This is a genomic window from Oceanobacillus sp. M60, from assembly GCF_053839645.1.
In genome coordinates, this window is sequence record NZ_JBSSNH010000001.1 from 1 (window position 1) to 115,343 (window position 115,343).

The 115,343-nt window shown below is 39.2% G+C and carries 111 protein-coding genes, 12 tRNA genes and 1 pseudogene (1 of these 124 running past the window's edge); 37 read left to right on the plus strand and 87 right to left on the minus strand.

What is annotated here, in order from left to right; genetic code table 11:
- Positions 1 to 163: 163 nt before the first annotated feature.
- The 4 genes from ACW0TQ_RS00005 to ACW0TQ_RS00020 all read right to left on the minus strand — a co-directional run bounded on the left by ACW0TQ_RS00005 (position 164) and on the right by ACW0TQ_RS00020 (position 495).
- Positions 164 to 237 (minus strand) — tRNA-Ile (locus ACW0TQ_RS00005).
- Positions 238 to 246: 9 nt separating this feature from the next.
- A tRNA-Gly gene (locus ACW0TQ_RS00010) sits at positions 247 to 320 on the minus strand.
- A 20-nt stretch (positions 321 to 340) separates the two neighbouring features.
- A tRNA-Pro gene (locus ACW0TQ_RS00015) sits at positions 341 to 417 on the minus strand.
- Position 418: 1 nt separating this feature from the next.
- A tRNA-Arg gene (locus ACW0TQ_RS00020) sits at positions 419 to 495 on the minus strand.
- A gap of 755 nt (positions 496 to 1,250) precedes the next feature.
- Between ACW0TQ_RS00020 and ACW0TQ_RS00025 the strand changes: the two genes are divergently transcribed.
- Genes ACW0TQ_RS00025 through ACW0TQ_RS00035 form a run of 3 tightly spaced genes read left to right on the plus strand, consistent with a single transcriptional unit; the run spans position 1,251 to position 3,089 of the window.
- Positions 1,251 to 1,571: a PadR family transcriptional regulator gene (locus tag ACW0TQ_RS00025; RefSeq protein WP_042532507.1), complete on the plus strand. Its 321-nt coding sequence runs from the start codon at positions 1,251 to 1,253 to the stop codon at positions 1,569 to 1,571.
- The gene (locus tag ACW0TQ_RS00030; RefSeq protein WP_042532505.1) at positions 1,564 to 2,121 is read left to right on the plus strand and encodes a DUF1700 domain-containing protein; all 558 of its coding nucleotides are present in this window, start codon (positions 1,564 to 1,566) and stop codon (positions 2,119 to 2,121) included. The genes ACW0TQ_RS00025 and ACW0TQ_RS00030 overlap by 8 nt, the downstream gene beginning before the upstream one ends.
- Positions 2,118 to 3,089 (plus strand): DUF4097 family beta strand repeat-containing protein, encoded by a 972-nt coding sequence (locus tag ACW0TQ_RS00035; RefSeq protein WP_042532503.1) that lies wholly within the window; start codon positions 2,118 to 2,120, stop codon positions 3,087 to 3,089. The genes ACW0TQ_RS00030 and ACW0TQ_RS00035 overlap by 4 nt, the downstream gene beginning before the upstream one ends.
- A 253-nt stretch (positions 3,090 to 3,342) precedes the next feature.
- Here ACW0TQ_RS00035 and nikC read toward each other — a convergent pair whose 3' ends face one another.
- From nikC to ACW0TQ_RS00070, 7 genes are all read right to left on the minus strand, one after another.
- A complete protein-coding gene (nikC, locus tag ACW0TQ_RS00040; protein WP_042532501.1) occupies positions 3,343 to 4,278 on the minus strand; it encodes a nickel transporter permease in 936 nt (311 codons plus the stop codon).
- Positions 4,279 to 4,291: 13 nt separating this feature from the next.
- Positions 4,292 to 5,293, minus strand: coding sequence for an ABC transporter permease (locus ACW0TQ_RS00045; RefSeq protein WP_042532499.1), 1,002 nt, complete (start codon positions 5,291 to 5,293; stop codon positions 4,292 to 4,294).
- Positions 5,294 to 5,465: 172 nt separating this feature from the next.
- Positions 5,466 to 7,142 (minus strand): ABC transporter substrate-binding protein, encoded by a 1,677-nt coding sequence (locus ACW0TQ_RS00050; protein WP_042532497.1) that lies wholly within the window; start codon positions 7,140 to 7,142, stop codon positions 5,466 to 5,468.
- A 235-nt stretch (positions 7,143 to 7,377) separates the two neighbouring features.
- Positions 7,378 to 8,346, minus strand: coding sequence for an ABC transporter ATP-binding protein (locus tag ACW0TQ_RS00055; RefSeq protein WP_256705817.1), 969 nt, complete (start codon positions 8,344 to 8,346; stop codon positions 7,378 to 7,380).
- Positions 8,321 to 9,337 (minus strand): ABC transporter ATP-binding protein, encoded by a 1,017-nt coding sequence (locus ACW0TQ_RS00060; RefSeq protein ID WP_455725239.1) that lies wholly within the window; start codon positions 9,335 to 9,337, stop codon positions 8,321 to 8,323. Before ACW0TQ_RS00060 ends, ACW0TQ_RS00055 begins: the two co-directional genes overlap by 26 nt.
- A 405-nt stretch (positions 9,338 to 9,742) precedes the next feature.
- Complete coding sequence (locus ACW0TQ_RS00065; protein WP_193065060.1) at positions 9,743 to 10,636, minus strand: ribokinase; 894 nt, start codon at positions 10,634 to 10,636, stop codon at positions 9,743 to 9,745.
- Between the two features lie 172 nt (positions 10,637 to 10,808).
- Positions 10,809 to 11,705: a DMT family transporter gene (locus ACW0TQ_RS00070; protein ID WP_042532489.1), complete on the minus strand. Its 897-nt coding sequence runs from the start codon at positions 11,703 to 11,705 to the stop codon at positions 10,809 to 10,811.
- Between the two features lie 494 nt (positions 11,706 to 12,199).
- On the opposite strand from ACW0TQ_RS00070, the gene ACW0TQ_RS00075 reads away from it, so the two are divergent.
- Positions 12,200 to 12,943 carry an SDR family NAD(P)-dependent oxidoreductase gene (locus ACW0TQ_RS00075; RefSeq protein ID WP_042532487.1) on the plus strand — a complete coding sequence of 248 codons (744 nt, stop codon included), beginning with the start codon at positions 12,200 to 12,202 and terminating at the stop codon, positions 12,941 to 12,943.
- 173 nt (positions 12,944 to 13,116) lie between these two features.
- Here the strand turns inward: ACW0TQ_RS00075 and gbsB are convergent, their stop codons facing one another.
- The gene (gbsB, locus tag ACW0TQ_RS00080) at positions 13,117 to 14,325 is read right to left on the minus strand and encodes a choline dehydrogenase (RefSeq protein WP_042532486.1); all 1,209 of its coding nucleotides are present in this window, start codon (positions 14,323 to 14,325) and stop codon (positions 13,117 to 13,119) included.
- A gap of 63 nt (positions 14,326 to 14,388) precedes the next feature.
- Positions 14,389 to 15,858 carry a betaine-aldehyde dehydrogenase gene (gene betB, locus ACW0TQ_RS00085; RefSeq protein ID WP_042532484.1) on the minus strand — a complete coding sequence of 490 codons (1,470 nt, stop codon included), beginning with the start codon at positions 15,856 to 15,858 and terminating at the stop codon, positions 14,389 to 14,391.
- 236 nt (positions 15,859 to 16,094) lie between these two features.
- On the opposite strand from betB, the gene cudC reads away from it, so the two are divergent.
- Both cudC and ACW0TQ_RS00095 read left to right on the plus strand, forming a co-directional pair.
- Entirely contained in the window at positions 16,095 to 16,655 is a 561-nt protein-coding gene (gene cudC / locus ACW0TQ_RS00090) for a choline uptake/conversion transcriptional regulator CudC (RefSeq protein ID WP_042532482.1), read from the plus strand.
- Complete coding sequence (locus ACW0TQ_RS00095; protein ID WP_244882372.1) at positions 16,618 to 17,574, plus strand: glycine betaine ABC transporter substrate-binding protein; 957 nt, start codon at positions 16,618 to 16,620, stop codon at positions 17,572 to 17,574. The genes cudC and ACW0TQ_RS00095 overlap by 38 nt, the downstream gene beginning before the upstream one ends.
- 68 nt (positions 17,575 to 17,642) lie before the next feature.
- Here the strand turns inward: ACW0TQ_RS00095 and ACW0TQ_RS00100 are convergent, their stop codons facing one another.
- The 4 genes from ACW0TQ_RS00100 to ACW0TQ_RS00115 all read right to left on the minus strand — a co-directional run bounded on the left by ACW0TQ_RS00100 (position 17,643) and on the right by ACW0TQ_RS00115 (position 20,854).
- Entirely contained in the window at positions 17,643 to 18,146 is a 504-nt protein-coding gene (locus ACW0TQ_RS00100; RefSeq protein WP_042532480.1) for a GNAT family N-acetyltransferase, read from the minus strand.
- A gap of 217 nt (positions 18,147 to 18,363) precedes the next feature.
- On the minus strand, positions 18,364 to 18,531 hold the full coding sequence (locus tag ACW0TQ_RS00105) for a hypothetical protein (protein WP_175297038.1): 168 nt from the start codon (positions 18,529 to 18,531) through the stop codon (positions 18,364 to 18,366).
- Between the two features lie 14 nt (positions 18,532 to 18,545).
- Positions 18,546 to 20,480: an aconitate hydratase gene (locus ACW0TQ_RS00110; RefSeq protein WP_455725240.1), complete on the minus strand. Its 1,935-nt coding sequence runs from the start codon at positions 20,478 to 20,480 to the stop codon at positions 18,546 to 18,548.
- A gap of 191 nt (positions 20,481 to 20,671) precedes the next feature.
- Complete coding sequence (locus ACW0TQ_RS00115; protein WP_042532476.1) at positions 20,672 to 20,854, minus strand: hypothetical protein; 183 nt, start codon at positions 20,852 to 20,854, stop codon at positions 20,672 to 20,674.
- Positions 20,855 to 21,246: 392 nt separating this feature from the next.
- On the opposite strand from ACW0TQ_RS00115, the gene ACW0TQ_RS00120 reads away from it, so the two are divergent.
- Together ACW0TQ_RS00120 and ACW0TQ_RS00125 are read left to right on the plus strand one after the other, a co-directional pair.
- Entirely contained in the window at positions 21,247 to 21,372 is a 126-nt protein-coding gene (locus ACW0TQ_RS00120) for a hypothetical protein (RefSeq protein WP_256705811.1), read from the plus strand.
- Positions 21,372 to 22,004, plus strand: a complete 633-nt coding sequence (locus tag ACW0TQ_RS00125; protein WP_193065065.1) for a protein kinase family protein — start codon at positions 21,372 to 21,374, stop codon at positions 22,002 to 22,004. Before ACW0TQ_RS00120 ends, ACW0TQ_RS00125 begins: the two co-directional genes overlap by 1 nt.
- A 78-nt stretch (positions 22,005 to 22,082) precedes the next feature.
- On the opposite strand, the gene larC2 is transcribed toward ACW0TQ_RS00125, so the two are convergent.
- From larC2 to ACW0TQ_RS00160, 7 genes are all read right to left on the minus strand, one after another.
- Complete coding sequence (gene larC2 / locus ACW0TQ_RS00130; protein WP_455725241.1) at positions 22,083 to 22,547, minus strand: nickel pincer cofactor biosynthesis protein LarC2; 465 nt, start codon at positions 22,545 to 22,547, stop codon at positions 22,083 to 22,085.
- 29 nt (positions 22,548 to 22,576) lie between these two features.
- A complete protein-coding gene (gene larB / locus ACW0TQ_RS00135; RefSeq protein WP_455725242.1) occupies positions 22,577 to 23,323 on the minus strand; it encodes a nickel pincer cofactor biosynthesis protein LarB in 747 nt (248 codons plus the stop codon).
- A gap of 33 nt (positions 23,324 to 23,356) precedes the next feature.
- Entirely contained in the window at positions 23,357 to 24,247 is an 891-nt protein-coding gene (gene larC / locus ACW0TQ_RS00140; protein ID WP_455725243.1) for a nickel pincer cofactor biosynthesis protein LarC, read from the minus strand.
- Positions 24,248 to 24,494: 247 nt separating this feature from the next.
- Positions 24,495 to 25,340, minus strand: coding sequence for an ATP-dependent sacrificial sulfur transferase LarE (gene larE, locus ACW0TQ_RS00145; protein WP_455725361.1), 846 nt, complete (start codon positions 25,338 to 25,340; stop codon positions 24,495 to 24,497).
- 121 nt (positions 25,341 to 25,461) lie between these two features.
- The gene (gene larA / locus ACW0TQ_RS00150) at positions 25,462 to 26,736 is read right to left on the minus strand and encodes a nickel-dependent lactate racemase (protein WP_193065067.1); all 1,275 of its coding nucleotides are present in this window, start codon (positions 26,734 to 26,736) and stop codon (positions 25,462 to 25,464) included.
- Positions 26,737 to 26,904: 168 nt separating this feature from the next.
- The gene (locus ACW0TQ_RS00155) at positions 26,905 to 28,029 is read right to left on the minus strand and encodes a 2-keto-3-deoxygluconate permease (protein WP_256705808.1); all 1,125 of its coding nucleotides are present in this window, start codon (positions 28,027 to 28,029) and stop codon (positions 26,905 to 26,907) included.
- A complete protein-coding gene (locus tag ACW0TQ_RS00160; RefSeq protein WP_455725244.1) occupies positions 28,019 to 29,185 on the minus strand; it encodes a glycerate kinase in 1,167 nt (388 codons plus the stop codon). The genes ACW0TQ_RS00155 and ACW0TQ_RS00160 overlap by 11 nt, the downstream gene beginning before the upstream one ends.
- A 149-nt stretch (positions 29,186 to 29,334) precedes the next feature.
- Here ACW0TQ_RS00160 and ACW0TQ_RS00165 point away from each other — a divergent pair, with 149 nt between their 5' ends.
- Entirely contained in the window at positions 29,335 to 30,429 is a 1,095-nt protein-coding gene (locus ACW0TQ_RS00165) for a CdaR family transcriptional regulator (protein ID WP_042532457.1), read from the plus strand.
- A gap of 56 nt (positions 30,430 to 30,485) precedes the next feature.
- Here ACW0TQ_RS00165 and ACW0TQ_RS00170 read toward each other — a convergent pair whose 3' ends face one another.
- A complete protein-coding gene (locus ACW0TQ_RS00170; protein ID WP_042532455.1) occupies positions 30,486 to 31,583 on the minus strand; it encodes a DUF3887 domain-containing protein in 1,098 nt (365 codons plus the stop codon).
- Positions 31,584 to 32,283: 700 nt separating this feature from the next.
- Between ACW0TQ_RS00170 and ACW0TQ_RS00175 the strand changes: the two genes are divergently transcribed.
- Positions 32,284 to 33,456, plus strand: coding sequence for an MFS transporter (locus tag ACW0TQ_RS00175; RefSeq protein ID WP_042532453.1), 1,173 nt, complete (start codon positions 32,284 to 32,286; stop codon positions 33,454 to 33,456).
- Between the two features lie 217 nt (positions 33,457 to 33,673).
- On the opposite strand, the gene ACW0TQ_RS00180 is transcribed toward ACW0TQ_RS00175, so the two are convergent.
- Positions 33,674 to 34,534: an SDR family oxidoreductase gene (locus ACW0TQ_RS00180; protein WP_042532451.1), complete on the minus strand. Its 861-nt coding sequence runs from the start codon at positions 34,532 to 34,534 to the stop codon at positions 33,674 to 33,676.
- Between the two features lie 333 nt (positions 34,535 to 34,867).
- A complete protein-coding gene (locus ACW0TQ_RS00185; protein ID WP_042536035.1) occupies positions 34,868 to 35,233 on the minus strand; it encodes a winged helix-turn-helix transcriptional regulator in 366 nt (121 codons plus the stop codon).
- Between the two features lie 200 nt (positions 35,234 to 35,433).
- On the opposite strand from ACW0TQ_RS00185, the gene ACW0TQ_RS00190 reads away from it, so the two are divergent.
- Complete coding sequence (locus ACW0TQ_RS00190; RefSeq protein WP_042532449.1) at positions 35,434 to 36,015, plus strand: NADPH-dependent FMN reductase; 582 nt, start codon at positions 35,434 to 35,436, stop codon at positions 36,013 to 36,015.
- Positions 36,016 to 36,138: 123 nt separating this feature from the next.
- Here the strand turns inward: ACW0TQ_RS00190 and ACW0TQ_RS00195 are convergent, their stop codons facing one another.
- The 11 genes and pseudogenes from ACW0TQ_RS00195 to ACW0TQ_RS00245 form a co-directional block, all read right to left on the minus strand.
- A complete protein-coding gene (locus ACW0TQ_RS00195) occupies positions 36,139 to 36,348 on the minus strand; it encodes a hypothetical protein (RefSeq protein ID WP_042532447.1) in 210 nt (69 codons plus the stop codon).
- A gap of 130 nt (positions 36,349 to 36,478) precedes the next feature.
- Positions 36,479 to 37,068 (minus strand): annotated as a pseudogene (locus tag ACW0TQ_RS00200) (type 1 glutamine amidotransferase family protein).
- Positions 37,069 to 37,638: 570 nt separating this feature from the next.
- Positions 37,639 to 37,722, minus strand: a tRNA-Leu gene (locus tag ACW0TQ_RS00205).
- Between the two features lie 14 nt (positions 37,723 to 37,736).
- Positions 37,737 to 37,824, minus strand: a tRNA-Leu gene (locus tag ACW0TQ_RS00210).
- A gap of 10 nt (positions 37,825 to 37,834) precedes the next feature.
- Positions 37,835 to 37,910: transfer RNA gene (locus tag ACW0TQ_RS00215), tRNA-Lys, on the minus strand.
- Positions 37,911 to 38,003: 93 nt separating this feature from the next.
- Positions 38,004 to 38,078, minus strand: a tRNA-Gln gene (locus tag ACW0TQ_RS00220).
- A gap of 7 nt (positions 38,079 to 38,085) precedes the next feature.
- Positions 38,086 to 38,162 (minus strand) — tRNA-Asp (locus ACW0TQ_RS00225).
- A 28-nt stretch (positions 38,163 to 38,190) separates the two neighbouring features.
- Positions 38,191 to 38,262: transfer RNA gene (locus ACW0TQ_RS00230), tRNA-Glu, on the minus strand.
- Between the two features lie 16 nt (positions 38,263 to 38,278).
- A tRNA-Ser gene (locus tag ACW0TQ_RS00235) sits at positions 38,279 to 38,369 on the minus strand.
- Between the two features lie 6 nt (positions 38,370 to 38,375).
- A tRNA-Asn gene (locus ACW0TQ_RS00240) sits at positions 38,376 to 38,450 on the minus strand.
- Positions 38,451 to 38,713: 263 nt separating this feature from the next.
- Positions 38,714 to 39,166: a SprT family protein gene (locus tag ACW0TQ_RS00245; protein WP_042532445.1), complete on the minus strand. Its 453-nt coding sequence runs from the start codon at positions 39,164 to 39,166 to the stop codon at positions 38,714 to 38,716.
- A 445-nt stretch (positions 39,167 to 39,611) separates the two neighbouring features.
- Between ACW0TQ_RS00245 and ACW0TQ_RS00250 the strand changes: the two genes are divergently transcribed.
- Complete coding sequence (locus tag ACW0TQ_RS00250) at positions 39,612 to 41,105, plus strand: catalase (protein WP_042532443.1); 1,494 nt, start codon at positions 39,612 to 39,614, stop codon at positions 41,103 to 41,105.
- A 107-nt stretch (positions 41,106 to 41,212) separates the two neighbouring features.
- Here ACW0TQ_RS00250 and ACW0TQ_RS00255 read toward each other — a convergent pair whose 3' ends face one another.
- The 16 genes from ACW0TQ_RS00255 to acpS all read right to left on the minus strand — a co-directional run bounded on the left by ACW0TQ_RS00255 (position 41,213) and on the right by acpS (position 55,392).
- Positions 41,213 to 43,372, minus strand: a complete 2,160-nt coding sequence (locus tag ACW0TQ_RS00255; RefSeq protein WP_455725245.1) for a Tex family protein — start codon at positions 43,370 to 43,372, stop codon at positions 41,213 to 41,215.
- Positions 43,373 to 43,503: 131 nt separating this feature from the next.
- Positions 43,504 to 44,109, minus strand: coding sequence for a PP2C family serine/threonine-protein phosphatase (locus ACW0TQ_RS00260; protein WP_042532440.1), 606 nt, complete (start codon positions 44,107 to 44,109; stop codon positions 43,504 to 43,506).
- A complete protein-coding gene (gene sigB / locus ACW0TQ_RS00265; protein ID WP_042532438.1) occupies positions 44,106 to 44,897 on the minus strand; it encodes an RNA polymerase sigma factor SigB in 792 nt (263 codons plus the stop codon). The genes ACW0TQ_RS00260 and sigB overlap by 4 nt, the downstream gene beginning before the upstream one ends.
- Positions 44,869 to 45,345 carry an anti-sigma B factor RsbW gene (rsbW, locus tag ACW0TQ_RS00270; RefSeq protein WP_042532436.1) on the minus strand — a complete coding sequence of 159 codons (477 nt, stop codon included), beginning with the start codon at positions 45,343 to 45,345 and terminating at the stop codon, positions 44,869 to 44,871. The genes sigB and rsbW overlap by 29 nt, the downstream gene beginning before the upstream one ends.
- Entirely contained in the window at positions 45,345 to 45,677 is a 333-nt protein-coding gene (locus ACW0TQ_RS00275) for an STAS domain-containing protein (RefSeq protein ID WP_042532434.1), read from the minus strand. The genes rsbW and ACW0TQ_RS00275 overlap by 1 nt, the downstream gene beginning before the upstream one ends.
- A 132-nt stretch (positions 45,678 to 45,809) precedes the next feature.
- On the minus strand, positions 45,810 to 46,823 hold the full coding sequence (locus ACW0TQ_RS00280; protein WP_193065074.1) for a PP2C family protein-serine/threonine phosphatase: 1,014 nt from the start codon (positions 46,821 to 46,823) through the stop codon (positions 45,810 to 45,812).
- Positions 46,824 to 47,006: 183 nt separating this feature from the next.
- A complete protein-coding gene (locus tag ACW0TQ_RS00285) occupies positions 47,007 to 47,408 on the minus strand; it encodes an anti-sigma regulatory factor (protein ID WP_042532430.1) in 402 nt (133 codons plus the stop codon).
- 3 nt (positions 47,409 to 47,411) lie between these two features.
- Positions 47,412 to 47,768: an STAS domain-containing protein gene (locus ACW0TQ_RS00290; RefSeq protein ID WP_042532428.1), complete on the minus strand. Its 357-nt coding sequence runs from the start codon at positions 47,766 to 47,768 to the stop codon at positions 47,412 to 47,414.
- Between the two features lie 5 nt (positions 47,769 to 47,773).
- Positions 47,774 to 48,643: an RsbT co-antagonist protein RsbRA gene (locus ACW0TQ_RS00295; RefSeq protein WP_042532426.1), complete on the minus strand. Its 870-nt coding sequence runs from the start codon at positions 48,641 to 48,643 to the stop codon at positions 47,774 to 47,776.
- A gap of 288 nt (positions 48,644 to 48,931) precedes the next feature.
- On the minus strand, positions 48,932 to 49,468 hold the full coding sequence (gene ssuE, locus ACW0TQ_RS00300; protein WP_042532425.1) for an NADPH-dependent FMN reductase: 537 nt from the start codon (positions 49,466 to 49,468) through the stop codon (positions 48,932 to 48,934).
- Between the two features lie 614 nt (positions 49,469 to 50,082).
- Positions 50,083 to 50,796 carry an HAD family hydrolase gene (locus ACW0TQ_RS00305; protein WP_042532423.1) on the minus strand — a complete coding sequence of 238 codons (714 nt, stop codon included), beginning with the start codon at positions 50,794 to 50,796 and terminating at the stop codon, positions 50,083 to 50,085.
- Between the two features lie 415 nt (positions 50,797 to 51,211).
- Positions 51,212 to 51,574, minus strand: coding sequence for a type II toxin-antitoxin system PemK/MazF family toxin (locus tag ACW0TQ_RS00310; protein WP_042532419.1), 363 nt, complete (start codon positions 51,572 to 51,574; stop codon positions 51,212 to 51,214).
- Positions 51,575 to 51,579: 5 nt separating this feature from the next.
- Complete coding sequence (locus ACW0TQ_RS00315) at positions 51,580 to 51,798, minus strand: antitoxin (RefSeq protein WP_374705761.1); 219 nt, start codon at positions 51,796 to 51,798, stop codon at positions 51,580 to 51,582.
- Between the two features lie 535 nt (positions 51,799 to 52,333).
- Complete coding sequence (locus ACW0TQ_RS00320) at positions 52,334 to 53,371, minus strand: LolA family protein (protein ID WP_455725246.1); 1,038 nt, start codon at positions 53,369 to 53,371, stop codon at positions 52,334 to 52,336.
- A 63-nt stretch (positions 53,372 to 53,434) separates the two neighbouring features.
- Positions 53,435 to 54,952, minus strand: coding sequence for an NAD(P)H-hydrate dehydratase (locus ACW0TQ_RS00325; RefSeq protein WP_455725247.1), 1,518 nt, complete (start codon positions 54,950 to 54,952; stop codon positions 53,435 to 53,437).
- A gap of 83 nt (positions 54,953 to 55,035) precedes the next feature.
- Positions 55,036 to 55,392 carry a holo-ACP synthase gene (gene acpS, locus ACW0TQ_RS00330; RefSeq protein ID WP_193064389.1) on the minus strand — a complete coding sequence of 119 codons (357 nt, stop codon included), beginning with the start codon at positions 55,390 to 55,392 and terminating at the stop codon, positions 55,036 to 55,038.
- A 131-nt stretch (positions 55,393 to 55,523) separates the two neighbouring features.
- Between acpS and ACW0TQ_RS00335 the strand changes: the two genes are divergently transcribed.
- The 4 genes from ACW0TQ_RS00335 (at position 55,524) to nagB (ending at position 59,774) form a co-directional block, all read left to right on the plus strand.
- Positions 55,524 to 56,309 carry a rhomboid family intramembrane serine protease gene (locus ACW0TQ_RS00335; RefSeq protein WP_042532408.1) on the plus strand — a complete coding sequence of 262 codons (786 nt, stop codon included), beginning with the start codon at positions 55,524 to 55,526 and terminating at the stop codon, positions 56,307 to 56,309.
- A 139-nt stretch (positions 56,310 to 56,448) separates the two neighbouring features.
- The gene (locus ACW0TQ_RS00340; protein WP_193064390.1) at positions 56,449 to 57,204 is read left to right on the plus strand and encodes a prepilin peptidase; all 756 of its coding nucleotides are present in this window, start codon (positions 56,449 to 56,451) and stop codon (positions 57,202 to 57,204) included.
- 343 nt (positions 57,205 to 57,547) lie between these two features.
- Positions 57,548 to 59,014, plus strand: coding sequence for an N-acetylglucosamine-specific PTS transporter subunit IIBC (nagE, locus tag ACW0TQ_RS00345; protein ID WP_042532404.1), 1,467 nt, complete (start codon positions 57,548 to 57,550; stop codon positions 59,012 to 59,014).
- A 28-nt stretch (positions 59,015 to 59,042) separates the two neighbouring features.
- Complete coding sequence (gene nagB, locus ACW0TQ_RS00350) at positions 59,043 to 59,774, plus strand: glucosamine-6-phosphate deaminase (protein ID WP_042532402.1); 732 nt, start codon at positions 59,043 to 59,045, stop codon at positions 59,772 to 59,774.
- Between the two features lie 232 nt (positions 59,775 to 60,006).
- Here nagB and cshA read toward each other — a convergent pair whose 3' ends face one another.
- Positions 60,007 to 61,488: a degradosome RNA helicase CshA gene (gene cshA, locus ACW0TQ_RS00355; protein WP_042532400.1), complete on the minus strand. Its 1,482-nt coding sequence runs from the start codon at positions 61,486 to 61,488 to the stop codon at positions 60,007 to 60,009.
- A gap of 582 nt (positions 61,489 to 62,070) precedes the next feature.
- Between cshA and ACW0TQ_RS00360 the strand changes: the two genes are divergently transcribed.
- A complete protein-coding gene (locus ACW0TQ_RS00360; RefSeq protein ID WP_256705797.1) occupies positions 62,071 to 62,982 on the plus strand; it encodes a DMT family transporter in 912 nt (303 codons plus the stop codon).
- Between the two features lie 23 nt (positions 62,983 to 63,005).
- Positions 63,006 to 63,860: a DegV family protein gene (locus tag ACW0TQ_RS00365; protein WP_289584743.1), complete on the plus strand. Its 855-nt coding sequence runs from the start codon at positions 63,006 to 63,008 to the stop codon at positions 63,858 to 63,860.
- A 46-nt stretch (positions 63,861 to 63,906) separates the two neighbouring features.
- Here ACW0TQ_RS00365 and ACW0TQ_RS00370 read toward each other — a convergent pair whose 3' ends face one another.
- From ACW0TQ_RS00370 to ACW0TQ_RS00400, 7 genes are all read right to left on the minus strand, one after another.
- Positions 63,907 to 64,602 carry an alpha/beta hydrolase gene (locus tag ACW0TQ_RS00370; RefSeq protein WP_042532394.1) on the minus strand — a complete coding sequence of 232 codons (696 nt, stop codon included), beginning with the start codon at positions 64,600 to 64,602 and terminating at the stop codon, positions 63,907 to 63,909.
- A gap of 103 nt (positions 64,603 to 64,705) precedes the next feature.
- A complete protein-coding gene (locus tag ACW0TQ_RS00375) occupies positions 64,706 to 65,026 on the minus strand; it encodes a hypothetical protein (protein ID WP_042532392.1) in 321 nt (106 codons plus the stop codon).
- A 213-nt stretch (positions 65,027 to 65,239) separates the two neighbouring features.
- Positions 65,240 to 65,524: a glutaredoxin family protein gene (locus tag ACW0TQ_RS00380; RefSeq protein ID WP_042532390.1), complete on the minus strand. Its 285-nt coding sequence runs from the start codon at positions 65,522 to 65,524 to the stop codon at positions 65,240 to 65,242.
- 227 nt (positions 65,525 to 65,751) lie between these two features.
- Entirely contained in the window at positions 65,752 to 66,360 is a 609-nt protein-coding gene (locus tag ACW0TQ_RS00385; protein ID WP_289584744.1) for a PepSY domain-containing protein, read from the minus strand.
- Between the two features lie 166 nt (positions 66,361 to 66,526).
- Positions 66,527 to 68,038: an FAD-dependent tricarballylate dehydrogenase TcuA gene (tcuA, locus tag ACW0TQ_RS00390; protein ID WP_042532386.1), complete on the minus strand. Its 1,512-nt coding sequence runs from the start codon at positions 68,036 to 68,038 to the stop codon at positions 66,527 to 66,529.
- A 98-nt stretch (positions 68,039 to 68,136) separates the two neighbouring features.
- On the minus strand, positions 68,137 to 69,204 hold the full coding sequence (locus ACW0TQ_RS00395; protein WP_042532384.1) for an isocitrate/isopropylmalate dehydrogenase family protein: 1,068 nt from the start codon (positions 69,202 to 69,204) through the stop codon (positions 68,137 to 68,139).
- Between the two features lie 92 nt (positions 69,205 to 69,296).
- The gene (locus tag ACW0TQ_RS00400; protein WP_042532382.1) at positions 69,297 to 70,163 is read right to left on the minus strand and encodes a LysR family transcriptional regulator; all 867 of its coding nucleotides are present in this window, start codon (positions 70,161 to 70,163) and stop codon (positions 69,297 to 69,299) included.
- A gap of 156 nt (positions 70,164 to 70,319) precedes the next feature.
- Here ACW0TQ_RS00400 and ACW0TQ_RS00405 point away from each other — a divergent pair, with 156 nt between their 5' ends.
- Genes ACW0TQ_RS00405 through ACW0TQ_RS00420 form a run of 4 tightly spaced genes read left to right on the plus strand, consistent with a single transcriptional unit; the run spans position 70,320 to position 74,560 of the window.
- Positions 70,320 to 71,435, plus strand: coding sequence for a type 2 periplasmic-binding domain-containing protein (locus ACW0TQ_RS00405; RefSeq protein WP_139089078.1), 1,116 nt, complete (start codon positions 70,320 to 70,322; stop codon positions 71,433 to 71,435).
- A gap of 14 nt (positions 71,436 to 71,449) precedes the next feature.
- Positions 71,450 to 72,934 carry a tripartite tricarboxylate transporter permease gene (locus tag ACW0TQ_RS00410; protein ID WP_193064400.1) on the plus strand — a complete coding sequence of 495 codons (1,485 nt, stop codon included), beginning with the start codon at positions 71,450 to 71,452 and terminating at the stop codon, positions 72,932 to 72,934.
- Position 72,935: 1 nt separating this feature from the next.
- Positions 72,936 to 73,379 (plus strand): tripartite tricarboxylate transporter TctB family protein, encoded by a 444-nt coding sequence (locus tag ACW0TQ_RS00415; RefSeq protein WP_042532376.1) that lies wholly within the window; start codon positions 72,936 to 72,938, stop codon positions 73,377 to 73,379.
- A gap of 17 nt (positions 73,380 to 73,396) precedes the next feature.
- The gene (locus tag ACW0TQ_RS00420; RefSeq protein ID WP_042532374.1) at positions 73,397 to 74,560 is read left to right on the plus strand and encodes a 2-methylaconitate cis-trans isomerase PrpF family protein; all 1,164 of its coding nucleotides are present in this window, start codon (positions 73,397 to 73,399) and stop codon (positions 74,558 to 74,560) included.
- 99 nt (positions 74,561 to 74,659) lie between these two features.
- On the opposite strand, the gene ACW0TQ_RS00425 is transcribed toward ACW0TQ_RS00420, so the two are convergent.
- The 5 genes from ACW0TQ_RS00425 to ACW0TQ_RS00445 all read right to left on the minus strand — a co-directional run bounded on the left by ACW0TQ_RS00425 (position 74,660) and on the right by ACW0TQ_RS00445 (position 78,820).
- Positions 74,660 to 75,292, minus strand: a complete 633-nt coding sequence (locus ACW0TQ_RS00425; protein WP_042532372.1) for a PepSY domain-containing protein — start codon at positions 75,290 to 75,292, stop codon at positions 74,660 to 74,662.
- An 83-nt stretch (positions 75,293 to 75,375) separates the two neighbouring features.
- The gene (locus ACW0TQ_RS00430) at positions 75,376 to 76,731 is read right to left on the minus strand and encodes a sensor histidine kinase (RefSeq protein WP_042532370.1); all 1,356 of its coding nucleotides are present in this window, start codon (positions 76,729 to 76,731) and stop codon (positions 75,376 to 75,378) included.
- Positions 76,728 to 77,417 (minus strand): response regulator transcription factor, encoded by a 690-nt coding sequence (locus ACW0TQ_RS00435; protein ID WP_042532368.1) that lies wholly within the window; start codon positions 77,415 to 77,417, stop codon positions 76,728 to 76,730. The genes ACW0TQ_RS00430 and ACW0TQ_RS00435 overlap by 4 nt, the downstream gene beginning before the upstream one ends.
- Positions 77,418 to 77,665: 248 nt before the next feature.
- Positions 77,666 to 77,986, minus strand: a complete 321-nt coding sequence (locus tag ACW0TQ_RS00440; protein ID WP_042532366.1) for a thioredoxin family protein — start codon at positions 77,984 to 77,986, stop codon at positions 77,666 to 77,668.
- 21 nt (positions 77,987 to 78,007) lie between these two features.
- Positions 78,008 to 78,820 (minus strand): DUF368 domain-containing protein, encoded by an 813-nt coding sequence (locus ACW0TQ_RS00445; RefSeq protein ID WP_042532364.1) that lies wholly within the window; start codon positions 78,818 to 78,820, stop codon positions 78,008 to 78,010.
- A 277-nt stretch (positions 78,821 to 79,097) separates the two neighbouring features.
- Between ACW0TQ_RS00445 and ACW0TQ_RS00450 the strand changes: the two genes are divergently transcribed.
- Complete coding sequence (locus ACW0TQ_RS00450) at positions 79,098 to 79,289, plus strand: hypothetical protein (RefSeq protein ID WP_042532362.1); 192 nt, start codon at positions 79,098 to 79,100, stop codon at positions 79,287 to 79,289.
- A gap of 57 nt (positions 79,290 to 79,346) precedes the next feature.
- Here ACW0TQ_RS00450 and ACW0TQ_RS00455 read toward each other — a convergent pair whose 3' ends face one another.
- Positions 79,347 to 79,823, minus strand: a complete 477-nt coding sequence (locus ACW0TQ_RS00455) for a hypothetical protein (protein ID WP_455725248.1) — start codon at positions 79,821 to 79,823, stop codon at positions 79,347 to 79,349.
- A gap of 695 nt (positions 79,824 to 80,518) precedes the next feature.
- Between ACW0TQ_RS00455 and ACW0TQ_RS00460 the strand changes: the two genes are divergently transcribed.
- Both ACW0TQ_RS00460 and mqo read left to right on the plus strand, forming a co-directional pair.
- Positions 80,519 to 81,382, plus strand: coding sequence for a dimethylarginine dimethylaminohydrolase family protein (locus tag ACW0TQ_RS00460; protein WP_256705788.1), 864 nt, complete (start codon positions 80,519 to 80,521; stop codon positions 81,380 to 81,382).
- Between the two features lie 264 nt (positions 81,383 to 81,646).
- A complete protein-coding gene (gene mqo, locus ACW0TQ_RS00465) occupies positions 81,647 to 83,155 on the plus strand; it encodes a malate dehydrogenase (quinone) (RefSeq protein WP_193064441.1) in 1,509 nt (502 codons plus the stop codon).
- 71 nt (positions 83,156 to 83,226) lie between these two features.
- On the opposite strand, the gene ACW0TQ_RS00470 is transcribed toward mqo, so the two are convergent.
- Positions 83,227 to 83,823 (minus strand): TetR/AcrR family transcriptional regulator, encoded by a 597-nt coding sequence (locus ACW0TQ_RS00470; protein ID WP_052484989.1) that lies wholly within the window; start codon positions 83,821 to 83,823, stop codon positions 83,227 to 83,229.
- 334 nt (positions 83,824 to 84,157) lie between these two features.
- Between ACW0TQ_RS00470 and ACW0TQ_RS00475 the strand changes: the two genes are divergently transcribed.
- The 5 genes from ACW0TQ_RS00475 to ACW0TQ_RS00495 all read left to right on the plus strand — a co-directional run bounded on the left by ACW0TQ_RS00475 (position 84,158) and on the right by ACW0TQ_RS00495 (position 89,986).
- A complete protein-coding gene (locus tag ACW0TQ_RS00475) occupies positions 84,158 to 87,460 on the plus strand; it encodes a YhgE/Pip domain-containing protein (protein ID WP_042532355.1) in 3,303 nt (1,100 codons plus the stop codon).
- Between the two features lie 279 nt (positions 87,461 to 87,739).
- Positions 87,740 to 88,102, plus strand: coding sequence for a CidA/LrgA family holin-like protein (locus ACW0TQ_RS00480; protein WP_455725249.1), 363 nt, complete (start codon positions 87,740 to 87,742; stop codon positions 88,100 to 88,102).
- Positions 88,099 to 88,794 (plus strand): LrgB family protein, encoded by a 696-nt coding sequence (locus tag ACW0TQ_RS00485; protein WP_042532351.1) that lies wholly within the window; start codon positions 88,099 to 88,101, stop codon positions 88,792 to 88,794. The genes ACW0TQ_RS00480 and ACW0TQ_RS00485 overlap by 4 nt, the downstream gene beginning before the upstream one ends.
- A 91-nt stretch (positions 88,795 to 88,885) precedes the next feature.
- On the plus strand, positions 88,886 to 89,416 hold the full coding sequence (locus tag ACW0TQ_RS00490) for a hypothetical protein (protein ID WP_368901110.1): 531 nt from the start codon (positions 88,886 to 88,888) through the stop codon (positions 89,414 to 89,416).
- Positions 89,417 to 89,440: 24 nt separating this feature from the next.
- Positions 89,441 to 89,986, plus strand: a complete 546-nt coding sequence (locus tag ACW0TQ_RS00495; RefSeq protein ID WP_212929097.1) for a hypothetical protein — start codon at positions 89,441 to 89,443, stop codon at positions 89,984 to 89,986.
- A gap of 77 nt (positions 89,987 to 90,063) precedes the next feature.
- On the opposite strand, the gene ACW0TQ_RS00500 is transcribed toward ACW0TQ_RS00495, so the two are convergent.
- From ACW0TQ_RS00500 to ACW0TQ_RS00530, 7 genes are all read right to left on the minus strand, one after another.
- Positions 90,064 to 90,813: a putative hydro-lyase gene (locus ACW0TQ_RS00500; RefSeq protein WP_042536030.1), complete on the minus strand. Its 750-nt coding sequence runs from the start codon at positions 90,811 to 90,813 to the stop codon at positions 90,064 to 90,066.
- Positions 90,785 to 91,783 carry a 5-oxoprolinase subunit C family protein gene (locus ACW0TQ_RS00505; protein WP_193064409.1) on the minus strand — a complete coding sequence of 333 codons (999 nt, stop codon included), beginning with the start codon at positions 91,781 to 91,783 and terminating at the stop codon, positions 90,785 to 90,787. Before ACW0TQ_RS00505 ends, ACW0TQ_RS00500 begins: the two co-directional genes overlap by 29 nt.
- On the minus strand, positions 91,773 to 92,540 hold the full coding sequence (locus ACW0TQ_RS00510; protein ID WP_374705744.1) for a 5-oxoprolinase subunit PxpA: 768 nt from the start codon (positions 92,538 to 92,540) through the stop codon (positions 91,773 to 91,775). The genes ACW0TQ_RS00505 and ACW0TQ_RS00510 overlap by 11 nt, the downstream gene beginning before the upstream one ends.
- Entirely contained in the window at positions 92,521 to 93,264 is a 744-nt protein-coding gene (gene pxpB / locus ACW0TQ_RS00515) for a 5-oxoprolinase subunit PxpB (RefSeq protein ID WP_193064410.1), read from the minus strand. The genes ACW0TQ_RS00510 and pxpB overlap by 20 nt, the downstream gene beginning before the upstream one ends.
- A gap of 14 nt (positions 93,265 to 93,278) precedes the next feature.
- Positions 93,279 to 94,484: an Nramp family divalent metal transporter gene (locus ACW0TQ_RS00520; protein WP_368901111.1), complete on the minus strand. Its 1,206-nt coding sequence runs from the start codon at positions 94,482 to 94,484 to the stop codon at positions 93,279 to 93,281.
- 312 nt (positions 94,485 to 94,796) lie between these two features.
- Entirely contained in the window at positions 94,797 to 95,234 is a 438-nt protein-coding gene (locus ACW0TQ_RS00525; protein ID WP_193064412.1) for a RidA family protein, read from the minus strand.
- Complete coding sequence (locus tag ACW0TQ_RS00530; RefSeq protein WP_193064413.1) at positions 95,218 to 96,444, minus strand: pyridoxal phosphate-dependent aminotransferase; 1,227 nt, start codon at positions 96,442 to 96,444, stop codon at positions 95,218 to 95,220. The genes ACW0TQ_RS00525 and ACW0TQ_RS00530 overlap by 17 nt, the downstream gene beginning before the upstream one ends.
- Before the next feature lie 161 nt (positions 96,445 to 96,605).
- On the opposite strand from ACW0TQ_RS00530, the gene ACW0TQ_RS00535 reads away from it, so the two are divergent.
- Positions 96,606 to 97,562 (plus strand): LysR family transcriptional regulator, encoded by a 957-nt coding sequence (locus ACW0TQ_RS00535; RefSeq protein WP_193064414.1) that lies wholly within the window; start codon positions 96,606 to 96,608, stop codon positions 97,560 to 97,562.
- 185 nt (positions 97,563 to 97,747) lie between these two features.
- Here ACW0TQ_RS00535 and ACW0TQ_RS00540 read toward each other — a convergent pair whose 3' ends face one another.
- The 4 genes from ACW0TQ_RS00540 to ACW0TQ_RS00555 form a co-directional block, all read right to left on the minus strand.
- The gene (locus tag ACW0TQ_RS00540) at positions 97,748 to 99,043 is read right to left on the minus strand and encodes an aminotransferase class V-fold PLP-dependent enzyme (RefSeq protein ID WP_455725250.1); all 1,296 of its coding nucleotides are present in this window, start codon (positions 99,041 to 99,043) and stop codon (positions 97,748 to 97,750) included.
- A gap of 436 nt (positions 99,044 to 99,479) precedes the next feature.
- Positions 99,480 to 101,303 (minus strand): translational GTPase TypA, encoded by a 1,824-nt coding sequence (gene typA, locus ACW0TQ_RS00545; protein WP_193064416.1) that lies wholly within the window; start codon positions 101,301 to 101,303, stop codon positions 99,480 to 99,482.
- Positions 101,304 to 101,731: 428 nt separating this feature from the next.
- On the minus strand, positions 101,732 to 103,102 hold the full coding sequence (locus ACW0TQ_RS00550; RefSeq protein WP_368901113.1) for an ATP-binding protein: 1,371 nt from the start codon (positions 103,100 to 103,102) through the stop codon (positions 101,732 to 101,734).
- Positions 103,103 to 103,104: 2 nt separating this feature from the next.
- Positions 103,105 to 103,794: a response regulator transcription factor gene (locus ACW0TQ_RS00555; protein WP_042532329.1), complete on the minus strand. Its 690-nt coding sequence runs from the start codon at positions 103,792 to 103,794 to the stop codon at positions 103,105 to 103,107.
- Positions 103,795 to 104,184: 390 nt separating this feature from the next.
- On the opposite strand from ACW0TQ_RS00555, the gene ACW0TQ_RS00560 reads away from it, so the two are divergent.
- Positions 104,185 to 105,552, plus strand: a complete 1,368-nt coding sequence (locus ACW0TQ_RS00560) for a S1C family serine protease (RefSeq protein WP_193064418.1) — start codon at positions 104,185 to 104,187, stop codon at positions 105,550 to 105,552.
- A 248-nt stretch (positions 105,553 to 105,800) separates the two neighbouring features.
- On the plus strand, positions 105,801 to 106,691 hold the full coding sequence (locus tag ACW0TQ_RS00565; protein ID WP_455725251.1) for a hypothetical protein: 891 nt from the start codon (positions 105,801 to 105,803) through the stop codon (positions 106,689 to 106,691).
- A 74-nt stretch (positions 106,692 to 106,765) separates the two neighbouring features.
- Here ACW0TQ_RS00565 and ACW0TQ_RS00570 read toward each other — a convergent pair whose 3' ends face one another.
- Positions 106,766 to 107,386, minus strand: coding sequence for a TraR/DksA C4-type zinc finger protein (locus ACW0TQ_RS00570; protein WP_455725252.1), 621 nt, complete (start codon positions 107,384 to 107,386; stop codon positions 106,766 to 106,768).
- Positions 107,387 to 107,606: 220 nt separating this feature from the next.
- Between ACW0TQ_RS00570 and ACW0TQ_RS00575 the strand changes: the two genes are divergently transcribed.
- Positions 107,607 to 108,503: an NAD(P)-dependent oxidoreductase gene (locus tag ACW0TQ_RS00575; RefSeq protein WP_455725253.1), complete on the plus strand. Its 897-nt coding sequence runs from the start codon at positions 107,607 to 107,609 to the stop codon at positions 108,501 to 108,503.
- 91 nt (positions 108,504 to 108,594) lie between these two features.
- Here ACW0TQ_RS00575 and ACW0TQ_RS00580 read toward each other — a convergent pair whose 3' ends face one another.
- The 4 genes from ACW0TQ_RS00580 to ACW0TQ_RS00595 all read right to left on the minus strand — a co-directional run bounded on the left by ACW0TQ_RS00580 (position 108,595) and on the right by ACW0TQ_RS00595 (position 110,611).
- Positions 108,595 to 108,795, minus strand: a complete 201-nt coding sequence (locus ACW0TQ_RS00580; RefSeq protein WP_198048619.1) for a cold shock domain-containing protein — start codon at positions 108,793 to 108,795, stop codon at positions 108,595 to 108,597.
- A 407-nt stretch (positions 108,796 to 109,202) separates the two neighbouring features.
- The gene (locus tag ACW0TQ_RS00585; protein WP_084612924.1) at positions 109,203 to 109,634 is read right to left on the minus strand and encodes a spore coat protein; all 432 of its coding nucleotides are present in this window, start codon (positions 109,632 to 109,634) and stop codon (positions 109,203 to 109,205) included.
- Between the two features lie 34 nt (positions 109,635 to 109,668).
- Positions 109,669 to 110,202 carry a spore coat protein gene (locus ACW0TQ_RS00590; protein WP_455725254.1) on the minus strand — a complete coding sequence of 178 codons (534 nt, stop codon included), beginning with the start codon at positions 110,200 to 110,202 and terminating at the stop codon, positions 109,669 to 109,671.
- Positions 110,203 to 110,401: 199 nt separating this feature from the next.
- Positions 110,402 to 110,611, minus strand: a complete 210-nt coding sequence (locus ACW0TQ_RS00595; protein WP_042532316.1) for a hypothetical protein — start codon at positions 110,609 to 110,611, stop codon at positions 110,402 to 110,404.
- Between the two features lie 224 nt (positions 110,612 to 110,835).
- Between ACW0TQ_RS00595 and trhO the strand changes: the two genes are divergently transcribed.
- Entirely contained in the window at positions 110,836 to 111,813 is a 978-nt protein-coding gene (gene trhO / locus ACW0TQ_RS00600) for an oxygen-dependent tRNA uridine(34) hydroxylase TrhO (protein WP_042532314.1), read from the plus strand.
- 51 nt (positions 111,814 to 111,864) lie between these two features.
- Here the strand turns inward: trhO and ACW0TQ_RS00605 are convergent, their stop codons facing one another.
- Entirely contained in the window at positions 111,865 to 112,554 is a 690-nt protein-coding gene (locus ACW0TQ_RS00605; protein ID WP_226895019.1) for a hypothetical protein, read from the minus strand.
- An 85-nt stretch (positions 112,555 to 112,639) separates the two neighbouring features.
- Here ACW0TQ_RS00605 and ACW0TQ_RS00610 point away from each other — a divergent pair, with 85 nt between their 5' ends.
- Positions 112,640 to 113,140: a glutathione peroxidase gene (locus ACW0TQ_RS00610; protein WP_042532312.1), complete on the plus strand. Its 501-nt coding sequence runs from the start codon at positions 112,640 to 112,642 to the stop codon at positions 113,138 to 113,140.
- Positions 113,141 to 113,167: 27 nt separating this feature from the next.
- On the opposite strand, the gene ACW0TQ_RS00615 is transcribed toward ACW0TQ_RS00610, so the two are convergent.
- Complete coding sequence (locus ACW0TQ_RS00615) at positions 113,168 to 114,343, minus strand: M20 family metallopeptidase (protein ID WP_455725255.1); 1,176 nt, start codon at positions 114,341 to 114,343, stop codon at positions 113,168 to 113,170.
- A 598-nt stretch (positions 114,344 to 114,941) separates the two neighbouring features.
- Between ACW0TQ_RS00615 and ACW0TQ_RS00620 the strand changes: the two genes are divergently transcribed.
- A protein-coding gene (locus ACW0TQ_RS00620) for a TRAP transporter small permease (RefSeq protein ID WP_042532308.1) crosses the window boundary here: on the plus strand, positions 114,942 to 115,343 show its 5' portion. Its footprint extends 171 nt past the window's final position; only the first 402 of its 573 coding nucleotides appear in the window; it begins with the start codon at positions 114,942 to 114,944; its stop codon lies beyond the right edge, outside the window.

Consider the following 115,343-nt stretch of genomic DNA (forward strand, 5'->3'; position numbering starts at 1 on the left):
ACTTATTTTTTAAGAAAAACGAGGTTGTCTTTCTTCTTTCGTACTGGTTGTTTTGTTCAGTTTTCAAAGAGCAATTTGTTTGTCGTTCCTAAAAACAGCGACCAAATAAATATACCATGTTTCAAAATCATTGTCAACAACTTTTTTAACGGAAGTTGTTGAGTGGGCCTGAGTGGACTCGAACCACCGACCTCACGCTTATCAGGCGTGCGCTCTAACCAGCTGAGCTACAGGCCCATAATTCTATGGAGCGGGTGAAGGGAATCGAACCCTCATCATCAGCTTGGAAGGCTGAGGTTTTACCACTAAACTACACCCGCTTGTCAAAATTAAAAGCTTCTGGTCGGGAAGACAGGATTCGAACCTGCGACCCCTTGGTCCCAAACCAAGTGCTCTACCAAGCTGAGCTACTTCCCGATGGCGCGCCTGAGAGGAGTCGAACCCCTAACCTCTTGATCCGTAGTCAAACGCTCTATCCAATTGAGCTACAGGCGCTTTATAAGCGAACTTTTATATAGTAACACATCTTTTAAATCGATGCAATTACTTTTTTAAATATATTTTTCAATCAATCTCTCAATCGCTCGTGCAATCAATCGACTTTTAATACTATAGCATGTCCTTTTCATTGTTGCAAGAAAAAATCATCCAAAAATTATAATCAAACTATTCTTTATAAATATAAGCACTTGTTCTTTCATTAATACAGATAACTTCTGTTCCCCATCGCAGCGAAGTCGCTTACCCTCCATTCATTGATTCAGCTTTCTTCTATATATAGATATTAATTTCTCCCCCCTGGTTCTCCTACAAACTTTTAACGAGAACTTGCCATTCGTTAAAGGAAGTTTTGAAGGTCTATTATTCTTTAATACTAGTTTTTTAGAAAATGCCTTATTTGAGACCAAAAGCGCAGTAACTCGTCCCATCTAGAACGTTGAGGCTGCGATTACTCCCCATCAAATCATTTCTATTTGAAACAGAGAGGACCGGTCACCGACTTTAAAATTTTCTATCTAGAAATGGGGCATTCTTTTTCCTTAAACGAAATACCCTAAAGCCAGTTACACTGCGATAAAAAATCTATCACATCAAATTCCTTTCTATAATAAGATAATTAAATCACTACTTGTTATTGAATAGTACTGAACAACATGCTATAGTTGGTTTTATCACGGAGCATTGTCCGTAAAACACTCGCTGAATGAAGGTTCGTTTTTATCAGCTTACCTATAAAGAAGGTGACTTTATTGAATGCACAATTTAAAAAAGGGGTTCTTGAACTTTGTGTACTAGTGCTCCTTGATAAGCAAGATTTCTATGGCTATGAATTGATTAAACGAATTACGAATAAAATTGAAATATCAGAAGGATCGGTTTATACCGTATTACGCCGGATATTGAAACAGGGGTACTGTACAACCTATCTTAAAGAGTCTACAGAAGGACCAAGCAGAAAATATTATCATTTAACGGATGAAGGCAAAGGTTATCTCCTGGAGCTTAAAGAAGCATACGAGAATTTTACACGAGGCGTTGATTCGTTAATGAAGGAGGAAAGTAATGAATAAGTTAGACTTTTTAAAGGAACTCACGGTTTATTTACAAGACTTATCGTCACAAGAACAAGAAGAAATCATTCAAGACTTTGAAGAACATTTTGAAATGGGAAGAGCAGAAGGAAAAACGGATGAGGAAATAGTTCGCTCTCTGGGTTCTCCACAGCAGATTGCGAATGAACTACAATCCACGCAGCAATTTGAAAAAGTGCAAGTAAATCATAGTGAACAGAGTCACCTCCGGAGAACAGGCATCATCATAGGACTCTTTTTCTTCAATCTGATTATTGTCCTTGGTCCTTCTGTGGGTATTGCCGGAATTATTCTGGCTGCATGGGTAACTGCTTTTTCTTTTGTTGCCCAATTGCTGATAGCGGGCGTGCAATGGATTATCCACCCTGAATCATTTTATTTATTTGAATTATTTACTTCCATTACATTTGCCGGTTCTGGATTATTCATTTTTATAGCTGCAAATTATATTACAAATGCTTTTATCCGTCTATTTTCTAAATATATCGGGTTCAATGTCCGCCTGGCGAAAGGAGAAAGCCATTCATGATAAATGTAAAACGAATTATTATTTTAGCTGTTATCCTGCTTCTTATTGGAATTATCGGGATGGCTGTTACTTTTTCCTCTTACAAGGAATCTGCTTTCAATGAAGAATCAGAATCTATCCCTTTCGATGCTGATGAAATTACTGAGATTGAAGTCGATGCAGAAAATACACAAATCCGTCTCCAGCCGGCTCATGTCGAAGAGCCAATCGCTGAATATACGACAACGGGGAGAAAGAGTGAAACGCAAGAACTCAGCACCTCAGTTAATGGAGAAAAGCTAACGATTCAAATCAAAGAAACCTCCTTTCCCTTCTTTGATTTCGATTTTATGTTTCATTCAAATGCTGCATTAGATATTTTTGTTCCTGATGACATGATGGAGAAAATGGAAGTAAAAACAACGAATAGCAAAATAAATGCTGCTGATTTACAAATCGATGCGTTACAGCTTCATACAAGTAATGGAAAAATCGAAGGAGAGAACATAGAAACTTCCTTCCTCGATATACAATCATCTAATGGAAAGATAGAACTTCAAAATGTGCAGGGCGATACTAATTTAAACACCTCCAACGGGAAGATTACTTTAGAAAATATCGTTGGTGAGGTAACAGCAAATACGAATAACGGAAAAATCGAGCTTGCTTCTATACAAGGAAATACGAATGTGGAAACTACAAATGGAAAAGTAGAAGCGCAAGATATTTCCGGGGAAATGAAAGCCAAAACGAATAACGCAGCTATCCATATCGATACTGAAAGCTTCGATACTCCAATGGACCTGCAAACCAGTAATGGAAAAATCACGATTATTTCTGAACAGAAGCCTGAAAATGCCACCTTCGATTTACGGACGAATAACGGAAGAATTCGTGTATTCGATTCAAAGGATTGGGATGTCACGTACGGTGATGGAGAAACACTGATTAAAGCACGTACAAGTAATGGCGGAATCAACATTGAATAGAACTGCTCAGTTTAAATAAAAGCCCTCCTCTGCTAGGAAAGTCACATTTTCTAGAGCAGAGGAGGGCTTTTATTATACTTTTTATAAAACGAAATTTCACTCAGTGAGAGTTTTACGAACGGTTCTCCGCATAAACATTCTTCTCAAAGGCAGCTTATATAGCAAAAACGATAACATAATGCCTGTCATAAAATACTTCTGCTTTACACATTACCAAGCATCGTTCTTAAACAAACACGAGCAAACAGCAGCATCAATTCCTCATTTTAGGATCCAGGACATCGCGCAAGCCATCCCCAACCAAGTTAAAACCAAGAACAACAAGCATAATAGAAACTCCTGGCATAATAAGCGTCCATGGGGCCAGCTGAATAAACTCTCTGGAACTGGCAAGCATTTGCCCCCATTCCGGTGTCGGAGGTTGGGCGCCGAGTCCGAGGAAACCAAGTGCTGCCGCTTCCAATATGGCAGTTCCAAATCCAAGCGTTGCCTGCACAATAATCGGCGTGATGCTATTCGGTAAAATATGATGAAAAATAATTCTGCCATTCTTCATTCCCTGTGCCTTAGCAGCCATAATGTACTCCTCTGCCCGTAAACTAATTACTCGGGAGCGCACAATCCTTCCGAATATAGGTATATTAATAATGGCAATCGCAATCAATGCATTTTGCAAAGAAGCACCAAGAATAGCAACAATGGCAATTGCAAGTAAAATACTTGGGAAGGCCAGCAGAATATCAAATATTCTGGAGATAATCATATCCACCCAGCGGCCGAAATAGCCGGCAATAATTCCAAGAAATGTCCCAAAAACCAGAGCACCTATTACTGCAAAAAAGCCAACCTGCAACGAAACCCTTGCTCCATATGCTATTCTGGTAAGTATATCTCTCCCCAAATCATCGGTCCCCATCCAATGCTCGCCAGAAGGAGGCAGCAGCCGGTTGGCCAGGTTTTGTTCATAATAAGAGTAGGAAGTAAGAAGCGGCGCAATAAGCGCAAGTATAAGAAAAAAGAGAATAATAATCATACCAGCCATGGCAAAACGATTTTTTCTCAAGCGCCTCCATGCATCTCTCCAAGGCGAGACAGTTTCTATCTGCTCCACATCCGGTCGGTCGTCTCTATTAACGGGGCTTGTTATTTGCTGTTCGATTTCTTCCGGCTTTCGTTCATCTAATTTCATCACAGCTTCCCCCCTAATAATTAATCCTTGGATCAATGATTTTATATAGAATATCTACAACAAGGTTAATGATGACGAAAATAAATGCAACAACTAAAATGCCAGATTGAATTACCGGGTAGTCTCGATAGCTTATTGCTTCAAATACATATCTCCCTATACCGGGCCAGCTGAAAATCGTTTCGGTTAAAATAGCTCCGCCTAATAAAACTCCTGTCTGTAAGCCAATAACCGTTAACACCGGTATCAATGCATTCTTTAATGCATGCTTGTATATGACAAGAAATTGTCCGGAGCCTTTTGCACGCACTGTACGAATATAATCCGACTTCATCACCTCCAGCATGCTCGACCTCGTCATTCTGGCAATAATCGCCATCGGAATGGTACCAAGCGCGATACTCGGCAGAATTAAATGCTTCAATATCGTCCCTGCTCTGGAAAAATCCAAATGAATGAAAGAATCAAGCACATATAAATAAGTTATAGGAGCAATCGGATCCCTGTTGTCCTGTCTGCCATAGGCCGGAAACCATCCAAGCTCCTGCGCAAAAATCCATTGTTCCATCAGCGCAAGCCAAAAAACAGGTATGGAAACGCCAATTAAAGCAAAAAGCATCGCAAGAAAATCAAACCAGGAATTCTGCTTCCAAGCGCTGATAATGCCTGCATTGACTCCTATAAAAATCGCAAAAAGCATGGCGAAAATAGTTAATTCAAACGTAGCAGCGATATACGGCCAGATTTCTGTAGATATTTCCGCATTGGAGCGCAGAGAAGTTCCCAAATCCCCCTGCAGCAGGTCTTTGACATATATTCCATATTGCGTCAGATAAGGTTCATTCAGTCCCATGCTTTCTTCCAAATTTGCGATGGCTGTTTGGTTAGCGGTTTCTCCGAGTATCACCTGAGCCGGGTTTCCTGGAATCAAATGAACAATGGAGAAGGTGATTAATGTCATTCCAATCAACACGGGAACCATCATTAATAATCGTCGGATAATATAGGAAACCATTATTTCACCTCTATTCTTCTTTATGTATGTGAAATGTAAACAGGAGACTCTCTCCAGAAAAATCTGGCCTCTTTTCCAATGAATCAGAAATACCATTATGATTGCTACCTGCTGATTGTAGGAAGAGGACAGAACGTTGACTGGCGAAAGAGTCTCCTTCATTTACTGCTAATTAATTTGCTAGCTCTACTTCTGCTAACGATTCACTTGTCGATGGATGCGGTACATAATTTTCTACAGCATTTGTTGTGGCAAGCACCGGTCTGGAATGCACTAAAGGAACCATTGGTGCGTCATCAGCAATAAGTTCCTGTGCCTGCTGGTAAAAGGACGCCCGTTCATCCTGGTCAATGGATAATTTCGCTTGATTTAAAAATTCATCCACTTCATCATTATCATAGAATTCCCGGTTGCTGCTTCCGACATTATCTCCATGCAATAAGCTGCTAAGGAAGTAATCCGGATCTCCATTTGTTCCTGACCAGCCCAGCATATACATTTGATGTTCGCCATTCATTGTTTTTTCCAAATATGGAGCCCACTCTTCTCTGACAATCGTAACGGTAATACCTACTTCCTCCAGGTTGTTCTGAATAATTTCCGAAACGGTCTCTGGATCAGGCATGTACGGTCTAGCTACAGGCATCGTCCATAATTCGATTTCCAATCCATCTGCATAACCGGCATCCTCCAACAGTTCCCTAGCCGTGTCCGGATCGTACTCAAAGCTCTCTACTTCATCGTTATATCCCATATAGCTAGGCGGTAGCGGAACGGACGCAGGAGTCGCATAGCCAGCATATAAAGCCTCCGCAATAGCCTCTTTATCGATGGCATGACTGACTGCATGTCTTAAATTTTTATTATCGAATGGCTCTTTTTGAACATTAAACCCTACATAGCCAATATTATTCTCAGCCCGCTCATAAAGCTCCAGCCCTTCATCTGCTTCCACGCCTGCTGCATCATCTGGATTCAATCCATCCATAATGTCGATTTCACCAGAACGCAGCGCAATCAAACGGGCAGCATTATCTGGAATGACTTCAAATACAACGCGATCGAGCTTCGGAAGTCCCTCTATACGATAATCATCAAATTTATCAAGTACAATGGAATCATCTTTTGCCCAGCTGACAAATTCAAATGGTCCTGTCCCAACAGGATTTTCGTTAATGGCTGGACCATATTCCTCCAGTGCCGCCGGGGAAGTAATCGGAAAATAAGTCATCGCCATATTCTGCAGGAAGAATCCCAGAGGCTGGCTTAACACAAATTCGATTTCATGATCATTTACTACATTGATCTCTTCAACAACATGATTCTCATCACCTAGAAACCCGCCAAACATCGTACCGTACATGGAATAGACATAGCCGTCATCAGCAAAAGCATACTCATGATCAGGATCTGCCCAGCGTTCAAAATTGACCTTGACTGCCTCGGCGTTAAACTCTGTTCCATCATGGAAGGTTACGCCCTCCTCTAAATAGAAAGTATAGCTTAACCCATCCTCAGAAACCTCCCAGTCATGGGCTAGTCCAGGCAGAACTTCAAAGGACTCCTTATCAAATTCCAAAAGGCTTTCGTAAATTTGCTTGGTAATACGTGAGGATTCTCCATCCGTGGTGCTTGCCGGGTCAAGACTTTCTGAATCTCCGCCCCGGGCGAATATCAACACCTGATCTCCTTCCGCATCTCCAGTATCCGCTTCTGCTTCTTCTGCAGCATCTGGATCACTGCCTTCTTCCGATTCTCCCCCATTTTGTCCGCCATCACCTGAACATGCTGCCAGTACCAAGAAAATGGCAAGCAGCCAGACAATAAAAATTGAGAACTTCAACTTCATTGCTTTCCCCCCTCATATTTTGTTAATTTATCATGAAGAATCGTCCGTAAAACTCCCGCTTCAAAATAAAAAGTAAAAATAAATTTGTTCAGGCGGTAATTCACGGCCGCTAACTCCCTGGATCAATCCACTCACAGCGATTTTCGATGGAACGAGTAATTGCTGTCCCATGCAGAAGAAAAACCTCCCGCTGCATGAAGTTTCGTTTTATAAGATTCATATTTTGTCATCCCGTTTATTTATATAAATGACAGGCAACAAAATGATTATCTTCCACAGGCTGAAAAGCCGGCCTTACTTCTTTGCAGATATCCATCGCTTGCGGACACCTTGTATGAAAAGCACACCCAGAAGGCGGGTTGGCAGGACTTGGTACATCCCCCTTCAAAATAATCCTGTTCCTCGGCATATCTGGATCAGGAAGCGGCACGGCAGAAAGCAGCGCCTGCGTATAAGGGTGTTTCGGATTATCATAGAGCTTGTTTTTCTCTGTAAGCTCAACCATTCTCCCTAAATACATCACACCGATGCGATCACTGATATGCTTGACCACACTTAAATCATGCGCAATAAAAATATAAGTCAAGTTAAATTCATCCCGCAGTTTTTCCATTAAATTAAGTATTTGTGATTGAATCGATACATCCAATGCGGAAACCGGCTCATCGCATATAACCAGTTTAGGATTGTTGGCAAGCGCCCTCGCGATGCCGATCCGCTGCCTTTGCCCTCCGCTGAATTGATGCGGATATCTTTTCGCATGATAAGGACTCAAGCCTACTACTTCTAAAAGTTCGCCTACTCTGTCCAGCCGCTGCTTTGCAGATGTCATTCCATGCACCAGCAATGGCTCACTAATTATTTTTTCTACCGTATGCCTCGGATTCAGAGAAGCGTAAGGGTCCTGAAATATAATTTGCATATCTTTTCGCAAACGGCGCATTTCGCTGTTCGTTAAGCTGGTTATATCCTGATCCTGAAATTTCACTTTGCCTTCTGTCGGTTCAATCAGGCGCAAAATGGACTTTCCTGTGGTGGATTTTCCACAGCCTGATTCTCCTACGATACCCAGGATTTCCCCTTCCATCACCGTAAAAGATACATCATCGACCGCCTTTACCTCGCCGACTTTTCTCCCTATAGGTCCACCTTTAATATCAAAATATTTCTTCAGACCATCAACTTCCAATATCGGCTTTTGCATGCTTTTTTACCTTCCCTTCTGTATCCTCATGTAAAAAGCATCTGCTCTGACGTTGATTACCCAAAGCATAAAGACCTGGATTCTCCTGAAAACAACGTTCAAAAGCAAATTTGCATCTTGGCGCAAAATGACATCCGACGCTGTTCATTTTTGGCTTCGGCACCACACCTGGAATGGAATATAATTGCTGTTCTCTTTCATGCATGTTAGGAAGTGACTTAATCAGTCCTTGCGTGTAGGGATGCTCGGGGTCTTTTAATATTTCTCTGGTTGTCCCTTCTTCAACTATTTGTCCGGCGTACATCACCACTACTCTGTCGCAGATTTCTGCAACAACGCCTAAATCGTGCGTAATCAGCAAAATAGCTGTATCTTCTTCCTTATTTAAATTTCGCATTAAATCTAAGATTTGCGCTTGAATCGTTACATCAAGCGCCGTGGTGGGCTCGTCTGCAATCAATAATTCCGGGTCACAGGACATCGCCATCGCAATCATCACCCGCTGCCTCATCCCGCCGGATAACTGATGCGGGTACTCCCCTGCAACCTCGTCCGCTCTGGGTATGCCAACAAGCTGCAGCATATCGACCGCTTTTTTTCGTGCTTCTTTTTTTGTTATTTTTTGATGCAGCCGAATCGCTTCAATAAGCTGATTCCCTATTGTAAATAATGGGTTGAGAGATGTCATTGGTTCTTGGAAGATCATGGATATTTCATTTCCCCGCAGCTTTTTCATTCGTTTCTCGGAAGCTTTTACAAGATTTTCTCCTTTAAAATTCATTTCCCCGCTTACAATTTTTCCTGGCGGGCTGGGAATCAGCTTCATTACCGAAAGTGAAGTGACACTTTTTCCGCTGCCTGATTCTCCAACAATCCCGACGACCTCCCCCTTATGGACTTTAATACTTACGCCGTTGACAGCAGGTATTTCTCCGCTCTCCGTAAAAAAATGGGTATGGAGCTCTTTTAGTTCGAGGACGATTTCTGCCATTCGTGTTCCTCCCGTTCTCATTTATAAAGTAAAACGACATTTATTTAGCTCTCTATAAGGAATGAAAATTTGATAAATGAATTAATAAAAATTTGAAGTTGTTCAAACTCGTGGAATTATTTATACTTTTTGGAATATTGCTATCACTAATTATACTGAAAAAAGATGTTTTTGCAAGCGTTTTCAAAAAATAAAATTAATATCTTTATTTACACATTAGAAAACTTGGCTGTCACCACGCCTTTAGATGACAACCTTAGTTACACTTATGCAGTAGGAAAGTTTATACTTTTTTAACTGTCAAAAAAAGCTGTCAGCATTTTACACTAAACAGCTCGATGATCGCTTCTTCCATAGAAGAAAATAACCTCTATTCTTTTTCACTCAATCGATTGAAATTTTCGCTTACCTGTCTGCTTCCTGCATTCTTTGGACAACTGCTGCCCTGGCAGGCATCCCTTCCTGCGCACCGCGTTTTTCTACTGCCAATGATGCGGCTGCATTCGCAAACAGAATGGCTTTTTCAATATTCTTTTCTTTTGCATATTCCGTAACAAAAGCACCATTAAACGTATCTCCTGCTCCGGTCGTATCTTTCACCTCTGCTTTAAAGGAAGGAACTTTTTTCTCTTCTCCATCTGACAGGGTAAATACAACACCATGCTCTCCTCTTGTTTCAATGATTTTCCCTTTTATCAAGGAAGTATCTATCGACTGCTTCATTTCCGAGAGTTCCAAATTATTAGGTGTTAAAAATGCTGCCTTCTCTGCCACTGTCTCTGAAATATCAGCAAATGGCGCCGGATTAATAACTACAGGAATCTGATGCTCATACGCAAGGTTTACCGTAAATTCAATGGTTTCCATCGGTATTTCAAATTGCATTAAAATAATATCGCTGGACAGAATTATATCTTGTTTCTCTTGTATCAGATCAGGTGTGACATATTTATTGGCACCCGGGGCAACAATAATTCGATTATCCCCGTCCGAAACAATAATGGAGGCAACGCCGGTAGATTCATGAGGAACGGCAATAATTGCTTCGTTATCTGCACCTTCGTTTCGGAAACGTTCTTTTAAGCTTTTTCCAAAAGCATCCTCACCAACGGCTCCTACCATAACAACATCTGCTCCCAGTCTGGCTGCTGCAATCGCTTGGTTTGCTCCTTTGCCGCCGGGATAGGTTGTAAACGATTCACCAAGAACCGTTTCCCCCTGTTCAGGTACTTTATCTGTTGTTGTCACCATGTCCATATTGATGCTTCCAACAACACAGACTCTTGGACTTCTTTTCATCTCATTCACTCCTCGTATCAAAACTTCCTCGTTAGGGCGGATAAACGAAATGAAAGACTATCCGCTCACTCATTTTACCGTAGATTAACTGGTTATAAAAGCCGCGGGAAGGAAATGACACCCTATCTATCATGGTGAACCGATCGTAACCTCCGCCGAGCGAAGTTTGACTTTACAGGCTTTCCGGTTCTTTTGGTACTGCTTGTTTCGAACCGCCCTGCAATCGCAGGAAGTAAAATATTCCGGCAATAATTAGTACGCCGCCTATCATTTCCACCGAAGTAAGCACCTCATTCAAAAGAATAACAGCCAGTATGGAAGCACCGATTGGCTCTCCTAATGTACTCATTGAAACTGTTGTTGTATTAACATAGTTTAATAGCAGATTAAAAATAATATGTGCCCCGGTCGGAAAAATAGCAAGCATCAGGAAAACCATCCAATCATTCCCACTATAGCCAGTGAAAGCTATTCCGCCTATCAGATTAAACACGGCTACAGTAATCCCTGCCACCAAAAATACTAAAAAGCTGTACACCCAGTGATTGATAGATTTTACATTTCGTTGACCGATCATTAAATACAGCACTACAGAAACGACAGCAAGAAAAGATAAAATATTTCCTAGCAAGGCTCCGCTGCCGCCGCCAAAACTTCCGCCTCCGACAACAACCACGCCGGCAAATGCAATCCCCATTGCTGCCACGGTACGGATATCTATTTTTTCTTTAAAGAAAACCAGACCTCCAACCAAAGCAATTGCAGGCTGCAGTGCCAATATCAAGGTAGAGCTTGCCACCGTCGTATGATTTAATGATTCGAACCATAATCCAAAGTGACCCGCTAGAAAGATTCCGGCAAAGGAAATAGCTGCCCATTCTTTTCTTTTAATCTTTAAAAAGGATTTTCGGTATTTGTACACGATAGGAAGAATTAACAAACAAGCTAAAAACATCCGATACATTACCATAATGGTAGAAGGTGCATCCGATAATTTTACAAAGATTGCTGATAAGGATATGCAAATAATTGATACTACTAAAAGGATATTAATGGTTCCTTGTTTCAATGATTATCCCTCCTCTGAGAGTGATTTTTATTTTGTTAAGAAGAGATTCGAGTATTTCTATTTCGAAGCCGGCTCTTATATTTACAACAAGAGTGAAACAATTACCGGATAATGCTAGCATGATGACATACATATTTACTAACTACTCAACCGCATAAAGTAATACAAGTTTTTTCTCACTTGACATACCTAATAAAATCAGGCAATGGTTAAGTATATATCACCTGATTTTTTATAGTAGTTTTCATATTAATAAAATTATTTAAAAACTTCATGTTAGTATTTTCCTATACTTTATCTTATAAATGAATATTTTAAAACCTTTATAAAAAAAATACAATAAATTTCAAAATAATGGTTCGGTTTCTGCTAATATAAAGGATTCATCTATCTGATTATTAGCCCCATCTCTCTCGGCTAAGTAGATGCATTTTTACTAATAGACAAACTGTGATAAATTCAAATAGAAAGCAATCAACATTAAAGGAGAAATTATGCCAAATTTAAAAGATCAAGTTGTATTAATAACCGGAGCAAATCGTGGACAAGGGAATGGAATCGCCCAACACTTCGCTTCACTTGGCGCAAAAGTTGCCCTTGGAGCCAGAAATTTGGAGGATGCAGAAGCCCTCTCCTTCAAAATGGGGCAAAGCCAGAGTCTTCCTGTCCAATTAGATGTAACAAAAGAAACAGATTGGGCAGCTGCCATTGAATCTGTTATTCAAGCCTATAATAAAATAGATGTACTGGTTAACAATGCAGGTATTTTCATTAAAAAACCTTTATTAGAGACGACTGCAGAGGATTTTCATCAGTTAATCCAAGTGAATCAGCTCGGTGTCTTTATGGGGATAAAGGCGGTCGCACCCTACATGGAGAAACAGCAAAAAGGATCCATTATTAATAATGTATCTATCTCTGCTTTTTCTCCAATCAATGATGCAGCGGCTTATGCAGCTTCCAAAGCAGCAGTGTCCAATCTTTCAAAATCTGCTGCCATCGAATTAGGACCAAAAGGAATCAGAGTCAATTCGATTCATCCAGGTGTTATTCAAACAAACATGGTGAGTAACAGCAATCTAGAGGTAGATGAGGCCGAGGCTATTCCCTTAAAAAGACTCGGACAGTCTAACGATATCGCAAAGGTAGCTGCTTTTCTCGCTTCGGATGAGAGTGCTTATTGTAATGGTGCTGAAATTGTGGTAGATGGAGGGCTTACACTGGGAACCAATATTTAACCGTTGGCTTGCAAGGAGTAATTTAAAGGGTAATGATGTCGCTTCATTCCATATAAAAACAGAGAGACTTTTCAGCTCTCTCTGTTTTCTTCAAATTACTCTAAAATATTCTGTTTTCTATGTAAAACCTCCAACGTAATCCTGCTGCTGTTGGAGGTTCTTCTTAAAAAATATTATATTGTTTTTTCAACCTGGTTGAAGCAGCGGCCATAAATCCATTTATAACCTTCTTCATTCAAGTCTCTCGGATTCCCAATTGTTTGCGGATCTTTCATTGCTTCTTTCGCAAGACGGTCGGTCATATCTGGTGATACGCCTTGTTCTTCTAGGCTGGGAACCTCTAAATCTTCTACCAATTGATAAACTTCATTCACAGCTGCTTTAGCTGCCTCTTCCTCCGTCAAATTAAATGTATTGATACCTAGCCCTTTAGCAATACGTGCAAATTTCGCTGGGTGACCTTTCCAATTATATTCCATAACAGGGCCCATCATCGCTGCGACAGCCTGACCATGCGCTACTGGAATGATTCCTCCAAGTGTTTGCGACATCGCATGTGCTGCCCCTGCTGATTCACTGCCATAGGATAACCCTGCTAACATCGCAGCTTGTGCCATCCCGTAGCGTGCTTCCAGATCATTTCCATCTGAATACGCTCGTCGAATATATTTACCGACGTATTCTATCGCAAGTAATGCTGCAGCATCTGTCACCGGCTGGGCATAATGCATGGTATAACACTCGATGGCATGTGCTAACGCGTCAATCCCAGTCATTGCTGTTACATGCGGTGGCATCGAAACATGCAGCTCTGGATCAATAATTGTTAAATAAGCAGCAATCAATGGTCCGCCTGTATTAAATTTAAATTCTCTTTCTTCATCTGTAATAACAGCCCATTGCGTTACTTCCGAGCCTGTTCCAGCTGTTGTTGGAATTGTTGTTAGCGGAGGTATGCGATTTTCTAACGGTTTTTTCCCATCCGCTGCTTCGTAATCCAGTACGCTTCCATCATGGGTCGCTTCTACACCGATTCCTTTAGCAGTATCCATTGAGCTGCCTCCGCCCACTGCTACAAGTCCATTACAGTCTTCCGATTTATATAAACTGGACCCTTCTGCAATCAAACGCACTGGAGGATTCGGCTCTACTTTGTTGAATAGAACAACTTCTATGCCGGCATTCTTCAAAGATGCTTCAATCGGCGCAGTCACACCTGCCTGATAAATCCCCGGGTCTGTTACTAATAAAGCTTTTGTAACTCCCAAGTTTTTTACCTCTTCCCCAACATGTTTTATCGCGCCGATTCCATGTTTTATCGCTGTTGGTAATTCAAATTGATGAAATTTATGCATATGCTCTACTTTCATATGAAGACTCATTGTACATTCCTCCAAAAACGTATTTAATATCTATTTCATTATCAAAATCATATTCTACTATCCTCAAAACCAATTTATCGGTTCTGGATTTATATTATGGTAAACATGCTTTGTTTCCTGATATTCTTCTAGGCCAAGTTTGCCTAATTCCCTGCCGATGCCTGACTGCTTGAAGCCTCCCCATGGAGCATGCGGAAAGTATACATTAAAATCATTAATCCATACTGTACCCATCCGCATGTTAGCAACACATCGCTCTGCTTTCGCAATATCTTTTGTCCAGACCCCGCCAGCTAATCCATAAATAGAATCATTTGCGAGACGGATAGCTTCTTCCTCATTACGAAATGTTTCTATCGTAATAACCGGACCGAACCCTTCATGCTGTACAACATTCATTTCCGTTGTACATCCAGTCAAGACGGTTGGTAAATAGAAAAAGCCATTTTGCAGTGCTGGTTCATCAGGACGAGTTCCTCCAACCGCAACCTTTGCGCCTTCTTTCACGCCATTATTTACATAGGCCATCACTTTTTCTAAATGTATTTTTGAAATTAACGGTCCCATTTGCGTATTCTTATCAAAACCACTGCCTAACCGAATCTTTCTCACACGTTCCACCAATTCCTCAACAAACGCATCGTGAATACTTTCCTCCACAATAATGCGTGTTCCTGCTGAGCATATTTGTCCTGCATGGAAGAATACCGCATTCAATGCCTGATCAACTGCGGTTTCAAAATTTGCATCAGCAAAAATAACATTGGGATTTTTTCCGCCAAGCTCTAAAGCTAACTTTTTCACATTGGAGCTGGCTGACCGCATAATACGTTTCCCTGTTTCAATCCCGCCAGTAAAAGAAATCAAGTCCACATCTTCATTGATGGCTAACTCCTCTCCAACCGTTGCTCCAGCTCCCAATACAAGATTAACCACTCCTTTTGGCACGCCTGCTTCTTCCATGAGTTCAAATACTTTAATGGTTGTTAAAGGAGTAATTTCACTCGGCTTCATAATTAATGTATTTCCTGCAACAAGCGCAGGAGCTAATTTCCAGGAAGCCTGTAATAAAGGATAGTTCCACGGAGTAATTTGTCCACATACACCGACAGGTTCTTTGACTACCTTGCTGATGGTATGCGGGACGGGTGAATCAATTATTTCACCGCCATCTTTATCTGCTGATTCTGCATAATACCGAAATACGCCGGCAATATCATCCATATCGCCTCTGCTCTCTTCCACTGTTTTTCCAGTATCGAGCGATTCTAATTCTGCTAATTCTTCCTTATCTCTTTCTATCAGTGCTGCAATATCACGAACGATATTTCCCCGTTCAGTTGCTGAAGTCGCTGACCAATCACCTTGGTCAAAAACATTTCTAGCTGCAGCAACGGCCATTTTAGCATCTTCTTCATTACCTTCTGCAACAAGCGCAATGACTTCCTGATTAAAAGGGTTAATTATTTCTCTTGTCTCTCCAGAGAGGGCAAGCACCCATTCCCCATTGATATATTGTTTGCTGGTATCCAAATGAGTTCCTCCTAACTTACGTTAACTTTGTTAAGAAAAAATTTAACGTTTTGAACAAAATTAATAATAACGAATAAAATTAATCCTGTCAAACGAACCCATTTTCTTCTTATATGTAAAAATTATATTGCTTCTGAATCCACGAATCATTTGACAAATTTATTTATTTTACTATCATTAAGTTTGTTAAGAAAAAATTTAACTTTATGGACATTGATCTGTAGGAGGTCATTATTTTGAACAATCCCCATGACGAGAGGGCAAGAGAACAAATAGAAGAGGCAAAAGATCAGGTTATTCAATCGATATCGGAAACGATGGACTTATACGGTGTAACACCAGCTGCCGGTAAAATATATGCAACGATGTATTTTGAAAATCAAATGAATTTGGATGAAATGCGGGAAGAGCTTGGTATGAGCAAGCCTAGTATGAGCACCAATGTACGCCATCTCCAGCAAATTGGAATGGTAAAAAAGAAATTCCAGCGTGGTTCCAGAAAACATACCTATACTGCGGAGAAAAATTTCTTTCATTCCTTTATGGCCTACTTCTGCCAAATGTGGGAACGGGAAGCAAATACAAATATGGAAGCTATCCATCAGGCTGAAAAACCACTTCTTGAAATTATTCATGATGAGCATGTTTCTGACAGCTTCAAAGAAGAAGCTAGACATCATTATGAATTATTAAACCAGTCCAAGGTTTATTACAACTGGCTGGATCAGTTGGTACACAGTATTCGATCCGAAGAAATTTTTGAGTTTTTACCAAAGGACACATCCCAAAAAGACTAAGAGGAGAGATACCATCTTTAACTTTCAAAAACAACCTATAAATATTCTCATTATCACAGCAATTTCGATTCTATTATTAAGTGCATGCGGCGGAAATACATCGAACGAATCCGCGGCAGAAGATGATAACCCCAACAGCCTCGATATGGGCCAAATCAGCTGGGAAGAAAATATCGCAATTACAAATATGTGGAAATTCATTCTAGAAGAAGAAGGTTATGAAGTAAACTTGCATTTATTAGATATCGGGACGCAAATGGCGGCACTTGAAAATGATGAGCTGGATATCAGTCCTGAAATATGGCTGCCTGTTCAAGATGCAGAATATGTAGCACAATATGAAGATGCTATTAATTTCTCAGAAGAAACTTGGTATGATAATGCAAAAGTTGGTTTAGTCGTACCGGCTTATATGGATTATTTGGATAGTATAGAAGATTTAAATGCGAATAAGGAAAGTTTAAATGGAGAAATAACTGGATTCGATGCCGGAGCAGGCACGATGTTAGTAGTGGAAGAAGCAATGGAAGCATACGAGCTGGATTATGAGCTCACGGCCAGCTCCGAACCCGCTATGCTGACCGCGTTACAACAGGCCATCACTAATGAAGAGGATATTGTTGTGCCGTTATGGAACCCACATCGTGTATTTTCAGAAATGGACTTAAAATATTTAGACGACCCTCAAAATATCTTTGGAGAGGCTGAAAAAATTCATCACGTAACCCGCCAAAATTTTCATGAGGATTATCCAGAAGTCGATCAATGGTTGAAAAATTGGAAAATGGATGATGAACAAATTGGTGAATTGATGAGCTACGTCAGTGAGGCTGAAAATGAAGGAAAAGAAGCGCTGGAAGGTGCTGAAAAATGGGTGAATGATAATCGAAATCTTGTGAATCAATGGCTGGAAAAATAACTCGATATGAAGCAGTCTGATGGGAATTCCAATCAGACTGCTTCATTTTATCAATGCAACTATTGATTTTAAAAGCTTAATTGATAATAAACAAAAGTAAGAGGCTTTCCTTCATAAGCCGTGTCTTCCCTGTTTATTTCCTCAAACCCTTTCTTTTCCAACACCTTCTGAGAAGCTATATTCTCTGCGGTGGTTTGCGCCTTGATCCCCTTTAATCTTAATGTTTTCTCTGCCTCCACTTTGAGAAGCTCAACTGCCTTTCCTGCTATCCCTTTTCCTGTATGAGCTTCACCAACTCGATATCCTAAAAAGCCGATTTTCTGTGAAGGACAAATATCTGTTAAGTTAACTCTCCCCAAAATTTCTCCGTCCGCATCCTTGATCAGAAAAAAATAAGATTTACTATCTGCCTGTTCCTTCAGCAATTCACGTAGTCTGTCATGAAAGTAATCCTTTTGGTAAAACGCTTCTCCACGGGAAGGAACAAATTTTTCAAAGTACTTTCTATTATGTAATTCAAATGTATAAAGCTTATCCTCATCTTCTATTTGCAGCGGAGCAATATGTATCATCTAACAGACACCCTCTTCTGTATCCGACGGTATATATGACCTAGATACTTTTTTCATATATTATTTCACAACAAAAGCTTTCTGTCGACAGGATTGGAAATCTGGTTATTCCTGAATGTAAAGAATATATTTAGAAAAACGGTTTGGCGTTTCTATATGCAAAAAAAGTCGAAGCAGCGGCTGTATCTGGAACCAGCGCTGCTCCGACAGTTCATTATTAATCAATGACCCTGTGGTTCTCATCGACTTGAAGCTTTTCCGTCTTCTCCACAGCGGCAACAAACCCATCACCATGACAAACGGTGCAGGTATACTGCCACTGCTCATCATCTCTTAATAAACCTGTTCCTTCACAAGCTTTACAAGCATGTTCCTGAGATCCCATTGCTGACTTCCTTTCTATTGTTTTTCTTTAATCCAATTAATAATTCCGCCGGCCAGCAGAATTTCAAGATGACGTTTAGTAAGGTCATGCTGCACAGTAATCGTACGGTCTGTCCCTTTCAGCTTAATATTAAAGGTGTGCTGATTTTGAATCGTTTGATGGATTTGGCGAAATTCGAGCACATCCTCCTGCCGAACCAGATCATAGTCTTCCTCATTGACAAACGTTAATGGTAAAATACCGAAATTAATCAAGTTCTGCAGATGAATACGGGCAAAATCCTTCACTAGCACGACTTTTAATCCCAGATACCGCGGTGCGAGCGCCGCATGCTCCCGGCTCGAACCTTGTCCGTAATTAAAGCCCGCCACAACCACATGACCGCCGTCATCACGTTGTTTCATTGCCATTTCGTAATAATCATCATCAATGATTTCAAATGCAAAGGTACTGATTTTTTGAATATTACTGCGGTATGGCAAGACACGTGAACCGCCGGCAAGAATTTCATCTGTTGAGATGTTATCATTCATTTTCAGTAATATAGGAACATCAAAGTTATCCTCAATCGGATCAAAATCTGGGATAGTCGTGATATTTGGCCCTTTTTCTAAATCAATTTGACTATTATCCTTCGGCGGCACTTCCAGCATACCCTTTGTAGAAAAAGTAGTCGGTTCTTTTATTTTCGGATAAGACATATCCAATGTTCTTGGGTCTGTAATAACTCCCGTTAATACAGAAGCAGCAGCTGTTTCCGGACTGCATAGGAACACACTGTCTTCTCTTGTCCCGGACCGTCCCGGGAAATTTCGGGGTGTCGTCCGTAAACTATTCTTACCCGTAGCCGGAGCCTGCCCCATACCAATACAGCCGTTGCATCCTGCCTGATGCATACGGGCACCGGCTGCCAGCAGATTCGCAATATGCCCATTTTCAACAAGCTGCTCCAGCAGTTGACGGGAAGTTGGATTAATATCCAGAGAAGTACCGTTTGCGATTTGCTTTCCCTTCACAATTTCACTGGCAATCGCAAAATCGCGGTATCCCGGGTTAGCAGAAGAACCGATGTAAGACTGATAGATGTCTTCTCCGGCAACTTCCATAACAGGCACTACATTCCCCGGACTGGACGGTTTTGCAATTAACGGTTCCAACGCAGATAAATCAATTTCTTCATGTTCATCGTAATCCGCTCCATCATCTGCTTTTAATTCAATCCATTCGTCTTCGCGCCCTTGTGTTTTTAGAAAATGTTTAATTTCTTTATCTGACGGAAATACTGTGGCGGTCGCTCCAAGCTCTGCTCCCATATTGGCAATCACATGCCGATCCATAGCAGATAATTCCTTCACACCTGGTCCATAATATTCAAGGATTTTTCCGACACCGCCTTTTACGCCATGGCGGCGCAGCATTTCTAAAATAACGTCCTTGGCGCTGACCCAATCAGGCAATTTTCCTGTTAATTCAATTCCCATAACCCGCGGCATTTTCACATAATAAGGTTCACCGGCCATTGCCATCGTGACGTCAATTCCGCCCGCTCCCATAGCCAGCATGCCCATACATCCATTGGCACATGTATGACTGTCTGAACCTAATAAGGTTTTCCCGGGGCGTGCCAGCTGCTGCATATGGACAGGATGACTGACACCGTTTCCAGGCCTGCTGTAATAAATGCCGAATTTCTGTGCCGCACTCCGTAAAAATAGATGGTCATCTGCATTCCGAAAATCTTCCTGAATCAGGTTATGGTCCACGTACTGTGCCGATGCCTCTGTCTTCACTTTATCAATGCCCATCGCTTCCAATTCCAGCATCACCATGGTACCTGTCGCGTCCTGTGTCAACGTCTGGTCAATTTTTAAACCAATCTCTTCTCCGGGCTTCATCTCTCCTGACAGCAAATGATCTTGAATTAATTTTTGCGCTGCATTAAGCTGCATGTTGCTTCCTCCTTATAATATACTGTCCTGATTAGAATATGCTTATATAGTAATTATTACACGTAGCAAATGAAGTTAAACTTGATGTTCCTTCCTCAAAACCTCCGATTCATACCATCTGTGAGGCGTTAACAGGCAAACACATCCTCCTTCCCTCTCTGCATATACGATTTTTGAAGCATACCCATCCTTTATTTTGATTTCATTTTCTTTTCCATCACTGGACGAAAAAATGCCCCATAAGTAAACCCTCCCATCAGAAAACCAATTATTCCATTCCAATAAGGCTCTCCTCCAAGAAGGATACTGACCATAAACATGATGACGGAGCCCGTTAAAGCATATAAAAGTCCACTGACCCAACGGTTTTTCACGGTTCGCCGCTCCTTCCAAAGTGCTTTATACGTGTTTACCCTTGAATAAAAGCCGGAAAACGATGAATTAAGGTATATAAGAAGGCTTTTATTAGCGCTGTATCACACCTATTCCTGCATAGCAAACGTATTAAAAAAAGAGAAACATGCGTGGATAATTTAAGTACGTTAAAATTTGCGCTTACGAAACAAGCCCTCTATAATAAATGTACATTCAAATTAATCCCAAAGGGGAGTAGCATAATAGCAGCTGTCGTCATTACAGGAGAAATCCTCGGCACTGCTGGCAACCGTTTCATTTCGTTGCTTGCGAGACCTTTGTCCAAAAAATATGTGGGCAAAGGTCTCTTTTTTATTAGCTTTTGCCGCACATAAGCCAAGGAGGAAAAGAAATGTCTAAACTTACGAAGCTTCTCAAGTCTAAAATGGTAAAAGAAGGAATAAAACAAGCGCAAAAACATGCCTTGCCTGTGATCAAAAAGGAATTAACCAAAAGAAAAGGCAGTTTTAAAAAATAATGAAACAATCCATGTACAATCACTATGTAACCACCGTTTTATTTACGAAGAAACACAGACGTATAAAAATACTCGGGCATCATAGTGACTTAGAGCTCTATGGGGCGGGGAGGAGTGCCGCTGTATTCAGAATAAAAAATGAGCATAAAGTGATTAAAATTTTCTACCCGTCTTTTGAAAAAACAGCAATGGAAGAAAAGCTAAATTACGAAAAGCTACATGGCAGTCCTTACTACCCAACGATATATGAAGCAGGAAGTAACTATTTAGTAATGGATTTTATTGAGGGCAAAACATTTTTTGAATGTCTGGCAGAAGGTATTCCGCTGACATCTCAACATATCAAGGATGTGGATAATGGATTAAATGCTGCGAGAGAGGCGGGATTAAATCCTTCAGATATTCATCTGCATAACCTTATCCTGACCAAAGAAGGCGCTGTGCGTCTGATTGATACAGCCCGTTTTTCTCAGGAGAAAAAATGTACGCAATGGGAAGATTTAAAATGGGCTTATGCACGATATTATCAGCGTACGAATTTCCCAAAAAAGATTCCAAGATGGGTCATGTATGCCGTATCAAAGCTTTACCGATTCTATCAGTATCTTCCTGTCAGAAAGGAAAAAAATTAGATGCGAGTTCTTTCCCTTTTTAATCACTAAATTTTAATAAAAAATACACAAACCAATTCAAATTGGTCTGTGTATTTTTTATAATTGCTTCCAAACTGACTGATATACTTGTTTCAATGGAATTCCATGTTCTTCAGCTATCGCTTTACAGTCTGCATACTCTGGTGAGCTTTGAAAGACCTCTCCATTCGAGGTCCCCTGTTTCACTGTTACTGGCCCCCATGCTGTATCCACTTGAATAAACTTTCTTTCCATGCGGTGGACAGTTAGCGGATAATAACGGATGCCTAGCGTCGTAGTTTCCTGCAACAGGATTTCCTTCATTTCAGGAAGTGCTTGATTGGAACAGAGCAATTGCAGTAATACCCCCGGCCGATTTTTTTTCATATAAATGGGGGTGTAAAATACATCATTTGCCCCAGCTTCAAATAAGCGGTCCATTACAAATCCAAGCCATTCCCCTGAAATATCATCCAAATTGACTTCCACTTTTATCATATTATCATCAATATGTTCCTGATTCGGAGGATGTTTTGGTGTCATCTAGACAACTCCCTTCTTATTGCGAAATGCTACTCCTCTTTTCCTTGAGCCAGCCGGTCAATCAATACGGCATTATATGCACCGCCGAAGCCATTATCAATATTGACCACGCTGATTCCGCTCGCACAGGAGTTCAGCATTGTCAGTAATGCCGACAGGCCTTGGAAGTTCGCACCATAGCCTACACTTGTCGGCACCGCAATGACCGGATGCGAAACAAGACCGCCGACCACACTTGGGAGCGCCCCTTCCATTCCTGCAATGACGACCGAAACCGTTGCGTCCTGAATCGCTGGAGCCTGATCTAATAACCGGTGAATTCCAGCAACTCCGACATCATAAAATCGGCGTACATTACTGCCCAATGCTTCAGCAGTAACAGCTGCTTCTTCAGCGATCCGCAAGTCAGAGGTTCCGGCACAGAGAATAGCGATATATCCTTCTTTTTTTTCTCTTTTCTCTTCTACCTTTAAGGATAGGATTTGTGCCATATCATGGTACGTCAATTCAGGATGAACCTCTAAAATTTTATCTGCCTTATCCGGTGAAATCCTAGTAATTAAAATATCATTCTGCTTCGCTTTGATTGCTTGCAGGATAGCTATGATTTGCTCCACGGTTTTTCCTTCTCCGTAAATCACTTCCGGAAAACCCTGCCGTTGTTTCCTGTGATGATCTACTTTGGCAAAACCTAAATCTTCATAAGTCGCTAGCTTCTTTTTCGCGTCCTCTATGCTTAATGTTCCATTTTGGACTTCCTTTAAAATTTCTTCCATTTACTTGTCCTACTCTCCAAACTTTTTCAATGTTTATGCCTCTTCGCCAATGATAACCCGGAGTACATTGGGGTGATTCGGAAATGTTTTCGTACCGGCACCATATCCCACTTTCACCACTTTCATAGACGGCATATCACAAAACTCCTCCGCTAACACCGCAGCAAAAGCAGCCCCAGTCGGCGTTGTCAATTCTGCTTTCAAGTCACTTTGCGCAATCGGTACTCCACGCAAAATCTCCAGCGTAGCCGGTGCCGGGACAGGATACACGCCATGATCAATATGAATTTTTCCAGATCCTGTTGGAACAGCTGCTGACTTGATTTCATCAATCTCAAGCTCTTCCAATAAAATCGCTGTCCCTACAATATCAATAATCGAATCAACAGCGCCTACTTCATGAAAATGGACATCCTCCAGCGGCACACCGTGAATATGCCCTTCTGCTTCACCAATTTTTTTAAAGATCTTCAACGCCATATCTTTCACGTCTTCTGATAAATCTGCTTCTTGAATCATATTTACAATATCACGATAGGAACGATGATGATGGCTATGATTGTGATGGTGATGATGTCCCTCATCGTGACTGTGACCATGATGGTACTCATGATGATGGTCGTGGCTATGCCCGTGATGATGCTCATGAACATGCTTATGGCTATGCCCGTGCTCATGGTCGTCCTGTTCAGAATGATCATGGCGGGAATGTCCATGCTCCTCATTCTTCAGCACAACATCAAATTTTGTGCTTGTAATCCCATTCTTCACTACTTTATAAACATTTAATTCGTATTCATCGACTAAAGGAAGCTTCTGCAACTCGTTTTGCAAATGAGAAAAACTCCCTCCCGCGTCAAGCAGCGCTCCTATTGTCATATCACCGCTTATTCCTGAAAAACAATCCAAATATAACATCTTCATGAAAATTACTCCTTTGTTTATCTTCTTTATACTCTTTTCACGCGAAAAAGCAGTTTTTTCAACTGCTTTCCCGTAAAAGATCATGTTTAAATTTATCCGGAGAATCATCCGTAAAACTCCATCTCTAAATAGAGAGTAAAAATAAATTTATTCAGAGAGGAGATAGCGGGTGCTAACTCCCCCCCTGAGGCACTCAGGCTAATTCCGGGGGAGAAAGGAAACAACTCCCACGGAATGAAGTTGTGTTTTAAGCATTGGCAGCGATTTGCTGTTTTGACGAAGCTGCTGGTGCTGGCAATACTTCATTCATGCTGCCTGTACGGTAACCGCGTAAGTCTATCGATACATAGTCAAAACCAAGAGATACCAGTTTATGTTGAACCTCTGTACGTTTTTCCAGTAATTCCACCATTTTATCAGCTGCTACTTCGATACGCGCCACATTATCATGATAACGTACACGCACTTCTTCAAAACCGGCACGTTTTAAATAAAGCTCCGCCTGATTAACCTGATTTACTTTTTGTTTGTCCAGTTTTGTACCATACGGAAATCTGGATGCTAAGCTGCAGGAAGCTAATTTATTCCATACTGGAAGCTCCAATTCCTTCGCAAGCTCGCGGACTTCCGGTTTATATAGATTTGCTTCCTGAAGGACACTGCGGATGCCTTCTTCCGTTCTTGCCTTTAGCCCCGGGCGGAAATCTGCTTCATCATCCATAATCATTCCGTCTAACACATACGGATAATCCCATTCCTCCGCCAGCTGATTCAGGCGGGTGTAAAGCAATTTTTTACTGTAATACCAGCTGTCTGGGTTATTCGCTGTAATTTGAGGCTGGTTCAATTCTTTTATTTCTGTTTGGTGCACCTTCACACCCAGATCCTCTGCTAATTGAACCGCAGCCTGAAATTCGGATTCACGGAATAATTCTGATGCAACAACAACTGCCAGCACGTTATCTCCTAACTCCTGCTGCGCTCTTTTCAAAACAACTGTACTGTCTACACCGCCTGAAAATGCCACCATGACACGTCCCATTTCCTTCAGTGTTTTCCCTAAATAACGATTTTTCTCATTGATTTCCATCATTTTATTCACCTCATTTCCCCTGACTGAAGGGGGGGGGATTTTACTAACAAAAGGATATAAAAAACTTTCCCATTTATTGACTAAATACATTTCATTCTATTACCAGTATACTACGCTCAGCTCAGGATTTCACTTTTTCTTCAACATAAGGTATCGTCAATGGCCCTAAAGGCATCACAGCAACGGTCATCGATTCCCCATACTTTTCCTTTAACTCTTCTAACGTCTGTTCTATATCATGAGTCGGCTTTAACATGGCATTGGTTACTTGTTCGTCCGTCAGCTTGGAATAAACATAAACATCCGCCCAGACCTGAATGACAGCCTGTTTCTGAACCTGCCACTGATCAAACATTTTAAATTCCGGATTATTAATCATATCCAGCAGATCCTGCGGGCTCTTTGCCATATCAAAAATTTTCGCATAGTTTCCATGGTCAGGTAAGCCATCTGAACACTCGGATGCTACAATAATCGAACCGCCCTCTTTGACAATTTTATGGGCAGCGCTCATCCCTTTTACGGCCTGATATAAATTTTGGTCCAGCGGATAGCCGGAATTAGATGTAATCACGACATCAAACCGCTCTTCACAATGGAACATCGCGTGCTCTTTTGCGTACGCACATCCTTCATCATGTGCCTGATAAAGCTCGCCAGCAAACACATTCGTAATTTCTTTCTCCCGATTTAATGTAACATTTAACATAAATTCGGGCTTACACATCCCGTTAATTTCACGGGTCATATCCTGAACCGGATTATTCTCCATATTCCCCCACGTGGAGAGCGGATCTCCAATCATCCGCGCATTATGGAAGGTCATAATCGTTTCAATCCCCGCTATTCCGGGCATGATTCCTTTTGGACCTCCAGAAAAGCCTGCGAAAAAATGCGGCTCTATAAAACCGGTTACAATTCTAAAATCAGATTCTACATAATCTTTATTCAGGTAGACATCGCAGCCAAATTTACTTTTCCCGAGATTAACAAGTGTATCCTTTTCATGACAGTGATTGTTTACAATTCGAATATTGTCTACAACCCAGCTTCCTAACATTTGAACAAATTCTTCCCTTGTCTGGTCGCGGTGTGTTCCAGTTCCATTAATAATAACAAAATTCTCTAAAGGAACATGGCTTAACTCCTCAATTAATACCGGAACCAGGATATGATTTGGTGTCGGTCTGGTAATATCACTAATGACAATCGATACCGTATCGGTAGCCTTGACAGATTCTTTCAAGGGCGCGCTGCCAATCGGATTTCGCAAAGCCTGACGGACTGCTTCCTTTTCATCTTCCATCTTTGGCAGATTGGTCGGTTCAATAAGTAAAGCGTTTTCTGGCAAATCTAAAGAAATTCCATTCTTTCCATATAGTAAATCCGTCCTCATATTCAAAAACCTCATTTCATTTAATAGCTTATATCCTGTACTTTTTTAGGTTTAAACGACATTTGTAGCAAACCGTTACTGCTGAAAAGCATTTATTTGTAAAATAACATATCATTCTATCATCAGAATAACATGATTTGTCGAATAAAACCTGCTTCTTATAACCTATCAGTCATTAACCGCATATTTCGTTTCCTGTTTATCCTCTTTTAACCCCAAATCTTCTTTTGTACCATCGATTCCTTTTTTCCGCTGATACTTGTCTATTAAAATAACACCTAAAGGACAAAGCAGCGAAGTCGTGATGGTGGATATGGAAATCTGAGCGGTCGCCATCGGAACAATACTCTGAATCGCTTCAAATTCTGCTTGTGTCATGGCTCCTGCACCAACGGCTACTGACGCTGCTGCGGCTACTGCGGCAGGTGTTGCGGCGGCGTTTCCTGCTGTGGAAGCCTCTGAGATAGGAGCAATAAAGCTTTTTTCTCTAAATAATTTAAATACAAGAATACCTGCCCCAGCTGAACAGAAAAAGGTAAGAAAAGCAAGTGTTAATCCGCCTGTAAGTACAGAGGGATTGAAGAAGTTCGCCAAATCCATGCCAGCTCCCAGAGCAAAGGCGAAAAATGGAATCGTAACCGCTTCTCCCGGCTTTAAAAACTCTCGTATTTTTGGATCCAGGTTTCCTAAAATCATTCCAATCCCGATTGGCAAAAGAACTGCAATAAATGAAATCATCGGAAATGCTGTACCTAATACCCCAAGTGCAGCTAATGTCAAAAATGGCCCGTCATTGATAGCCAGAATAGAGAGGCCGCCCACATCGGATCTATTTCCAAATTTTCCTGTCAATGCAGCATACATCCCGCTATTGCTGTTTGTCATACCAGCAATTAATGCAAGTGTGGACAATCCAAATAGTCCGCTCATCGGGTCAAAGAAGAATCCAAAAGCCATCCCGACGGCTAAGCCGGCTCCATACTTCGAACCTGTAATTAAAATCCCTTTCTTTAATGCTTTTCCGCCGACTTTCAAATTCATCTGGCTTCCCACACAGAATAAGAATAAAGCAATCAATACAAGGGCACTATCCTTAAATAATTCTTGTGAAAATCCGCCAATTCTTAAAAATTCATAGTAGCCTTCCTCTGTTTGCGGTGCTCCGAGAAATTCAAGAACTCTCATCACTGCCGGTATATGCATTTGGTCAATCGTGTTTAAAGAAGCTCCTAATAGAAGTGGAACTACCATTAACCCTCCAGGTACTTTTTCAATTGTATCCTTAATTCTCATAAATCGCTCCCCCTTTGATGTGATTAAAAGCGTAAAAATAAGAACGAACCACCTGTTCAGCACTTAATTCCAATAGGATAGATGCATTTCGCATAGACTCTTCTAACGTCATTGGTTTATTGACAATACTGTGGATACTGACAACTCCAAAATCATGGAGCACTGCCGCATCGTCACCTGCCGATCCTGCTAAAATAATCGTTGGAACCCCTTGCTTTTGCGCTGTTTGTGCTACTCCCAGCGGGGTTTTACCAGAAGCAGTCTGACCGTCCACTTTCCCCTCGCCGGTAATGACTAAATCTGTTCCTGCCAAAAATTGATTCATGTTACTATATTCCAGGACAACATCGATCCCTCTTTCCAGTTCACATGGAAAGAAGGCCTGAAAAGCTCCTCCGATGCCGCCCGCAGCTCCTGCACCCGGCATATCATGCAGCTTGATTCCTGTAACCTTTGCAACCTGATCCGCAAAATGTGCGAGATTTTGATCCAGCCGCTCTATCATTTCCGATGTTGCACCTTTTTGCGGGCCAAAAATATGAGATGCCCCATTTAATCCAATCAACGGATTCTCTACATCAGAGGCGATTAAAAATTGACAATCTTTAATTCTGGGATCAAATGAATCGATTTCTATGGAAGCAATTTTACCTAATGCGTCTCCTCCATAACCGATTTCATTTCCTTCTGCATCTAAAATCCTTAGCCCCAGCGCCTGCAGCATGCCGGCACCTCCGTCATTCGTAGCGGAGCCTCCTAATCCCACAACAAAAGAAGTAAAACCATCATCCAGAGCCTGTTTAATCAGCTGCCCTGTCCCATAGGTTGTTGCTGCCAATGGGGAAAGTTCTTCTTCAGATAGTAAAGTGAGTCCTGAGGCTGCTGCCATTTCAATGACACATGTTTTCTTATCTCCTAAAATTCCATATCCAGCTTCGACCTTATTCCCCAATGGATCTGTGACAATGACATGCTTCATCTCTCCTTCTGTAGCAGCAACAAGTGTTTCTAATGTTCCTTCGCCTCCATCAGCAACAGGGATCAAGACGGTTTCTGTGTCTGGAAAAGCTTTTTTGATTCCTTTATCTATGGCATTAGCTGCTTCGACTGCACTTAAACTTCCTTTAAATGAGTCTGGAGCAACGATAATCTTCATTCCATCACATCCTTTAGTAAGCGTTTTCTTTTTTTATCTGTAGTTTAAATTATACGAATATTGACTTATATTGTATATGGCTATATCATACAAAAATAAGAGGAATATATAGTTTAATATTGTAGGGTATAAACAAAGGAGCTTGAATTATGGATATGTTGACAAAAGAAATTGCGAATGCCATCGTCAGAGAAACCTCCCTCCGTTTAAATCGAAACGTAAATATTATGGATATGAACGGAGAGATTATTGCCGCTCTGGATGAAACTAGACTGCATACTGTTCATGAAGGGGCTGTAGAAGTGCTGAGCAGCGGAGAAACACTCTCTATTTATCCTGAACAAGGGGATTCCTGGCAAGGCTCGGAACCTGGAATCAATTTACCTATCGTCTTTCAGGACACTATCATCGGGGTGATTGGGGTTACCGGCAATCCGGATGAGATGGAGGATATCGGAGAGCTGGTGAAAATGACTACAGAGCTGATGATTGATCAGGAATTTATTACTTCACAGCTGGAATGGAAACAGCGTACAAAAGAGATGGTTATTGACCAGCTGTTAAAAAGCAATGCTTCTTATAAAACAATCCAGCAAGGGCTTGATATGCTGAAAATAGAATTAACGCCTCCATTCATGGCATTCGTCATTCAAATAGATACGCTCACTATCCAAAAACAAGAATTGATTCAAAAAATAGAGCGGTTATTTGGTAAGCGCCCTGCTATTGCCGGATTTATAAACCTTAATCAGCTTTTTATTGCCGTGTCTGAAATGGAAGAGACCGAAGCCGTGCGAAAAGTAGAAGCGCTGCAAGCACTATTTCATAAGCTGGGTATTACCTTCAGAATAGCCAATAGTCTGGCTTTTCATGAACTGAAACATTTTTATCAGGCTTATTCCGATTGCGAGCTCGCTTTAAAAATCAGTGCACCGGAAATCGAAGTAATTTCATTCAGCCAGATTGAAGTACGGGCATTGCTTTATCAGCTTGACCAGACGCTGAGAGAAAGGTTCTCCAGGCGAATTCTGAACGGTTTAGATGAAACGCAGGCAATGACATTAAAAGCATTTTTTGCACATGATTTAAATATCCAAAAAACAGCTGATGCCCTATTTTTACATCGGAATACATTGCTTTACCGGTTAAATAATATCACAAGGGAAACAGGATATAATCCGAAAATTTTCAATGATTCTCTTATTTTGCAGGTGGCCTTATGGATTCAGGAACAAAATAAATAAGGCAAGGGAAGTTTGATACACTGCTTATCAAACTCCCTTGCCTTTCAATCTATTCTCTACTCTTCGCTTTCCACATCCGTGTGCCGGTATCCGCTGATCTCATTTTCACGATTCACATATACAATGATGGATGCCGGCTGTTCCGAAAACTCCACATCATATACAAACGAATAATTTCCAGCAGAAGGACCATAATAGTCTTTTTCATGATTCAACTCAAAACGAACCCATTCTCCATACTCCCGCTCAACATTATTACGCCACCTTTCCAAATCTTCAGGAGAGGCCTCTGCTTCAGCATCATCTAAGAGATCTGCCGCCTCTTCATAATCTTCAGCAGCAATAAATGTTAAAAAATCCTCGGCTGTCTGATGCGCTTCTTCCGGATAGATGTAATTCTCTTCTTCATCATAGCTGCGGGAATAATAACCTGTAATTGCATTGTCCTCATTTACATAGATATTAAAAAGAACCAGCTGTTCCCCAAACGTTGCAGCATAAATAAGAGAAGAATCTCTGGAAAACGTCTGTTCATCATAAAGATGAATATCTGCGAATTCCCCATTCGTTTCCTCCAGCCGGCTCCAATCAGACGCAATATCTGCCGGTGCTATATCTGATTCCATATCATCTTCCACTAAGTCAGCCGCTTCTTCAAAGGCACCCTCCCTCGCAAATTCTAAAAATCCTTCCGCAACGTCATGGGTCTTTTCTGAAAACTGTAATTCTGGATCAATGTTTGTCCGAAAATTAAATACTTCATTATTTCTGTTAATACCGATATAAAAGAGCGCCTTACGCGCACCAAATTTGCCTTCATAAACAAAATTAAAGATGGACGAATATGTATCTTCCTCTTCCTCCATTAAATCAATACTACTTAATCCACCATAAATTTCAGCTGTTGGAACAAATAAATCTTCAAAATCTTTTGATGTCCATTCACTGATAGAATTATCACTCAGAGAGGATGCCGCTTCTTCAAATTCTTCCTCGCTTAAAAAGGATAAAAATTCTTCTGCTGTTTGCATCGCTTCATCTCTGGCTTCCTCTCTAGTCTCTCCTTCTGATTCAGAATCAGTTTCCCCGCATGCAGAGAGTATCAAACCAAGTAAACTGACTGTTAATAGAATGGTTAACTGTTTGAACTTCAAATTTTATGCTCCTTTACCCTGATTATTTCCTTGCCGGTTAGCAGCGGATTCCTCCCTGCACAACGATGTTTTTCAAAATCGACTTATTATGTATCTATTAAACTCCATTTGCGAAAATACGCTTAATCTTTTCATATCGTACCATATGCCAGGGAAGCTTGCTAGTACTCTAATAGATGAGAAAGTTTCTATCAGAATTTCACTTTCATATCCCTTCAAACAAGGTTCATCGTGTCATCTTTTCAACTGCATTGGAAATGCTGCTTCGTATTAATCTTTTTTAACAACAATGAGGAAGAAACTACAGCCTTAAAGAAAGGTTATTATCGAAAATTTTCACCTGCTATGAAGTGAGAAAACAACAAAAAATAGCAATACCAAAGACGTTTTACCCAATGGCAGTGCCATTTTTGGTGTATATTTTTTACAGCGTGCATATCATCGGATATTTCCAATTGTTCTTTCTGTCATTACTTTATGACTCCCCCGCTTAATTCCTGTCATAATCTCTAAAAACACATGAATGCATAGCCTGTAAAATGACTCAGCCTGATAGCTCCCATTCTCCAGTTAGATCACTAATTCATCACCATTTTACAATTCATTCACTATCCTTTCGTTCAACCTCTTTACATCTGCCCCGTATCAGATATAATGTCCTTTGTATCAAAATGCACCAACATAGAAGGAGTTTCGAAAAATGCATGATTCAAACACCAAAATATGGTCATTATCCTTTATCTTTATCGTGGTTTCCAACGGTTTAGTTTTTATGATTTTCGAGATGCTGCTTCCCACGCTTCCTCTCTTTATTACTGCAATTGGAGGCGGCGCCAGCCAAGTCGGCATCGTCACAGGAATATTTATGTTATCTGCTATTCTGACTCGTCCTTTTGCTGGTCTTCTAGCAAGTAAAATGGACAAAAAATTCCTCTTAATCCTAGGTATTTTAATTAATGCCTTGGCGACTGGAGCCTATTATCTTTCAAGTGATATCACTACGCTATTGATTATTCGGCTTTTTCATGGAGCAGGGTTTGGGTTGATTACGACATATTTCGCTACATTAGCAGCCGAAATCATTCCTAAAAAGCGGCTCGGAGAAGGAATTGGATATTTTGGTCTGGGTGAAACGATTGCTATTTCTGTCGGTCCCATGATAGGTATCTTAACGCTGGAATTATATGACTTTCAGCGCTTATTCTTAGGCGGAATGGCAGTATTGATACTGGCTGTAATCATGGCCATATTGATTAAACGCGCACCAAATGGAAGAGAATTAGATAGAACAGCCAGTGTAAAGACAAAAATTCTTGAAAAGAAAGTTCTCTTCCCTGCCCTTCTGATTTTATTAGTCGGAACGGCAGCAGGAGGAATCATGTCATTCTTTTCTTTATATGCCTTGGAAAAGGATTTTTCTCATGTAGGATTGTTTTTCTTCGTTATAGCGGCAGCCAGCTTTGCAGTACGATTGGTTTCTGGCAGGCTGTTTGACTTGCACGGACCAGCCGTCATCTTGATTCCAGGTTCTATCTTTGCAATCATTGGATTAGGTCTTTTATATATTGCCAATACAGACACGGTCTTTTTTACAGCAGCAATATTTTACGGTCTAGGTTTCGGAGCATTGCTTCCTGCTATACAAACCTGGTGTATCAACCTAGTCGATAAACAGGAGCATGAAGATGCCATGGCCTCTTTCTTCAATTTTTTCGATATTGGGATAGGCGGCGGCTCATTGGTACTGGGATTAATAGCAGAAGCAGCGTCTTATCAGACTATCTATATTGTATCTGCCTTCGTATACGTCTTATTTTTCATTATGTATGTAGTTTATTTACTTATAAAAAAACGTTCAAAAGAATTAGTTTAAGTGGAATATCAAGGGTTTAATACCCTTGATATGATTAATTGAAAAAGCAGCCATGCACTTACTTTTTTCTGCTGCTGCACATGCCAGGAAGTATTTTTAGATTCCCGCTTTGATTCTCAGAAAACCGCTTATACCCCGGTTTCTCGATTTCATAGATGGCAATTTTGCCTTCTTTATTAAAATGAAAACTTCTTCAGTAAAGCAGAAGCTCATAAAGTTAATTACTTTCTATAAAGGGAGATTCCTCTAAACCCGTCCACTGAAGACTTTTAATATATAAATCTTTTTGGCGTTCTTCATTATACGAAACAGGGGAAGTCTGTTCTATTTTATTATCTTTAAAAAACTTCCCTGTAACATCTTTCACTTCATTGGATGAAGCCAAATAAGCAGGCAAAGTGGCACCTTGCTCTGGATTTTTTGAAAATAACTTCATAACTGGTCTTAAAAACTTCGGTGCCATTCGGGTTGCCTGAGGGGTATAAATAAATCCTGGGTGCAGTGCATTGACGGTCACACCGCTGTTTGACAAGCGCTCACTCAGATAATACGTCATCATCAGAACAGCGGTTTTTGCAGTTTTATATGCCTGCATTCCCGAATAATCAGAAGCAGTTTGATTTACTGCATTATCCGGCTCAAACTCTTTGTCTTCCATGACAGATGCGATATTAACCACTCTTCCTGAACCGGAAGCCTTCAATTGATCAAGCAGCAGATGAGTTAATAAAAACGGTGCTAAATAATTAACCGCAAAAGTCATTTCAAAGCCGTCGTTATTGACTTGATACTGACCGAATACACCGCCGGCATTGTTTATGAGAACATCTAATTTGGAATAGCGCTTCTGAACCTGCTCTGCCAGCTTTCTAATCTCCTGCTGTGAGGACAAATCAGCGATCAGTAAATCTATATCCTTATTATCAGCAGCAGCTAATAATTCTTGACGTGCTTCTTCCCCTTTTTGCTTATTTCTGCATACTAAGACGATACGACAGCCTTGCCTGGCTAAAATAGCAGCTGTTGCGAATCCAATTCCTGAATTAGCTCCAGTTATCAAAACCGTTCTCCCTTCCATTCATCTCGTCCTCCTAATATTTAAGTCAAAGCATCCTTCATATACTTGAATCAGTTTGGTAATTTCAATAATATAATTTATAAAAATACAGGGGGGTTACAAGCAGAGGCAGATATGAGACGGTAGCATTGCAGGCAATTGTCCGTGATATACTCTCTACTAATGTAACCCTTCTTTGATCAAGACATTTTATAACCTTGTTATACATCCATAAATGATTTATACTTTTAAAGCACAAAAGTATCCAAGCTTAATCAGCATACTATTACTGGACAACAAAGTGAGTAATTCATAGAAAACACCATTCCGCTTCGTATTACAACTTATCGGGAATTATATTTGTTCCTTCTGCTCTTCATTATCTTTTCCATATAATTTCTCCAAATGTTCCAGATGCTCCGTCCCCCAGCTTCTCATTGATACTAATAACGGTTTTAAACCATGACCGTACGGTGACATAGAATACTCCACTTTTGGAGGCACCTGCTGATAAACCTTGCGATGAACAATATCGTTATATTCTAATTCTCTTAATTGGGAAGTTAACATTTTTTTAGTGATTTCCGGAATAGCCCGCTGCAGTTCACTAAAACGCAATTTTTCGTTTTCCATAAGGTGAAATAAAATAATCGGTTTCCATTTTCCTACAATAATATCTAACGCAACTTGAAGCTCTCCACAATTTTCACCTGTCGTTATATTCTTCACTTTTCAACCGCTCCTTTATAAATATATGCATGAACCCCTTATATATCAAATGGTTTCCTAAAAGTAACTAGGTATAAATAAAGTGCCTTCTTCTCAAAAAGGCACTTTAGGTTTATTATAACTCTTGTAATCAAATTAATACAAACTTATTATTTGATTCATTACATCTAAATTTATACGGAGGTTACAGCATGACAAGAATTGGTATTATTACAGGAAGCACACGTGATGTACGTGTTAATTTACAAGTTGCAGAATGGGTTAAAGATTTTGCAGATAATAAAGATATAGACGCAGAATTTGAAATTGTTGATATAAAAGAAAGTGGTCTTGGACGTTTCAATGAAGCAATCCCCCCGCTTATGACAAATAAAGAATACGCAACAGAAGAACAGCGTGCATGGTCAAGAAAAATTGATTCGTTTGACGGGTTTATTTTTGTTACACCGGAATATAATAAAAATTTCCCTTCGTCCCTTAAGGATCATTTAGATTATTTAGGTTCAGAGTGGCATCATAAAGCAGCAGGCATCGTAAGCTATGGCTCTACGCTTGGTATTGCAGCTTCCCTTGCATTACGTACAACGTTATCCAATTTAAAAGTAGCTACAGTTGAACCACAAGGTGCATTCAGCTTATTTAATGACTTTGAGAACATGGCAACTTTTGCACCAATGGAAGTGCATAAACCAAGATTTGGCGAAATGATTGATGATGTTGTCGCTTGGTCCAATGCCCTTAAATCTGTGAGAAAAGAAAAGAGCCTTGTGTAAGTTATATTATCCAACAGTTTATAAAATAGAATAATTCCACTAAAAAAAACAGACACCCTTTCCATTATTGGAATAAGTGCCTGTTTTTTTACAACGGACCAAAACATTATATAGATTTAAAAATTAATATTTCTCCTCTTTAGATTTAGTTACAAGGTACACTAGCGGTCCGCCAAAAATCAATCCTGCTGCTCCTATGCCTAAAAAAACAGCCGTGTATGAGATGAATTCCATTTCCCTGCCTAAAATAAAATCAATTATCATACGGCCAATGGTGATTATTGCAGGGAAAGCAAGCGACCAAAGCAAGATAATTTTTAATCCTTTTGACACGTTATCCCTCCACAAATCCTTCTAGCTATTCTGATACAACCTTTTGTCATATTCATTTCAGGACAATTCTCCCCAATCTCTATACTCAATTCTACTATAATCATAATTTTCATTTTATTTCAAGCGAAGATTATCTAAACGGATTCCCATATTTTTCACAGTATTTATAAAATCCATGCTTATACATATACATCATTTTTTTAATATTTTCGGAGGTATCAAATTCAATCAACTCTAAAATCAAATGTGTAAATTCAATCGGAGCTGTTCCGTTTGCAGTGACTAAATTTTTATCTGTTACTGCTTGCTGCTGAAAAAAACTGCTCTTAGCATGATAATTTTCATAGCCCTTCCAAGCATCAACAGAGTTACCCGTATGATTATAATGATTTAGAAAACCGTTTTTCGCTAAATAATCCACAGCTCCGCATATAGCTCCAACAGGTATATTATTTTGAAATGCCGTTTTGATTAGATGCAAAAGCTTTTTATTATCATTATTCCATGTATTCCCGCCTACCGTTACCAATAGATGAGCATCCTCAGGTTCAGAACCAATGATTTAATCGACAGCAGTTCTAAAACCGCCAATGGAACTTACCGTATCCTCCAAAGAAATCGTATGAACCGACCAATCCTCCCTCTGATTTAATGTTGTTGATAAGTAAGCACCTTCCCAATCTGGTATTCGTCCAGGATAAGAAATAAAGCCTGTTTCATAAGCATCACACCACCTGTTAATAATTTACAACCTTGCAGTGATTGCCTCATTTAACTCATTTATAAAATCACTACATTCTTATTTATTAAAGTAATTATACCAAAAAAGATTTATATTATGAATATTATAAATCTTTTATTGAGCTGGTTTATTGGGTTTACATTCTTTCAAGTCAATATGTTCCAGCAACTAGAGATATTTTTAACAGGCTCATCGAAAAATTGGTGAACACGTTAACCTTGAAGCTATCTACTGACATGATTTAAGGTATTTTCCCGTTGCTTTACTAGTTCCTCAAAGCGAAGAACACGTAACCTTTAAAGAACGCCTGGGGCGCTCATCCATTACTACGATAATTAATGTTTAGTTGTTCTCTAGTAAGCAAAGAGAAACTGCTGACAAATTAGATGATTTATTCTAAATCCGAACGTTTCATTTTTACCATTTATTCACATGGTCAAAAACTGGTCAAAACTATATAAAAAAACACCCATTTCATATAGAAAAATGAGTGCATAAAAAAATATCAAAGGTCTGCAACCCTTGATATGACTGGTTTGTACATATGATGCGGTCGGTGGGATTTGAACCCACACGGGTTATTCACCCACCAGGCCCTCAACCTGGCGCGTCTGCCATTCCGCCACGACCGCATAATATAAAAAAATGGTGCGGATGAAGGGAGTCGAACCCCCACGTCCTTAACGGACACTGGAGCCTGATTCCAGCGCGTCTGCCAATTCCGCCACATCCGCAAGATAAAAATGGTGAGCCATGAAGGATTCGAACCTTCGACCCTCTGATTAAAAGTCAGATGCTCTACCGACTGAGCTAATGGCTCCTATATATGACAGGTCATTATTTATAGTCCCTATCAATAAAAAAATACTATTATCTGTAATAGTATTATCATGTATTCCTTCTAAAAAGAAAATGGCTGGGCCACCAGGATTCGAACCTGGGGTACACGGGATCAAAACCCGATGCCTTACCGCTTGGCTATGGCCCAACTATAATGGCGGTCCGGACGGGACTCGAACCCGCGACCTCCTGCGTGACAGGCAGGCATTCTAACCAACTGAACTACCGGACCAATTATTTATTTTGATTTCTTAGAAAGATGACCCGTACGGGATTCGAACCCGTGTTACCGCCGTGAAAGGGCGGTGTCTTAACCGCTTGACCAACGGGCCATTATGAAAATTAAAATGGCGGAGAAGGAGGGATTTGAACCCTCGCGCCGCTTACACGACCTACACCCTTAGCAGGGGCGCCTCTTCAGCCACTTGAGTACTTCTCCAAATAATGGCTCCACAGGTAGGATTCGAACCTACGACCGATCGGTTAACAGCCGATTGCTCTACCACTGAGCTACTGTGGAATATAAAAGTAATCAGTCACTATCTATGTAATATCCTAATTACGCAACAACAAGAAATATCATACAATATATCCTGTTTTTTGTCAACAAAAACTGTTAAATTTCTTAAAAAGTTTTTTTCGCTTAGAAAGTTATTCAAAAATCCAAGCCATTCGACAAAGCTGCTGAACAGGTCATTCGCAATGAATGAAAACTGTCATTTCATATCAGCTACATTAATTTATCATGGATCATATTATTCGTCAATACTTAATTGAAAAAAATTAAATCAGATGTAATCTCCCCCTGCATTTTCCACATCGATACCTGGATACATCTACTTTCCTTACTCTTTTATAAACCATTTTACATTTTTGGCATTCATATATATGCTGGTAGCGCTGCTGATTCGAAGGAAGCTGTTTACAATGACGGGGAGAGCCCGTTTTTGCAAGCAATTCTCTAAAATCTTTATCTCGATGCTGGTACCCTTTTCCTTCAATATGCAAATGGTAATGACAAAGCTCGTGCTTAATAATCCCGTGAAACTCTTCCTTATCAGATTCCAGTACATATTTGGGATTCAATTCAATTAATCGTTTACTTGGGATATATCTCCCTCCAGTTGTCCGCAGACGGGAGTTAAATCGTACTTTGTCCATAAACGTTTTATTAAAGAAAGCTTCTGACAGCTGATTAACTAACTGGTACAATTCTTCCTCCGGCATTGGGTCCATCTGTTTCAACCTCCAATATATAAAGAAAGCTTCATTATTTTAATGTTCTTCTTACCTTCCTGACAATTCAAAACATACTTCTTTATTATACGCCATCAGAAATTCCCAAAAATTGTTTAACTGATGACAACTCATTTTAACATAAAAAAGAAGCTGTCGGAACTTCTATTCTCTATCTTATATTTCAGTTATACTAAGAGTTTTATTCTCATTTAAAAAACTTAATTGAGAATTAGTAGAATCACTTATCTAATATATTATTTTATTCTAAAAGAAAACAACACTTTACTAACATTTGCTTAAAAATACGATACCCACCGTCAAGAAGGACTTCTATATCAAAATAAAAAAATGTCATTCAAATTAAACAAGAATATTAATAGCAATCTACTATTTATTATGTTATTATAATAATTGTATTTAATATATAGGAGGGAAACTATCTATGAGTGAAAAAAGAAAAATGACCACTGCATTTGGAGCTCCTGTTCCAAATGATGATGATTCTAAAACGGCCGGTAAACGTGGTCCATTATTAATGGAAGATTTTTGGTTTCTTGAAAAGCTTGCACACTTTGATCGCGAAGTAATTCCTGAGCGCCGTATGCACGCAAAAGGATCCGGAGCTTATGGAACATTAACGATTACTAACGACATTACTAAATATACAAAAGCAAAAGTCTTCTCTGAAGTCGGGAAGAAAACAGACATGTTTATCCGTTTCTCTACCGTAGCTGGTGAACGCGGAGCTGCTGATGCAGAACGCGATATCCGCGGTACTGCGATGAAATTCTACACAGAAGAAGGAAACTGGGACTTAGTCGGTAATAATACGCCTGTATTCTTTATGAGAGACCCTAAACGTTTCCCAGATTTGAACCATGTTGTAAAACGTGATCCAAAAACAAATATGAAGAATGCTGATGCAAACTGGGATTTCTGGTCTAATTTACCAGAAGCACTTCATCAGGTAACTGTTGTTATGTCTGATCGCGGGATTCCAAAATCTTACCGCAACATGCACTTATTCGGAAGCCATGCATACAGCTTATATAATGAAAATAACGAGCGCGTATGGGTGAAATTCCACTTCAGAACACAGCAAGGTATCGAAAACCTTACAAACGAAGAAGCTGCAAAAGTTGTCGGTGAAGACCGCGAAAGTCACCAACGTGATTTGTACACTGCTATTGAAGAAGGAAACTTCCCTAAATGGAAAATGTACATTCAGGTTATGACTGAAGAAGAAGCTAAAAATATGCCTTACAATCCATTCGATTTAACAAAAGTATGGTACAAAGATGAATTCCCGCTTATCGAAGTTGGCGAATTAGAACTGAATAAAAACCCGGAAAACTATCATGAAGAAGTAGAACAGGCTGCATTTGCTCCTACAAACATTGTTCCTGGCATTGGTTTCTCTCCAGATAAAATGTTGCAAGGCCGTCTATTCTCTTATGGAGATGCACAGCGCTACCGTTTAGGCGTGAACCACTGGCAAATCCCTGTTAACTATCCGAAAAACGCGAAAAACTTCCACCCATATCATCGTGACGGCGCAATGCGTGTTGTCCCTTACACTGGCGGACAAGTCAGCTACAGCCCGAACCAATATGGAGAATGGGAAGACAGCAAAGAGCATCAGGAGCCTGCATTACAGCTGGGTACAGATGTAGATGCTGATTACTTTGATTTTGATGAGGACGATGCGCTTTACTACGAACAGCCAGGTAAGCTATTCCGCTTAATGTCTGATGAGCAAAAACAAGCTCTTTTCCAAAATACAGCGGATGATATTGCTCCAGCAACAAAATCAGTAAAACTTCGTCACATCAACAATTGCTATAAAGCTGATCCAGAATACGGAAAAGGCGTTGCAGAAGCAATTGGCATCTCTCTTGATGAAGTGGAAGCTGCAAACGAAGAATCTGTAAAATAATAGAAAAATAAAAAAAGACCTCTCCTTATCTAATGGTGAGCGTCTTTTTTTATGGTTGAAAAAGAGGGAACTTCCCAGCATGGAAGCTCCCTTATCTTATTTATACATTATTGAATCATTGAAAGCGCAATTCTTCCTTTTTGGACATTCACATCATCGACCCAGACGGTGACTACATCACCAACAGAAGCGACATCCATGGGATGCTTGACGAACTGCTTGGACATCTTAGAGATATGCACAAGACCGTCCTGTTTAACACCAATATCAACAAAGACTCCAAAATCAACCACATTTCGCACCGTTCCCTGAAGCTCCATGCCAGGTTTTAAATCTTCCATATTCATGACATTTTTCTTTAATAACGGCTGTGGAAAATCATCACGCAAGTCACGTTCCGGCTTGCTTAATGCCTCCAGAATATCTTCTAATGTCGGCAGTCCAATCTCTAATTCTTCCGCGACAGCCTGCTTGTCTATTCCTTCTATCTTTTGCTGCAAAGGCGCTGTCCCCAGAGCTTGTTCATCAAACTTGAGCTTGTTTAATAATGCTTTCACATGTGGATAGCTTTCCGGATGAATAGGAGTACGGTCAAGCGGTGTATCCCCATCTACAATTCTCAAGAAACCGATCGCCTGCTCATATGTTTTCGCCCCAAGTCTCGGGATTTTCTTTAATTGCTTCCGGCTGGTAAATTTCCCTTCCTCTTCCCGTTTTTTGATCACATTATTTGCAACGGTTTTACTTAAACCAGATACGTACTGCAAAAGAGAGGAAGAAGCTGTATTTACATTAACACCGACTTGGTTAACCGCTGTTTCCACAACGAATGTCAACGAATTGGACAGCTCTTTTTGACTGACATCATGCTGATATTGCCCAACGCCGATGGACTTCGGATCAATTTTCACCAGTTCCGCTAATGGATCCTGTACCCGTCTTGCAATAGATACAGCACTTCTTTCCTCTACTTGTAGATCAGGGAATTCCTCTCTTGCTAAAGCGGAGGCAGAGTACACACTTGCTCCTGCTTCATTTACAATAATATACGGAATATCCAGCTTGTTATTTGTTAATACATCTGAAATAAATTGCTCTGTTTCCCGTGATGCTGTACCATTTCCAATCGCAACCAGCTCTACATTAAATTGATTTATTAAGCTGATAACCACCTTCTCTGCGCCCTTCACATCTTTCTTTGGAGCAGTCGGATAAATCACATGGATTTGATGGACCTTCCCGGTTTCATCCACAATCGCAAGCTTACAGCCAGTACGGAAAGCCGGATCCACTCCTAAAATGACTTTCCCTTTTAATGGCGGCTGAAGTAATAGATTCCTTAAATTTACGGAGAAAACTTCAATCGCCTGTGCTTCCGCTTTTTCTGTAAGTGCACTGCGGATTTCTCGTTCCATGGAGGGTTCAATCAACCTTTTATAGCTATCCTCTACAGCTGCTGTTAATAATTCCTTCATATGCTGCGGGCACGTTTTTTTAATTACCTTTTTCTCTAAATAGGCAATTATTTTATCAACAGGCGGTTCTACCTGTACTTTTAAAATCCCCTCTTTTTCTCCGCGGTTAAGTGCAAGAATACGATGGGAAACTAATGAGCGAACCGTTTCACTATATTCATAATACATCTCAAAAATCTGTTTTTCATCTGCTGCTTTATTTTTCTCTTCAGATTGGATGGTTCCTTGCTTCATCGTGGCATTGCGAATAAATTCACGGTAAGCGGGTTCATCAGAAATCCATTCTGCAATGATATCATTTACTCCCTGAAGTACCTCTTCTACGGTGCTTAGCTCATGCTCTTCAGAGAAATATTGTGTGGCTTCCTGTTCTAACTCAAGTGATTCGCTCTGCTCCCAAATAGCTTGGGCAAATGGCTCTAATCCTTTTTCCTTTGCGATAGTAGCTCTTGTACGGCGTTTTTGTTTATAAGGGCGATACAGATCTTCTACTTTTTGAAGCTGCGTCGCTTTTTCAATGTCGTTTCTTAATTCATCTGTCAGCTTACCTTGTTCTTCAATGATACGAAGTACTTCTTGTTTTCGTTCAGACAGGTTAAGGACATATGTCCACCTATCCTGTATCTCTTTTATTTTTACTTCATCCAATCCGCCTGTGGCTTCTTTTCGATATCTTGCAATAAACGGAACGGTATTCCCTTCATTTAAAAGAGAAATCACTTTCGAAACAGTGTTTCCTTGAATATTGGTATCTTTTGATACGATTGCAATTAATTTTTCATCTGCACTCACTGTTGCTTCTCCTCCTTACTCTACGTTCTATTGTATCAAATTAAACGTGTCAATGCTTTCTGACACAACAAAAAAGATTGATTTATAATCAATAATAAATGAATCCATGTTCATGTTATTGTGATTATAAATCAACCTTTTTCTCCTTTGTATCTAATTGCCAGTAACGTTGTATCATCCTGCCTGGTACCGTCACTATGCTGCGCATAAGTATCCGTAATCTGCTCTACATTGTAGTCTTTAAAATAATACGCAGATAACTCTTTATCTTTTACGCCGTCTGAAAATACAATGAAATTTGTTCCATCGGTTAATTTTTCCGTCATAGCCTTTACGCCTCGGTAACGAGATCCCAAATATCCAGAGCTTGGAATATTTCGCTTTTTCTTACAGCCTCGCTCCAAAATAATAATCCCTATATTTCCAATGGAGGAAAAAGTAAAGGTCTGATCGATGAAGTCTAATTTTAAAATCCCCATCACTGCACCACGCATGCCAAGCAATTTTTTATTGCATAAATCAACAATTTCTTTTACTGTTTTAAATTTATGCTCCTTCACAATATCGATTACTGCCTGTGAGGATTCTTTTGCAATTGCCCCGCTTCCAAGACCATCCGCGAGCACTCCTAGAAACATATGGTCTTCTTCTATAAAAAAGTAACTGTCTCCACATAAATGATTACCCTTTTTAGATTGTTGATAGACGGAAACATCGACATATTTACCGGAAATCAATCGAATACCTCCGTACTTTCTGTTTGCATTGTTTCTCGCAATTTACGGAGTGCTCGTCTTTGAAGCCGTGACACATGCATTTGAGAAATACCCAGCATTTCACCTGTTTCTTTCTGGCTCATGTTTTTAAAATAGGTGCATTCTAAAATAAGCTGCTCCCGTTCTGATAAAACAGGAAGAACTTTTTCAAGAATCATTTTTTGCTCCAAGTTTTTAAGACTATTGTCTTCGTTACCAATTAAGTCCAATATAGCAACAGTGCTGCCGTCTGAATCAGCTTCAATTTTATGGTCAACTGATAAAGCTTTATAGCTTTTACTCATTTCCATTGTTTCTAAAACTTCTTCTTCCGGTACACCAATGTGTTCTGCAATTTCTTGTATGGTAGGAGATTTTTGATTTTTAGTCGTTAGTTCATCAGCACTTTTGCGGATTTTTGGTCCCAATTCTTTAATACGACGAGGCACATGGACACTCCATGTCTTATCTCGTATAAATCGCTTTATTTCACCAATAATGGTTGGAATAGCGAAAGACTCAAACGACTTACCATATGACGGATCGTACCTCTTAATTGCCCCAAGCAATCCAATCATGCCGACTTGTACAAGGTCTTCATGAATAGCGCTATTTTTGGAGTACTTCCTGGCAATAGATCCAACGAGATTCTGATAAGTTAAAACAATCTTTTCCTGTAATTCTTCATTTGTTGGATCTTCCTGAAGTGTACTTATCCATTGGTAAACCTCATCTCCCCCTCTATTGAATGGTTGAGATTTGGTCGTCATCCATGTCCACCTCTTCTTCTCTATTGTATTTAGTCATAATAACCATTACGCCATATTTATTGTTGATTTTTACTTCGTCCATGAGTGCTTCAATCAGGAATAGGCCAAACCCTCCTTCCCGGATTTTTTCAACAGGTTCATCGGATTGATATGGCCCTGTACCGTTCTTTACTTCTTCTAAATCAAAGCTTCCTCCGCGATCAGCTACCATAATTTCCATCCGGTCTTCATACAGGCCGAAGCCAACTGTAATTTCACCAGATTCTTTTTCTTCATAAGCATGCTCTACAGCATTTGTAACTGCTTCAGAGATAGCTACTTTTAAATCTTCAATCGCATCATAGGAAAAGCCCATCCGGTTGGCAACCCCCGATAGAGTCAGACGCATTACTCCAATATACTCCGCTTTCGCCGGTACTTTCATCTCTATATAATCAAATGCTTCCATCACTCATTGCCACCTCGAATCGCTGCTTTGATCTCTATAATCTCACTAAGTCCGGTAATCTCAAAAATACGAAAAACCCGATCCTGCACATTTTTCAACGTATAATGGCTTCCGCTTTCCTTAGAGGCTTTCAAAGCGCTGACAAACACTCCTAAACCGGTACTGTCCATATACTGCACATTTTCTAAATCTACTTCGATTTCATTGCCGCTCTCTCTCATCAGCGGCATTAATGTTTCTTTCAGCTCCGGAGCTGTGTATGCATCAATCTCTCCGCTCACTTCTAAAACTTTTACATTGCTGTCTTCTTGTACGTTTACTGATAAATTCATAATAACCCCCTCTGCCATCCAGATATAAGATTAGATGACTATACATTATAAATTCATTTTCTCTATAACATTTGAAACGAAATTTATTTAACTAGAATAAACTATTATATTGTATTCCCTGCATTTATTTCTTTAAACCTCTTTACGAAGAACAATTAATGTAAAATCATCTCTCAATTGAAAATCCTGCAGTTTTTCAAAATACTGATACACATTTTCTACCAGCTCCTGTGCCGGTAAATCAATATATTTTCGGATGACTTCCAACAATTCTTCTGTTTCAATAAACCGGTCGCCGTCTCTGCACTCGGAAACACCATCTGTCAGAAAGATAATCAGGTCATCCTTCTGAATTGCTAATTCATATTCCCGATAAGTAGCATCCGGCATCACGCCGAGTACAATCCCTTTCGCACGAACCTCTTCAAATTCTTCCGTTTCTGCACGGAAAATATATCCCGGCTCATGCCCTGCGGAAGATAATCTTAATTTACTTTCCGCCGGCAAATAATGTGCATAACACATCGTAATAAACATACTGGGATCAATATTTCTTTCTACTACACGATTCAGGTTTTCTAATACTTTATTTGGTGACATTGTCGCTTCTGGATAACTGTCCATTGCATATTTGATCATCGACATACACAGTGCTGCCGGTATTCCTTTTCCAACGACATCCGCAATGGCAATCCCGATTGTCCCATTGCTTCCTTTGGTGAAATGATGATAATCTCCGTTCATCTGATGAGCAGGAACACTAATTACGCCGATATCTAATCCGCTTACTTCCGGCCTTTGCGTTCCAAGCAAGGTCTTTTGCATATTCGCCGCAACAGAAATTTCAGAAGTCAGCACATCTTTTTCCTGTCTTAAATAATCAACTTCCTGCAATGCCAATCCATAGAAAACCGTAGCTTCTAATAAAAATTCCATCGACAGCTTATATTCCTCCAATAATTGAGGATAAATCCGCTCCATTGCCTGAATATGCAAATTGATTAATTCTTCCGGCAAGATATTCTTTTTAATAAAAGCTTTGCTGATTAATTCAAGGTCATACAATGATTTCTCATCTTGTGTTTCAATATATTTTTGTAATAATTTCTGGTATTTTACAGTATTTTTTCTGATCGTTTCTTCCACTGTGGTTCCTCCCCCCTTATTTCAAAGAACCTTTTATTCTTTTTTAAGGCTTTCCCCGAGCTGGTAAACCGGTGTTTCGTGATTTTTAAACACAACTGTTTTCTCTTTCTTTTTTTCTCACCTGGATTACCAATGGCATGTACTGGATAAAATAAGGAAGGGTGCTAAAATAAAAGGATTATATTATCTGATCCATTTAATCGCTTTGATTTTAGTTCCTTCCCCCGCTGCGGATTCTATATCAAATTCATCCATCAAGCGTTTTACCCCGGGCAGTCCAGCACCAAGCCCTCCAGAGGTCGTATAGCCATCTTGCATGACACGGCTTATATCTTTTATTCCTGGACCAGTGTCCACAGCTGTCATTAAGATTCCTTTTTGACTGTTCGTATAAATGTACTCAAAACAAACCTGTCCATTTTTAGCATATAAATAAATATTGCGAGCTAATTCAGATACTGCGGTAGCAATCCTTGCCTGATCAACGGTTCCAAAGCCAATTTCTTTTGCCATTTCCCGTCCGAGCTGTCTTGCTCCAACAATATCCCACTCTTTATGAATGTTGACACAGGATCTTGGGTTCATATATTAACCTCCCAATTCCTGATGTAACTTCACTAAACCTTGTTCTAAATCTAATGCTGTCGGGACATTTTGCAAGTGTATTCCCAAGTCAATTAATGTCATTGCAACAGCTGGCTGAATTCCAGTTAATACAACACGCGCCCCCATTAAATCCGACATGGACACAACATCACCAAGTACTTTTGCAATAAAAGAATCAATGATATCAACAGATGTCAAATCAATCACAACACCTGTTGCACCTGTTTTATGAATTTTTGCTAATAAATCTTCCTGAAATTTAATAGCCGTTTGATCATCAATCTCCGTCTGAATAGAAATCAGCAAATAATTGTGCAACTTTAAAATAGGTATCCGCATTTTCTCTATTCCCCCTTAAGAGCATTCATTATTTCATCAATGCCTTGGTTTTTAGAAGGCAAATCCACAACAGTTCTTCCAGTTATTTCAAGCGCTCTGGTAAAACCTTTTTTCAAAGAGCTTCTGGTAGGGAATTTACTTAAATCAATCCCTATATTTATAATCGTTTGAGCAATTTCCGGACGGATGCCTACAAGAATACATGTAGATCCAATCAGTCTGACCGCTTCCGCTGCCTGAATAATATGATGTGCTACCATGGTGTCCACAACAGGAACACCCGTAATATCTATTAAGACAACTTCGGAGTTATGCTTGATTGCCCCCTCCAGTAAATTCTCCATAATCAATTTCGCTCTGTCCGTATCAATGGTTCCAATCAACGGCATGACGGTTATCCCTTCCATAACAGGGATCAACGGTGCGGATAGTTCCTGTAAAGCTACCCGCTGTAAAGATAAAATATTTTCCCAGCTTCCTGAATACTCATTGACGAGCTGTCGAATCAATGGTTCTATCCATTCATCTACGCTTGTTAAGACATTTGAAAAATGACTGGAATCTACTTGGTCTGCTTGCTTCAGTAAAAATTCAATGGTAACACGACGAAAAACCTGCAGCCCATCGGTTATATAACTGAGCGGCCAGCCAAGGTTGATCATTTTCTCCGAAAACTCTTCTACTACTTTCGAAGACCCCTGATTTTGGATACTTGTAAAAATAACATTCACAAATTCGCGGTTGGTATTCTCATAGAGTTCATCAGATATACTCGCTGTATAATTCCCTGATTTTATTCTCCCTACTTCATCCATCCAACTATCAACAATAGAATCACTATTACTGATCATTAATTCTTTCAGATTTGCATCCATCCCCTGATACCTCCAAATTCTAAACATTTTTCCATATTAATACAAACTTCTACAAAACTCCAGTCAAAATACTTTTGTATCAGCCTCTTCTAAGTATACAGAAACTACTATTCCCATTTTACCTCAATTGTACCATATATCAAATAAACACAGCATTTTTTCAAGTTACACTATCCACTCCCCCGCATACATGCTTCTATTATTTTCTCATTTTATTGACAAAAGCTCCCTCATTAAAAAAAGGCCTGCTTAGCTGCAGACCCTTTTATGTATTGAAAAAAGAACCAGTTAAACAAATTCTTTTCGTTTTAAATTCCCCAGGAAATAATCCAATTGTTTATGTGTCCGAGTAATCATGGCTTCATCCAGGATTGGATTATCCTTGGTTTTATCAACTTCACTATCCTGAAAATATAACCCTTTTAAGGGTTGGCTTTTTAACGTAGCAAGCAGCGGCTTTAAGGCATAATCCAATGCTAATAAATGCGAGAGGCTTCCCCCTGTCATAACAGGCAGTGAAACCGTCCCCCGTAAAACATCCTGGGGCATTAAATCAAATAATGACTTTAGGATGCCTGAATAGGAGGCTTTATAGACAGGACTCCCGACGATGACCCCGTCTGCCGCTTCCAAATCCCCGGCAATCTCTTTGATTTTCGGACTTTGGAAGTTCGCATACAGCAAATCTTCTGCTTCTACATCTCTGACGGATATATGCTTTACACGAAACCCTTGCTGCTCCGCCAATTCACCTAAATAATAAAGAACGCGTTCTGATCTGGATAATGTTGAAGGACTTCCTGATATAACAACAATTGTACTCACAAATATTCTCCTTCCTTTATACAGCATAACCCTACGAAACCAATATACTTCTAATCAGCCTTCCCGATTTGCCGTTTCTTTTTTATTACGATTGGAAGAAATATTAACGCCAAAATTTCTACTGAGCACATCATATGCATATTCACGACGAAAAAAATCCTTCCCTCGTAATTTTTAAGCTTTCTTAGTTCTCTCTTCCCTTCTATCCATCACCTAACAGATATTTTGAGTTTTTTAAATTTTCATTTTAGAAAAACCTATTTTTTTGCTGAATAGTTTACTATTTTCCATAGTTGCAGCGTTCTTTTCTCACTTATATTTGAGTATCCCGAGTATTTTACAAAGATTTATAAATTGAATATTAGTATATCATCCTATTCCTCTCACTACAATAGGTATTATTATAAATAATTTATGTAAGGACTTATTCTTCGTGTCCAAAAAGACCGATAATCAGAATCAAGAAGTTTGGCATATCATTATATAGAAAATTTCAATATTCACTTTGAAGCAGTATCCTTTACCGGAATACTTCCCTTGAGTTTACACAAAAAGAGCCTTGAGGAATCCCTCAAGGCTCTATATGATGAAATTACTTTCATTAACCTAATCCATTATGTGCTTAGCGTCTCTTCCCGAAAAAATGTATATAGCTCTGCTGCACTGGTTACTGTTTTATCTGCTTTTATTCTTCCTTCCGGTTCTTCCCTCTGTCGATGGTTCATCCAGACGGCATGCCAGCCTGCCTGTTTGGCACCGACAATATCATTAGCAAAGGAGTCGCCGACATACACTGTATTTTCTTTCTTTAAACCCAGCTTGTCCTCCATGAATTGAAACGCTGCTGTGGATGGTTTCGCATGCCCTATTGTTTCAGAAATAAATAAACGCTCTTCCGGAATCCACTTGTTCAGCTTTAACTGTTTGATTTTCATTGCCTGATGTCCTTCCGCACCATTTGTCATTACAGCTAATTGCTTCTGACTCGCTGAAAGATAATCCAGGAGCTCCACCACTTCATCAAATAACTCTATTTTTCCTTGTTCTTGGACGTAGCTGTCCTGAAATTCTAAAGCCTGCTCTGCTGTTATCTGTATTCCTATTTCTGCGCAAGCATCTTTGATTCGCCGGATATGCATTTCTTCCATTGTAATTTTACCTGCTACCTGATCATCAAATAGCGCATCGCTATGTTTGCGACTTAATAGATAAAGATGATTTAACTCCGCTTCCGACAAAGCCACGTTCAACATTTTTTTACATGTTTTTCGAAATGTCGCAGCCTGGTCATATAATGTATCATCCATATCAAAAATGATTGTATCCATCGTTATCAACCTCCACCTTCATTCCTTTTCATTTTACTATATCTTTTAACGAAGGAGAATAATTTCTTAAAACATCGGTATTCTTGCCAAGGAGATGTCTGTTACAACGGTCTTATTACTATCTGCTTTTATCAAATAAATCCCTGCAGAAAAAACGAACTTCTATTTTATCCTCTGGGCATAAGTGCGACTTTAGCTCTGTCTACGCCTGTCGCTAAGTCTTCTTTAAAGGAGAGGAGCTCGGGATCTATGGAAAACGGAGTATTTTTTTGAGACTTGAGATTATTCACCCTATGGAACCCGTTAGAGCTTCCTCCTCCAACTTTTTATATGCTTTCCTTTCTTTCTCCAATGAAACTTCATTAAAAAAGACCGCCCTAATATAAGGACAGTCTTTTTACGCATCAGAAAAGTATTAATTATTACTGTAGACATCTCGTAAGCCAAGGCTTATTTCTAATGATTGATTGATTTTTTCCATCATTTCTTTATCTAATTTTGTAATTTTATCCGTTAACCGCTGCTTATCTAACGTGCGAATTTGTTCCAGCAGAATAACTGAATTCCGGTCAAACCCATAACGTTTTGCATCAATCTCTACATGCGTTGGCAACTTAGCCTTCTGAATTTGCGCGGTAATGGCCGCCACAATCACAGTCGGACTAAATCGGTTACCTATATCATTCTGGAGAATAAGAACCGGTCTCACACCGCCCTGCTCTGAGCCAACCACAGGGGATAAGTCAGCAAAATAAACCTCGCCTCTTTGAACGATCACAAGTGTTACACCCCGATCACAGAGCGCTCTAGAGTAATTTCAGCCTCTTCTTCAGCTTGAAAAGCCTCTGAAGCAATCGTTAGATTAATTCTTGCCATTTCCTCATATCCGCGCTGCATCGTTTCATGAAAACGCTGGAGGTGTTCTTCTTTTTTATGGTTTAAATAAATTTGAGTTGCTTCACAAATGAAATCACTTAAGTCAGAGCTATTCTCATATTTCATTAATCCATCCACCTCACTCAGCAAATTTTTCGGTATTTTCACTAAAATTTCTTCTTTATTTTCAGCCAAAACCAAGCACCCCCGCCAACAATTAACGTTCGTTATTCAATTTAATATTATGATAGCATTGTGAACATACTTTTGCAAAGGGGTTATGGCGAATTTGTAAAAAAATCATGTAAATTTGTCGTTTTAAACCTTAAATTTTGTGGTATCTATATTATTTGAAGTGTTAAAAATGAGCGTTTTTCCCTTACGCTGCTTTCCTCCCGGCTTCCTGACTGCCGCTGAGGAAAATACTCCGTTAAACAATATTTTTCTTCATTAAATTTTCATTTTATGTTCAAAAATGAAAGAACGTTCACCAAGCCTTGAATTTTTCATTCGATTTTTATCCTTTAGCTGATTTATGCAACGAAATAAATACCTGTCTATTAATTATATGCCAATATGTTAAAATCATACCTCTAAACTGGAAATGGGACATACAAAAGCAGACTCCGTTTTCAGAGAGCCTGCTTTTGTATTAACCGTATCATTTTGTTAACTGTCCTTGGACAGATTGTGCTACTTCAATCATTTCTTCCTTCGTCAGCTCTGTACTTGCCAATTGATAATCAACACCCTGATAACTCCATTTTAAAACATTATCTTCCAACCCAGCAACAGTAGCTCCCAGATTCACAATATCTCCATTGACTACTTCTGGAGCTGAGCTCACTGGAGCTGTTTCTCTGATTTCCTGAACAAGTGTAAAGTTTTTCTCTCCCTCAAAGGTTGTAATAATTCGCTCTCCATCCTCCAGGGGAACCTCTTGCTTATCCGCCATTTCTGCTCCAGCTGTAAACGTAGGATACAACTCCCGTACTTCCTGCGCAGCTGTTTCTACAGCTGCTCCCTCTTCTGCACCAGCACTTTCCTCATCTGTTTCCTGCTCCATGTTCTTCTCCATCGTAAAATCACCTTCTGCAAATGTTGCATCTAAATCAAAACCATGAAAAGTGACATTAACCAGCGGTTCCCCGTCTTGATTTAACACATTAACCATTGCTGGTGTATAACTGGATTTGTCAAAGTAAATTTCTTGAGCCGGTAAATTATTGTTGCTTTGATAATTTGTTTTCGTCCGGAAAATATAATGGTCTTCCGTTGTTTCAAATTGCGCTTCTGGATCGTTTAATACATCATTGACCAGTGATTGAAGCAAATATGGCTGACTGCTATTCTCTGGCCAATCCGATTGGAATTTGAAACTTTTTTCCAAAGCTGGCGTTAATACAAAAACACCATCCATATTTTTCAAAATGACTTGACTTTCATTCTGCTCAGCTTCATTTTCCAGCTTCACACGATATTGATCATCAGCCTGATACCATATATCAATCAAAAATGTTTGTTCCTGCTCTCCTGTATTCATCGTCATATCCGCAGTGGCTTTATACCCCTCTAGATCGGCAACTGTCTCCTGCAATTCCTCCACAACATCTTCCTGCGTTTTTTCTCCACATGCTGCCAGCACCAGACTCAATGCACCTAATAGTAAAACGACACTGAAAAAACGTCTATTTATCATCAGCATATCTCCCTTGTCTCATTTAACAAAGGGAACGATTTGTTAACAGTACGTCACACCGTTTTATGAAGAAAATGTACGGATTGCCTTTGGAATGCCTTGAATCACATCCCCCGCCAGCAAATCCTGTTCCGAGTGTTCTGCTTGGACTAGTAAGTCTGCAGATTTTCCGTGCAAGAAGCAAGCATTATTTATCCCTGCAAAAATCGATTTGCTCTGCATCACCATTGCTAAAATCATTCCGGTCAGTACATCTCCGCTTCCACCCTTAGCAAGTCCAGGGTTCCCGCTTGATTCCACGGTCTGGTGTCCGTCCGGATTTGTAATAATAGTATGCTTTCCTTTCAGCACAAGGTAGCAGTTCAAACGCTTGGCAAATTCAGAACTATGCCGGAAAGGCTCCATAAGTAAGTCAGAGACAGATATATCCATTAAAGCAGCAAGTTCACCTGGGTGAGGTGTTAAAATCAGTGGAGCCTGTCTTAACTTAAAATCTGCTGCATAGGCTCTCAGATGAAAAAGACCATCTGCATCGATAACGATTGGTCCTTTATACTTGAGCAATGCCGGAAAAATGCCTTTGGCCGTTTCTTCTTTTCTGCCCAGACCAACGCCAACAGCAATCGCATCAAAACCAGACAAGTCAATGTTATCGATTCCCGTGATACAGCCATCTGTTTCGGATGCGCCAATATACATAGCCTCCGGATTATTTCCAGCAATCATGGAAATTACATTTTTCACAGAAGCCGTTGTTAATAACCCTGCTCCAGTCCGCAAGGCTGCTTTTGTTGTCATCAGAACGGATCCCGGCATCGGCTCACTTCCACCAATAATCAGCCCTTTTCCATGATCTCCTTTATGAGAATTGACGCCCCGCTTTGGAAAAGCTTCCTGAAAATCTGCTGTTGTCCACAAGCGTTTTTTTGTGTGCGCTTGGAATAATTTTTCAGGAAAACCAATATCCGCTACAATCCATTCACCATAATAGGAAGACGTTTGCTGACAGACAGCCGATTGTTTTACTGCTCCTATCATAATCGTTGCATCTGCTTCAATAGCCTGAAAATCCGCGAAGCCTTCCTCTGCCGGCAGCCCAGTTGGTATATCGATGGAAATCACATACGCATCTTGTTTATTCACCTGTCTCGTTACAGTTAAGATATCGCCTCTTAATCCGCCGCGCACACCGATTCCAAGCATCGCATCAATAATCACATCAGCCTCTGAAAGAACTGTATCTGCCGTCCCTTCATTATAATCCGCCACCTGGCCGCCAAATTGACGATAAATCTTCTTATGGCGAGCTGCATCACCTGTAATTTTCTCGTCCGGCGCAACCTGGATCACCTTGATAGCGTAACCTGCTTCTTCAAGCACACGGGCAATGACAAAACCGTCTCCGCCATTATTTCCGCCGCCAATTAAAATAACTGTCTTATCTTCTTTAGTTATCCGCTTTTTTATTTCTCTGCTCGCTTCTCTCCCTGCATTCTCCATGAGTATCTTTCCATCAAGGCCCATCGTTTGAATAGTTTCTCGGTCAATCTTGTACATTTCTTCCGCGGTAACAATATACAAATTCGTTCCCTCCTACCGCAATAAAATATATGAGACAAACTATGCGATTATGCATTTTTAGAATGCTGTCATTTTACTTTATCCTATCTCTCTTCTAATAAAACCTGTGCTACTGCATACTCTCTGCTGTGAGATATAGACACGTGGATAGATATATCCTCCATCCCCTCTGCCTGCATTTCCGGCGCTCCATTGGCATGATTTCTAATTTCGATTTGTTGAAAGCTCAGTTTTCCAATCCCAGTTCCATTTGCTTTAGCCAGAGCTTCCTTTGCAGCAAAACGCCCTGCTGCATACTCCACGCGCCGATGAAGAGCTAACTGCCCTGCTTGTTCCATCTCTGTGCTGGTTAATACACGTTCTAAAAAACGATTATTTTTTTCAAGTAATCGTTTGATTCTTGCTAATTCAACGATATCCACACCGATTCCAAGTATCATGGTCACTGCTCCTAAAATTTTTCTATTTATAGTAACACCTTTATAATGGTCATAATCTGTATTATTTCTTATTATTATAGTATATAGGACAACTTATTTCATTTAAAAGCATTGGCTATGGGAGGCACAATATGTTTATTAGGACAGAACGGAGCATCAGAGAATTCTTTGAATTATATCCCGTGGTAACCATCATTGTCGGGATCAATATATTTCTGTGGTTTATTATTGATTTTTTAAATTTACAAATTGGCACTTACATAAGAGATTATGGGGTGGGAATCAACTATTGGATTGGAGAAGGAGAATGGTGGAGATTATTCACCCCTATTTTTCTTCATGCCGGGGCCATGCACATGCTGTTTAATTCCTTTTCCCTCGTGCTGTTCGGTCCTGCACTTGAACAAATGCTCGGTAAATTCAAGTTTATTTTAGCCTATATCGGCACTGCTGTGACAGCAAATATTGTTATTTACTTTATTGAATCTCCTGCCTATGCTCATTTAGGCGCATCCGGAGCAATCTTCGGTTTGTTCGGAATCTATGTTTATATGGTCTTTTTCCGAAAAGATTTAATCGATCAATCCAGCAGTCAAATCATTGGTGTCATTGTAGCCATTGCGTTGGCCATGACATTTTTACGAAGCGGCATTAGCATATTGGGACATTTATTTGGTTTTTTCAGCGGTTTTACCTACGCTCCGCTTCTCTTAGCCGGCGTAAAGAGTTATTCCCCCTGGTCGCGCAACCGACCGCGAAAAAGAAAGTATGCAGATGATGACGACGGCCCGCAATTTGATCCGGATCGATGGAATAAAAAACGGAAAATGCCAGAGGCTATCCGGAAAAATATGCTATGGATTATTGTCGGTATCATTGCTGTTCTATGGCTATTAGGACAGGCAAATATTTTATAAGAATAATGAGCTGGTTGTGAATTTTTCATAACCAGCTTTTTATTTCGTGAAAAATGAATACAATATAAAACGGGCCCGGCTTTATGCTATAATAAGAACACTTCGCAATTATCCTCAAAATTAAATAAGGAGGTTTCTTATGGAAATCTATACTTCATTCATCTTTTTCCTGTTTGGCACCATTTTTGGTTCATTTTTTATGGTTGTCGGCATTCGTCTCCCGCAAAAAATTTCTTTTTCCAATGAACGTTCCAAATGTCCCGCCTGCCATTATCAGCTCGCATGGTACGATAATATCCCCATCCTGTCTTATCTTCTTCTGAAAGGCCACTGCAGAAAATGCCGCTATTCCATTTCTTATTTATACCCGCTGACAGAAGCTACCACAGGCTTTCTCTTTACCCTTTGTTACTGGCATGCAGCCACTCCTACAGAAGTGCTTCTCTCTCTTTTATTTATATCCCTATTAATTCTTATCATCATCACTGACCTCTATTATATGGTCATTCCAAATAAGCTATTAGCTCTTTTCCTTTTTGCTTTTATTCTCGTACGGCTGATAGAACCGCTAAACCCTTGGTGGGACTCTGTAGCAGGAGCTCTTACTGGTTTTTTGATTATTTTTATCGTCATCTTATGGAATAAAGAAGCAATGGGAGCAGGAGATATGAAATTAATGGCCGTACTCGGTGTTGTATTGGGTTTCTCTCATATTATTACAACCTTTCTGCTGGCTTGTATTTCTGGAGCAGTAATTGGAATTGTTTTACTTCGTTTCAGTATCATTCAGCGGAATAAGCCATTTCCTTTTGGCCCTTTTATCGCTTTGGGCGCGCTGCTCTCTTATTTTTCAGGCGATATTCTGATTCACTGGTATTTGAATTTATTTACCTGATGTAAAAAAACTGCTGGTTTTGAATAAATATAAAACGAATCATTATTTCATACAAATACACAATCGTATTCCCGCTCAACCTGGACAAATCTAAATACTTTCATAACAAATAAAACAAATTCAATCATTGATATTCAAATTCAGTTATTAATTTTATATCGCCCTTTAAATAACTGATAATACACACAATTCTTCATAATATTTGTAATTACAAATATTAAAAATTATACTTTCAAGGTGTTTTATTATAAGTATTTCATTTTTCTATCTCAAAAATGTATGTACAATTTGTATTCTTTTCGTCTATAATTGTATTAAATATTATTATAGGAGGATACAAATTATGATGAAATATTTACAGAACCTTGGTAAATCACTGATGTTACCAGTTGCTGTATTACCTGCAGCGGCGGTTCTTATGGGAATTGGTCATTGGATAGACAGTTTCTTTGAAGCTGACAGCCGTTTTGCTGCTTTTCTAATCAGCGGCGGGGATGCTATCCTTTCCTCCCTGGCTATTCTTTTCGCAGTCGGGGTCGCAATAGGAATGACAAAAGCAAAGGACGGAGCCGCAGCGCTCAGCGGGCTGGTTGGCTATCTCGTTATTACGAAGGTATTGGAATCAGAAAGCGTCGCTAGTTTACTGCAGATTGATTTAAGTCAGGTAGACATGGCTTTTGATAATATCGAAAATGTTTTTATTGGAATTTTAGCCGGGCTTATTTCTGCAGCGCTTTACAATCGCTTCAGTCATGTTTCATTGCCAGACGCATTTGCTTTCTTCAGCGGGAAACGTCTTGTACCTATTTTAACAGCGGCAACTATGCTGCTCGTTTCCATCGCTGTTCTTTTTGTTTGGCCGGTTGTTTATGGCTGGCTGGTGAGCTTCGGAACAATGATTAGTAATTTAGGCGCTGCCGGCGCAGGTCTATACGGATTCTTTAACCGTTTATTAATACCGACGGGATTGCACCACGCATTGAACAATGTATTTTGGTTTGATGTAGCAGGTATTAATGATATCGGTAATTTTTGGGATGGCAATGGCGAACCTGGTGTTACAGGCAGATACATGGCTGGATTTTTCCCGATTATGATGTTTGGTCTTCCAGCAGCTGCGCTTGCAATGTATCATACAGCAAGAACAAAACAGCGTAAGCAAGCAGCATCACTATTGATGGCAGTTGGCTTTGCCTCATTCTTTACAGGAGTAACAGAGCCGCTAGAATTTTCCTTTATGTTCTTAGCCCCTGTATTGTATTTTGTTCACGCTGTACTTACCGGACTGTCCTTATTCATTGCAGCAGCCTTCCAATGGACTGCAGGGTTTACGTTTAGCGCAGGATTTGTAGACTACTTCCTGAGCTTCCGGCTGCCATTGGCAAATCAGCCTTATATGCTCATCCTGCAAGGACTTGCATTTGCTGTTGTTTACTATTTCTTGTTCCGTTTTTTAATCGTAAAATTAGACTTGAAAACGCCTGGTCGTCAGGATGATAATGAATTAGCTGAAGAACCCACTACAAATCCTGAATCAGCCAATGAAGCTAAAGACAAACATACATTAATGGCTGAAACAATCTATACACATCTCGGTAAAAAAGAAAATATTGATTCTATCGATAATTGCGCAACCAGACTGCGCCTGGAAATCCAGGACATGGATAAAGTAAACCAGGATGGCATTAAGAAAACAGGAGTTCCCGGTGTTCAGCAAGTAAGTAAAAATAATTTGCAAATTATTGTCGGAACTCAGGTACAAGCAGTGGCAGATGCATTGCAAAAACTATATAATGAGGATAAATCATAATTTATATTTATCTTATAGGGGGAGCATAATGAATATTATCAGAGCAGAAAATTATAGTGAGATGAGCCAGCTGGCAGCAAAAAAACTGATAGAGCAAGTAAACGAGAAATCAAACAGTGTGCTGGGTTTAGCAACTGGATCTACACCAGAAGGATTGTACGAAGAAATTATCAAAGAACACAAAGCAGGCAATGTTTCTTTCAAAGATGTGACGTCCTTCAATTTAGATGAGTATGTCGGACTTAACAAAGAAAATGATCAAAGTTATTACTATTATATGCATCATCTTCTGTTCAATCATATTGATATTGATAGCGGACAGGTTAACCTGCCAAATGGAGATGCAAATGATTTACAGGAAGAATGCAACAGCTATGAAAAGGCCATTAAACAAGCTGACGGCATTGATATTCAAATTTTAGGGATTGGTTTAAACGGACATATCGGTTTTAATGAACCAGGAACACCATTTTCTATGCAAACCCATGTAATTGACTTGGATGAATCCACCCGTCAAGCAAATGCTCGCTTCTTTGATTCCATCGATGATGTACCAACACAAGCTATTACCATGGGTATCGATACGATTATGCAGTCCAAACAAATTATTCTCTTAGTTTCTGGTTCACAAAAAGCAGAAGCGTTAGATAAATTAGTGAATGGACCTGTTACAGAAGATTTCCCTGCTTCTATTTTACAAAAGCATGCAAATGTAACGATTATCGCTGATCAGGATGCATTATCCGAGCTATCTGAATAAAAAACATCTTATTTAAAAAGAAGCATTCACTAAAAGACAAGTGAATGCTTCTTTTTACGCTTGTTTACTGACGTTGCGATACTCTTTCAAGACTGGAATCACGCGTTCCTTTATAACACATTAAGGCTGCGGTTATTCCGTCTTAAGAGCTAAAGTTTATCACCAAAGTTAAAAACATGAGGCATTGTTCTTGTAAGAACGTTGCCTCATGTTTTTTTATACAGATATTAAATTAACGGTCGTCTCTTCTTTTACGCTGGAAATTCCCTTTATTATTTTTGCGGTTTCTGCCGCCCTGGTTTCTTCCGCCTTGATTGCGTCCACCTTGGCCACGTCCGCCATAATAACGTTTTTTATTATTTCCACGACGGTTATCCTCTTTCGCTTTTTTCACACTGATTGGTGCAGCAGAGGAAATGCGTACAGGTGTATCTCTTCTTTCTTTTGTCATCATGCTGATTGCAGCAGCAATAACCGTAACGGAATCATGATCATCAAGTAATTCTTTCGCCGCTTCATAATAAGGGTTCAAATCTTTTTGATCGATCGCCTTTTTCATTTTATCAATGGTTACTTGCTGTTGTCCGCGTCGCGCATCCTGGTTAGTAGGAGGCGTCAGACGCTTCATTTTACTTTTTGTTGTTTTTTCAATCAGGCTGAGATGAGCCATTTCTCTTGGTGTGATGAAGGAGATAGCTTCCCCTGTTTTACCAGCTCGCCCAGTTCTTCCAATACGGTGAACATAGCTTTCCGGATCTTGTGGGATATCAAAATTGTACACATGTGTTACACCGGAAATATCCAGTCCGCGGGCTGCTACGTCTGTTGCCACAAGAACGTCTACCCGTCCCTGTTTAAATTTATTCAATACAGACATACGCTTACCCTGTGTTAAGTCTCCATGGATTCCTTCCGCGCGATAACCTCTTGCTTGAAGCCCTTCAGTGATTTCATCTACACGTTTTTTCGTTCTTGCAAAAACGATAGCCAATTCAGGAGAATTGATATCCAAATGGTTATTTAGTGTTTCAAACTTAAACTTCTCTGGAATCTCAATAAAATATTGATCAATGTTCTCTACTGTCATTTCTTTCGCTTTTACTTTAACTTCCTTTGGCTCTTTCATAAGCGTTGTCGCAATATCACGAATTTCCTTCGGCATAGTTGCAGAGAAAAGCAATGTTTGTCTATCTTCTGGAATACCTTTTAAAATTTCGCGAATATCATCAATAAAGCCCATGTTCAGCATTTCATCTGCTTCATCGAGAACTGCTGTATGCACTTCATCAATACGAATCGTTTTGCGGCGCATATGATCCATTAATCGTCCTGGTGTTGCTACAACGATTTGAGGGCCGTCTTTTAATGCTCGAATTTGGCGGTCCATTGGAGAACCACCGAAAATAGCAAGTGCCCGTATCCGCTTGAATTTAGATAGACGGTTAATTTCTTCCGCTACCTGAATTGCCAGCTCACGTGTCGGTGCAACGATCAAACCCTGAACCTTTTTCAGTTTTGGATCGATTTTATTAATCAATGGGATACCGAATGCTGCGGTTTTCCCTGTACCTGTTTGCGCTTGTCCAATCACATCGTGTCCTTCCAGCGCGTATGGAATCGTTTCTGCTTGAATCGGGGTAGCTTCTTCAAACCCCATTTCTTCTAAAGCTTTCATTATTGGCGCAGAAACGCCTAGTTCGTTAAATTTAGTCACGTAATCGTCGACTCCTTTTTGTTTTTTATTGCAAAAGAGGCCTTATAAAGAGTTTCTCATACTTTTCATTTTATTATACAAATCAGTAAAAATCATCAATACTCCGGTGAAAGAAGCAAAGTCTTTTGAAATCAAGTCCGCTTCAAATATTTTATACAATTACTGATTTACTACCTAAAAATTGCTGATTGAATGAACATTTCACTCCACATCAGCAATTAAACGAATAACGTATTTTAGCGCTTATTCATTATCAACGTTTAAAGTACAAAAAAGGCATAACCAATTCAATAAGGTAAGAGGCCCCTAAAAAATGCTTTCTTAATCATACCATACTTATATACCATATATCCAGTACACAGATTAAAATGATTTTTTTTTCGTATCATGATAAAATGTAATTAGTTATGTATGCGTATGCACTAAGAATTCCCAGTTTCTTTTCATTAAAGATTCCTCACTTCTCCAATGAAGGATCTAAAAAATTATCATGCGCTTGCATTCAGTTTTCACATTGCACTTATATAACACCAAAGAAGAAAAAATACATCGTATTGAACATGTAAAAAGGGAGTTATCACCATGCGTCAGTCCGCCTTCAACCCTAAAGCAGCAGTTGTCATTGGGGTTTTTTCTATATCTACATCAGCAATTCTTGTCCGGCTTGCAACAGAAGCGCCTGCTTCTATTATCGCCAACTATCGTCTTTTATTTGCCGTTTTACTCTTATTGCCTTTTATTTTATTTCATTACAAGCATGAGTTTAAACGAATTTCTACAAAAAATTGGTGGCTTTCCATTCTTGCCGGCATTTTTCTAGCGCTATATTTTATTTTGTGGTTTGAATCACTCAATTACACTTCTGTCGCCAGCAGCGTTGTACTTATATCACTTCAGCCGATTTTTGCTTTTATCGGGACCTACTTTATCTTCGGCGAGCGTTTCTCATCTGGTGCAATCATCAGCATCTTCATTGTTTTACTCGGCGGATTGATTATCGGTTCAGGGGATTTTCAATTATCTGGAGAAGTCATTTACGGGGACATGCTTGCATTACTCGGAGCAATCGCTGTCACCATTTATTTTCTATCCGGTCAGCATGTACGAAAAAATGTTTCTTTAATTACCTATACATTTATTGTCTATGGTATCAGTACGGTTATACTAACACTGTTTAATCTCATCCGGCAGGAGAGTTTCTTCTCTTATCCTGCCAATCATTGGTGGATTTTTATTGCCCTGGCAATCATACCGACCTTTTTGGGGCATTCTCTTTTTAATTGGTCACTGAAATGGTTGAGTACTTCCACCATTTCCATGGCAATTGTGTTTGAACCCATTGGCGCCAGCATCCTTGCTTTTCTTATCTTGAATGAGACGCCGACCTGGGCCCAATTTCTCGGAGGAACCATTATTGTATTTGGATTATTTTTATTTATCCTTAGTACATCACGAAAAAATAAAGTTACTATTTCAACAAAGAATCACAAATAATACGCATTAAAGCAGGTGAATCAATGACAATTCAATTCATGACAGACAGCTCTGCTGATCTGCCTCTATTCTTACAAAACAAACTCCATGTAGAAATCGTTCCGTTATATCTTCATTTTAGTGACGGCCAGTACAAAAGCGGGCAAACGATGGATATTGAATTATTTCATCAGAAAGTAAAGGAATTAGGAGAGGTTCCGCGTTCAGCAGCTCCAAGTCCTTCCGATTTTTATGAAGCATATAAAAAAATCCCGCCGGAAAAGCAGATTCTGATGTTAAGTATATCTAATGAAATAAGCAGCACCTACGCAAATGCTGTGGCAGGAAAAAATATGCTCTTAGAAGAAGAGCCTGAGCGTGTTATTGAGGTGCTTAATACAAAGACGGCTTCCTGCGGTATCTGCCTGCTGATGCATGAAGCAAATAAGAAAATCGAGGAAGGGTACGCATTTGAAGATCTCGTCCATCATTTAACAGAACGCATTGAACAAACTGCGACTTTATTTGTATTAAAAAGTTTAGATAATCTTGTTCTGGGCGGCCGTTTAGAAAAAATAAAGGGGAAAATCGCAAAAACGTTAAATATAAAAGTATTGATGAAGGCAACAGAGGAAGGCGCTATTGATGTTGCAGAAAAAGTACGCGGTGAGAAGAAATCTTTAAAACGATTCGTTGATCAAATTGGTGAATACACACAAAATACCGAGAATAAAATCATCACGATGACCTATTGCCGAGATAAAGAAAGAGCGATAAATGTACTTGAGAAAATCCGCAGCAAATACGCTTTTTACGATGCTATTATAGAAGAATCAGGACCGCTTATTTCCACATACGGCGGTGAAGGTGCGCTAGTTATTTCTTTCTTCAAAAATTAATTATTAAAAACACTAAAAAAATGCTGGGAGTTTGTCCCAGCATTTTTTATGCAGATGATTCCATCAGAAAATCATAGACCATATTGTTTAATGTGTCTTTATCAGTCCCCAGGCAAATTAAATGTTTGGATCTTTCAAAAAAGACTACTTCCTTTTTTTCAGAGTGAATTTCTTTATCAAGATAATATGCTGTTTTATAAGGAACCATGCCATCAAGCTGTCCTTGGGCAATTAGCACTGGAGAATTCACCTTATCCAGATATTTTCTGGTAAACCGGATCAGCTTCATAAATTCAAAGTGCGCTTTTAGCGGCACAACGCCCATTTTCCTTTTATAGTGATTGAATAATTGATTTTCTTTTAATGTTCCGCGTATTCCATCGCCAACTACTGCAGCAACATCTAAGCTTATTTGTTTTAAGGATAGATATTTACCGGATGTAGCGAGCAGGACAAGCTTAGCAATATCATATTTAGCTGCTAAATAGGAAGCAATCATCCCGCCCATAGAAAATCCGATAACATAAATGGTATCAAACTGGTCAATCAGTTTCTGAAGTTCTTCTTCCGCTGCTTGAATCCATCTTTTATACGAAGCATCTTTCAAATTTAATTCTGTACCGTGACCAGGCAAAGTCGGCACTTCAATATGCCAATCTGTGCTGTCTCTTAAATAATTTGCCAATGGTTCCACTTCATAGGGCCCTCCAGTATACCCATGAATAATTAAACATCCTATCATGATTTTCTACTCCCTTTATAAAATTAAACTTAATGGAATCTCCTCCTGTGATACACAGAGCAGGAGGTTAACCTTATCATTTCTAAATCGGGCTGATATATACCTACATGAACCCTTTTACAAACGTACCAAATTGCTTCACAATCGGGGAAACTTGATGATAAGTACTTGCTAACTGACTTACTTTGCTAATCATTGTATCAAAATTAAACGGGTTATTTTCATTTGTTCCGCCGGCGCCCGCACCTGGCTGTGACTGGATTTGCTGCTGCGACATTAAATACTGTGTCGGTAATTCTGGTTTTGAAAATAATTCATATGGAGTAAGCTCTTGTCTTTCATTGTGCTGGTTAATAGTTGAAGAAACTGGTGCATAAGGATTATTTCTACTAAATCCATTAGGGGGGAAATTTCGATATTGCACATTTCTCACCTTCTTTTGCCTTTTTATAATGACGTTTCGGGAAAAGGAATTTCTATTATAAAATATACTGTATGGTAATTGTTTTTTTCGAGGCATTCCCTGAACGTCTAAGACCATGGTAGATTCGGCTCTTTTCATCACCATTGAACCTTTACATTTACGTTTTAGATTACTACCATTTTATGCAAATGAAAGCTGATACGTGCATAGCCCTTAACCATCTTTGGACACATTTTCAAAAAAATAAGCATCCTCACTCAAATTATTAGCTAATCCTAATTCATAAAGAATTTTATTCTCTTGATTTCCCTCTATTTTCTTACCATCAATAAACAGAGTCGGTGTCCCAAAAATCTTCATTTCCTGTAATTCCTTTAAATACATTTTATTTTCTGTCACGTTTTTTAGTTCATAAGTAACATCATTCTTATCTAGAAATGCTTTTACCTTTTCCGATGCTTGACTACCTTCGCTGATAAATAATGTAACCTTCTTCATACAAATCCTCCTAATCAATCCCTTCTTAATTATTTATCAATTTTTTATTACCCTTTTTCCTCATATATGAAACTCTTTTACGTTAGAAAACTTGGTTGTTACCAAGCCCTTAGGCGACGACCTTAGTTACACTTATGTAGTAAGAAAGTTTATACTTTTTTAACTGCCAAAAAAGAGGACTAAAATCGCCCTCCTTTTTATCACCTGTATTTTAAATTTATTTTTTATCAATCATCTTCATAATCGATTTCTAAAGATAGAATATCTCCTGTTTCAGCATGAATGTCAAAATCTGCTTCTTGCTGTCCATTAACAAGTTCCAGTTCATAAACATATCTGCCATCATCATAATCTAATTCCATTTCTGTAACGTCTCCATCAAATTCCTGCTTTGCAATCTGAATTGCTTCTTCTTGTGCTATGATATTCTCTTTATTATCATTGTTTTCATTTGCTGCCGCTGTGTCCTGCTGGTTCTCTTCCAGATTTACATCATCATCATTTCTGTCATCATCATGTCTATCCTTATCGTCTATTTCTTCATAAACCACTTCACCTGACTCAGCATCCATCTTCACATCGTATTCTTGGTTTTCGACAATAATTTCTGCTTCATAAAAGGACTTATCTCCTTCTCGATCCAGTTCCATTTCTTTAACCTTACCTTGATATTCCTCTTCCAATTTCTTCGTTGCGTCCTCCATGTTTAAGCTGCCTGCTTCAACAATTTGGGGTTCTCCTTCGTTTGAACTTGCTGCTTCTGCATGGTAAATTCCTGTTCCGACAACTCCTGCTAATACAACCGCTCCTGCAAACATTCCAATTTTTTTATTCATTTATTTTTTCCTCCTTATTTCTTATTAACTACATCTTACCCGTTAATAATGACAACACCCTTTGAGTAAGATTAGAATTTCATGAGAAATAAGTTATTTGGAAAATACCCTCAAATAGAAATTGCAGTTATTTGGATATGAGCTTTGTTGTTATCAAATCAACTGCTTATTTACTGATTACTTCATCAAACTGCTCCGCATAGCTTGCTGCTGATTCTCCTGCTAGTTTCCCAAAAACAGCCCCAGACATTAAACCTGAACCACCAGGGTAATTCCCATAAAATAGACCGCCTATCATTTCCCCTGCAGCAAATAATCCCGGAATTGGATTTTGATTTTCGTCTAATACCTTGCTATGCTTATTGGCTTGAATGCCTCCAAAAGTAAAGGTAATTCCACAAGTAACTGGATAAGCATAGAATGGTGCTTGTTGAAAAGACAAAGCCCAGTTGCTTTTCGGAGGTGTAATTCCTTTTGTCCCCTTACCATCTTTGATTGCCGGGTTATAATCTCCATCCTGTACAGCGTCATTATAATCTCTTATAGTCTCTAAAAATTTATTTTTGTCTACACCTATTTTTTCAGCCAATTCTTCTATCGAGTCAGCTTTTAAACAGGTTGCTTCTTCTAGATTATATTCCGTTCTTAACAATGGACGTACCTGATTATCAAATACTTGAAACGCCTTTTGTTTTGGTTGACGAAGTGTTTCTTTTCCATATTTTGCATAAGTGTAATTTCTAAAATCTGCTCCTTCGTCAACAAAACGTTCTCCATTTGCGTTTACAATTAAGCCAAGAGGATACGAGGATTTCTTATAAATATCACCAGGTTTTTTATAATCACCAACTTTTGGAGCTTGAAAATCTGTGGTATGTGCATGACAGCTTGACCAATCACCATAAGGTTGTGCGCCCGCTTCTATTGCCATGTCCAGCCCATCACCTGTATTGAATTCACTTCCACGGACAATCGCTGCCCCCCATTCTTCGCCCAGATACTTCATACGTTTTTCCTTGTTTGCTTCAAAGCCGCCGCATGCCAAGACCACAGCCTTTGCAGGAATTTTCTTTCTTAACCCATTTTCTTCAATAATGATACCGCTTACTTTATTATTTTCAATTTCTAGTTGAAGAGCTCTTGAATCATATTGAATCTCTACTTCAAGCATTTCCAGCTTTTGAAATAAAGCCTCAACTAATCCGATACCTTTACGATATGTTTTTACTGGCAATCCTCCCCAAAACTGACGGACGCCATTGTTATCAAATGACTGGTTTTCATTCAGTTCGAATCCTACACCTTGCTGCTTCATCCATTCAATTGTCTCATAAGATTTTTCAACTAACTGTTTAGATAGCTCGGGATCACTTTTTCCTTCTGTTACTGCTATAATGTCTTGAAGAAAATCAGTTTCTTGATATTCTGGTATACTTATTTTTTCGAATTCTCCTGGTGTTAGTTGTGTTAAAATTGATTTCAACGCATGTTTGTCTTGATAAGCAAAACGTATTGCTCCATCTGTAAAAAAAGAATTCCCACCACGTTTCTCCTTGGGTCCGCGCTCCAAAACAAGAACATTAACTCCATTTTCCTTCGCAGCAATAGCTGAGCAAAGTGCCGCATTTCCAGTGCCTACAACAACTACATCGAATTTCTGGTTATCTTTTCTATTCATATTGTCCTCCCATAAATTATTTATAATTTACACTGAGTATAATACTTCTTAAAAGATAAATAAAATACTGTTTTTTTAGTATAGTTGATAAAATTTTTTTATGACTTGAGTCTTGTCAATACTTCATTTGTGAAAGCTCCGGTTCCTTTATTTCCTCCTAGATCTTTTGTTTTTACACCATCAGCTAATGTTTGATATAAACTTTTTTCTATTATTACTCCTGCCTTTTTTAATCTGGAATCAGCAAATCTTTTGCTCATCCATTCTAATAAAAGAGCAGTAGAAAGCATCATCCCGATTGGATTAGCAAGATCTTTCCCTGCTATATCCGGCGCAGATCCATGAGCTGCTTGCGCCATGGCAACATCCTTATTAGCATTAATAGAAGGTGCAAGCCCTAAACTTCCAATTAATTCACCAGTTAAGTCAGATAGAATATCTCCAAACATATTTTCCGTCACAATGATATCAAAGTCTGACATTCGCCGAACAATATGGGCACACATTGCATCTATATGATAATCATCTACTTGCACCTCTGGATAATTCTTCGCAACCTCTTTACATACTTCCAAAAACATGCCTGACCCCATACGAATTACATTTGCTTTGTGAACAATGCTCACCTTTTTTTTTCGTTGCATCGCTTTTTGAAAAGCAGCATGAGCAATTCTTTCAATAGCTTGCCTGGTGAAGACCCCTGTAGTAAGTACAACATCCCGGGTAACCTGAAACTCTCCTACCCCTTGAAACATATTCCGATCCACGTAAAAACCTTCTGTATTTTCTCTGTAAATAATCAGGTCCGCTTCCTTCACTACTCCATGAATGCCAGGGAACGTTTTTGTCGGACGAATATTCGCAAATAAATCAAATCGATGCCGTAATTCACCGCTAGGATTACGCATTGCTTTAAACCTCTCAGGATAAGATGCAGAATCGTGTGGCCCTAAAATCCATCCATGACATTGCTTTAAAGCTGCAATCGTCTCATCGGGGAGCGGGTGTCCTGCTTCCCGGATTCCTTTCCAACCAACTAGAAGCTGGACCCATTTGATCTCAACTTTCTGCTTTTTAATAGCTGCATTTACTACACGAGCAGTTGCATGGACAATTTCTGGACCAATTCCATCTCCTTCTAATAAACCAAGTTTATATAATGTCATTCTTTTCCTCCTTTTCACGCTTTGGCTTTTAACATAATTTATCTTTTAATAAACGTCTAATACTTTTTTCTTTAATAAGACGATAAATAAATTTAATCTTCTTCATTCCATTGTTTTAAATAGTTTACAAAATGCTTAACTACTGACAAATTTTCAAATAATTGGTTATAAACAAGCCAAGTTTCTCTTGTAACCAATGTTCCATCTTTAAAATAAATTGCCTGCTGGTATAAATCATCATCTTGTTTCAAACATATCCCGGGAACAATAGCAAAACCCAAATTATTTTTTACCATTTCTTTACATGTTTCAAGCCGATCTACTTCCATTTCAATATTCGCAGGTTCTGAAAACTGATCTGCCCACCAGGTTGTAATGCTCTCTTTCAATGAGCTGTCAGTATTATAATTAATCAAGCGATATTCTGGTAAAAAATCCATATTTATTTTTTCTTTAGAAATAAGATATAGCGCTTCTCTCTTTAAAAGTATTTTTTCTCCATGCCATCCTCGTATATTTCTTAAGATGCCTACATGAACACTGGAATTATTAAGAAATTCAATAACCTGTGTACTCCAGCCAGTTTTAACATTAAACCGAACATTCGGAAAATTATTAGAAAAATCCTTCAATACTCTTGGCAGCAAGTACTGGGCAAAATTACTGGATACGCCTATTCGCAGGGTTCCAGACACCTCATCTTTCATATTACTCATTGTATCTTTCACAAACTGAAACTGTTTAAGCATTTCTCGAGAATAATTCACTAAATACTCTCCTTCAGAAGTAAATTCTATTCCATTTTTTGTTTTAAAAAAAATTCTTACCCCTAAATTCCCTTCTAAATTTCTGAGTCTATAACTTAAAGATGGTTGAGATACATATAATTTTTCTGCTGTACGAGTCATATTTTTTTCCTCATGAAGCGTTTTCAATAAAATCCAATCTTTTTGTTCCATCTTATTCCTCCTCTGGATTTATTTAAATCCCATTATGTAGAAAACATCATAGGTTATCAAGTTTTTTTATGAAGATAAATAAAATATCATTATTTTACTTATTCTCTGAAAGCGTTTACTATAAAAACAATTATTATTTGGAAAGGGATGAATCTTTTGAAAATAAATCTTTTTTATATCTTATTACTCTTGATGAGTGCCATGCTAATAGGCTGTAACACCATGGAAGCAACAGGAACAGAGAATGATAAAAATGCAAGTACTTCTTATGATGGAGAAACGATTTCGTTTGTTGTTCCTTTTCAGGCTGGAGGAGGAACAGATGTTTTTGCTAGATTTATGACACCTTACTTTGCCAAACATATTGAAGGGGAGCCCCGAGTCCAGGTAGAAAATATTCCTGGAGGTGCAAGTATTACCGGAACGAATGAATACGCTAATTCTCGTTCACCAAATGGATTCAATATTCTTACCTCCAGTGCCTCGTCACACGTTCCGTTTATATTGGAGCAGTCTTCTGTAGATTATGATTTAGATGATTTCACCCCATTAATAGGCGCTCCATCAGGGGGGATTGTTTATACAAAACCGGAACTTGCAAAGGACGGAATGGAAAACTTGCTTTCTTTAGAGAATGAACTATATTATGCAGGCATTTCGCCAACTGGGCTGGATTTGGTAACCCTGCTGTCTTTTGAAGTTTTAGAGATGGATGTCAAAGCTGTATTAGGTTATGAAGGCCGTGGTCCATCACGCGTTGCTTTTGAACAAGGAGAAAGCAATATTGATTACCAAACCACTTCTGCCTATAAAAGTAATGTAGAAAATTTAGTAGAAGAAGGAAATGCTGTTCCTTTATATAGTTTAGGTCAAGTGGATCAAGATGGGAATCTTATTAGAGATCCGCAATTTCCCGAGCTTCCTACTATTGAAGAAATTTATATCGATATCTATGGAACAGAACCCAGCGGAGAAGCATGGGAAGCTTATAAGCAAACCGTGGCTGCTTCCTATAGCTTAAACAAAGTTATTTGGGTACACAAAAACGCACCAAACCATTCCAAAAAAATACTGCAGCAAGGAATGGAAAATTTAATTGAAGATACGAGCTTTGAAGAAGAATCACAGGATATTCTTGAAGGGTATGATGCCTTTGTGGGAGAGGAATTAAATAATCAAATTGAACAGTCCTTCTCCATTTCACCAGATACCAAAAAATGGATCATTGAATATTTACAACTTCATTATGATATTGACATTAATAAGCTATAGAAAGGAGTAATTTCATGATTGAAAGTGCAATCGAAGCTTTAATGATCGTATTAGATCCTTCAAGACTAATCTATATGTTTTTAGGTATTGGAATTGGAGTCATTGTTGGATTACTGCCAGGTTTAAGCGGAACAGTTGGTATGTCTTTACTGCTTCCATTCGTTTTCGGACTGGAACCATATGTTGGAATGGCTCTTTTAATTGGAATGATTGCTGTAATTCATACAGGAGATACCTTCCCTTCCATACTATTTGGTATACCAGGGACTTCGGGTTCTCAAGCAACCATTATGGATGGATACCCATTAACAAAAAAAGGAGAAGCTTCTAGAGCAATGGGCGCATCCTTTTTCTCCTCCATGATTGGAGGTGTTATTGGCGGAATTGCGCTTTATTTAACAATTCCTTTTGCCAGACCATTAATTACCTCATTCAGCTCACCCGAATTATTCATGCTGACAATGTTAGGCCTTAGTATGGCAGGATTATTAGCAGGAAAATCACCAATAAAAGGAATCATCTCCGGGATTCTTGGTTTGCTTATTGGCGCTGTAGGAAGCGCACCGGCAGTTCCTGAGTACAGATATACATTGGATACACTTTATTTAACACAAGGGATTTCTTTACCCGTTGTTGCAATGGCTATCTTTGCATTCCCGATTCTTATTACAATGCTAACAGACAAAGGAAGTGTATCAAGTCACGCTAAATTGCAAAGCGGCATTCTAAAGGGAGTTATGGATGCGCTGAAAAATAAATTTTTAGTATTTCGCAGTGCAGTTATTGGTGCTCTAATCGGATTTATCCCAGGACTCGGCGGTAGCGTTGTCGACTGGATTGCTTATGGTGCGGGGCAAAAAACCGTTAAAAATAATTATTTTGGCAGCGGTGATATCCGAGGCGTAATTGCTCCAGAAAGTGCCAATAATGCTAAAGAAGGAGGCTCTCTTGTCCCAACATTACTTTTCGGTATACCAGGCAGTGGAACTACCGCAATCCTGCTGGGAGGGCTTACACTCATGGGTCTGGAAGCAGGACCGAAAATGTTGTCTGACGATCTTCCTGTAACCTTATCTATTGTATGGACGCTCGTATTTGCAAATATTTTCGGTGCATTATTATGTATGTTGTTAGTTCGCCCTATCTCCAAAATCAGTTTAGTTCCAGGAGAAAAAATTGTTCCCTTTCTTTTAGTTTTATTAGTGGTAGGTGCCTACCAAAGTACGATGTCATGGGGAGATTTGATTGTATTTGTTGTTATCGGCTTACTTGGTTACGTTATGACAATCTTAGATTGGCCGCGTCCTCCATTACTTATTGGTTTTGTGCTCGCCCTCCCTGCTGAAAGATATTACTGGATATCCATTGAAAGGTACGGATGGGAATGGCTTACAAATCCACTAGTCATTGCACTTGCCATTATTATCGTGCTTCTTCTTGCAGGAGGAACAATCATGAAACGTTTTAGTAAAAAATTTGAAAGTAAAGGGGGAATATAAAATGAACAAAGATTATCTTAATCTTATTTTTAGCGGATTTCTTTTTTCCTTATTTACATTTACTTTAATTGAAGCATTGACCTTTAGTAAATTAGCACAATTTTTCCCTCTCTATATTTCTGTTGCTGGTGTAATATTAACGTTTGTTTATTTCATAGCTCAGGTATTTACAATCTATAAACAACAGAAAAAAGAGGAAAATCAAACAATTCTTCCTTTATTACAACCGCTTAAATATATCGGATGGGTGATTGGTTACTTATTACTTATTTTTATCGGAGGATTATTGTTAGCAACAGTTATATTCTTATTTACATTCCTAATTTTCGAATCAAAAATGAAACTGCTATCAGCCGGGATTTCTGTAGTTTTTGTTCTTATTTGCGTCTCCCTGTTGAGTTCAGCTCTTGATATTTATTGGCCGACAAATTTAATTGGATTTTAAGCAAAGGAGAATGATTTATGAGAGATTATGAAAAAATACGTTCAGTAATTATACGTGGTGGAACAAGCAAAGGTGTTTTTATCTTAAAAAACGATTTGCCTGATGATCCAGAAGTTAGAGACAGAGTAATTCTTTCCATCTATGGCGGGACAGATGAAAGACAAATTGATGGATTAGGAGGAGCAGATTCACTAACTAGTAAGCTGGCTATTATAAGTGTCTCTACTAGACCTGATGCAGATATCGAATTTACATTTGGACAGGTTGGCATTGGAACAGGGAAAATTGACTATAATTCAAACTGTGGAAATATTTTAAGCGGTGTTGGGCCTTTCGCCGTCGATGAAGGTTTGGTTGCTGTACAAAAACCATACACAAAGGTAAGGATTTTTAATACAAATACAAATACGATAATTGAAGCTTGTGTTCCAGTCAGCTCTGGAAAATCAGTATCTGAAGGAGACTATACTATCGATGGTGTACCAGGAAAAGGAGCAAAAATAGATTTAAATTTTCTTCATGCTGATGGTGCAAAAACTGGGAAGCTTTTTCCTACAGGTAATCGAAAAGAAATCCTTCATACAAAAGCGGGAGATTTTAATGTCAGTATAGTTGATATAGCTGCACCAGCAGTATTTATTCAAGCGGAGCAATTAGGCCTTACTGGAACAGAGATGCATACTGATTTAACAGCAAAGCAGCTGAATACTTTGGAAATAATCCGTTCATCCGCTGCTAAAAAAATAGGTTTTGTAGAAAGTGTGGAAGATGCGACAAAGGTAACCCCATCAAGTCCTAAAATTATTATGGTTTCTCCGTCACAGACATACACAAATATACATGGAGATATCATAGAGCATCAAACAATTCATTTAACAGCTCGCGCAATGTCTATGCAAAAAATGCATAAAACATTTCCCGTTACTGGCGGAATCTGTACAGCAGCTGCTGCAAAATTGACGGGAACCATAGTTTATGAATGCAGTACTAATCCTTATTATAATGAAGTTATTATTGGCCATCCATCAGGGTCTATGGAATTTTCTATCGACTGTAAAGACAATGGTCAACTGGTTCAATTTAACAAAACAGCTGTAGCTAGAACCTCCCGTCGTTTGATGGAAGGCTACGCTTATGTGCCAAAAGAATTATTTTGGAATGAGACAGAATCTATTTATTAGTCATATTACCAACTAAAATTCTTCATTCATTAAAAATCCAAACGTTTACCTCTCACATTTCTTTCAAGGAGAATACGTTTGGATTTCTTTATAATACTTTTAATCATCTAAATCAATTTCCAATGAAACAATATTCCCCGTATAAGCATTAATTTCAATCGTAGCTTCATCTTCTCCATTGATAATTTCGATTTCATAAACTAAAATGTCGTCATCCGAATCCATTTCCAAATCTGTGACTTCTCCCGGGAATTCTTTTTTGGCAATTTCCATTGCTTCTTCATGTGATATCACAGCATCATTTTCTGCCGCTTGATTATCAGCATTACTGTCTGTTTTTTCTTCGGCAGTTTCTGTGTCCTCATTTGATTCTGGATTTTCATTTTCACCTTCTTTTGCAGGCTCTGTATCGTTTTCTGTTTCTTTCTCTTGATGATGTTCAGCTGTTTTTTCCGTAGCTGTCAAATCAATTACCTGCCCTGTATCTCCATTTAATTTTAAGGAATAGACACCTTGATTCTGCGTGATTTCCATCTGATAAACCGGTTCCCCATTCTCCACACTCAATTCAGGTTCTGTGTGTTGACCGGGATATTGGGCAGTGACAAGGTTACTGATTTCCTCTCTGCTTAGATCCGGATTAGAAGATGTAGCATTAGTCTGATATACGGTTAAACCAATAATACCAAGCACCATCAGACCGCCAATCACCCAGATTATATTTTTACGCATGCTCTATCCCCCCTTTCTCTCTAGTATAAACAGCAGTTTTTATGAAAGCATGATAACTAGATTAGAAATTGATGAGAAAAATGTTATTTGGAAAGAATCCAAGTAAATGTTGATCCCTGACCAATTTCACTCTCCACGGTGATTTCTCCATCATGTCTTTCAATGATTTCTTTAGCAATAGCTAATCCAAGGCCCGTTCCGCCAGTTTCTCGATTTCTGGCACGATCCACGCGGTAGAAACGGTCGAAAATCTTCTCCTGTTCTTCAAGAGCAATACCTTCCCCATCATCTTTAAATTGAATCACAGTTTTCTCCGTATCTGTATGCATTGTTACCAGAACTGCTTCTTCACTATATTTTAATGCATTTTCAATTAATATATATGGGATTTGTTTTAGCTGATCGATATTACCAAAGCTTTCATAATTTCCAGCTTCGGCTTCCAGCTGAATGCTCCGTTCAGGGTATGCCTTTTGGAACGTCTGAATAACCTGCTTTACTATCGTTTGTATATTTACTGCCTGCTTCTGTTCCTCATTTTTATGCTTTGCTAATAATAGCAGCTGCTCTACAAGCTTCTGCATCCGGTCAGCCTCTGAATCAATGGCTCCTACAGATTCATCCAGTAATTCCGGACGCTTCTTTCCTTGACGTTCAATAAGCTGGGCGTAGCTTTTGATAATCTGAATAGGTGTTTTCAGTTCATGAGATGCATTGGATACAAAGGCTTCCTGTTTCTCAAAGTTTTCTTTTAAGGAGTCAATCATTTCATTAAATGTGGTTTCCATTTCGTAAAGCTCATCCTTAGAACGCTCATCCACATCAATCTTCTGCCAATTTTTATTAAGGATATTCCGTCGCATCGTATCCTTTAGCTTTTGAATTGGTGTTAATAAAAAGCGGCTTAAAACGATACTCGCTATAACAGTTGGAATCAGTATCACTGCACTGGAGAATAAAAGCACGTATGTTAATGTCCCCATTGTTTCATCTAAATAAACCAGTTCATTCGCTACCTGAACTGTAACAATTTCGCCACTTTCCCAAATGATTGGTTTTTCGATAACCGCAAAATTGCTTCCTGTGTTGTCGTCTTGGACAATACGGCTTGTTTCTGATGTTGTATAACTTACACTCAAGTCTGTATAACGATTTGATTTTGTCTGCACAGGAAGAACATCATTCTCTGTTTCATTTATAATTCGAATAATTCCGTTCGCTGGCAAATAAGCCTTTAACAGTTCTCCCATTGCTTCTTCCGATAAGGAATTATTTTCGGCAATGGTAGACACTAACGCGTCTGCCTGGATATGAAGCTGATCGATTTCTCCATTGGAAGCCGTTCGGTAAAATAGAAAATAAATTGCCGTATGTGAAATAGCAATCACCAAAAACATAAAAACAGATGAAAATAAAATGATTTTTTTACGTAATGTCATTGGCTTCCTTCCTTAATCGAATAGCCTACGCCACGTATCGTTTGAATATATGCTTTATCATATCCTTTATCTATCTTTTGACGCAGGTAGCGGATATAGACATCTACCACATTTGTTTCACCAATATAGTCAAAGCCCCAGACCTTTTCAATTAATTGTTCGCGTGTCAATACTCTATTTTTATTTTCCAATAGACAGACTAATAAATTATATTCTCTAGGTGTTAATTCAATCATATTACCTGACCGGATAACTTCGTGCGCCGCCGTGTCAATTTGTAAATCGCCTACTTGCAATGTTTCATTACTGCTCCCGCTCTGAACGGTTTTCCGTAAATTCGCACGGATACGGGCTAGCAATTCTTCAATTTGAAAAGGTTTAGTTATATAATCATTTGCACCAAGGTCAAGGCCGTTCACTTTATCATACACTTCATCACGGGCAGTCAGTAAAATAACCGGGGTGTCGTTCTCCTGTCTGCGGACTCTCCTTAATACTTCCAGACCGCTTAATTCAGGTATCATAATATCTAATAAAATAAGACTCCATTCTTCCGCTTCTATATATTCCAGCGCTTGTTTGCCATCTGCTGCAACGATTGTTTCGTAGCCTTCATATTCTAATTCTAATTGCAAAACACGGCTGATTTTTTGTTCGTCCTCAACAATAAGTATTCGTTCCTGCATGGCCTGTGCTCCTTTCTAAAGAAAACATGACACTTCCTCTAACCGGGGTGTCCAACGTACGTTATTTTTTCACTTTTTTATATTTAAAGCATACGAATTAATTATACAAAAAAACTGTCCCCAAAACAGCTGAATGAATAATTACCTACGTAAATCACTCTGCTTTATCAAGCAGAATTGTCTATTCGTTCAATCCTTTTGGGAAACAGTTTAATTCAAGCATGGTCTAAGCCTGCTGTCAAAGCCTTTTAGCCTAGATGTTGTTTCAAGAAATCTGTAACAGAATCCGGCGTTTTGGTATACGCGCTATGCTGATGAGCGATCTTCTCACCGTTTTGGAATAAAAGAATGCTTGGAATGCCCATTACTTCATACTTCTCGGCTAATCCAGACACTTCATCACTATTCACCTCATACCAGTCATAGCCGTTGAATTCTTCCATTACCTCGCCGATGAACATGTCCATACGTTTACAGTCGGGACACCAGTCTGCAAAGAATTTTATAATTACCGGTTTTTCACTTTGAATAATTTCTTGAAATGCTGCTTCTGTTTTAATTGCTTCCATCATCATCTCTCCCATTCCATTTTATTTATATTCTAATCTGCCCAATGCCAATGCTGCAATTAATCCGCCTATAAATAAAAGGATACACACAATAATACTTCCAGCGCCTGCCGGGATACCCGGAAAAACAATGGTAACGGCACCGATAACAAGCCCGATGATAATCGCGTAGGTACTTGTAAAATAATTTCTTAAAAAATAAGCAATAATTTTACTCATAATAATAAAACCAAGTGCAATCCCCGCACCTGCCACAATGATAACAGAAAACTGAAAATTACTGATGGCAGCCATTATCGTTGGATATACACCAAGCAGCATCATTATCATAGATCCGCTAATTCCCGGCACCATCATCACACTGCTGCCGATAAATCCCGCAATAAATAATAAGATATACGTATCTGTATTAATATCTTGAATAACCTGTCCCTCATTCGGATTTAAAATTCCCAATCCGCTAACAACAATGAACCCAATAATCAGCAATATATACTGTTTTGCCTGGAACTTTGTTTTCCCTTCTGCCTTTTGATATAAGAACGGAATTACTCCAATAACCAGTCCTAAAAAGAAAAATTGTGTTTGCGTTGGGTAATGTGTAAACAGCCAATCAATCACTCTGGCAAATAAGAAGATGGCTGTAACCATGCCAACCCCTAACGGAATTAAAAAGCTAAGATGCTTCTTCCAATCCTTACTGAAAAAACCGCTTATTGATGCAATTAACTGTTCATAAATGCCTAATAATACAGCGATTGTTCCCCCGCTTATTCCTGGAACAACCTCTACGGAACCCATAATTAAACCACGATATACATTTTTCCATTCCATGTATGCTTGTTCTCCTTCATATTTCATTACTACCAGGTTATTTTATCAAAAGTGGTCAGAAAAATATACTTTAGAAAAGGTTTTATTCATTAATTTACAAATTGTTCAAATATCATTTACAGAAATAAAGCAGCATACATATATTAAAAAGGCTTTTATCATGACGATGATTGACATATCCTTTATACTGTTGGTATAGATTAAAATAGAAAAGAAAAACTAGATAATAACCATCATTATATATATCGTTGTGTTCAGATTTTTAGGGGGAAGGAAGATGAAACGGTATTTAACATTAATTCTTTTTTTAGTAAGTATTCTTATCATCTATATTGGAGCTAAATTGCAGCTGTATTGGAGCGGCGTTGTTGCATGGGGGCTTGCATTAGTATGCCTTATTTTTGCCGTACACTTTTCAAAATACATTCCGAATGAAAAAGTCTCTAAAAAGAAAAAGAAGGAAATCTAAAAAAATCTCCCCGTTATCCACTGTACTGTAGTGACGAGGAGATTTTCATATTTTATATTACTCCATTTCCTTTAATATCTGTACCCTTCTATCTATTTCTTCATCATCGATTTCACTGTCATTCAGTTGGGTATAATCGATTGTGTAAATATCTTTGCCGTCAAGATATACCTTGCTGACCTGAAATTGCTCTGCAAATTCCGGGGTAGCCTCTGTCATACCAGAAGGAAAGATAGCATAATCTTCCTCTTGTTCTAAAATATTTATTTCAACGGAGCCTAATTCCTCTGCCGTGCTCATCCATTGATCTATATATTCTTCAATCGTCAAATAATCCTTCATATCTGCTAATACTTCGACAGTTAATTGCTGGAGCGGATTATTTCCAATCATGATATCAGCAATGGCATAACCCACTTCTTCCGTATAGTACGCTACGGTTAATGTATCATCAACCGAGCTGAAATCTAATTTTTTTATAGCATCGGCATACTCTCCGTCCAGCTGTTCGATATCCTGACCGCTGTATTCCATCCCAGTATAAGCATCGCTAATCTCATTGCCTTCCCATCAACAAAGGTTGTATCGATTGTTTCTGTGCCGTATATCTTCCAACCATTATCCTCTTTCCGATACAAATTTATCATTTTCATCATAACATACGATAGATGGATTTTTTTAGCAATCTGCGCCATAATAAGATAAAGCGATATTTTATTCAGTCTAACGTTTTTCTGCCTCATCAGCTTAAAAGTTAGTACCCTAAGGATATCTGCTTAAAGGTATGATTTCTTAAAGATTCTTGAAACATATCAATGAAGTTTTTACTGCTAGTTAAGCCGCGGATAATGTATGAATGACCAATTTTGTTTTTAAGCATTGGTGTTGGTATGGGACTGCGATTACCAATGTTGTCAGGTTAATGAGTTTATTGAATATTATATTTGTTACAAATGGGTAGTAAAAAACTATCTAGCGAAGGAAAAATACAGAGGCTCGAATGGGAAAGCGTAGGGTGAAGACCCGTAGAAAAAAAGCGAACTTCTTTTTTTGAGGAGGCTGAGCACAAGCCCATGGAAAGCGTAGTGTTTTTTCGCAGCGGCGTATTACTCTGACATCATTGCTGCGATTACTCGCCCCACCAAGTTCGTTGCATCCTCATCATTTAATACATATAATAAATTTACGGAAACAAGTTACCTTAAGGAAAAATTGGGGGCACAGTCTATATGGATAATAAGGAAAATGAAAAATATATCATTCACTGTCAAAATGAATTTGACCCATTACAGCAAGTCATCGTTGTCCCGCCAGATTATATGAAAATTACAACGGTTATTAATGAAACACAGGCTTATTATGCAACCGAGAATATTGATATAAAAAAAGCAACCGAACAACATGATTTCTTTGTAAAAACGCTGGAGGATAACGATGTCGAAGTCATTTCCCTCCCGGCAAAGCCAAATTTAAATGAGCAAGTTTTTACCCGGGACATTGGTTTTACACTTCATGATACATTATTCGCGGCTAATATGGACCGGGATATTCGCAAGGAAGAAACCATTCTTTTAAAAAAGTGGCTTCGGGACAAACAACTGGACTATACTTCTTTTTCCAACACAAGTATAGAGGGCGGAGATGTGATTCTTGACAACAATCGTATTTGGATTGGCTTAAGCCAGCGCACAAATCAGGCAGCAATCGATTATCTCTGTGAGCAATTCCCTCATCTGGAGGTTACCGCTGTTCCATTGCAGGAGGATATTCTTCATTTGGATTGTGTATTTAATATCCTGGAGGGCGCACAGGCGTTAATTTACCGGGATGGAATGAGTGAAGCTGCCTATCAAATGATGAAGGAGCATTATACATTAATCGAAGTAACCAAAGAGGAACAATTCAGTATGGCGCCAAACATCCTGTCTATCGGAGATAAAAAAGTAATCAGCCTTCCTGAAAATAAACGGGTGAATCATCTATTGAAAGAGCTTGGCTATCATATTATAGAAGTTCCTTTTTCTGAAATTATTAAATCCGGAGGATCCTTCCGATGCTGTACGCTTCCCCTTTATCGGAAGAAGTCATCTTAAACTGCGGGCGCTGATGCAAATAGATCAGCTTTCGCAGTTTTTTTGCAGTCATCTTCCCCCTTTAGCAGGACCTTTTCACCCTTTATTTGTACTTATAATCATTCGATTACGTGAAACATCTTTTTTCTTTTATCAAAAAGGAGTATAATAGATTAATATGGGTAACTGTTTATTTAAATAACAGCTGGACCGTTATTTTTAGAGAATTCTATTTTGTAAGAGTATACATGCAAGAATTTTAGTTTAGGAAGGTTTGTGACGATGATGAGGAAAGATACGAATCAAACAGATGTCATTTTAATCGGTGGTGGAATCATGAGTGCCACGATTGGCTCCTTATTAAAAACACTGCAACCGGAATGGCAGATTAATGTTTTTGAAAAACTTGACCAGACTGCGCGGGAAAGTTCGGATGCATGGAATAATGCCGGCACAGGACACTCGGCTCTATGCGAAATGAACTATACACCGGAACAGGCAGATGGCACGCTTGATATTACGAAAGCAATAAAAATAAATGAACAATTTCAACTTTCGAAACAATATTGGTCTTATCTGGTGAAACAGGGTATATTAGAAAACCCTGGTGATTTTATTCAAAACGTACCGCATTTAAGCTTTGTAGAAGGCGAAAAAAATGTGGAATTTCTAAAGAAACGTGTAGAAGCTCTAAAGGATAATCCATTATTTGAAGGCATGGAGATTACGGATGATGAAGAAAAGTTAAAAGAATGGATTCCGCTTATGATGGATGGACGTAATGATAATGAGGCTATTGCCGCTTCCAAAATTGAGTCAGGTACCGATATCAATTTTGGAAGCTTAACGCGAAAACTGTTTGATCAACTGGAGGAACAAGGCGGGACACGGCTCTACTTTAAGCATGAGGTAGAATCGATTACTCGTACGAAAGATCAATTATGGAAAGTGAAAGTTAAGAATCTATTCAACGGCAAAGTTTCTTATCATAAAGCACGATTTGTATTTATTGGTGCTGGAGGCGGCAGTCTGCCTTTATTACAAAAAACAAATATCCCGGAATCAAAGCATATTGGCGGATTCCCGGTGAGCGGATTATTTATGGTTTGTAATAATCCGGAAGTTGTTGAACAGCATCACGCGAAGGTTTATGGAAAAGCAAAAGTCGGTGCTCCGCCAATGTCTGTCCCGCATTTAGATACTCGATTTATTAACGGAAAACGCTCCTTATTATTTGGTCCTTTCGCTGGATTTTCACCGAAGTTTTTAAAAACCGGTTCAAACTTGGATTTATTTGGATCTATCAAGCCAAATAATTTAACCACTATGCTGGCAGCCGGGGCGAAGGAAATGGCCCTGACAAAATATCTTATTCAGCAGGTGCTCCTGTCAGATGAAAAAAGAATGGAAGACTTACGCGAATTCATTCCTAATGCCAAGAGCGGAGAATGGGATATTGTAGTTGCTGGTCAGCGGGTACAGGTTATTAAGGATACCGATACAGGCGGAAAAGGGACCCTTCAATTCGGGACCGAGGTAATCACTGCAGAAGATGGTTCGATTGCGGCTTTACTCGGCGCTTCCCCTGGAGCATCTGTCTCTGTTGATGTCATGCTTGATGTACTTCAGCGCTGCTTCCCGCATCATTTCACAAAATGGGAGCCGAAAATCAAGGAAATGATTCCATCATACGGTGTTTCGTTATCCGATCACCCTGATTTATTTGCTGATTTAAACAAGGAAATGAATGACACATTGCAATTAGAAGCAGAAAAGGAAGTATTATTAAGCTAAGAAGGTTCATACGAATGAATAATAAAAGGACTTCGCTTCTATAAAAATACTAGAATCGAAGTCTTTTTAATTTAAATTACTTTTATCGGAGTCCAAGACACAGCATTCAATATAAAGGATGACAGTTCTTCTTTATATTTTTCCACTTCCTCCGGAGAATGCTGAAATAAAATCAAGCCTCTTGCCGTAGATTCAATTAAAGATATTACAAATTCACTATAATAATCCGGATGGATATCTTCCCGGATTTCTCCATTTGCTTTTGCAGCCTTCAGATAGTCAGCAATCAGATCATATAATGGACGATAAATGACCTTCCACTTATCGATATCCCCGCTTCTGGTAATCCCTGCGTAAACAATCGAAGGGATTGTTCTATCTTCCTGGTTCACTTCAAAAATACGATCTATTGCCAGGCGTAAATTAGCATCCAGCCCAGCTTCTATATCTCCATGCTCTGTAAGGTATTGCGTATAATTGGAGATGATTTGCTGTGCTAAATCCGGGAGAACATCCATTTTGCTGTTATAGTATAAATAAAATGTTCCTTGAGCAATCCCGGCTTTTTTCACAATCTGGGAGACACGCGTATCTTCCAGCCCTTTTTCTTTAAAAATCTGATAGGCACTCTCTAAAATAAGCTCTTTTTTATTTGATATTCTAGCCACTACTATGCCCCCTTTTGAAAATTTTAAAACTGACTGATTGTCATTCATTTATTTTTATGATACCATACTTCTAGTAAAAGATGAACATTAAAAAATTAAAAGTACTGATTCTGGCAGCCATTGGATACTTCAATCTGTATGTATAAAGCATAAAATAAGACACATAACCAAAATCTATAGGTGAGAAACTACATTGAATTTATTATGTGCAACCGCCAGAGGAAGACAACATATTTATTCTTTTATATCAACTATAGATGTTAGCATTGATTCTGAAATAATAACACATTTTATAATTTTTTATTTACCCGATCGAGAAAAGAGGAGAATTTTTTTGAAAAAAGCTTTTAAAATTACTAAACAAGATATGAAAAACATCATTCGGGTTCCTTCTGTTCTTATTTTAATTATTGGGTTAGCCATCCTCCCTTCTTTTTATGCCTGGTTTAATATAAAAGCATCCTGGGACCCTTACTCCAATACAGAGGGAATCAAAATTGGCGTAGTCAGTGATGATACCGGGACGGAAGTGGAAGACCAATCCATTAATATGGGAGACGAACTGATAGAAAACTTAAAGGAAAATGATTCGTTAGGCTGGCAGTTCGATGATTCCATTGAAGAAGCAGATGAAAAGGTATATACAGGAGAATACTTTGCCACAATTCATATTCCTGAAAGCTTTTCGGAGGATGTAGCCAGTATACTTAATGAAGAACCAAGGAGCGCCATCGTCCAATATAAAGTGAATGAAAAGGTCAATGCCATTGCTCCTAAAATGACCAGCACCGGAGCTACACAAATCACAGAAACCATTAATGATGAATTTGTGCAGACAACGGCAAAAACATTGCTGGAAGAATTTAATAACGCAGGGATAGAGCTTGAAGAAAATCTGCCTACCATGCAAAAAATAAGAGATGCTGTTTATAATCTGCATGATCACATTGATGATATTGATGAAGCAGGCGACCTTATTGTTCAGTTAGACGAAGATCAAGATACGATTCAGAACTATGCAGATACATTAGACAGCTTACAGGAGTACGAGTCGAACATTCGGGAAGGCGGAGATCAGATTCTGACTGCCCAGTCTCATCTGGATGATATCAATCGGCTTGGAAATGCAGTGGTTGAATTAAATCAATCCATGCCTGACATCGAAAATGCTTTAACTCGAATCAGCTCTATCCAGCAATATTTCCCTGCGATTAATCAGGGACTGGAGGATGCTTATGCAGCAAGTATTACTGCCGGCGATACGCTAGCAGATGTACAAGAACGTATTCCAGAGATCAATAATCAAATTCAGGACTATCAAAATCAGGTTGATAATGCACAGGACACGTTAGAAGAGGCCGAACAAGCAACCGATGAAGTATCAGAGCTTGTCAACAGCCGAATCAATGAAGCGGAGGAAATTATCAATGGACTGCCTTCCTTTGATTTTAATACAGAAGAATCCGTAACACCTGATTTTGTGAATAACGTAAAGGATTCAGTTGGTGATTCTCAAGGTAAGCTGGAAGAAATGCTAGAAGAGCTTCGTAATTCAGACAGTCTGGAATCAAATGAGTCCTTAGATAAATTAAGCAGTACTGCTGACGGAACAAAAGAGCAAGGAAATGAACTTTCTGCTGAATTAGAGGATATGCTTACTAAAATAGAAGCGGATAATTTTACGGAAGAAGATATAACTACGTTAAATGAGGCAATAGCTGATTACCAATCCTCTTTCGATGAGGTCAAAGAAGATTTAGCAAATGCTGAATTTGTTCCAGATACCTCACAAAATGAAGAGAACGAAGAAACCGATGAGAATAGTGACAATGCCGAAGAAGGTACCGAAGAGAATAACGAAGAAAGCAGCAATGACGCGGAAGAAAACACAGAACAAGAAAGCGAAGAAAATAACGATAATGCTGCAGAAGAAACAGAGCAATCCGAAGATACACCGGAAACGCAGCAGCGTGATGAAGAAATCGACCAAGTCATTAATGAACTTCATGACGATACGATGCAGGCTTTTGATGAAATTTCCAATGTATTGGATCAAAATATAGACCTTGCTAAAAGCAATATACAGCAACTGCCTGAATTGATTGCCATGAAGGAAAATCCTGACCGGGCAGAGTATGCAGAAGAGCAACTTCAAGCGATTCAGGACAGTATTGAAGGGCTTCAATCCTCTATTACAAGCACGGAGAACTCACTTGCTTTATTAGAAACTCCGGAGAATAAAGAGGAGTTGGATAACATTCAAGAGGCTCTTGAAAGCGGCGATTTTAATTTAAATAATGTCATTGATTTTCTGGAAAACGGAAATTTAGACCTTAGCCAGTTAGAAGACGTGAAGGATAACGCCATAAATGATTTGAATACGTTACAAACCTTTAACGAGGACACATTAGAACCATTTGTGAATAATGCTTTCACTACGTTAGAAAATAGGTTAAATGATGCAGATTCCAAGTTAAGTGCCGCATTGGAATATACTGATTTAGCTTCTAATTATTTATCGGAAGCAGCAACAGTTGTTAATGATTCCCAATATTATTTAAACCTTTTAAATGAGAACTTACCATATTATGAAGAACAATTCAGTGATGTCTCTGATACTGTAAATCAACACTTCCCTGAATTTAAAAATGGTGTGGATATGGCAAGCGGCTTTTTCCAGAATGATATGCCGCATTTAGAAGATGAAATAAATAATTTAGCCGGCTTTGTTACAAACGATATGGATGATTTAATTGCCCAATATGAGAATTTGAATTCCCTTGTGCAGGATAATTTACCGGAAGCGCAGGAAGCTATTGGAGAAATGGCCGACTTTATCCGTGATGATTGGCCAGGATACAAAGAGGATATTCAAAATGCCTATGACCGGATAAAACAGATGGAAGACGATCAAATTATCGAGGAATTAATTGCTGCATTGCAGAATGACTTGAGTGATGAAACAGAGTATTTCTCCCGTCCGGTACAACTGGATGAAGAAAAATTATTCCCTATCCCGAACTACGGTTCAGCCAACACACCATTCTACACTGTGCTGGCAATATGGGTTGGTGCATTACTGCTTTGTAATTTGATTACAACGGATCTAAAAGATAAAAATAGAGAAGAATTCAGCTTAAGAGATATTTATCTTGGCCGAATGACCTTGTTCTTGATTGTAGCTATTTTACAAGCGGTCATTGTTTCGCTCGGCAATATCTTTATACTCGATGCTTATATGGCACACCCTGTTTACTTTACACTCTTTAGCGTCTTGATTGCGTTAGCGTTTATGATTATCGTATACACGTTAGTTTCCTTATTTGGAAACGTCGGAAAGGCGATTGCGATTATCTTTATGATTCTGCAATTATCAGGCGGCGGCGGAATGTTTCCAATCCAAGTAGCGCCGGAATTTTTCCAGGCTATTCACCCATTCCTGCCGTTCACGTATGCTATTGATATTCTAAGAGAAGCGACCGGCGGTATTGTATGGTCTGTTGTTTACAACCGATTCCTTATACTGGCGATTTTCCCGGCTATCTTTATTCTGTTAGGATATACTTTCCGGCCATGGATTGCACCGCGTGTTCATAAAGCCTATCTTAAGAGCAAGAAAAGTAATATGATTGATTAACAAAATGATGATCATGTAATAATATTAAGATTACAAACAGCCTGGCCAGCGCTTTGCCGGGCTGTTTTTTTATGCAATCCTACTTTTTCTATTTAGAAGGGACAGACAACAAAAATCTTTTTTCATCAACGGGTCGCGTTCCAGATTATCAAGATTTTCAAGAAAGGAAATATGCTTTCAAAACGCCCTTTAACGAATGACACGTTTTCTGATAAAATGATTAGTATCTTTTCTTTTTTAAAGGCTGTTCAAAATGGAGAATAACAACGGAGGTTTATAGTGAAGTATTTCATAATGATTTTACAAATTGGTATTTTATTTCTTTTTAATTTTATTGGCCAGCTTATTCAAGGCTTCTTCTCCCTGAGTATTCCCGGCAGTCTTATTGGGATGCTGCTGCTTTTCAGCCTGTTATTTTTCAAAATAATTCCTTTAACGTGGATGCAGGCTGGTGTTGATTTTCTTTTAAAAGATATCCCATTTTTCTTTATCCCGGTTACCATTGGAATTATCCAGTACTTAACCTTTTTTTATGGCAAAGGCAGCTTGACCATTCTATTGGTTATTGTTAGTACCTTTATTGTTATCGGTGTCAGTGGGATTGTAACAAATTTCATCTTAAAAAGAGGTGAAATCCTATGACTAATTTCTTTATTGGGATAACGGCAATTGCAGGAACGTTTATCCTGTACCGGTTATCCAAGAGGATATATCGAAGGAAACCAAGCCCATTTACCATGCCTATTTTCCTTTGTACGGCAAGTATGGTCATTTTCTTATCCTTAACAGGAATCTCTTATGAAACCTATATGATTGGCGGGCAGTGGATTGATCTTTTTCTCGGTCCTATCGTTGTCTCTCTGGCTGTTCCTTTATACAGAGAAATTCACTTAATCAAAAAATATGCAGGTGCGATAGGTATCGGTATATTTGCCGGTTCTCTGACCGGTGTTTTTACTGGAATAGCAGGAGCAAAGCTATTAGGTTTTGATGACTGGCTGATTCAGACTGTTGCTGCTAAATCTGTAACTGCTCCTATTGCGATCAGTATTACGGACACAGCAGGCGGGAATATTTCCCTAATTGCTGTATTCGTTATGTTAGCTGGTGTCAGCGGAGCAATGTTTGGGCCTGTTATTTTAAAAATTTGCCGGATTGAGCATCCCATTGCTAAAGGACTCAGTATTGGAACGGCTTCTCATGCAATAGGGACGGCAAAAGTATTAGAGGACAGTGAAATGGAAGGCGCCATCAGTGCTTTATCTATGACACTCAGTGCTGTGGTTGTTTCTTTTCTTGTTCCGATATTCTTATTATTATTTATTACATCATGAAAACATTCGTTATTTTTGTACATAAAAGGTACGCTGTATCTTGTTTCTGTATTGCGCTGTTATTACTTAGCAATGCAAGGAGGTGGCTTTGTTGAAAAGGGTTTGGCTATTCTTTGGATTGGCTGGCATACTGCTTCTTTCCGGCTGTTTTAATAAAAGTCAAAAAGGCGATGAACTGATTGCCTTTTATAATCATTGGATGGAGAACTGGGAGATAGATAGTTCTACATACTCCTCTCTTAATTGGGCAGAGGATGCCGAAGAAATGTTACTTATTATCGAAAACGATATATTGCCTGTTTTAACAAAAAGTGTTGACTATCTGGAGCAGACAGATTTGGAATATCGTGCTGTTAATGATTTAAACGAATTACTATTAGACAGAGAGTCTTATTTATTAGCATTATTCCAAGAGCTTGCTGATGAGTTAAACCCTGACAGTACGGAATCAGAAACAGAAATTGCTTTGGAGAAATTCAATGAAAACAGCATGCCAATTGCTGATAAAAATAAAGAATTTGCAGAGAGCTTAGATACGTTAATGGATAAATATCATGTCTATTGGATTACCGAGTATGACTCAAATGGAGAAAAATTAGAAAGATTAGGAAAGGACAGATAAGGAAGGCAGAAAGGAAGGAACGCTTTGCGAAATATTTTTGGGTCTGTGCTATATTTATGTATCTTTATTATATTATCTGGCTGCGTTGATTCTCATGACAAGGCAGAAGTGGGAAGCCTGGACGTACTGGAAGACTTTATTCATGAATTAAATCACGGCGACCTTATTATTGATTCAGATGATCCGGAAGAGGTCATCGAAACAGTTGACGATCAGCTGGGCGAATATTTTTCAGGTGATTTTTCCAGAAAAGTTGCCTATCAAATCCGAAACAGCATGGAAGGAAATCCGGATTATGAAGAAACTCCTGAAAATATCACTTTTTTTCTAACAAATACGGGTGACGGATTCCGCTATTCTCAAATTGAAGCTTCCAGAAGAAAAGGCGTATCATCCTGGCTGACACAGGACGATAAAATCGTAGGCACAGAGATTCGTATCACCTTGCCATCCGATATTCCTGATCAGGATTCCAAATACGAGCTGTACGACAATATTACGATGATGAAAATAGATAATAAATGGTACATCGATGATATTGAATATTTTGATGAGAGATATGTTCAATGAATCCAGCAAAATGATTCAAAGCGCCGTAATCTTTAAAGTGATTAGGCGCTTTTGGCAGCTTCAATCGTTCTACAAACTCATCTTCCTATTTCAGAATCCAGCAAATCTGTAATAAACATATGTCCTGGAGCATGTGTGATCATTATTTCAATTTTTGCTTGAAGTGCTACAAGCTGCGGTGTTACACCACACGCCCAAAACACTGGAATTTCATCTTCCTTTATTTCTACAGGATCACCATATTCAGGGGCCTGCAGGTTTTTGATTCCCAGCTTCTCTGGATAACCAACCTGTACCGGTGCGCCATGCATCGTTGGGAAGGCCGATGTGATTTGAACAGCTGCGGGCACATGATCTGCGCGAATCGGACGCATGGAAACCACCAGATTCCCTTGAAAGTCCCCTGCCCCATGACAGGGCACATTGGTTTCATACATCGTAACATTTTGTTTGTTTTCTATATGCCTCAAAGGAATTCCAGCCGCCCTTAAAGCATTTTCAAAGGTAAAGCTGCATCCAATCAAAAAGCTGATAAAATCCTCACGCCATTCTTCTGTAATATCCATCACTTCATCTGCCAGCTTCCCGTGTCTAAAAATTCGATATCTCGGAATATCCGTTCTGATATCTGCATCCGGCGCAGAGCTTACAGGTGTATAGGAGCCAGCATCCGTCACTTCAATCAATGGGCAAGACTTCGGATTTCGCATACAAAATAAGAGAAAGTCATACGCATGCTTCTTTGGAACAATGACCAGGTTTGCCTGTACATGAGTTGGAGCCAGCCCTGCTGTGGGTTTAGTCCACTCTCCTTTTCGAATAGCCATTCTTTCCTTTAACACTGCTATCACCTCTGCAAAAATATTTTATTTGAAGTAAAAACTGTTCTCTTTCCCTATAAAGTTTTTGTGCCTCTTCGACATCTACCTCCCGGAAACAAATTTTGCCGCCCGGAACAAGCTGAGCTACTTTGGGAAGGTCAACAGAAATAACTGTAGCAATTCTCGTATATCCTCCAGTCGTTTGCCGGTCAGCCATCAATATGATTGGCTGGCCATTCACCGGCACTTGCACACCTCCAAACGGAATGGCATCCGACCAAATATCTGCTCCATTTTTATGAGCAATAGCCTTGGATTGAAGCCGATACCCCATCCGGTCTGCCTGCGGACTAACAAGATGTACGTTATTGAAAAAGTTATCTATTCCTTCCTTTGTAAATCGCTCCATATGTGGACCTTTCACGACACGAAGCTCTACCTCCTTGCGGTACCTGGGGATTTCTGTATGCATTAATCCAACTCCTGCTTTTCCATTCACCGCATAACCGAAAATCGTATCTTTCTTTTCAACGTGCTTCCCAATTCCAGCTTTTTGGTAAGTTGATTTACTACCCATAACTACTGGTGAGTCAAACCCGCCCGAAACAGATAAATAAGTCCGCACCCCCGATTGAGGAGCGCCAAACGTCACATAATCATCCTTTTTAAGCTGGATTGATTTCCACATCGGTGCGGCTTTGCCATTTATCATAGGACTTAAATCTGCGCCACAAATAGCTATCGTTGCTTCCGATAATACAACCAGCTCCGGACCCATCATGGTTATTTCCAGACAGGCCTCATCTCTTCTATTTCCCACTAAGAGATTGGCTGTCTGCAAAGCGAATGGATCCATTGCTCCGGAGACAACAACCCCGTATTTTTGAAAGCCGGTTCTTCCCAAGTCTTGGATGGTTGTTAACAGTCCCGGTTTAATTACTTTAAAAAGCGGCTGCTGCTCCGCTTTATTCTCCAACACGTTTCATCCGAATCCCTTCTTGTTCCAAACGCTGCCGCAATTCCTTTGCAAACAGAAGGGCATGCTGTCCATCTCCATGGACGCAGATGGTGTCGGCTTCCACCTGGACTTCCTCTCCATCAACGGAGGTGACTTTTCCTTCAAAAACCATACTGCGTACTTGTTCAATTGCTTTTTCTACCTCTGTAATCATTGCATTTTTTTCTGTTCGAGCTGTCAACGAGCCATCCGATTGATACGTTCTGTCAGCAAATACTTCTGAGGCTGTTTTTAATCCGTATTTTTTTCCCGCACGAATCAATTCACTTCCTGATGACCCAAAGAGAATTAATTGTTCATCTACTTGAGCTGTCGCCTTCGCAATTGCTTCAGCAATCTCCCGGTCTTTCGCTGCCATATTGAACAAAGCTCCATGCGGTTTCACATGCTGCATAGGCACCTCATGAATATTACAAAAGGCCTTTAAAGCACCAATTTGGTAAGCTGTTAAATGAAAAACTTCATCTGGATCCACTTGAATGGCTCTTCTGCCAAAACCAATCAAATCTGGAAAGCCTGGATGGGCTCCAACCCCTACCTGCTTTTCTTTAGCCATTTTAACGGTTTTTCCCATAACATTATAATCTCCGGCATGAAAGCCGCAAGCAATGTTTGCAGAGGTGACTACCTCCAAAATTTCGTTATCAAGACCTATCGTATAAGCTCCAAAACTCTCCCCCAAGTCACTGTTTAAATCAATGCTTCTTTGTTTCATCATGGAACACTTCCTTTCTCACTTTATAGCTGCCGTCCTTTACCGCTTGTTCTATTGCTTCATACTCCTCTTCCGTAATCGAAACAAAGCGGATTTTATCTCCTGCCTGAAATAAAAATGGATTCTCTTGGGAAGAATCAAACAAGGTGACAGGTGTACGTCCTATAATATTTGCACCGCCCGGGGACTGTAATGAGTATATCACCGTTTGCTCCCCGGCGATTCCTACCGATCCTGCCGGCACATGTAATCTCGGGCTTTCCAGCCGCGGTGTGCAAATGGATTTAGACAGTCCGCCCATATAAGGAAAGCCCGGCAGAAATCCCATCATATAAATAAGATAATCTGTACCTGAATGATTCTCAATCACTTCTTCTTTTGTTAATTGATTAGAAACGGCGACATGGTCTAAATCAGAACCAGCTTCCCCGCCGTACAAAGTTGGAATAAATATCCGATTCCTCTGCTCCACTTTATCCCGTGATGCATAACTGGATAAAGTGGATAATTCTTCACAGATTGCATGATACGTAAGCTGGTCCGGCAAATAATAGACAGAAACGGAATCATAGGCAGGAACCCATTCTACAATACCTTTAATACGCTCTTTTTTTAGCAGAAGGCAAAAGCTCCTGATCTTTTTATTTAGCCGGGAGGAAACCTGTTCGCAAAACTGTACCCGTATCCCTGTATCTCCTAACGGCTGAAAGATGATATTTTGCATAGCGATTCCTCCAGCTAACCTATTATATTAAATGATAATAAAGCCAAAAGTACCGTAATGGCAAATACAACCCAGCCTGCAATATTTATCCATAGCTTGTTGACGTTCTCGGCCAGCATTCGGCGGTTGTTCATGACAAACAACAAAAATAGAACGATAACAGGCAAAATTAAGCCATTTGCATATTGAGAAAACACAATAATTTCAATCGGACTGTATCCCAAACCTGAAAAAATGATTCCAATTAAAATAATAACCATCCAAATGGCTCTGAATTTCATGGATTTTAAATTCCTGTCCCAGCCAAAAACTCCTGAAATAGCATAGGCTGCTCCTAGTGGCGCCGTCATCGTTGATGTAACACCTGCAGCAAAAATACCAATCGAGAATACATATTTTGCCCAAGAACCAAGCAGCGGCTCTAATTGAATAGCCATTTCAGCTGGATTATCAATTGTTGTGCCAAGAGGAAAAGCCATTGCGGCAGTGATTACAATCGAGGCCGTAACAATACCGACCACAATCAGCGATATAACAATGTCGAACCGGCTTTCCCCTATCCCGCTTTTATCCTTCCACCGCTCCTGAACCGTTGCTGACTGCAAAAAAAGCGTATACGGAACAATCGTTGTACCGATTAAGGAAATCACAAGGATAATAGAGCCATCCGGAATTGTCGGTATAAATGCACCTTCAAAAATAGCCGATAAATCAGGTTTAACTACAATTGCCGTAATTAAAAAACTGAGTACCATTAAACCAATTAATACAATGAAAACTTTTTCAAGTATTTTGTATGTGCCAAACCAGAGCAGCAACCCGGCTGAAATACCGATAATTACGCCCCATGTCTGGATAGGGAAACCTGTTAAGGTGGTCAGACCGATGGCACCGCCGACGATATTGCCTGTCTCATAAGCTGCGTTGCCGACTCCAATAGCAGCGACAACTAATATGATTGTCAACACCCTTAATAAAGGATTTTCAAACTGTTCTCTAAAAGCTGTGCCCAAATCTTTTCTTGTAACAATTCCTAAGCGGGTGGTCATTTCCTGCAAGACCATGGTAGCAATAACGGAGAACAGCAAGGACCAAATCAAGATAAAACCGAATTGGGCACCAACCTGACTGGCTGTTGTTATCGTTCCCGGCCCGATAATAGCAGCTGCTACAATAGCGCCTGGACCGACATTCTTTAACCTTAATAAAATCTTTTTCATGGTAACTCCCCCATTGTTTATGATGTTTAAACAAACTTTCAGATTTTAAAAAGGCTGATTTTGGCAGTATTTCATCGTTAGCTTTGCTACAATCCGAAGAAGCGTACGATGGATGACTGAAATAAGTGTAAGCAAGTCTAGTTTTGTTTTTCAACCTTTTCTGCTTCGATGTCATCCACCCGTCATCATTTCATTTAACCTCGTTAATTAAAGCGTTTTCATTTTTGACTTTAAATGTAACTCGATAAAGGAGATTTCATCAAGTTACATTCATTTTTTAGCTTGCTCTAATTAACAATTCCAGTATATTCTTTATAAGCTCACTCCAGCAACCAATTGAATTTCAACAGGTGCATTTCCCGGTAACGAGGATACACCAATTGCTGCCCTGCTGCCTATCCCCGCCTCCCCCAATTGTTCAGATAAATATTCGGAAGCAGCATTTGCCAGACTTGAATGGGATTGAAATGTTTCCTCTGCATTCACATAAACGGTGAGTGATAATATCTGCATGAGTTGTTCTCCCTCCATAAGTGTGTTTACAGCAGCAGTTAAGGCATTTGCAGCTGCTTGTCTGACTGCTGGATAATAGGTTGATACAGGCTCTGCTGCAATAACTTTTCCGCTCTGAAGCAGCACACCATTCTTTCTTGGTGTCATCCCGGCTGTATAAATAATATTTCCAAACCGGGATGCAGGAAGGTATTTCCCCTGTGGAATCAGATTATTCCCTTCATTTGATGGATGCATTTCGATACGCCTCCACTACTTGGATAACACGTTCCATTGCTTCTACCGCCGCTTGATGATCCTGTGAAAAATTTATCCGAAAGCTGTCACCGAATTGTGGACCGAATTCCGTTCCTGGTGTTACGGTCACACCAGCCTGAAGACGAAGTGCTTTCACAAACTCATTGATTGAAATACCCAGTTCCGGAATTCTCGGGAATAAATAACTGCCCGCTTCTGTCGCTCTTACCTGAAACCCCTCAGCTGCACGTATTTTGGCGACCAGGTCATCACGGATTGCCTGATGCGCTTTAATTCGCTCCTCCATCCAGCCTGCCGGTTCAGAAAACCATGTTTTCAAGACGGCCTGATTATATCCGCCAGCGCGCAATGATACAATAGCCTGCAGTTTTTCCATTCGGTTAATCATTTTTGCCGATCCAAAAGCGACCCCTAACCTGTATCCGCTAAGTGATTCTGTTTTAGAAGGTCCCATGATCGTAATGACATTTTCTCGATCAATCCGGTTCTCCGCACATAAATGAGTATACGTCCGTCCTTCAAAAATTTGCCGCGAGTAGAGTTGATCAACAATCACGGTTGCCCCGTATTGCTCTGCTAAACCGGCAATCTCCTGAATTTCATCCCGGGAATAAATAACACCCGTCGGATTATTTGGATTAGAGAACAAAAAGAGTTTTACTCCTGATTTAAAAGCATCCTCCAGCTGCGTTAGCTCTAAACCGGCTGATGTGTCTGTTTTGTAATAATCCAGCTGGACAGGAACGACTTCCCCATCAAAAAATTCAACAAGCTTCCGATTGGCAAAATAGTCCGGTTCTACAATAGCAACCTTATCTCCTCTGGCCACCGTTGATCCCATTGCTAGAAATAACGCTCCTTGGGTTCCAGGTGTTAGGATAACATGTTGATCCGGGTCAATGCTTGTGTTCGTAAAATCAGCAAGCTTTTCAGCTAGCTTCTCCCGGATATCCATCCCCCCGCGATATTCTGTGTAGGCCTGCTTCCCTCCAAGATGAACTCCTTCCACAAAGGCATCTAAAGAGCCCGGAATTGGTTGAAAAGCATCCACATCCCCATGTGAAAAGTCCACCGGCCTACCGGGAATTTTCTCAAAAGGAACATCGATTTCATTCGTTTTCTGGCGTCCTTCTTGACCAGGAGCATATTCCGCACCAAGCTTTAAAAACTTTTCTTCTATCAAATCCATGATTAACCCTCTTTTCTATAATTGAAAAATAGTATACCTTTACAAAATATCTGCAAATTCATTATAGTTATAATAGTATCCCATCTTAGATACGAACTCCAATACGAAATAATTTATAACACTATAGGTATTTCTCTATACATAATTTGAGGAGGAATGAAATGCTGAAAAATATGGAATATGTATATGCAGTATATTTAAATAAGAGCTTTTCGAAAGCTGCCGGCGAATTATATATTTCTCAGCCGGCACTCAGTGCAACGATTAAAAAAGTGGAAGAAGAGATAGGTCTTCCTATTTTCGATAGAAGCAGCAATCCCATCCAATTAACAAAGGCTGGAGAATATTATATTGAATCCATCGAGACTATTATGAACATTGAAAAAGAAATGAGGAGTTATTTTAATCACTTAGCAGAGGATAATCAAGGTACCATCAGTGTTGGAGGCGCATCCTTCTTTTGCACACATATCCTGCCGAAAATCGCTCAAGAGTTTAAGGAAGAATATCCCGATTATAAGGTAAATCTTCTGGAAGCCAATGCGGATGATCTGATAAAATGTCTGCGCACAGGGATTGTTGATATGATGATCGATGTCGAGAAAAAGGACATTTCTAAAATGTTTGATTCCTTTGTCTGGGCGGAAGAACATATTTTACTGGCAGTGCCTTCAAGCTATGAAATAAATAATAAGCTTCGTAACTATCAAATCACCTTTCAAAATATAGCTAATGGAAACTATTTAAGTGAACGATATCCTAAGGTAAACCTGAAAGAATTTCAGAAGGAAGATTTTCTGCTATTAAAAAAAGGGAATGACCTAAACCAGCGAAGTTTAAAAATGTGTAGAAATGCCGGTTTCACACCAACCATATCCATGTACCTTGACCAGATGCTGACTTCCTATTACATTGCCAGTAATGAAAAGGGAATCGCTTTCGTTCGGGCCAGCGTCACGCATTACTTAGAAGCAACCAATAAATTATGCTTTTACAAAATTGATGATGACAACGCCCGTCAAAATATTATGCTGTATTATAAAAAAACACAGCCGCTTCCGAAAGTCGGCACAGATTTTATTTCATTTATCAAGGAGAAAAAAATCGATCATCTGTGAGTTTTAATACGCTGTAAAAAATGATTTTGCAGAGCGCTGGGAAGCACGCATTTCAGATTTATATGAAGCAGAAAAGGAGTGACCGTTTTTCCCTTCTGCTCAGCAGGGGAAATGGCGGACACTCATACTGCCATAAATAAAGAATCACTTACTTGAATGAGGAGCACCAAGCAAAAATTTAATTGTTAACTTACTGTTTTAACTCTTTCCGCTATTTTTTGTGTAACACGCAGAAATGCTTCTATTTCCTCCACACTATTGCAGTGTAGGGGAGATACCCTTACAACACCGTCGAGATCAAAAGACTCTAACATTCTTTTAGAATAAATACTGGAAGCAGCACGCTCATAAACCACAATATGCTCCGCTTCATATTGCCGAACAGCCTCTTGATAATCTAAGTGATCAATTGTTATTCCGATAATCAGATCCCTCTTAGATAAATCTTCATCATCTAAATGGACGGTAACGCCAGGGATATTTCTTAATCCTTTTACTTTATCTGTGCCATGAAGTATCGCTTCCAGCAATGCTCTTTCATGTAAAGCGATCCGTGTCATTCCTTCCTCATACAGCCTTCTTCTATCCTGTTTCTCCGAAAATTTACTCCCTATCCAGCAGACATAATCGACAATTTCGCTAAGAGAAGCAAAATGACCCGGTGTGGAGCTTCCCAGCTGCAGATCACTGTCATCCTTTCCAGTTAAACGTTGATGCGGAAGCGCTGCTGCCCTTTGGGAAATATATGCAAAACCGCTTCCTCTTACCCCGAAAAATTTATATGGTGCAAAGTTAATCGCATCTACAGGGGTTTTTTCGATATCAATGATACCGTGCGGAGCATGCTGCACAGCGTCGACGATAATGTATAAATCCGGCTTGATTTTCCTGGCTTCCTTTACAATCATTTCAATATCTAAAATCGTACCTGAAATATTAGATGCATAAATCACACTTAAAAAGCTTGTATTCTCATCAATCAGTCTGGTGATTTCCGCAACATCCACACCTCCAGTTACCCGGTTTGTTTTAGCTACACGAAATTCTTTTCCCAGCTTATTTGCATAAAACTTGGCAGCATCATAAGCGGACGGATGCTCTAATTCCGTTGTCACAATATTGCTTCCCTCTATATTTTCCGCAATGACACCGGTTGCTGCAAACATTGCTTGAGACGCAGTAAAGTAAGTGGCAATACTTCCCTGCTTTGCATTAAATATCGTTCTTGCATCTTCTATGCCTCTTTGCTCCACTTCGAATAAAAATTTCGCTGTGTCATGATTGCGCAAAGGGTGGTCAGGCATCAAGTCGTACTGAGCAAATTTCTGATTGGCAGTTTTTAACCGAAAAGAACCGCCGGCATTGTCTAAAAACACCCGCTTTTTCTGTGTCAACGGATCCATATCAATATAGGCGAACCTGTCTCTAATTTCTTCTAATAATTCATTGCTAAATAATCTGCCCTTCGTTAATCCCGCCATTTTATCCCTCCAATAATTTTTAGTGGTGATACAAGCCTGCTTCAAATGAAATTTTTCGATACAAATCAGGAAGACTTTAACTTATATAATATGCTATCAGCTGTTTCTCTTTAATTTACATATTTTTTCTATAATTATAATAGTAGTACTTCTTATACGTTTACTCCAATACAAAATAAATTATAATCATATATATTTTCTTCTATGCTGACTGACTATTTAGATGGCATAAAACGAAACTTCACTCCTTGGGAGTTTTTATGGACGGTTCTTCATCAAAATCCATGGGGATAAACTACATTCAATTTGGTGTTAGCTTCGGAATTCTTCTGCGTTAAAAATTATATACTTCTCTAATATAAAAAAGCCGGTTCAATTCTTACTATTTCTAGTAAAAATCGAACCGGCTTTTCTGGCAGCTTATGCTTCCACTTCATTACTTACTTTTTTTCGCTGCTTTTTCACGTTCGTTTTTATTTAAGATTTTCTTACGAAGACGGATTGTTTCTGGTGTTACTTCACAATACTCATCCTCACTTAAATATTGCAGGGCTTCCTCCAGAGACATATCTCTTGTCTTACGGATAGTGGATGTCTGGTCTTTTGTAGCTGAACGCACGTTAGTTAAGTGCTTTTCTTTTGTGATATTAACCGTTAAGTCATTCTCACGATTATGCTCTCCGACAATCATCCCTTCATAAACTTCCGTTCCGGGAGTAATAAAGATAACTCCGCGATCCTCCAAGTTCATGATTCCATAGGTAGATGCTTTCCCTTTTTCCAATGCAACTAGCACACCTTCACGGCGGCCGCCGACCTGTCCTTTAATCACAGGCTCGTATGCCTCAAAGGTATGGTTAATAATACCATAACCGCGTGTCTGCGACATAAATTCTGTAGTATATCCTAAAAGACCGCGGGATGGCACTTTAAACTCAATACGAACTTGTCCGTTTCCTTGATTAGCCATATCAAGCATTTCGCCTTTACGTTCTCCTAAGGATTCCATAATTGCTCCTGTGTGTTCTTCCGGAACATCTACTTGGACACGCTCCATCGGTTCACATTTTACACCGTCAATATCTTTGATGATTACTTCCGGCTTAGACAATTGAAGCTCATAGCCTTCACGGCGCATGTTCTCAATAAGAATAGACAAATGCAGCTCTCCGCGTCCGGAAACAGTCCAGGCATCTGGTGAACTGGTCGGTTCCACACGTAAGCTTACATCGGTTTCTAATTCTTTTAATAAACGCTCTTCAATACGGCGGGACGTAATATACTTCCCTTCTTTTCCGGCAAATGGACTGTTGTTTACAACAAAGGTCATCTGCAGGGTCGGCTCATCAATACGCAGCCATGGAAGCGGATCAGGATGCTCAGCCGGACATACCGTTTCACCGACATTTAAGTCTTCCATTCCAGCCAGAGCTACGATGTCACCAGAAACAGCTTCTTGGATTTCAACCCGTTTTAAACCAATGAAACCAAATAATTTGGAAACACGGAAGGATTTTTGTGATCCATCTTCTTTTAATACAACAACCTGCTGTCCTACCTTGATAGAACCGCGGACCACACGTCCAACTCCGATTCGGCCGACATAGTCATTATAATCCAGTAAAGTTACTTGAAACTGTAACGGCTCTTCTCTTGTATCAGCTGGAGCCGGAATATGCTCCATAATGGTATTAAAGACTGGATCCATTGTTTCCTGCTGATCTTCCGGCTCTAATCCGGAGGTTCCATTTAACGCAGATGCATAAACAACAGGGAATTCTAATTGGTTATCGTCCGCTCCTAATTCAATAAATAAATCTAATACTTCGTCAACGACCTCTGCCGGTCTGGCATTTGGACGGTCAACTTTATTTAATACCACAATTGGTGTCAGTTTTTGTTCTAAAGCTTTTTTTAATACGAAACGTGTTTGCGGCATGGTTCCTTCGTAGGCGTCCACGACTAAGGCAACACCATCAACCATTTTCATAATACGTTCCACTTCACCGCCAAAGTCGGCGTGACCTGGTGTATCAAGGATATTAATTGTTGAATCTTTATATTTTACAGCTGTATTTTTCGCTAAGATAGTAATCCCGCGTTCACGTTCTATATCTCCAGAGTCCATCGCACGTTCATCTACGTGCTCGTTTTCCCGAAAAGTCCCAGAATATCTTAATAGCTGATCCACTAACGTTGTTTTCCCGTGGTCAACGTGTGCAATAATTGCGATATTACGAATATCATTTCTTAATTGCATAAATAGTACGCTCCTCTAACATATCGAATGTAAAACCAATTTATTATATCATATAATGAGGAAATTTGTAAAATTGTTTTTCTTTCCTTTAGGATGTGTTGATTGCTCATGTATTATTATAACAATGTATTTTATATTATCATTTCATGAAGGATTTTCACCAAAATAGCTGGATGACTTAGCAGATATAATTTTACTGTAAGCAGCCGCTATAGAAATATACTGCGTTTCCAGAGACTTGTCTTTAGCTCCCTTTAAAGAAGCCTTGCTAATTGCGGGACCACAGGCGCAGACCAAAGTATAGTCATATTTATGCCTGCGGCGGAAAAAGAAAATCGCTTTTTCTGCGGAGCTTTACACTGGGGCTGCGATAAAAAAGACCTCTTCCACGCCCAATCAGGCAAAGAAAGAAGTCTTTTTATCATTCATTAAGATTTTATTTTTTTATTTCCTTTCGGCTTACTAGAAACAGGCAGGCACATGGTAAACTTCGCTCCACCTAATTTTTTCGACTGCCCGGCATATATCTTCCCGTTTGACTGTTCAATAATTGCACGTGCAATCGCCAGTCCCAGTCCCGTTTCTCCGCCTTTTCCTTTGATAAACCGGTGGAATATTTTATCCATATCTTCCTTGGTAATCCCTTTTCCGTCATCCTCTATATCAAAGAAAATCATATTCTTTTTCTTATATACATGGATAGATATCTCTTTATTGGCATACCTGATTGCATTAAATACCACATTGGAAACAGCTCGCAGGAGCTTTTCTTCATCTGCATGTATCGTTATGGAGCCGTCCACCTTCTGATGAAGGTCCAGTTTATTTTCATTGACGATTGGCAATGCTTTGCTCACAATCCCGTCCACAAAAGCCTGCACATCGATTTCTGTCTCCTCGTACACATCCGGCTGAGAGTCCAATTTGGCAAGTAAAATCATTTCATTGATGATTTTCTTGAGTCTGTTTACTTCTGTCACCATGACATCCAGCCCTTTCTCGGTATCTTTTTCATCAAAAATACCATCACGGATTCCTTCTGCGTAGCCTTGGATTGTCATCAATGGTGTTTTCAGCTCATGGCTCGCATTTTGAAAAAAGGTCTGCTGCGATTTCATATATTGCTCTAATGTCTGTGACATCTCGTAGACACTCTGTTCCACTTCTTTTATTTCTCCGCTGGCCCGGATCCGCTTCATCTGGTCAAATTGGCGGTTTTCCACCTTCTTCAATTCTTTCTTCAGCAAGGATAATGGTGTTACCAATTTATTCGTCATATAATAGCTTAAAATGACTGCCGCCAGAGCTCCAATTAAAAATACCCATGCTAATCGGAAGAAAAAGTTTTGCTGCACGGCTCGTAAATCGTTGATGGGTGTTAATAAAATCAATTCCATCCCGGACTGCTCCGGAGAAAATATAATTCGTTGCGTTACGAAACGGTCATTTCCATGCTGCCACAGTGTTTCTTCGTTGTCCTCAAAATTATTTTCCTGAAAAAACTCATTCACAACCGAAATAGACATGGTCGAAAATAAAACTGTATCTAAGTTCCGGTCATATAAGAAAAGCTGCAATTCTTGATCCTTCAAGAAGTCATCAATATTTCGATATTCACTTGCATCATCATACTGTTCCGATAGAAAACTGATAAGTAATTCTCCTGTTTCTGCAAGCTGACGCTGTTCATCCTGGATGAGCACATCTAATACCAGCGAGTAAATAACCAGGCCCGCAGTGGTCATAATAACAAGCAGCAGCGCTGTAAAAGCAGCATTTAGTTGCGATTGTAATTTCATTATTATGCTTCCTCATCTTTTCTCAAACGATAGCCGAATCCCCATACTGTCTCAAGGGGAATATGCTCCATCTTTTTCCGAATCCGTTTCATTAAATCATCTACCGCACGGTCACTCCCAAAATAATCATCGCCCCATACCTTTACCAGCAATTCTTCACGAGAAAAAGCACGATTAGGGTTCTCTGCTAAAAGGAGCAGCATATCATATTCTTTTGCAGTTGTTTCATATTCGATTCCTTCAAAAAATACTCTCCGTTCATTTTTATACACAAGGAGCTGATCTACTTTTACCCGATCGTCCGGTTCTTTATATTCCGAAGACTTTGGCTGCACCCGTTTGAACAGCCTTTTCATTCGGGCAATCAGTTCTCTCGGGCTGAATGGCTTGGTTAAATAATCATCACTGCCCAGCTCCAGACCTAAAATTTTATCGATTTCCTCATCTTTCGCTGAAATAATAATAATGGGAACATCGCTTTCATTACGAATTTTCCTGCAAAATTCATAACCATCCATCCCCGGGAGCATAATATCTAATACCCACATATCCGGTGGATTATTTTCCCATAATGTCCAGCCGTCTTCTGCATTGTCCAGAACAGTTATCTGATACCCTTCTTTTTTTAAATAGGCAACAACAATATCTTGTATGTTTTTATCATCTTCTACTAAACCAATATGGTATGACATGTATTTCCCACCTCTTTCATCCTGTACTAAATTGTAGTTTATCAACTGCGGATTTGGCAAGTTGCCGCTTCGGCAGACCCCAGCAATAAAACGAAACTTTATTCAGAGGGAGTTTTACGGACGATTCTCCGTGATAAAGCAATATACTTGATTATTTTCAGGCGTTTTCACGTTTATTAAAAAAAAACAAATCGGGTAATTCTAATATAGGAAGAAAGAATATCCCCATTTTCAACAATCTTTCATTCTATACTATTTATTTTTACATGAACACCCTGCTTCTGACAAACGGGATTTAAGATTACACAGTTTTTACACAATTATACCAAAGGATTTCCCATGGTCGGTACTATAATAAAATTAAATCAAATAACTTGGAGGTGCTTTACAATGAGTAACAACGATTATGAAAATGAAAGAAATGAAAATGTATCGGGTGACCTTGAAAAGAATAATGAGCCTTTGACTGATGAAGCATCGACAATTGATAATAATAGATCAGAGCAAAATAGAACAACCGATGAAAAGCAGCAAACATATGTCGCTTCATCAGAAACCAATCCGCCAAAGCAAAAAAAATCGAAAGGCTGGTTCCGCGGTTTTTTTAGCGGAGCAATTGGAGGAATTATTTCTTCCGTACTTGTTGTCCTGCTCTTAGGAAATCAATTGCTGCCGGCTTCGGAGGGCATAATGGATTCCTCTGGAGGAGAAACTGCATCATCCAGTGCCTCTTCAGAATCTATTATCCCTACGATAGCTTCTGATGATGCAGACGTTTCTGCTGATATTTCAGAAGTTTCCCAAGCTGTTGTCGGCGTTATTAATATGCAGCAGCAAAATTTATGGGAGGACAGCCAAGAAGCTGGTACTGGTTCAGGAATCATCTATAAAAAAGAAGATGGAAAAGCGTATGTTATCACAAATAACCATGTTGTAGAAGGCGCAGAACAGCTTCAAGTAGCTTTGAATGAAGAACATCAGGTAGATGCCACTGTACTTGGAACAGATGCATTAACAGACTTAGCTGTGCTTGAAATTGATGGAGAGCATGTTGATACAGTTGCAAATTTAGGATCCAGTGAAGATATTGAAGTAGGAGAAACGGTTATGGCAATCGGTAACCCGCTTGGTATGGACTTTAATAACAGTGTAACAAGAGGTATCATCAGCGGTTTAAATCGTAATGTTGAAGTAGATACAAACGGAGACGGCGCTCCGGATTGGGTAACAGAAGTACTGCAAACAGATGCAGCAATCAACCCTGGTAACAGTGGCGGCGCATTAGTTAATGCAGACGGTGATGTGATTGGCATCAACTCCATGAAAATTGCTCAAAGCCAAGTAGAAGGCATCGGTTTTGCCATTCCTATTGACGAAGCCTTGCCAGTTGTTGAAAAACTGGAAACAGACGGTGAAGTTTCCCGTCCATTAATCGGTATTTCTACAGCGCCATTAACCCAGGTTCCGCCTCAATACCAGCAAGAAATCGAGCTTCCTGAAGATGTAGAAGGCGGCATGGTCATTGCAAATGTTCAATCTGGTTCACCAGCAGACAATGCGAACCTGCAACAATTTGACGTCATTACAAAAATAAATGGGAATCCAGTCACTTCCATTATCGAGCTTCGCAAAGAGCTTTTTGATCAAGGGCAGGCTGGAGAACATGTAGAAATCGAATTTGCACGTGATGGAGAACTGCATTCCATTACATTAAAAATGGATGAATTAAAAGCCAGCCAACCAGAAGCAAATCAATAAACAGCATAAAGGAACACTTTCTTCAACGAGGAGTGATCTCACTGAATGCGGGTATAAGAATTACTAAGCTATCTATAGCAACGGAAAAAGCAGACTGTTGAATATCAGCAGCCTGCTTTTTCTATACACAGAAGGAAATATTAGGAGAATAAACCTATTTCCCCCTACCGATTCCCTGAAAAATCGTATATAATTAACTTTCAAAGCAAGATTTATCTTGCTGAATTATTGGAAAAGGAAGTGATTTTTTGGTTTGCCCAGCATGTAATCAGGAAACGGAGGAAGGAAAGTTTTGTACAAAATGTGGTTCACCGCTGCATCCACAAGAAAAAACAGCAACAGAGGATCCATCTAAAGAAAATACTCCTGAGGTACATACAGAGACATCACAACAGGAAAATGCATCCACTGCAGAAACATCACAGCAATTCAATGCAACACTTGAAAAAGTAAAAACAGGTTCAAATCAATATTGGAGTTATTTTATTACCCGGATTAAAAATCCGAATGTCGCTTTTAGGGATAATGAACAGCACGTAACTAATTCTATTATTACCGCAATTATACTTACCCTTGCAGCCACATTATTCTTTTGGGGACTTCTTAACACAATATTTCAAGACACTATCGGAGTCTTTTCCAGCAACGAGTCACTAAGCGATTATGTACCTTTTTTCTCAACCACGCTAAAAGGGATGCTTATTTTTATTATTCTTTTCTTTGCGGGACTAATTGCTAGCTTTATTACGCTTAATCTTGCGAAACATTCATCTTCCTTTGTGCAGCAGTTCACTCGTTACACAGGCACACTCGTACCATTTACAGGCTTATTTGTTGTGCTAGCTTTATTATCACTGCTGGGTATTGTTAAGATTGATATATCCGAAATGGATACGTGGATTCTTCAGCCGGAAGAAGCAAGTTTTCCATGGGGAATATCTTTTATAACCATTTTATTTATTATCGTGATGTACGTTAATCCGATTATTCATGCGCTTCATGCACTTACTCAAGAAAAAATAAAACACAGTTTTTATTTTACAATCGTATCGTTAGCCATCACCTTTGTTATTATTACAATTATGAATACCTTATTTATTTCGGATATCCTAACAAATATATTTGAATCAACATTATAATCTCTATATTTTACTAAAAACCGGACAGATAAAATTCCAACATAACGGGATTATCGTCCGGATTTTTTTGTGAATTACTCTTCTTCGCTATCCAATTCATCCTCATACGCCTCATGATTAGGCATCACGCCTGTATACTTGCCTTCTATATCAGCAGCCAAAAAGTCTTCCACCTCTATATCATCAGAGCTCTCTTCCCCATCTTCCGGCACCCCTGTACCGTCATGATAATCCGGAGTATAGCTGGATGTTCCATATTGCTGGACATCCTCCCAACTATTTTCTCCGCCGTCTTCTCTTACTTTAAATACTTCTTTTGGCGGTGTCTCTCCATGAAATGTCCGCTGTTTTTCATGTTCGGCGCAGCAATCTGCAGTCGGTAATGCCTCCAAACGCTCTGGTTCAATATTTTCGCCGCACACCTTGCAAATTCCATAGGTTCCTTCTTCCATCGCATGAATGGAATTATTTATTTCTTCTAATTCTGATTCCGCATGTCGCTGCAGAGCACTGTCTTTTTCTCTTTCAAAAAGCTCCGTTCCTGTATCAGCAGGATGATTATCATAATTGGATAATTCACCTAACACCTCTTGGCTAAATTCATATTTCATTTCTGTTTTTTGATTTATTCGTTCAATTAACTCCTCTTGTCTCGCAAGCAGCCGCTGCTTTAGCCTTACCGTATCTAATCTCATCGTTATCCTCCCCTTCTATCTATATTTATTTAGGATTGAAGTTTCGTTTTATACTATATGTAAATGGAAAAATTCGATGCAAGGCAATCGTTGCCAAGTATATTTTAACGAGTGAAAAGAATTTATTGGAAATTCAGCTGTTTTTTCTTAATAATTATTTGCGTTTTTCGAATTTTCATGACAAGATTTAGATACAACATTTATACAAAGGAGAGAGACAATGATAACGGCATCAACGGCTACTATCGGTTTTATTGGTTTAGGTGTAATGGGGAAAAGCATGGTAAAAAATCTAATGGAAGCAGGCTACAAGCTTAATGTTTACACAAGAACAAAATCAAAGGCAGAAGAGTTACTGGAGCTTGGAGCTGCCTGGCATGATACACAAGCCAGCTTGGCAAAAGCAAGTGATGTCATTATTACAATGGTTGGTTATCCAGAAGACGTGGAAAAAGTGTATTTTGGAGATGAAGGTATTTTAAACCATGCAAATAAAGGGGCTTATGTCATTGACATGACGACATCTAAGCCAAGCTTAGCAATCGAAATTTATGAAGAAGCAAAAAAAGCAGGTTTGACCGCTTTAGATGCTCCTGTCTCTGGAGGGGACATCGGCGCAAAAAATGGCACATTGGCTATTATGACCGGCGGAGATAAAGAAGCTTATGATGAAATTGCACCTATCTTTCGTGTCCTGGGAGAAAGAATTACCTTACTTGGACCTGCAGGAGCTGGGCAGCATACTAAAATGGCAAATCAAATTGCGATTGCGACCAATATGATTGGGGTCAGTGAATCCATTATCTATGCAAAAAAAGCAGGTTTAGATGCGGAGGAAGTACTCGCCACTATTTCTACCGGAGCTGCGGCCAGCTTCTCCTTATCCAACTTAGGTAAGAGAATGCTTGAACGGGATTATGAGCCCGGTTTCTATGTAAAGCATTTTATCAAGGACATGGAAATAGCTTTAGAATCAGCTCATAACATGGGAATGCCAGCACCTGGACTGGAATTGGCATTAAAGCTTTATAAAGAATTAGCTGACATGGGCGAAGCTGACAGCGGCACCCAAGCATTGATTAAATTGCTTGCATATGAAGCGGAAATGATACTGTAACAAAACTTTTTCATCAGAAAAAACCTCGAATGTTTCTAGAAAACATTCGAGGTTTTTTAGCTGGCTTATCCAGCGTTTTATATCATTCGAATTAAAGACGAACAACGTTTGCAGCTTGTGGGCCACGGTTGCCTTCTACGATTTCGAATTCAACATCTTGACCTTCTTCAAGAGTTTTGAATCCTTCAGCTTGAATTGCAGAGAAGTGTACAAATACGTCATCTCCGTCTTCACGCTCGATGAAACCAAAACCTTTTTCTGCATTAAACCATTTTACTTTACCAGTCATTATCATGACCTCCTTATACAAGATATGCAAAGTCATTGAAACTTAAATACTTTTACACCGTCTTGGAAAAGAGATCGTAAAGTATTCTTGTAACTCCAATTACCTTTTGCAAGTATTATTTTAACCCCTTTCATAAAAAAATGCAAGTGAATATCGATGACGATTATTAGACAAAATTCGATGTTTTTCAACGGAAGAAGCGTTTTCATATGACGATAGCATTCTACACTATAAAATCCATTAATTTTTAAAATTGCTAAAAACAGGAATTATGCATAGTTTTCACCTATGAAAAGTATAAAATACCGCAGCTCTGTATATCTATTCTTAAATGAATAGAGCTCCCTTTAACAGTTTTATAAAGGGAGCTCCGGTAAAAAACGTACCGTTATTTTTCGCAATTAATGTTCTTATAAAATATCCAGACTTACTACAATTGCCAGCAGCAGCTGAATCAATAACTGAATATTAATAGCAATATCAATATCGGTAGTAGTGATATTTACATTTTTCGATTTTTCAACAATAGTTTTTTGACGGTTGCTTTGTTTCGTTTTCATCACTTGTTCTAAATCCTGGAAAACAGCCTTTGCCTTGTCTGAATCAGCCAATGTAATGCTGAGCACCACAGCAATAGCTACTTCAATCCCTACCTGTAAACTGATTGCTGCTTGCGTATCTGTCGTTGTTACTGTAACTCCCTCAGAGTCTTTAATGATAATCCATTCCTCAGAGGATTGCTTCGTTATATTCTTTTGTTTGGCTGCTTCCTCTACTTCTGCCTGGTTGTTTCGTTCGTCATCACAATAATCTAGGGCTCTCCACTCTTTTTTGTGCATCATGTTCGTCTACACTCCTTTCTATACCAAATTTGGATTACAGAATATCAATCATGATTACCAAAGCGATGAGGATTTGTAAAAGCAGCTGAATATTAACAGAAATATCTGTGTCGGTTGTTGTCACAGTTGCATCTTTTGTATTATAGATAAATATTTTTTGTTTATTTACCTGGCTGGCACTGATTGTTTGCATTAATTCTTGTTCTACCGCTTCCTCATCTCCAGAATCAGCAATGGATAAACGGATAACAATGGAAATAGCTAATTGCAGTGCTGCTTGTAAAGATGCGCCGATTTGCGTATCTGTTGAATTCACATTAATATTACAGGATTCTTTAACCCAGATAACCTCTGCAGATTCTTGTTCCATATACGAAAATTCATCTGCAGTTTGAACAACACTCGTCTCGCCAAAATTCGGGCTGAAGGAATTATCATAATAAGCCGGTGCGTATTGATTATCTTTTGTGTCACAGGCATTTTCTTCAGGTTGACATGCATAATCGTTTCCATATAAGTCATCGTGGAAACGGTTGGTCCCTTCTGTTTTACTTCTGTAGACAGACATCGATTAACACTCCTTTCTTAAAGTTCTAAATTAATTTATGGTATTGATAACTATACTTCCTGTACACCAGCACAAAGAACACGGAAAATAACAAAATCACCTAGTCCAATTTTTAGGGAATATGCAATGCTGCCGTTTTTGGAAAGCAGCACAAAAAATGTGAAGAAATCATATATTTCCTTCACATTTTAGATAGACATTATTCTGCTTTAGACTCATTCTTCTTTTCCTGAAACTCCTCTACCTGCGCTTTTAAATCCGTCACCATTTCTTTTAACATTTCACGCTGTTTTTCAGAAAGGTTATTTTTCACTTCTTCTGGTTTAATCCCGTTCTTACGGAAAATACTGTCTACCATTACCTCAACCACTTTATTGGACATCATTGGGTCTTTAGATGATTCGCTCATTATTTCATCTCCTTCCTTCATAGATACTCCATCTTATGGAGAAAAAGTTCAGATTGACTATGCTCACGTCTACAGCGGGATAAATAATGAGAGGCGCGTTTGTCTTATGGACTGGAATCAAGCAATAAAACATGCTAAAATAAAGAATTGCAAGACGAAAAATGAATAAACGAAACCAGACTCATTTGTATCTTGCAAATATAAATGAACAGGTGGTAAACCAAATGGAAACAAATCAAGAATATCGCGTTTTACTTTATTACAATTATGTGCATATTGAGGATCCGGAAGCATTTGCGGCTGAGCATCTTAAATATTGCAACGAGCTTGGGCTAAAAGGACGTATTTTAGTAGCTGAAGAAGGCATTAACGGAACTGTTTCAGGGACAGTGGAACAGACAAATGCCTATATGGAGCATATGCATGCAGATTCTCGCTTTGAAGATATGACATTCAAAGTAGATGCTCATGATAAGCATGCTTTCAAAAAAATGCATGTCCGTCCCAGAAACGAATTAGTTACACTGCGTTTAGAAGATGATATTAACCCGTTAGAAACAACCGGAAAATATTTGGAACCGAAAGAATTCTATGAAGCATTACAGGACGAAGATACCATCGTATTGGATGCCCGCAATGATTATGAATATGATTTGGGACATTTCCGCGGCGCAATCCGCCCAGATATCAAGACATTCCGTGAACTGCCCGAGTGGGTCCAAGAAAACAAAGAAATGCTTGAAGATAAAAAAATCGTAACATATTGCACAGGCGGCATTCGCTGTGAGAAATTCAGCGGCTGGCTGAAGGATGAAGGCTTTGATGATGTAGGTCAATTACATGGCGGCATTGTTACTTACGGAAAGGATCCGGAAGTTCAAGGCGAGTTATGGGATGGACAGCTGTATGTATTTGACGAGCGTATCAGCGTTCCTGTTAACCAAAAAGAACATGTCATCATTGGCAAGGATTACTTTGACGGAGAGCCTTGTGAGCGTTATGTAAACTGTGCAAATCCAGAGTGTAATCGACAAATGCTTGCTTCTGAGGAAAATGAACATAAATACTTACGCGGATGCACGCATGAATGCCGGGTGACACCACGTAACCTTTATGTGAAAGAACATGATTTATCCACAGAAGAAGTGAAAGCCCGCTTAGCAGCGATTGGGGAAACACTTCCAGAAACAACAACGGTTTAATCATATAGATACGAAAACAGGCTGGAGAATTTAGATTCCCCAGCCTGTTTCTTATTTCTGATAAGTAATTGTCCATTCCCTATCTGACTTCTTCATCTCTACACCAATATAACCTTCTTCAATCAGCTTCTCTTGCCCGTCAATATCGTTCATATTTATCTCCGTTTGATTTTCCGCCCTGATTTCTTTTAATTTTAAATCATTACAATAAACATAGCGCAGCTTTCCGCCATACTTCTCTTTTACTTTATAAATGCGCATCCCCAGTGCAAATTTATCTTTCATGCTTGGAATATTTCCGGGAGCTACTGTAGCTAAGACATAACGGAAAAGTGAAGTATCTAATTGATTCATAATGAATCGGCCCATTTGGGTTTGTAAATGGTTGCCCCGGTAATTTGGATGTACATTGGAAATCTCTGAATAAATGATTTCTGCAAATTCTTCTTCTGTCAAGCCGATATCGCTTCCTAGCCCTTCTTCATCAGCAGCTGGATTCAGAAAAGCCCGGAAAGCAATCAGCCTGTCTTGATGAAAGATACCGACCATCAGCGGCTCTCCCTCTAATATCGTCCGAAATTCACTTTCATCCAGCGTCTCCAGCCTTTTTTTATCCTCTAAAGCTTCATAAACAATCGTTTGCAATTCTAAAATATCGGGTAAATCCGTAGTAGTGAGATAACGTAAATAAGCATTTTTTTCATCCGTCTTTAATGGAATATCTTTTATTATTTTAGTCACAAATAAACGCCCTTTCTTGCTATAATACAATTGGAATTATTTTTAATGCATGTACATCTTATCATTTTTTTCGAGGTGAAGTAATATGACAACTATCTATGATTTTTCAGCAAAAACAATGGAAGGCGAAGAGAAATCGCTGTCAGATTATGAAGGGAAAGTACTGCTCATCGTAAACACTGCAAGCAAATGCGGCTTCACCCCTCAGTTTGAAGGCTTACAAAGACTATATGAAAAGTATAAAGATCAGAATTTTGAAGTACTCGGTTTTCCTTGTAATCAATTTGGTCATCAAGATCCGGGAGCAGACGAAGAAATTAACCAATTTTGCCAGTTGAACTACGGGGTTACATTTCAAATGTTTTCCAAAGTCGACGTAAAAGGAAAAAATGTGCATCCGCTTTTTGATTTTTTAACGACCGAGCAAAAAGGGATATTAGGCGAACAGATCAAATGGAATTTTACGAAATTCCTCGTTGATACGGATGGAAAAGTTGCAAAACGATTTGGTCCGCAAAAAAATCCGGATACGATGGAAAAGGATATCGAAGCACTTCTTAAATCGGAAAACAGCGGAGAAGGATAACATCCTTCTCCGCTGTTTTCTAACTAGTTAGACCAAAGCCTGCGCTTTATTTTTATTAAATTCTTCTTCCATTGCTTTCAAAGCTTCTTCATTTGTTAATAAATCATAGCCTGTTTTTGCTAGAGAGAGCGCTCCTTCGTACAAAGCCAAGTGCCCGTCTTCTGTAATCGTCTGGTCAGCAAATTCTTTCGTATGCCCGATCAACCCTTCTTTGTTTAAGCCGATATAAGGATGGATTGCCGGAACGACCTGGCTGACATTTCCCATATCAATGGAGCCATAGCTTTCCTTTGAACCGTGCACAGGAAGTCTGCTTGTTTCTTTTAAATTTGCTGTAAATAGATCGGATAACACTTTATTTGTTGTCATATCATCGTAGCTTAATTCATAATTGGATATCTCTAATGTTGCTCCTGTCATGGAAGCGGCGCCTTCAGCAATATTTTTCACCTTTTCCACAACCTCATTCAGGTAGGTGCGATCCGCTGCCCGGACATAGAATTGAGCAACTGCTTTATCAGGCACCACATTGGCAGCCTCTCCTCCTTCAGGAATGACGCCATGAATACGGACATCTGATTTCACATGCTGTCTTAATGCGTTAATGCCATTAAATAATTGCAGTACGCTATCTAATGCATTAATTCCTTCTTCCGGAGCAGCTGCAGCATGTGCTGTTTTTCCATGATATTCAAACTGGATCGCATCCATTGCCAAGGAATCACCGCTCTCCTGCGAAACATCACTGGGATGTAAAATCATCGCAGCATCTACCCCTTCAAATACACCCTGCTCACTCATCGGCACTTTTGCTCCGTTTGTCTCTTCAGCAGGCGTACCGAATACATGAACGGTTCCGCCAATTTCATCGATCAGCTTGCTTAATACCACGCCTGCTCCGACACTCATGGTTCCAATTAAATTATGTCCGCAGCCATGTCCGATTCCTGGAAGCGCATCATACTCAGCTAAGTATGCAATCTGAGGACCAGGCTTTCCGCTTGAATAGGTCGCTTTAAATGCAGTATCACGGCCAACAATTCCTTTTTCTACGTCAAATTGATGTACTGTTAAATAATCTGTTAACCGCTTCATTGATTCAAATTCTTGATCTCCCAACTCTGGATGATTAAAAATTGTATCGCTTAAATCTGTTAAATCATGTATCACTTTATCTAATTCATTTTTTAAATTTGCTTTCATTATTATTCCCTCACTCAATGTATATATATAAATCAACATGTATATTTATAACACATATTGCATGACGATTCAACAAATGAGCACTATTCCTGCACAGTCTCTCCGAAGAAGCTAGAGCGTATTCTTAACTATCAGAGAGTATTTGGTATCATATAGCTGTTAATAACTGCTATATATCCTAGATGCAGCGTTATCCCGTCTTACGAAGGATAATCGCCTTATAGCCCATTTGAATATATTGAAACATTTCTGTAACATAAAACGAAACTTCATTCAGTGGGAGTTTTTGTTCTTCTCCCACTGAATGTTAGTTGAGTGATTCAGGGAGTTAGCGTCCGTTATCTCCCGCCTAAATAAATTTATTTTTACGCTTTATTTTGAGGCGGGAGTTTTACGGACGGTTCTCCGTGATAAAACAAAACTTCATTCAGCGGGAGGTTTACAGAAGATTCTTCGTGATAAAAAATAATTGACTTATTAAGTTGATAAGTCTTTATTAGAGACAATTTAAAAAGATACATACAAAATGGATTTCTTAAATACAAAAGATGTTTTTTATGATCCGTTAGAACACGGTGTATATAGGAGGAAAAGCATATTGAAAATTTTGCAATGGGTTGATAAAGCCTTTATGAAGCTGGAAGAATTTATTCTGAGCTTCGCTATTATACTGATTTCTTTTATGATTATCGGCAATGTTATTGCCAGAGAAGTTTTTAATTCAGGTGCATTTTATTTCGCTTATGAAGTCAGTCAATTTGCAATTGTTATCGCTACATTTATGGGGATTGCTTATGCAGCAAGAAAAGGAAGACATATCAGTATGTCAGCGTTTTATGATTTCGCCCCTTTTAAAGTACGAAAAGTAATGATGATTATCATTAACTTCGTTGCAAGTATCTTTATGTTTATACTTGCATACTTCTCTTACAGCTTTGTAATGTTTGAATATAACACAGGTGCTGTTACTACCTCTCTGGAGCTTCCGAGATATCTAATG

Bases quoted from the DNA above. Each gene is read 5' to 3' on its own strand.
- ACW0TQ_RS00335 (WP_042532408.1), top strand. From the start codon at position 55,524: ATGTTTATTAGGACAGAACGGAGCATCAGAGAATTCTTTGAATTATAT.
- ACW0TQ_RS00380 (WP_042532390.1), bottom strand. From the start codon at position 65,524: ATGAAGAAGGTTACATTATTTATCAGCGAAGGTAGTCAAGCATCGGAA.
- ACW0TQ_RS00035 (WP_042532503.1), top strand. From the start codon at position 2,118: ATGATAAATGTAAAACGAATTATTATTTTAGCTGTTATCCTGCTTCTT.
- typA (WP_193064416.1), bottom strand. From the start codon at position 101,303: ATGCAATTAAGAAATGATATTCGTAATATCGCAATTATTGCACACGTT.
- trhO (WP_042532314.1), top strand. From the start codon at position 110,836: ATGGAAACAAATCAAGAATATCGCGTTTTACTTTATTACAATTATGTG.
- ACW0TQ_RS00250 (WP_042532443.1), top strand. From the start codon at position 39,612: ATGAGTGAAAAAAGAAAAATGACCACTGCATTTGGAGCTCCTGTTCCA.
- nagB (WP_042532402.1), top strand. From the start codon at position 59,043: ATGAATATTATCAGAGCAGAAAATTATAGTGAGATGAGCCAGCTGGCA.
- ACW0TQ_RS00450 (WP_042532362.1), top strand. From the start codon at position 79,098: ATGAAACGGTATTTAACATTAATTCTTTTTTTAGTAAGTATTCTTATC.
- larE (WP_455725361.1), bottom strand. From the start codon at position 25,340: ATGATGGAAATCAATGAGAAAAATCGTTATTTAGGGAAAACACTGAAG.
- ACW0TQ_RS00060 (WP_455725239.1), bottom strand. From the start codon at position 9,337: ATGGCAGAAATCGTCCTCGAACTAAAAGAGCTCCATACCCATTTTTTT.
- larC2 (WP_455725241.1), bottom strand. From the start codon at position 22,547: ATGACACCAAAACATCCTCCGAATCAGGAACATATTGATGATAATATG.
- pxpB (WP_193064410.1), bottom strand. From the start codon at position 93,264: ATGCAAAATATCATCTTTCAGCCGTTAGGAGATACAGGGATACGGGTA.
- ACW0TQ_RS00385 (WP_289584744.1), bottom strand. From the start codon at position 66,360: ATGAATAAAAAAATTGGAATGTTTGCAGGAGCGGTTGTATTAGCAGGA.
- ACW0TQ_RS00320 (WP_455725246.1), bottom strand. From the start codon at position 53,371: ATGATAAATAGACGTTTTTTCAGTGTCGTTTTACTATTAGGTGCATTG.
- ACW0TQ_RS00160 (WP_455725244.1), bottom strand. From the start codon at position 29,185: ATGAAGATTATCGTTGCTCCAGACTCATTTAAAGGAAGTTTAAGTGCA.
- ACW0TQ_RS00055 (WP_256705817.1), bottom strand. From the start codon at position 8,346: ATGCAAAAGCCGATATTGGAAGTTGATGGTCTGAAGAAATATTTTGAT.
- ACW0TQ_RS00190 (WP_042532449.1), top strand. From the start codon at position 35,434: ATGACAAGAATTGGTATTATTACAGGAAGCACACGTGATGTACGTGTT.
- ACW0TQ_RS00315 (WP_374705761.1), bottom strand. From the start codon at position 51,798: ATGAAATATGAGAATAGCTCTGACTTAAGTGATTTCATTTGTGAAGCA.
- larC (WP_455725243.1), bottom strand. From the start codon at position 24,247: ATGAAGATGTTATATTTGGATTGTTTTTCAGGAATAAGCGGTGATATG.
- ACW0TQ_RS00435 (WP_042532368.1), bottom strand. From the start codon at position 77,417: ATGCAGGAACGAATACTTATTGTTGAGGACGAACAAAAAATCAGCCGT.
- ACW0TQ_RS00585 (WP_084612924.1), bottom strand. From the start codon at position 109,634: ATGATGCACAAAAAAGAGTGGAGAGCCCTAGATTATTGTGATGACGAA.
- ACW0TQ_RS00415 (WP_042532376.1), top strand. From the start codon at position 72,936: ATGAACAAAGATTATCTTAATCTTATTTTTAGCGGATTTCTTTTTTCC.
- ACW0TQ_RS00180 (WP_042532451.1), bottom strand. From the start codon at position 34,534: ATGGAAGGGAGAACGGTTTTGATAACTGGAGCTAATTCAGGAATTGGA.
- acpS (WP_193064389.1), bottom strand. From the start codon at position 55,392: ATGATACTTGGAATCGGTGTGGATATCGTTGAATTAGCAAGAATCAAA.
- gbsB (WP_042532486.1), bottom strand. From the start codon at position 14,325: ATGAGTCTTCATATGAAAGTAGAGCATATGCATAAATTTCATCAATTT.
- ACW0TQ_RS00610 (WP_042532312.1), top strand. From the start codon at position 112,640: ATGACAACTATCTATGATTTTTCAGCAAAAACAATGGAAGGCGAAGAG.
- ACW0TQ_RS00410 (WP_193064400.1), top strand. From the start codon at position 71,450: ATGATTGAAAGTGCAATCGAAGCTTTAATGATCGTATTAGATCCTTCA.
- ACW0TQ_RS00460 (WP_256705788.1), top strand. From the start codon at position 80,519: ATGGATAATAAGGAAAATGAAAAATATATCATTCACTGTCAAAATGAA.
- ACW0TQ_RS00050 (WP_042532497.1), bottom strand. From the start codon at position 7,142: ATGAAGTTGAAGTTCTCAATTTTTATTGTCTGGCTGCTTGCCATTTTC.
- ACW0TQ_RS00165 (WP_042532457.1), top strand. From the start codon at position 29,335: ATGGATATGTTGACAAAAGAAATTGCGAATGCCATCGTCAGAGAAACC.
- larA (WP_193065067.1), bottom strand. From the start codon at position 26,736: ATGAGGACGGATTTACTATATGGAAAGAATGGAATTTCTTTAGATTTG.
- ACW0TQ_RS00520 (WP_368901111.1), bottom strand. From the start codon at position 94,484: ATGAAAAAGATTTTATTAAGGTTAAAGAATGTCGGTCCAGGCGCTATT.
- ACW0TQ_RS00510 (WP_374705744.1), bottom strand. From the start codon at position 92,540: ATGAAACAAAGAAGCATTGATTTAAACAGTGACTTGGGGGAGAGTTTT.
- ACW0TQ_RS00370 (WP_042532394.1), bottom strand. From the start codon at position 64,602: ATGATAGGATGTTTAATTATTCATGGGTATACTGGAGGGCCCTATGAA.
- rsbW (WP_042532436.1), bottom strand. From the start codon at position 45,345: ATGGAAGCATTTGATTATATAGAGATGAAAGTACCGGCGAAAGCGGAG.
- ACW0TQ_RS00445 (WP_042532364.1), bottom strand. From the start codon at position 78,820: ATGGAATGGAAAAATGTATATCGTGGTTTAATTATGGGTTCCGTAGAG.
- ACW0TQ_RS00360 (WP_256705797.1), top strand. From the start codon at position 62,071: ATGCGTCAGTCCGCCTTCAACCCTAAAGCAGCAGTTGTCATTGGGGTT.
- ACW0TQ_RS00525 (WP_193064412.1), bottom strand. From the start codon at position 95,234: ATGCATCCATCAAATGAAGGGAATAATCTGATTCCACAGGGGAAATAC.
- ACW0TQ_RS00100 (WP_042532480.1), bottom strand. From the start codon at position 18,146: ATGATACATATTGCTCCGCTGCAAATAGAAGATGAGGATAAGCTTTAT.
- ACW0TQ_RS00485 (WP_042532351.1), top strand. From the start codon at position 88,099: ATGACTAATTTCTTTATTGGGATAACGGCAATTGCAGGAACGTTTATC.
- ACW0TQ_RS00535 (WP_193064414.1), top strand. From the start codon at position 96,606: ATGCTGAAAAATATGGAATATGTATATGCAGTATATTTAAATAAGAGC.
- ACW0TQ_RS00440 (WP_042532366.1), bottom strand. From the start codon at position 77,986: ATGGAAGCAATTAAAACAGAAGCAGCATTTCAAGAAATTATTCAAAGT.
- ACW0TQ_RS00590 (WP_455725254.1), bottom strand. From the start codon at position 110,202: ATGTCTGTCTACAGAAGTAAAACAGAAGGGACCAACCGTTTCCACGAT.
- ACW0TQ_RS00075 (WP_042532487.1), top strand. From the start codon at position 12,200: ATGCCAAATTTAAAAGATCAAGTTGTATTAATAACCGGAGCAAATCGT.
- ACW0TQ_RS00295 (WP_042532426.1), bottom strand. From the start codon at position 48,643: ATGGATGCAAATCTGAAAGAATTAATGATCAGTAATAGTGATTCTATT.
- ACW0TQ_RS00365 (WP_289584743.1), top strand. From the start codon at position 63,006: ATGACAATTCAATTCATGACAGACAGCTCTGCTGATCTGCCTCTATTC.
- ACW0TQ_RS00125 (WP_193065065.1), top strand. From the start codon at position 21,372: ATGAAACAATCCATGTACAATCACTATGTAACCACCGTTTTATTTACG.
- ACW0TQ_RS00595 (WP_042532316.1), bottom strand. From the start codon at position 110,611: ATGAGCGAATCATCTAAAGACCCAATGATGTCCAATAAAGTGGTTGAG.
- ACW0TQ_RS00575 (WP_455725253.1), top strand. From the start codon at position 107,607: ATGATAACGGCATCAACGGCTACTATCGGTTTTATTGGTTTAGGTGTA.
- ACW0TQ_RS00500 (WP_042536030.1), bottom strand. From the start codon at position 90,813: ATGGCTATTCGAAAAGGAGAGTGGACTAAACCCACAGCAGGGCTGGCT.
- ACW0TQ_RS00550 (WP_368901113.1), bottom strand. From the start codon at position 103,102: ATGAAATTACAATCGCAACTAAATGCTGCTTTTACAGCGCTGCTGCTT.
- nagE (WP_042532404.1), top strand. From the start codon at position 57,548: ATGATGAAATATTTACAGAACCTTGGTAAATCACTGATGTTACCAGTT.
- ACW0TQ_RS00285 (WP_042532430.1), bottom strand. From the start codon at position 47,408: ATGAACCCAAGATCCTGTGTCAACATTCATAAAGAGTGGGATATTGTT.
- tcuA (WP_042532386.1), bottom strand. From the start codon at position 68,038: ATGAATAGAAAAGATAACCAGAAATTCGATGTAGTTGTTGTAGGCACT.
- ACW0TQ_RS00540 (WP_455725250.1), bottom strand. From the start codon at position 99,043: ATGGCGGGATTAACGAAGGGCAGATTATTTAGCAATGAATTATTAGAA.
- ACW0TQ_RS00570 (WP_455725252.1), bottom strand. From the start codon at position 107,386: ATGAGATTAGATACGGTAAGGCTAAAGCAGCGGCTGCTTGCGAGACAA.
- ACW0TQ_RS00105 (WP_175297038.1), bottom strand. From the start codon at position 18,531: ATGGGATCTCAGGAACATGCTTGTAAAGCTTGTGAAGGAACAGGTTTA.
- sigB (WP_042532438.1), bottom strand. From the start codon at position 44,897: ATGACGACCAAATCTCAACCATTCAATAGAGGGGGAGATGAGGTTTAC.
- ACW0TQ_RS00400 (WP_042532382.1), bottom strand. From the start codon at position 70,163: ATGGAACAAAAAGATTGGATTTTATTGAAAACGCTTCATGAGGAAAAA.
- ACW0TQ_RS00110 (WP_455725240.1), bottom strand. From the start codon at position 20,480: ATGCAGCTTAATGCAGCGCAAAAATTAATTCAAGATCATTTGCTGTCA.
- ACW0TQ_RS00175 (WP_042532453.1), top strand. From the start codon at position 32,284: ATGCATGATTCAAACACCAAAATATGGTCATTATCCTTTATCTTTATC.
- ACW0TQ_RS00395 (WP_042532384.1), bottom strand. From the start codon at position 69,204: ATGACATTATATAAACTTGGTTTATTAGAAGGAGATGGAATTGGTCCA.
- ACW0TQ_RS00290 (WP_042532428.1), bottom strand. From the start codon at position 47,768: ATGCGGATACCTATTTTAAAGTTGCACAATTATTTGCTGATTTCTATT.
- ACW0TQ_RS00030 (WP_042532505.1), top strand. From the start codon at position 1,564: ATGAATAAGTTAGACTTTTTAAAGGAACTCACGGTTTATTTACAAGAC.
- ACW0TQ_RS00425 (WP_042532372.1), bottom strand. From the start codon at position 75,292: ATGCGTAAAAATATAATCTGGGTGATTGGCGGTCTGATGGTGCTTGGT.
- ACW0TQ_RS00530 (WP_193064413.1), bottom strand. From the start codon at position 96,444: ATGGATTTGATAGAAGAAAAGTTTTTAAAGCTTGGTGCGGAATATGCT.
- ACW0TQ_RS00065 (WP_193065060.1), bottom strand. From the start codon at position 10,636: ATGAAAAGAAGTCCAAGAGTCTGTGTTGTTGGAAGCATCAATATGGAC.
- ACW0TQ_RS00555 (WP_042532329.1), bottom strand. From the start codon at position 103,794: ATGTCATACCATATTGGTTTAGTAGAAGATGATAAAAACATACAAGAT.
- ACW0TQ_RS00455 (WP_455725248.1), bottom strand. From the start codon at position 79,823: ATGGAATACAGCGGTCAGGATATCGAACAGCTGGACGGAGAGTATGCC.
- ACW0TQ_RS00430 (WP_042532370.1), bottom strand. From the start codon at position 76,731: ATGACATTACGTAAAAAAATCATTTTATTTTCATCTGTTTTTATGTTT.
- ACW0TQ_RS00615 (WP_455725255.1), bottom strand. From the start codon at position 114,343: ATGAAAGCAAATTTAAAAAATGAATTAGATAAAGTGATACATGATTTA.
- mqo (WP_193064441.1), top strand. From the start codon at position 81,647: ATGAGGAAAGATACGAATCAAACAGATGTCATTTTAATCGGTGGTGGA.
- ACW0TQ_RS00560 (WP_193064418.1), top strand. From the start codon at position 104,185: ATGAGTAACAACGATTATGAAAATGAAAGAAATGAAAATGTATCGGGT.
- ACW0TQ_RS00245 (WP_042532445.1), bottom strand. From the start codon at position 39,166: ATGGACCCAATGCCGGAGGAAGAATTGTACCAGTTAGTTAATCAGCTG.
- ACW0TQ_RS00275 (WP_042532434.1), bottom strand. From the start codon at position 45,677: ATGAATTTATCAGTAAACGTACAAGAAGACAGCAATGTAAAAGTTTTA.
- ACW0TQ_RS00305 (WP_042532423.1), bottom strand. From the start codon at position 50,796: ATGGATACAATCATTTTTGATATGGATGATACATTATATGACCAGGCT.
- nikC (WP_042532501.1), bottom strand. From the start codon at position 4,278: ATGAAATTAGATGAACGAAAGCCGGAAGAAATCGAACAGCAAATAACA.
- ACW0TQ_RS00045 (WP_042532499.1), bottom strand. From the start codon at position 5,293: ATGGTTTCCTATATTATCCGACGATTATTAATGATGGTTCCCGTGTTG.
- ACW0TQ_RS00420 (WP_042532374.1), top strand. From the start codon at position 73,397: ATGAGAGATTATGAAAAAATACGTTCAGTAATTATACGTGGTGGAACA.
- ACW0TQ_RS00155 (WP_256705808.1), bottom strand. From the start codon at position 28,029: ATGAGAATTAAGGATACAATTGAAAAAGTACCTGGAGGGTTAATGGTA.
- larB (WP_455725242.1), bottom strand. From the start codon at position 23,323: ATGGAAGAAATTTTAAAGGAAGTCCAAAATGGAACATTAAGCATAGAG.
- ACW0TQ_RS00120 (WP_256705811.1), top strand. From the start codon at position 21,247: ATGTCTAAACTTACGAAGCTTCTCAAGTCTAAAATGGTAAAAGAAGGA.
- ACW0TQ_RS00340 (WP_193064390.1), top strand. From the start codon at position 56,449: ATGGAAATCTATACTTCATTCATCTTTTTCCTGTTTGGCACCATTTTT.